Annotated in this window: 110 protein-coding genes and 1 pseudogene (2 of these 111 running past the window's edge); 63 read left to right on the top strand and 48 right to left on the bottom strand. The window is 66.8% G+C overall.

The genetic code is table 11. The features are described from left to right. The 3 genes in view from glgX to treY are tightly spaced (each overlapping or abutting the next) and all read left to right on the top strand, a layout consistent with a single transcriptional unit that may run on beyond the window. Positions 1-858 carry the final stretch of a glycogen debranching protein GlgX gene (glgX, locus tag G3545_RS28625; protein ID WP_170017674.1) on the top strand. It extends 1,206 nt beyond the left edge of the window, so only the last 858 of its 2,064 coding nucleotides appear in the window; its start codon lies beyond the left edge, outside the window; its stop codon occupies positions 856-858. Next, positions 855-2,612 (top strand): malto-oligosyltrehalose trehalohydrolase, encoded by a 1,758-nt coding sequence (gene treZ / locus G3545_RS28620; protein ID WP_170017673.1) that lies wholly within the window; start codon positions 855-857, stop codon positions 2,610-2,612. Before glgX ends, treZ begins: the two co-directional genes overlap by 4 nt. Further along, positions 2,609-5,182: a malto-oligosyltrehalose synthase gene (treY, locus tag G3545_RS28615; protein WP_170017672.1), complete on the top strand. Its 2,574-nt coding sequence runs from the start codon at positions 2,609-2,611 to the stop codon at positions 5,180-5,182. The genes treZ and treY overlap by 4 nt, the downstream gene beginning before the upstream one ends. Here treY and G3545_RS28610 read toward each other — a convergent pair. Continuing rightward, a complete protein-coding gene (locus tag G3545_RS28610; RefSeq protein WP_170017671.1) occupies positions 5,179-5,592 on the bottom strand; it encodes a hypothetical protein in 414 nt (137 codons plus the stop codon). The genes treY and G3545_RS28610 overlap by 4 nt on opposite strands. 737 nt (positions 5,593-6,329) lie before the next feature. Between G3545_RS28610 and G3545_RS28605 the strand changes: the two genes are divergently transcribed. Then, positions 6,330-6,545: a hypothetical protein gene (locus tag G3545_RS28605; protein WP_170017670.1), complete on the top strand. Its 216-nt coding sequence runs from the start codon at positions 6,330-6,332 to the stop codon at positions 6,543-6,545. Between the two features lie 12 nt (positions 6,546-6,557). On the opposite strand, the gene G3545_RS28600 is transcribed toward G3545_RS28605, so the two are convergent. The 10 genes from G3545_RS28600 to G3545_RS28555 form a co-directional block, all read right to left on the bottom strand. Beyond that, positions 6,558-7,286 (bottom strand): alpha/beta fold hydrolase, encoded by a 729-nt coding sequence (locus G3545_RS28600; protein WP_170017669.1) that lies wholly within the window; start codon positions 7,284-7,286, stop codon positions 6,558-6,560. Then, the gene (locus tag G3545_RS28595; RefSeq protein WP_170017668.1) at positions 7,276-8,421 is read right to left on the bottom strand and encodes a DUF3182 family protein; all 1,146 of its coding nucleotides are present in this window, start codon (positions 8,419-8,421) and stop codon (positions 7,276-7,278) included. The genes G3545_RS28600 and G3545_RS28595 overlap by 11 nt, the downstream gene beginning before the upstream one ends. Before the next feature lie 90 nt (positions 8,422-8,511). Beyond that, positions 8,512-9,783 (bottom strand): DUF6596 domain-containing protein, encoded by a 1,272-nt coding sequence (locus tag G3545_RS28590; RefSeq protein WP_170017667.1) that lies wholly within the window; start codon positions 9,781-9,783, stop codon positions 8,512-8,514. 1 nt (position 9,784) lies between these two features. After that, a complete protein-coding gene (locus tag G3545_RS28585) occupies positions 9,785-10,165 on the bottom strand; it encodes a YciI family protein (RefSeq protein ID WP_246702610.1) in 381 nt (126 codons plus the stop codon). 100 nt (positions 10,166-10,265) lie between these two features. Beyond that, the gene (locus G3545_RS28580; protein WP_170017666.1) at positions 10,266-11,504 is read right to left on the bottom strand and encodes a DUF763 domain-containing protein; all 1,239 of its coding nucleotides are present in this window, start codon (positions 11,502-11,504) and stop codon (positions 10,266-10,268) included. 104 nt (positions 11,505-11,608) lie between these two features. Then, positions 11,609-12,625: a proline racemase family protein gene (locus G3545_RS28575; RefSeq protein ID WP_246702609.1), complete on the bottom strand. Its 1,017-nt coding sequence runs from the start codon at positions 12,623-12,625 to the stop codon at positions 11,609-11,611. A gap of 15 nt (positions 12,626-12,640) precedes the next feature. Then, positions 12,641-13,435, bottom strand: coding sequence for an ABC transporter permease (locus tag G3545_RS28570; protein WP_170017665.1), 795 nt, complete (start codon positions 13,433-13,435; stop codon positions 12,641-12,643). Then, positions 13,432-14,268: an ABC transporter permease gene (locus tag G3545_RS28565; protein ID WP_170017664.1), complete on the bottom strand. Its 837-nt coding sequence runs from the start codon at positions 14,266-14,268 to the stop codon at positions 13,432-13,434. The genes G3545_RS28570 and G3545_RS28565 overlap by 4 nt, the downstream gene beginning before the upstream one ends. Before the next feature lie 4 nt (positions 14,269-14,272). Beyond that, the gene (locus G3545_RS28560; RefSeq protein WP_170017663.1) at positions 14,273-15,313 is read right to left on the bottom strand and encodes an ABC transporter ATP-binding protein; all 1,041 of its coding nucleotides are present in this window, start codon (positions 15,311-15,313) and stop codon (positions 14,273-14,275) included. After that, positions 15,310-16,350, bottom strand: a complete 1,041-nt coding sequence (locus tag G3545_RS28555; protein WP_170017662.1) for an ABC transporter substrate-binding protein — start codon at positions 16,348-16,350, stop codon at positions 15,310-15,312. Before G3545_RS28555 ends, G3545_RS28560 begins: the two co-directional genes overlap by 4 nt. Before the next feature lie 93 nt (positions 16,351-16,443). Here G3545_RS28555 and G3545_RS28550 point away from each other — a divergent pair, with 93 nt between their 5' ends. Beyond that, complete coding sequence (locus G3545_RS28550) at positions 16,444-17,514, top strand: GlxA family transcriptional regulator (protein WP_170017661.1); 1,071 nt, start codon at positions 16,444-16,446, stop codon at positions 17,512-17,514. Here the strand turns inward: G3545_RS28550 and G3545_RS28545 are convergent. The 8 genes from G3545_RS28545 to G3545_RS28510 form a co-directional block, all read right to left on the bottom strand. Next, positions 17,507-18,127 (bottom strand): hypothetical protein, encoded by a 621-nt coding sequence (locus G3545_RS28545; protein WP_170017660.1) that lies wholly within the window; start codon positions 18,125-18,127, stop codon positions 17,507-17,509. The two genes, G3545_RS28550 and G3545_RS28545, sit on opposite strands and share 8 nt — an antisense overlap. Continuing rightward, positions 18,127-18,945 (bottom strand): YgcG family protein, encoded by an 819-nt coding sequence (locus G3545_RS28540; RefSeq protein WP_170017659.1) that lies wholly within the window; start codon positions 18,943-18,945, stop codon positions 18,127-18,129. Before G3545_RS28540 ends, G3545_RS28545 begins: the two co-directional genes overlap by 1 nt. Before the next feature lie 13 nt (positions 18,946-18,958). Continuing rightward, entirely contained in the window at positions 18,959-19,522 is a 564-nt protein-coding gene (locus G3545_RS28535) for a LemA family protein (RefSeq protein ID WP_170018325.1), read from the bottom strand. Positions 19,523-19,675: 153 nt separating this feature from the next. Continuing rightward, positions 19,676-20,557, bottom strand: a complete 882-nt coding sequence (locus tag G3545_RS28530) for a sugar ABC transporter permease (protein WP_170017658.1) — start codon at positions 20,555-20,557, stop codon at positions 19,676-19,678. A 303-nt stretch (positions 20,558-20,860) separates the two neighbouring features. Then, complete coding sequence (locus G3545_RS28525; protein ID WP_170017657.1) at positions 20,861-22,138, bottom strand: extracellular solute-binding protein; 1,278 nt, start codon at positions 22,136-22,138, stop codon at positions 20,861-20,863. 67 nt (positions 22,139-22,205) lie between these two features. Further along, entirely contained in the window at positions 22,206-23,003 is a 798-nt protein-coding gene (locus G3545_RS28520) for a carbohydrate ABC transporter permease (protein WP_170017656.1), read from the bottom strand. Positions 23,004-23,024: 21 nt separating this feature from the next. After that, the gene (ugpC, locus tag G3545_RS28515; protein WP_170017655.1) at positions 23,025-24,152 is read right to left on the bottom strand and encodes a sn-glycerol-3-phosphate ABC transporter ATP-binding protein UgpC; all 1,128 of its coding nucleotides are present in this window, start codon (positions 24,150-24,152) and stop codon (positions 23,025-23,027) included. A 308-nt stretch (positions 24,153-24,460) separates the two neighbouring features. Then, the gene (locus G3545_RS28510) at positions 24,461-25,252 is read right to left on the bottom strand and encodes an SDR family NAD(P)-dependent oxidoreductase (RefSeq protein ID WP_170017654.1); all 792 of its coding nucleotides are present in this window, start codon (positions 25,250-25,252) and stop codon (positions 24,461-24,463) included. A gap of 158 nt (positions 25,253-25,410) precedes the next feature. Between G3545_RS28510 and G3545_RS28505 the strand changes: the two genes are divergently transcribed. Genes G3545_RS28505 through G3545_RS28490 form a run of 4 tightly spaced genes read left to right on the top strand, consistent with a single transcriptional unit; the run spans position 25,411 to position 29,271 of the window. Further along, positions 25,411-26,286, top strand: coding sequence for a DeoR/GlpR family DNA-binding transcription regulator (locus G3545_RS28505; protein ID WP_170017653.1), 876 nt, complete (start codon positions 25,411-25,413; stop codon positions 26,284-26,286). Positions 26,287-26,317: 31 nt separating this feature from the next. Next, positions 26,318-27,118, top strand: a complete 801-nt coding sequence (locus tag G3545_RS28500) for a BtpA/SgcQ family protein (RefSeq protein ID WP_170017652.1) — start codon at positions 26,318-26,320, stop codon at positions 27,116-27,118. Positions 27,119-27,133: 15 nt separating this feature from the next. After that, complete coding sequence (locus tag G3545_RS28495) at positions 27,134-28,627, top strand: FGGY-family carbohydrate kinase (protein WP_170017651.1); 1,494 nt, start codon at positions 27,134-27,136, stop codon at positions 28,625-28,627. Further along, positions 28,624-29,271: an HAD family phosphatase gene (locus tag G3545_RS28490; RefSeq protein ID WP_170017650.1), complete on the top strand. Its 648-nt coding sequence runs from the start codon at positions 28,624-28,626 to the stop codon at positions 29,269-29,271. Before G3545_RS28495 ends, G3545_RS28490 begins: the two co-directional genes overlap by 4 nt. A gap of 117 nt (positions 29,272-29,388) precedes the next feature. Here the strand turns inward: G3545_RS28490 and G3545_RS28485 are convergent, their stop codons facing one another. Beyond that, complete coding sequence (locus G3545_RS28485) at positions 29,389-30,327, bottom strand: LysR family transcriptional regulator (RefSeq protein WP_170017649.1); 939 nt, start codon at positions 30,325-30,327, stop codon at positions 29,389-29,391. Positions 30,328-30,444: 117 nt separating this feature from the next. Between G3545_RS28485 and G3545_RS28480 the strand changes: the two genes are divergently transcribed. From G3545_RS28480 to G3545_RS28430, 11 genes are all read left to right on the top strand, one after another. Beyond that, entirely contained in the window at positions 30,445-31,437 is a 993-nt protein-coding gene (locus G3545_RS28480) for an ABC transporter substrate-binding protein (RefSeq protein ID WP_170017648.1), read from the top strand. A gap of 38 nt (positions 31,438-31,475) precedes the next feature. Next, complete coding sequence (locus G3545_RS28475) at positions 31,476-32,363, top strand: ABC transporter permease (RefSeq protein WP_246702608.1); 888 nt, start codon at positions 31,476-31,478, stop codon at positions 32,361-32,363. Positions 32,364-32,374: 11 nt separating this feature from the next. Continuing rightward, on the top strand, positions 32,375-33,148 hold the full coding sequence (locus G3545_RS28470; RefSeq protein ID WP_170017647.1) for an ABC transporter ATP-binding protein: 774 nt from the start codon (positions 32,375-32,377) through the stop codon (positions 33,146-33,148). Continuing rightward, positions 33,145-33,903: an SDR family oxidoreductase gene (locus tag G3545_RS28465; RefSeq protein WP_170017646.1), complete on the top strand. Its 759-nt coding sequence runs from the start codon at positions 33,145-33,147 to the stop codon at positions 33,901-33,903. The genes G3545_RS28470 and G3545_RS28465 overlap by 4 nt, the downstream gene beginning before the upstream one ends. Further along, a complete protein-coding gene (locus G3545_RS28460; RefSeq protein WP_246702607.1) occupies positions 33,897-34,607 on the top strand; it encodes an SDR family oxidoreductase in 711 nt (236 codons plus the stop codon). The genes G3545_RS28465 and G3545_RS28460 overlap by 7 nt, the downstream gene beginning before the upstream one ends. A gap of 32 nt (positions 34,608-34,639) precedes the next feature. Next, positions 34,640-35,416, top strand: a complete 777-nt coding sequence (locus G3545_RS28455) for a creatininase (RefSeq protein WP_170017645.1) — start codon at positions 34,640-34,642, stop codon at positions 35,414-35,416. A 155-nt stretch (positions 35,417-35,571) separates the two neighbouring features. Next, positions 35,572-36,534, top strand: coding sequence for an agmatinase (speB, locus tag G3545_RS28450; RefSeq protein ID WP_170017644.1), 963 nt, complete (start codon positions 35,572-35,574; stop codon positions 36,532-36,534). Further along, on the top strand, positions 36,531-37,487 hold the full coding sequence (speB, locus tag G3545_RS28445) for an agmatinase (RefSeq protein ID WP_170017643.1): 957 nt from the start codon (positions 36,531-36,533) through the stop codon (positions 37,485-37,487). Before speB (G3545_RS28450) ends, speB (G3545_RS28445) begins: the two co-directional genes overlap by 4 nt. Positions 37,488-37,562: 75 nt before the next feature. Then, positions 37,563-39,344 (top strand): chloride channel protein, encoded by a 1,782-nt coding sequence (locus tag G3545_RS28440; RefSeq protein WP_246702606.1) that lies wholly within the window; start codon positions 37,563-37,565, stop codon positions 39,342-39,344. A gap of 149 nt (positions 39,345-39,493) precedes the next feature. Continuing rightward, entirely contained in the window at positions 39,494-41,659 is a 2,166-nt protein-coding gene (locus G3545_RS28435; RefSeq protein WP_170017642.1) for a malate synthase G, read from the top strand. A 223-nt stretch (positions 41,660-41,882) separates the two neighbouring features. After that, positions 41,883-42,113, top strand: coding sequence for a hypothetical protein (locus G3545_RS28430; RefSeq protein ID WP_170017641.1), 231 nt, complete (start codon positions 41,883-41,885; stop codon positions 42,111-42,113). 3 nt (positions 42,114-42,116) lie between these two features. Here G3545_RS28430 and G3545_RS28425 read toward each other — a convergent pair whose 3' ends face one another. Then, positions 42,117-44,510: a phosphoketolase family protein gene (locus G3545_RS28425; RefSeq protein ID WP_170017640.1), complete on the bottom strand. Its 2,394-nt coding sequence runs from the start codon at positions 44,508-44,510 to the stop codon at positions 42,117-42,119. A gap of 269 nt (positions 44,511-44,779) precedes the next feature. Here G3545_RS28425 and G3545_RS28420 point away from each other — a divergent pair, with 269 nt between their 5' ends. Continuing rightward, on the top strand, positions 44,780-46,207 hold the full coding sequence (locus G3545_RS28420; RefSeq protein ID WP_170017639.1) for an APC family permease: 1,428 nt from the start codon (positions 44,780-44,782) through the stop codon (positions 46,205-46,207). On the opposite strand, the gene G3545_RS28415 is transcribed toward G3545_RS28420, so the two are convergent. The 4 genes from G3545_RS28415 to G3545_RS28400 all read right to left on the bottom strand — a co-directional run bounded on the left by G3545_RS28415 (position 46,204) and on the right by G3545_RS28400 (position 49,803). Beyond that, complete coding sequence (locus G3545_RS28415; RefSeq protein WP_170017638.1) at positions 46,204-46,404, bottom strand: hypothetical protein; 201 nt, start codon at positions 46,402-46,404, stop codon at positions 46,204-46,206. The two genes, G3545_RS28420 and G3545_RS28415, sit on opposite strands and share 4 nt — an antisense overlap. Positions 46,405-46,547: 143 nt before the next feature. Beyond that, positions 46,548-47,783 carry an HlyD family secretion protein gene (locus G3545_RS28410; protein WP_170017637.1) on the bottom strand — a complete coding sequence of 412 codons (1,236 nt, stop codon included), beginning with the start codon at positions 47,781-47,783 and terminating at the stop codon, positions 46,548-46,550. Further along, positions 47,776-48,222 carry a hypothetical protein gene (locus tag G3545_RS28405; RefSeq protein ID WP_170017636.1) on the bottom strand — a complete coding sequence of 149 codons (447 nt, stop codon included), beginning with the start codon at positions 48,220-48,222 and terminating at the stop codon, positions 47,776-47,778. The genes G3545_RS28410 and G3545_RS28405 overlap by 8 nt, the downstream gene beginning before the upstream one ends. Positions 48,223-48,315: 93 nt before the next feature. Then, positions 48,316-49,803, bottom strand: a complete 1,488-nt coding sequence (locus G3545_RS28400; protein ID WP_170017635.1) for an FAD-dependent monooxygenase — start codon at positions 49,801-49,803, stop codon at positions 48,316-48,318. Positions 49,804-49,957: 154 nt separating this feature from the next. Between G3545_RS28400 and G3545_RS28395 the strand changes: the two genes are divergently transcribed. Next, positions 49,958-50,254 carry a hypothetical protein gene (locus tag G3545_RS28395; protein WP_170017634.1) on the top strand — a complete coding sequence of 99 codons (297 nt, stop codon included), beginning with the start codon at positions 49,958-49,960 and terminating at the stop codon, positions 50,252-50,254. A gap of 84 nt (positions 50,255-50,338) precedes the next feature. Here the strand turns inward: G3545_RS28395 and G3545_RS28390 are convergent, their stop codons facing one another. After that, positions 50,339-51,100: an SDR family NAD(P)-dependent oxidoreductase gene (locus G3545_RS28390; protein WP_170017633.1), complete on the bottom strand. Its 762-nt coding sequence runs from the start codon at positions 51,098-51,100 to the stop codon at positions 50,339-50,341. 201 nt (positions 51,101-51,301) lie between these two features. On the opposite strand from G3545_RS28390, the gene G3545_RS28385 reads away from it, so the two are divergent. Both G3545_RS28385 and G3545_RS28380 read left to right on the top strand, forming a co-directional pair. Beyond that, positions 51,302-52,144, top strand: coding sequence for a hypothetical protein (locus G3545_RS28385; protein WP_246702605.1), 843 nt, complete (start codon positions 51,302-51,304; stop codon positions 52,142-52,144). 110 nt (positions 52,145-52,254) lie between these two features. Beyond that, positions 52,255-52,401, top strand: a complete 147-nt coding sequence (locus G3545_RS28380) for a hypothetical protein (RefSeq protein ID WP_170017631.1) — start codon at positions 52,255-52,257, stop codon at positions 52,399-52,401. A gap of 158 nt (positions 52,402-52,559) precedes the next feature. Here the strand turns inward: G3545_RS28380 and ggt are convergent, their stop codons facing one another. Continuing rightward, a complete protein-coding gene (gene ggt, locus G3545_RS28375; protein WP_170017630.1) occupies positions 52,560-54,326 on the bottom strand; it encodes a gamma-glutamyltransferase in 1,767 nt (588 codons plus the stop codon). A 318-nt stretch (positions 54,327-54,644) separates the two neighbouring features. Between ggt and G3545_RS28370 the strand changes: the two genes are divergently transcribed. Beyond that, positions 54,645-55,130, top strand: a complete 486-nt coding sequence (locus tag G3545_RS28370) for a YaiI/YqxD family protein (RefSeq protein ID WP_170018321.1) — start codon at positions 54,645-54,647, stop codon at positions 55,128-55,130. A gap of 20 nt (positions 55,131-55,150) precedes the next feature. Continuing rightward, positions 55,151-55,876: a 3-keto-5-aminohexanoate cleavage protein gene (locus tag G3545_RS28365; RefSeq protein WP_246702604.1), complete on the top strand. Its 726-nt coding sequence runs from the start codon at positions 55,151-55,153 to the stop codon at positions 55,874-55,876. 121 nt (positions 55,877-55,997) lie between these two features. Here G3545_RS28365 and ppc read toward each other — a convergent pair whose 3' ends face one another. Further along, a complete protein-coding gene (gene ppc / locus G3545_RS28360; RefSeq protein ID WP_170017629.1) occupies positions 55,998-58,784 on the bottom strand; it encodes a phosphoenolpyruvate carboxylase in 2,787 nt (928 codons plus the stop codon). A gap of 293 nt (positions 58,785-59,077) precedes the next feature. Between ppc and G3545_RS28355 the strand changes: the two genes are divergently transcribed. The 3 genes from G3545_RS28355 to G3545_RS28345 all read left to right on the top strand — a co-directional run bounded on the left by G3545_RS28355 (position 59,078) and on the right by G3545_RS28345 (position 62,074). Next, positions 59,078-59,275 (top strand): hypothetical protein, encoded by a 198-nt coding sequence (locus G3545_RS28355; protein ID WP_170017628.1) that lies wholly within the window; start codon positions 59,078-59,080, stop codon positions 59,273-59,275. A gap of 507 nt (positions 59,276-59,782) precedes the next feature. Continuing rightward, the gene (locus G3545_RS28350) at positions 59,783-60,802 is read left to right on the top strand and encodes a TIM44-like domain-containing protein (protein WP_170017627.1); all 1,020 of its coding nucleotides are present in this window, start codon (positions 59,783-59,785) and stop codon (positions 60,800-60,802) included. A gap of 171 nt (positions 60,803-60,973) precedes the next feature. Beyond that, positions 60,974-62,074 carry an acyltransferase gene (locus tag G3545_RS28345; protein WP_170017626.1) on the top strand — a complete coding sequence of 367 codons (1,101 nt, stop codon included), beginning with the start codon at positions 60,974-60,976 and terminating at the stop codon, positions 62,072-62,074. Between the two features lie 17 nt (positions 62,075-62,091). On the opposite strand, the gene G3545_RS28340 is transcribed toward G3545_RS28345, so the two are convergent. Next, positions 62,092-62,472, bottom strand: a complete 381-nt coding sequence (locus G3545_RS28340) for a DUF805 domain-containing protein (RefSeq protein ID WP_170017625.1) — start codon at positions 62,470-62,472, stop codon at positions 62,092-62,094. A gap of 87 nt (positions 62,473-62,559) precedes the next feature. Beyond that, positions 62,560-65,127 (bottom strand): excinuclease ABC subunit UvrB, encoded by a 2,568-nt coding sequence (gene uvrB, locus G3545_RS28335; protein WP_170017624.1) that lies wholly within the window; start codon positions 65,125-65,127, stop codon positions 62,560-62,562. A 275-nt stretch (positions 65,128-65,402) separates the two neighbouring features. On the opposite strand from uvrB, the gene G3545_RS28330 reads away from it, so the two are divergent. The 9 genes from G3545_RS28330 to G3545_RS28290 all read left to right on the top strand — a co-directional run bounded on the left by G3545_RS28330 (position 65,403) and on the right by G3545_RS28290 (position 72,296). Further along, a complete protein-coding gene (locus G3545_RS28330) occupies positions 65,403-66,089 on the top strand; it encodes an isochorismatase family cysteine hydrolase (protein WP_170017623.1) in 687 nt (228 codons plus the stop codon). Between the two features lie 49 nt (positions 66,090-66,138). After that, positions 66,139-67,755: a regulator gene (locus G3545_RS28325; protein WP_170017622.1), complete on the top strand. Its 1,617-nt coding sequence runs from the start codon at positions 66,139-66,141 to the stop codon at positions 67,753-67,755. Between the two features lie 203 nt (positions 67,756-67,958). Further along, a complete protein-coding gene (locus G3545_RS28320) occupies positions 67,959-68,471 on the top strand; it encodes a peptidoglycan-binding protein (protein WP_170017621.1) in 513 nt (170 codons plus the stop codon). Positions 68,472-68,547: 76 nt separating this feature from the next. Then, on the top strand, positions 68,548-68,901 hold the full coding sequence (locus G3545_RS28315; protein WP_170017620.1) for a cupin domain-containing protein: 354 nt from the start codon (positions 68,548-68,550) through the stop codon (positions 68,899-68,901). 319 nt (positions 68,902-69,220) lie between these two features. Beyond that, a complete protein-coding gene (locus tag G3545_RS28310) occupies positions 69,221-69,718 on the top strand; it encodes a hypothetical protein (protein ID WP_170017619.1) in 498 nt (165 codons plus the stop codon). Then, positions 69,715-70,371 (top strand): ribonuclease T2, encoded by a 657-nt coding sequence (locus G3545_RS28305; protein WP_246702603.1) that lies wholly within the window; start codon positions 69,715-69,717, stop codon positions 70,369-70,371. Before G3545_RS28310 ends, G3545_RS28305 begins: the two co-directional genes overlap by 4 nt. A 16-nt stretch (positions 70,372-70,387) precedes the next feature. Then, positions 70,388-71,251: a 23S rRNA (adenine(2030)-N(6))-methyltransferase RlmJ gene (rlmJ, locus tag G3545_RS28300; RefSeq protein WP_170017617.1), complete on the top strand. Its 864-nt coding sequence runs from the start codon at positions 70,388-70,390 to the stop codon at positions 71,249-71,251. A 120-nt stretch (positions 71,252-71,371) separates the two neighbouring features. Then, positions 71,372-71,587, top strand: a complete 216-nt coding sequence (locus G3545_RS28295; RefSeq protein ID WP_206151476.1) for a cold-shock protein — start codon at positions 71,372-71,374, stop codon at positions 71,585-71,587. A gap of 100 nt (positions 71,588-71,687) precedes the next feature. Beyond that, a complete protein-coding gene (locus tag G3545_RS28290) occupies positions 71,688-72,296 on the top strand; it encodes a glutathione S-transferase family protein (RefSeq protein ID WP_170017616.1) in 609 nt (202 codons plus the stop codon). 150 nt (positions 72,297-72,446) lie between these two features. On the opposite strand, the gene G3545_RS28285 is transcribed toward G3545_RS28290, so the two are convergent. Both G3545_RS28285 and G3545_RS28280 read right to left on the bottom strand, forming a co-directional pair. Further along, positions 72,447-73,229 (bottom strand): outer membrane protein, encoded by a 783-nt coding sequence (locus tag G3545_RS28285; protein WP_170017615.1) that lies wholly within the window; start codon positions 73,227-73,229, stop codon positions 72,447-72,449. A 323-nt stretch (positions 73,230-73,552) separates the two neighbouring features. Continuing rightward, entirely contained in the window at positions 73,553-74,209 is a 657-nt protein-coding gene (locus tag G3545_RS28280) for an outer membrane protein (protein WP_246702602.1), read from the bottom strand. Between the two features lie 447 nt (positions 74,210-74,656). Between G3545_RS28280 and G3545_RS28275 the strand changes: the two genes are divergently transcribed. Beyond that, positions 74,657-75,415 carry an SDR family oxidoreductase gene (locus G3545_RS28275; RefSeq protein WP_246702601.1) on the top strand — a complete coding sequence of 253 codons (759 nt, stop codon included), beginning with the start codon at positions 74,657-74,659 and terminating at the stop codon, positions 75,413-75,415. Between the two features lie 20 nt (positions 75,416-75,435). On the opposite strand, the gene G3545_RS28270 is transcribed toward G3545_RS28275, so the two are convergent. Next, entirely contained in the window at positions 75,436-76,371 is a 936-nt protein-coding gene (locus G3545_RS28270) for a DMT family transporter (RefSeq protein ID WP_170017613.1), read from the bottom strand. A gap of 350 nt (positions 76,372-76,721) precedes the next feature. On the opposite strand from G3545_RS28270, the gene uvrC reads away from it, so the two are divergent. The 4 genes from uvrC to G3545_RS28250 all read left to right on the top strand — a co-directional run bounded on the left by uvrC (position 76,722) and on the right by G3545_RS28250 (position 80,524). Next, positions 76,722-78,854, top strand: coding sequence for an excinuclease ABC subunit UvrC (uvrC, locus tag G3545_RS28265; RefSeq protein ID WP_170017612.1), 2,133 nt, complete (start codon positions 76,722-76,724; stop codon positions 78,852-78,854). Positions 78,855-79,123: 269 nt separating this feature from the next. After that, positions 79,124-79,762, top strand: coding sequence for a CDP-diacylglycerol--glycerol-3-phosphate 3-phosphatidyltransferase (pgsA, locus tag G3545_RS28260; RefSeq protein WP_170017611.1), 639 nt, complete (start codon positions 79,124-79,126; stop codon positions 79,760-79,762). 1 nt (position 79,763) lies between these two features. Then, positions 79,764-80,021: a molybdopterin converting factor subunit 1 gene (moaD, locus tag G3545_RS28255; protein ID WP_170017610.1), complete on the top strand. Its 258-nt coding sequence runs from the start codon at positions 79,764-79,766 to the stop codon at positions 80,019-80,021. Between the two features lie 20 nt (positions 80,022-80,041). After that, on the top strand, positions 80,042-80,524 hold the full coding sequence (locus G3545_RS28250; protein ID WP_170017609.1) for a molybdenum cofactor biosynthesis protein MoaE: 483 nt from the start codon (positions 80,042-80,044) through the stop codon (positions 80,522-80,524). A gap of 121 nt (positions 80,525-80,645) precedes the next feature. Here the strand turns inward: G3545_RS28250 and G3545_RS28245 are convergent, their stop codons facing one another. Then, positions 80,646-81,533 carry a branched-chain amino acid aminotransferase gene (locus tag G3545_RS28245; protein ID WP_170017608.1) on the bottom strand — a complete coding sequence of 296 codons (888 nt, stop codon included), beginning with the start codon at positions 81,531-81,533 and terminating at the stop codon, positions 80,646-80,648. Between the two features lie 266 nt (positions 81,534-81,799). Here G3545_RS28245 and G3545_RS28240 point away from each other — a divergent pair, with 266 nt between their 5' ends. From G3545_RS28240 to G3545_RS28225, 4 genes are all read left to right on the top strand, one after another. Then, the gene (locus G3545_RS28240; protein WP_170017607.1) at positions 81,800-82,402 is read left to right on the top strand and encodes a MarR family transcriptional regulator; all 603 of its coding nucleotides are present in this window, start codon (positions 81,800-81,802) and stop codon (positions 82,400-82,402) included. 12 nt (positions 82,403-82,414) lie between these two features. Then, positions 82,415-83,152 (top strand): response regulator transcription factor, encoded by a 738-nt coding sequence (locus tag G3545_RS28235; RefSeq protein WP_170017606.1) that lies wholly within the window; start codon positions 82,415-82,417, stop codon positions 83,150-83,152. Between the two features lie 110 nt (positions 83,153-83,262). Then, complete coding sequence (locus tag G3545_RS28230) at positions 83,263-84,645, top strand: ATP-binding protein (RefSeq protein WP_170018317.1); 1,383 nt, start codon at positions 83,263-83,265, stop codon at positions 84,643-84,645. 439 nt (positions 84,646-85,084) lie between these two features. After that, positions 85,085-85,993, top strand: coding sequence for an outer membrane beta-barrel protein (locus tag G3545_RS28225; RefSeq protein WP_170017605.1), 909 nt, complete (start codon positions 85,085-85,087; stop codon positions 85,991-85,993). 202 nt (positions 85,994-86,195) lie between these two features. Here G3545_RS28225 and G3545_RS28220 read toward each other — a convergent pair whose 3' ends face one another. The 5 genes from G3545_RS28220 to G3545_RS28200 form a co-directional block, all read right to left on the bottom strand. After that, on the bottom strand, positions 86,196-86,549 hold the full coding sequence (locus tag G3545_RS28220; RefSeq protein WP_170017604.1) for a tRNA-binding protein: 354 nt from the start codon (positions 86,547-86,549) through the stop codon (positions 86,196-86,198). Between the two features lie 23 nt (positions 86,550-86,572). Next, positions 86,573-87,253 carry a TetR/AcrR family transcriptional regulator gene (locus tag G3545_RS28215; RefSeq protein WP_170017603.1) on the bottom strand — a complete coding sequence of 227 codons (681 nt, stop codon included), beginning with the start codon at positions 87,251-87,253 and terminating at the stop codon, positions 86,573-86,575. 211 nt (positions 87,254-87,464) lie between these two features. Beyond that, positions 87,465-88,289 (bottom strand): pyrroline-5-carboxylate reductase, encoded by an 825-nt coding sequence (gene proC / locus G3545_RS28210; RefSeq protein ID WP_170017602.1) that lies wholly within the window; start codon positions 88,287-88,289, stop codon positions 87,465-87,467. 48 nt (positions 88,290-88,337) lie between these two features. Then, positions 88,338-88,835 carry a YbjN domain-containing protein gene (locus G3545_RS28205; RefSeq protein ID WP_170017601.1) on the bottom strand — a complete coding sequence of 166 codons (498 nt, stop codon included), beginning with the start codon at positions 88,833-88,835 and terminating at the stop codon, positions 88,338-88,340. 258 nt (positions 88,836-89,093) lie between these two features. Continuing rightward, positions 89,094-89,360 (bottom strand): accessory factor UbiK family protein, encoded by a 267-nt coding sequence (locus G3545_RS28200; RefSeq protein ID WP_170017600.1) that lies wholly within the window; start codon positions 89,358-89,360, stop codon positions 89,094-89,096. Between the two features lie 288 nt (positions 89,361-89,648). Between G3545_RS28200 and lgt the strand changes: the two genes are divergently transcribed. The 12 genes from lgt to G3545_RS28140 all read left to right on the top strand — a co-directional run bounded on the left by lgt (position 89,649) and on the right by G3545_RS28140 (position 100,247). Beyond that, complete coding sequence (gene lgt / locus G3545_RS28195; RefSeq protein WP_170017599.1) at positions 89,649-90,482, top strand: prolipoprotein diacylglyceryl transferase; 834 nt, start codon at positions 89,649-89,651, stop codon at positions 90,480-90,482. Further along, a complete protein-coding gene (locus tag G3545_RS28190) occupies positions 90,482-91,591 on the top strand; it encodes an SAM-dependent methyltransferase (RefSeq protein WP_170017598.1) in 1,110 nt (369 codons plus the stop codon). The genes lgt and G3545_RS28190 overlap by 1 nt, the downstream gene beginning before the upstream one ends. Next, positions 91,588-92,349, top strand: a complete 762-nt coding sequence (pgeF, locus tag G3545_RS28185; RefSeq protein WP_170017597.1) for a peptidoglycan editing factor PgeF — start codon at positions 91,588-91,590, stop codon at positions 92,347-92,349. The genes G3545_RS28190 and pgeF overlap by 4 nt, the downstream gene beginning before the upstream one ends. Positions 92,350-92,355: 6 nt before the next feature. Beyond that, positions 92,356-93,507 carry a Xaa-Pro peptidase family protein gene (locus G3545_RS28180; RefSeq protein ID WP_170017596.1) on the top strand — a complete coding sequence of 384 codons (1,152 nt, stop codon included), beginning with the start codon at positions 92,356-92,358 and terminating at the stop codon, positions 93,505-93,507. A gap of 135 nt (positions 93,508-93,642) precedes the next feature. Beyond that, on the top strand, positions 93,643-94,242 hold the full coding sequence (locus G3545_RS28175; protein ID WP_246702600.1) for a hypothetical protein: 600 nt from the start codon (positions 93,643-93,645) through the stop codon (positions 94,240-94,242). Between the two features lie 147 nt (positions 94,243-94,389). Next, positions 94,390-95,343 carry a ribose-phosphate pyrophosphokinase gene (locus G3545_RS28170; protein ID WP_170017594.1) on the top strand — a complete coding sequence of 318 codons (954 nt, stop codon included), beginning with the start codon at positions 94,390-94,392 and terminating at the stop codon, positions 95,341-95,343. Positions 95,344-95,606: 263 nt separating this feature from the next. Beyond that, positions 95,607-96,524 carry a hypothetical protein gene (locus G3545_RS28165; protein WP_170017593.1) on the top strand — a complete coding sequence of 306 codons (918 nt, stop codon included), beginning with the start codon at positions 95,607-95,609 and terminating at the stop codon, positions 96,522-96,524. A 193-nt stretch (positions 96,525-96,717) separates the two neighbouring features. Further along, the gene (locus G3545_RS28160) at positions 96,718-97,356 is read left to right on the top strand and encodes a 50S ribosomal protein L25/general stress protein Ctc (RefSeq protein WP_170017592.1); all 639 of its coding nucleotides are present in this window, start codon (positions 96,718-96,720) and stop codon (positions 97,354-97,356) included. A gap of 30 nt (positions 97,357-97,386) precedes the next feature. Continuing rightward, the gene (gene pth, locus G3545_RS28155) at positions 97,387-97,989 is read left to right on the top strand and encodes an aminoacyl-tRNA hydrolase (RefSeq protein ID WP_170017591.1); all 603 of its coding nucleotides are present in this window, start codon (positions 97,387-97,389) and stop codon (positions 97,987-97,989) included. Positions 97,990-98,095: 106 nt separating this feature from the next. Continuing rightward, a complete protein-coding gene (gene ychF / locus G3545_RS28150) occupies positions 98,096-99,193 on the top strand; it encodes a redox-regulated ATPase YchF (RefSeq protein ID WP_170017590.1) in 1,098 nt (365 codons plus the stop codon). Between the two features lie 108 nt (positions 99,194-99,301). Continuing rightward, positions 99,302-99,760 (top strand): MaoC family dehydratase, encoded by a 459-nt coding sequence (locus tag G3545_RS28145; RefSeq protein ID WP_170017589.1) that lies wholly within the window; start codon positions 99,302-99,304, stop codon positions 99,758-99,760. 10 nt (positions 99,761-99,770) lie between these two features. Continuing rightward, positions 99,771-100,247, top strand: a complete 477-nt coding sequence (locus G3545_RS28140; RefSeq protein WP_170017588.1) for a MaoC family dehydratase — start codon at positions 99,771-99,773, stop codon at positions 100,245-100,247. On the opposite strand, the gene G3545_RS28135 is transcribed toward G3545_RS28140, so the two are convergent. From G3545_RS28135 to petA, 4 genes are all read right to left on the bottom strand, one after another. Then, positions 100,244-100,978 (bottom strand): transporter substrate-binding domain-containing protein, encoded by a 735-nt coding sequence (locus G3545_RS28135; protein WP_170017587.1) that lies wholly within the window; start codon positions 100,976-100,978, stop codon positions 100,244-100,246. The genes G3545_RS28140 and G3545_RS28135 overlap by 4 nt on opposite strands. A gap of 227 nt (positions 100,979-101,205) precedes the next feature. Beyond that, complete coding sequence (locus G3545_RS30015; RefSeq protein ID WP_170017586.1) at positions 101,206-102,063, bottom strand: cytochrome c1; 858 nt, start codon at positions 102,061-102,063, stop codon at positions 101,206-101,208. Between the two features lie 14 nt (positions 102,064-102,077). Next, the gene (locus G3545_RS30010; protein WP_170017585.1) at positions 102,078-103,352 is read right to left on the bottom strand and encodes a cytochrome b/b6; all 1,275 of its coding nucleotides are present in this window, start codon (positions 103,350-103,352) and stop codon (positions 102,078-102,080) included. A gap of 24 nt (positions 103,353-103,376) precedes the next feature. Beyond that, positions 103,377-103,937, bottom strand: coding sequence for a ubiquinol-cytochrome c reductase iron-sulfur subunit (gene petA, locus G3545_RS28120; protein WP_170017584.1), 561 nt, complete (start codon positions 103,935-103,937; stop codon positions 103,377-103,379). 230 nt (positions 103,938-104,167) lie between these two features. On the opposite strand from petA, the gene G3545_RS28115 reads away from it, so the two are divergent. Then, positions 104,168-104,644: a tRNA (cytidine(34)-2'-O)-methyltransferase gene (locus G3545_RS28115; RefSeq protein ID WP_170017583.1), complete on the top strand. Its 477-nt coding sequence runs from the start codon at positions 104,168-104,170 to the stop codon at positions 104,642-104,644. Between the two features lie 68 nt (positions 104,645-104,712). Here G3545_RS28115 and G3545_RS28110 read toward each other — a convergent pair. Together G3545_RS28110 and G3545_RS28105 are read right to left on the bottom strand one after the other, a co-directional pair. Further along, positions 104,713-104,999 (bottom strand): annotated as a pseudogene (locus G3545_RS28110) (GIY-YIG nuclease family protein). 120 nt (positions 105,000-105,119) lie between these two features. Further along, positions 105,120-106,985 (bottom strand): ABC transporter ATP-binding protein, encoded by a 1,866-nt coding sequence (locus tag G3545_RS28105; protein WP_281411695.1) that lies wholly within the window; start codon positions 106,983-106,985, stop codon positions 105,120-105,122. Between the two features lie 210 nt (positions 106,986-107,195). Between G3545_RS28105 and hemF the strand changes: the two genes are divergently transcribed. Next, entirely contained in the window at positions 107,196-108,125 is a 930-nt protein-coding gene (gene hemF / locus G3545_RS28100; RefSeq protein ID WP_206151355.1) for an oxygen-dependent coproporphyrinogen oxidase, read from the top strand. Positions 108,126-108,131: 6 nt separating this feature from the next. Here hemF and G3545_RS28095 read toward each other — a convergent pair whose 3' ends face one another. Then, entirely contained in the window at positions 108,132-108,503 is a 372-nt protein-coding gene (locus G3545_RS28095; RefSeq protein ID WP_170017581.1) for a hypothetical protein, read from the bottom strand. Between the two features lie 25 nt (positions 108,504-108,528). Then, positions 108,529-108,918 (bottom strand): VOC family protein, encoded by a 390-nt coding sequence (locus tag G3545_RS28090; RefSeq protein WP_170017580.1) that lies wholly within the window; start codon positions 108,916-108,918, stop codon positions 108,529-108,531. Positions 108,919-109,108: 190 nt separating this feature from the next. On the opposite strand from G3545_RS28090, the gene G3545_RS28085 reads away from it, so the two are divergent. Further along, positions 109,109-109,327: a DUF2158 domain-containing protein gene (locus G3545_RS28085; protein ID WP_170017579.1), complete on the top strand. Its 219-nt coding sequence runs from the start codon at positions 109,109-109,111 to the stop codon at positions 109,325-109,327. A 260-nt stretch (positions 109,328-109,587) separates the two neighbouring features. Beyond that, positions 109,588-110,769 carry a low temperature requirement protein A gene (locus tag G3545_RS28080; RefSeq protein WP_170017578.1) on the top strand — a complete coding sequence of 394 codons (1,182 nt, stop codon included), beginning with the start codon at positions 109,588-109,590 and terminating at the stop codon, positions 110,767-110,769. On the opposite strand, the gene G3545_RS28075 is transcribed toward G3545_RS28080, so the two are convergent. Beyond that, positions 110,756-111,506: the 3' portion of a CCA tRNA nucleotidyltransferase gene (locus tag G3545_RS28075; protein ID WP_170017577.1), read on the bottom strand. Its footprint extends 473 nt past the window's final position; the window shows 751 of its 1,224 coding nt (coding positions 474-1,224); its start codon lies beyond the right edge, outside the window; its stop codon occupies positions 110,756-110,758. The two genes, G3545_RS28080 and G3545_RS28075, sit on opposite strands and share 14 nt — an antisense overlap.

Here is a 111,506-nt window from a genome sequence, read left to right as displayed (position 1 = left end):
AACGGCGACTATCGCGACGTGGTGCGCGAATTCTGGTGCGGCTCGGAAGGCCTGCTGCCGGGCTTTGCCGCCCGTTTCGCCGCGTCGCAGGACATATTCGGCGAAGGCCGGCGCCGGCCATGGTCGAGCGTGAACTTCATCACCGCCCATGACGGCTTCACCCTCGACGATCTGGTCTCCTACAACGACAAGCACAATGAGGCGAACGGCGAGGATAATCGCGACGGCCACGACGACAATAAAAGCTGGAACTGCGGTACCGAGGGTCCGACGGACGACCCCGCCATCCTCGAGCTGCGCCGGCGGCAGAAGAAGAACCTGCTCGCGACGCTCTTCCTCAGCCAGGGCGTGCCGATGCTGCTCGGCGGCGACGAGCGCTCCAACTCGCAAGGCGGCAACAACAACGCCTATTGCCAGGATAACGACATCAGCTGGGTCGATTGGAGCAATAACGAGCCCGAGCTGACCGACTTCGTCGCTCGGCTCGCGGATTTGCGCCAGCGCTACAGCGCGCTGTCGCGGCCGGAATTTCTCACCGGCGCCCGAAATGAGCTCGGCCAGCCGGACGTCTCCTGGTTCTCCAATGGCGGTAAGCGCATGACCGCGGCGGACTGGGAAAATCCGCATAGCAAGTGCATCACCGTCCGCCTCGCGCCCGACACGGCGGACGAGAATTCGCTGCTGGTGATGCTGAACGCCTCCCATGTCGACGTGCCCTTCACCACACCGCCGGCACGAAGCGGCGGCTGGGAGGTGATCCTCGGCACCAGCGGCGATCTGGAGGGCAGGCGCACCCGCCCCGGCGAGAGCTTCACCATGCCGGCGCGCACGCTGGTGCTGTGGGAGTGGCGGCCGTGACTCCGCGTTTCGGCCCGCTGGTCGAGTCCGACGCCACCACCTTCCGCCTGTGGGCACCGGACGCGGGTGCAGTCGAGCTGCTGATCGAAGGCGCGCAGTCGCACCCGATGCAGGCGGGCGAGGCCGGCTGGTACACGCTGCGCGTTCCCGGCACCGGCCCCGGCACCGCCTATCGCTTTCGCGTCGCCGGCCAGGACGTGCCCGATCCGGCCTCGCGCGGGCAGAGGGATGACGCCGATGGCTGGAGCCTGATCCAGCCCGGCCTGCCGCCCCCCTCGGGTCGCCGGACGCGGCCATGGCACGAGGCGGTCATCGCGGAGATCCATGTCGGCACGGCGACGCCGGAGGGGACGTTCCGCGCCTTGACCGATCGGCTCGATCATTATGCGGGGGCCGGCTTCACCGCGATCGAGCTGATGCCGGTCGCCGATTTCCCCGGCCGCTGGAACTGGGGCTATGACGGCGTGCTGCTCTACGCCGCCGACCGCAGCTACGGCACCCGCGAGGATTTGCGTGCCCTTATCGATGCCGCCCATGCGCGCGGGATCGAAGTGCTGCTCGACGTCGTCTACAACCATTTCGGCCCGAGCGGGAACTACCTGCCGCTCTATGCAAAGTCGTTCTTCCGCGAGGACATAGCGACGCCGTGGGGCGCCGCCATCGATCTCGAAAACCCGCTGGTGCGGGCCTTCTTCATCGAGAACGCGCAATACTGGCTCGCCGCGCTCGATTTCGACGGCCTGCGCTTCGATGCCGTCCATGCGCTGGCGACCAACGGCGTCGAGACCTTCCTGCGCGAACTGGCGGCCGGCTGCCGCGCGGTGAAGCCGGACGCCTGGCTCGTGCTGGAAAACCACGACAACGCCTCCGGCTGGATGACGCGGGACGACGCGCTCTACACCGCGCAATGGAACGACGACTGGCACCATGTCTTCCACGTGCTGGCGACCGGCGAGCGCGGCGGCTATTACGCGCCCTATGCGGCCGACCCGATCGAGGGCGCTGCACGTGCCCTGAGCGAAGGCTTCGTGTTCCAGGGCGATCCTTATCCGGACGCCCGCGGCCACCCGCGCGGCGCGCCGTCCTCCGGCCTGCCGCCCGATGCGTTCGTGTCCTTCATCCAGAACCACGATCATATCGGCAACCGCCCGCTCGGCGACCGGCTCGCGGCCTCGGTGCCGCCTGAACGCCTCACGCTGCTGCGCTTCGCGCTGATGCTGTCGCCGGAGATCCCGCTATTGTTCATGGGCGAGGAGGCATTACTGGCGACGCCCTTCCCGTTCTTCTGCGACTTCGATGGTGATCTCGCGGAAGCGGTGCGCAACGGCCGGCGCAGCGAGTTTCCGGACTTCTTCCGCCAGCACGCCGATGCCGCGGCGAGCTTCCCCGACCCGCTGGATGAGGCGACGTTCCGATCCGCAAAGATCGCGTCCGCCGATTTCGCGACGACGCATGCGCAGGCGGAACTCGCGGCCTTCCGGCATCTCACGCAGGCCCGCCGCCGTCTCATCTGGCCGCTGACCGGCAGCAGCTATCTCGGCGCGGAGAGCGCGCGCGACGGCGACACCTTGCGCATCACCTGGCGCTTCGCCGCCGGTGCGCTCACCATGGCGATCAATCCGATCGGCTCGCCGGTGCTGGTCGATGCTCCGCATGAACCGCCTGCGGAATACGTCGGCGACGCCGCGGTCGACGCCAATGGACGTCTCGCGCTCGGTCCCTTTGCCGGTGCTGTCTGGGTGACGCCGCCATGAACCGCCCAAGGCTCACCGCCACCTATCGCCTGCAGTTCCACCGCGACTTCCCCTTCGCCGCGGCTGAAGCGCTGGTGCCTTATCTCGCGGAGCTCGGCATCAGCCATCTCTATGCCTCGCCGATCTTTGCGGCGGTGCCCGGCTCGCGGCACGGCTACGACGTCACCGACCCCAACCGCATCAATCCGGAGCTCGGCGGCGAGGAAGGCTTCGAGCGCCTGCATGCCGAACTGCGCCGGCGCGGGCTCGGCCTCATCCTCGACATCGTGCCGAACCACATGGCCGCCTCGCCGCACAATCCCTACTGGATGGACGTGCTGGAATTCGGCCGCGCCGCCCCCGCGGCCAAATTCTTCGACATCCAGTGGGATACCGATCGCGAGCATGGCCGGATACTGCTCCCGGTGCTCGGCGATGCCTTGCAGGCGAGCCTCGCGGCCGGCGCGATCAAGCTCGAAGCGGATTATGCGACAGGGCGGCTGCTCGCCGTCGCCTATGGCGAGAACGGCTACCCGCTCTCTGCGGCAAGCGCTGCCGCGCTGCTCGCCACAGCGGCGCGCGCGGAGCCCGCATTGGGCGATGCCGCGGCGGCCTGGGCCGGGCTTGCGGATGGCAACCTTTCCCCGTCGGGGATCGCGAAGGCGCGTGCCACGCTTGGCGTCGTGTTGCCCTTGGCCCGCGAGGCACTCGCAGCCACGCTGGACGCCGCCGACCTGCAGCCAATTCTGGACGCCCAGCACTGGCGCCTTTCCTGGTGGCGCACCGCCGCGGATGATCTCAACTATCGCCGCTTCTTCAACATCACCGACCTGATCGGGGTACAGGTCGAAGACCACGAGGTGTTCGCCGCGACCCATGCCCTCGCCCTTGAGTTGGTGCGCGCCGGCAAGGTCGACGGCCTGCGCGTCGACCACATAGACGGGCTCATGGATCCGGCGCGCTATCTGGACGACCTGCGCGCCGCCGTCGGTCCCGACGTGCCGATCCTCGTCGAGAAGATACTGGAGCGGCACGAGACGCTGCGCGACTGGCCCATTGAAGGCACCACCGGCTATGAGCGGCTCAACGACCTCAATGGCCTGTTCATCGACGAAGCGGGCTGGCGCGCCTTCGATGCGGATCTGCGCGCGCGTAACCTCATCACCGGTACGCCGGCCGAGCGCGTCGCTTCGGCCAAGCGCGACGTGCTGCAGGCAAGCCTCGCCACCGAGGTCGACGCGCTCGCCCGCCTCGCCCGTGACGGTCTCGACGAGGCCATGCGCGCGGCCGACCTCACCGAGACCGCGCTGCGCCGCGGCGTCGTGGCGCTGCTGGTGCACTGCCCGGTCTATCGCAGCTACGCCACCTTCGACCGGCACTCCGCCGAGGACGCGGCGATCTGGGATGAAATCGCGGACGCGGCGGCGCGGAGCGAAGATCCGCTCACGGCTGCCGCCGCCTCGCTCCTGCTGGAACGTCTGAAGGCGCCGCAGACCGAGAGCGACCGGCAGTTTCGCTCGCGCTTCCAGCAGCTCTCGGGCCCTGCCATGGCCAAGGGCTTCGAAGACACCGAGCTTTATCGCAATGTGACGCTGCTCTCGGCCAATGAGGTCGGCGGCAATGTCGAGGTTCCGTGGCGCGAACCGGAGGAGATGCATGCCCGCTTCGCGGCGCGGGCGGCCGCCGGCTCAAGCGACCTCATCCCGCTGGCCACGCACGATACCAAGCGCGGTCCGGAGACACGGGCACGGCTGAATGCATTGTCTTTCATCCCCGAGCGCTGGCTGGATTTCGTGGCGCGCGCGGAAACGCTCTGCGCGCCGCTGCGACAGTCCATGAATGGGCAAGCGATCCCGGACGACGTCGATTTCCGGCTGATCCAGCAGACCTTGCTCGCCGCGTGCCCGATCTCGCCGGAACGAATGGAAAGCTATCTGGTGAAGGCGCTGCGCGAGGCCAAGCGGCACTCCTCATGGGAGACGCCGGACGCCGCCTATGAAGAGGGCTGCCTGCGTTTCGCCCGGACGCTCATCGGCGCGCCGGACGCGGCCCGCTATCGCGACGAGTTCGCCAGCATGCTCGCGGAGATCGAGCGCCCTGCTCGCCTCGTCAGCCTGGCGCAGACCATCCTGCAACTCACCTTGCCGGGAACGCCGGACTTCTACCAGGGCACCGAATGCCCGGACTACTCGCTCGTCGATCCCGACAACAGGCGGCCCGTCGACTGGACCGGGCGCCAGGCGTTGCTGACGGCCGCGCCGCCCCACCACGCGGGCGAGGCGGCGAAGTTCGACCTCGTCCATCGGCTGCTGCAGGCGAGGCAGAGCGGCGACGCGCTCGTCTCCGGCGACTATGCACCGCTCGCCTTCGCACCATCGCCCTGGCGCTGGTTTGGCTTCACCCGGTCGAGCGGGCGCGAGAACATATCCGTCGCGGTGCCGACACGCATGCCCGCACAGACCACCGCCGCGTTGCATTGGCACGGCGGCGCCGGCACGGACCTGCTCTCCGGGCGTCGTGTGGAAGCCGACGATGAACTGCACCTCGCCGCCGACTGGCCGTTCCTCATTGTGGCCGGAGAAACTGCCTAGCGCATCCGCCCAGCCATGTGCGGGGTCATCATGCGCGAACCCATCATTTGCGAACCCATCATTTGCGAACCCGGCATCTGCGACGTCGTCGCCATGCGGGGCTCGGTCTCGATGAGCGGCGTCGTGCTGGTCGGCAAGCCGCACTGCAGCGTCACGCAGGTGAGCTGCGGCGTCGCCGGAACTCGCGGCACCGGTACGCCGAGGGTCGGCGTCGGCTCGAGGGATGCAGGATTGCTCAAAAGCGGATCGCCTTCCGTGGGCGCCATCAGCGCCGGAGCATTGGTCTGGAGCCCATTGCTGGTGCTGCCAAGGACACTGCCGGTGCCGCCGGCCATCTGTGCGGAAGCCGCGCCGGTGCCGGCGAGCAGCAGGCCGAGTACGAGTGTCATGCGGGGGATGGATAAGGTCATGGACTATCTCCTCTCCGTCAGGAGTGGGAATGCCCTCCGCAAACCGCAATGCCGCAGTGCGGCCCAGGTTCCGGATACAGCCGGTCCTTATGATCACACCCGCATGAGCGGCCGTTACGTCAGTAATTCCTTAGGATCCATACGCTCGCATGAAATCATACGAGCGTATAGAGCCTAACATTCCATAGTTTAGTTCATGTTCTCATCGCTTTTTCGGAACATGTGCTAGCGCGGTGGCGCGACGATGTTTGGGACACCGCAATTCTGGGTCACGCAGGTCGGCTGCGGCGTCGGTGGCACCCGTGGCGGCGGTACCACGCTGTTGGGCGACGGTGACGCCGCGGACGGATTGCGCAAGGCCGGGTTGCCACCGGTCGGAGCATTCAGAGCCGGAGCGTTGGTCTGTAGTCCGCCGGCTGTGCCTGGCGACGCAGTGCCCGGCGATGTGGCCCCGGCCGCGCCGGACGCGCCCCCCGTGCCGCTGGTTCCGCCGGTCTGCGGCCAGGCCACGCCCGACGCGCCGAGCACCAGACAAACCGCCAGCGCCATACGGGAAACGAGTAAAGCCATGACTATTCTTCCTGTTGATCGGATGGGCTGAGTTCCTGAGGGGGAATGTCTCGGCGCGCGATGCGTTCCCCTCGCGCGATCACGCCGGCATGAGCGTCAGGGAACCTCGGCCGCCTCTGGCCGTTTGACCGAATGCAGTACCACCGCTTTCCGGGGGAGGTCCGATCATGCATTCGCAACCGCAGAAACGCACGCTGGAGGGCTTCGGCGCCCAGCGTGGCGCGCACGGCTTCATCATCCACATCATCGACGACCGCGGCGAGGTGTTCGAGATCGATGTCAGTGAAGCGAACCTCACCACGATCGTCCGTGAACTGGAGGTGCTGGTCGCCGGCGACATCGACTTCGACGAGGATACGGAGCCGAGGGCGAAGGCCTCCTGACGGAGCCCGCCCTCACCGCGCGCCGAGCACCATCTCGCGGATCCAGTCGACCAGCAGGGCCGTATAGGCCTGTCGGTGGGCGACCTCTGACAGTGCGTGGTCGGCGTCGGTAATGACGCGGTAAGTCATGGACCGCGCATGGCGGAATGCGGTCATGTAGTTGGCAATGGTCGAGTGCGGCACCAGGTCGTCGTGCTCGGATTCGATCATCAGCACGTCACCCTCGAAGCGTGCGCAGGCGCGAAGCGCGCGGTTGTCCTCGGGATCGACCTTCTCATTGCGGTAATAGGTGAGGTCCAGGCGGTCGAGCCGGCCCTTGGCGAGGGTCCAATGCGCGTCGCGATAGAGCGCCGGCACCCGCAGCGACATCCAGCGCACCGGGCGGAACGTCGACAATATGGTGCCGAGATAGGCGCCATAGCTGCTGCCGACCACGGCGATGGCGGACCTGTCGACCATGGGATGGTTGACCAACGCATCATAAGCGGCGACGGCGTCGTGCAGGTTCTCGCGCGGTGTCACGTCCATGCGGATTGCCTCGGTCGCCGCATGGCCGCGCAAGTCGAAGGTGAGGCAGACGCAGCCGAGCGTCGCGATCTTGGCAGCGCGCTTCAGGTCGCCGGCCTGGCTGCCGGTCCAGCCATGCAGGAACAATATGCCCGGCACGCCGGTGCGCGGCACGGCGAAGGTGCCGTCGACATGGGTGCCGTCGACCGGAATGCAGACAGCGTCACAATGCATGATGCCGGGCCTCGATCAGCGCATATTTGGTGAGCCGGCCGACCGCGGGATCATCGCCCTGATAATAGACGACGGCGTCGTCCGGCACCTGTGCGCGATGGCCGTAGACCTCGACGCACGCCGCCTCCACCGCGACCAGCCGGGGGTCCGCCTTGAAAGCTTCGAACGCGGCGATCTCAGCGCCGCTCGCCCCGCCGAGCCGCCAGGACTGCTCCAGCACGCCGACGCGCAACATGCCCCGGCCATCCTTGCCGGCGGCGACATCGTAATTGCGGCGGGAGGCGATCAGGCCCGGCAGATGCGCGTTCGCCGCCGCGTCGTAGAGATGGGCGAGCGAGGCTGCCTGCAAGGCAAGCGGCGCCAGCCGGGCACCGGCAAGCTCGGCAAAGCCGCCGCGCACCACGAACAGGCGCGAACCGCCATAGGCGATCGAATGGTCATTGGCCAATGTGGTGCGCTGGGTGCCGCAATAGGCAATGAGCGCGTCGCCGATCCGGATCTCGCCGACGCTGAAAGTGGTGACGTCGGCCAGATCCTCCTCGATGACGAGGCCATGGACACCGAAGTCCGCCTCGTCCGTGGCGGCCAGCGCCTCGTCGAACTCCCGCTGATCGGCAACCACGCTCTGCCCGACACCGCCGTCCGCAGCTGGCGCCTTCAGCCGAACCCGGCCGCGCTCCAGCAGCAGCGCCGCGGCCGCCAGTGCGTCTGTCCGCGAGAAGGCGGTGAAGCCGAGCAGCGTCGCCTCACGTACCGCATCGGTGAAGGCCGGCTGCCACCCCTCCACCCGCGCCGCATCGGGCGAGACCAGCGCGTGCGAGATCGCCTTGGTGGCCATGAAGGGAAACCGGACCACGCCACCGAATAGGTCGCGCGGGCCGACAATGCCGAGATGTTCGGCGAGGACCGCATCGAGCGTGCTGTCCGGCACGAAATAGAGCGGGCGTCCACCGGCCATATGCTCGCTGTGGGCGCCGAGGAATTCGCTCCCGGTCAGCCGGGCGATGCGGCGCGCCAGCTCCTTCGTGGTGAGCGCCCGATGGTCGGACGAGCTTCCACCAGTCGGCAGGAAGACCACGGGCCGCGCTGTCGCGCCATCGTCGGCACGGTCCTTGGTGAGTGAAACCTGCGGCATGAAAGCCCCTCGCGCGCTGAAATCGCTACGGCAACGAGCGGCGCGAAGCAGAGTTCCGCCACAGTGTACCTTCGGTGGGCGCCTGACTCCCTATTGGGTGCGCCCCTTTGTGTCGATGGAGGTTTCCGACAGCCCGTCGAGCCGCGCGCGGAGATAGGCCCGCACGGCGGGATCGTCAGCGAGGCCGAGCGCGAGCGTCAGCGCTTCCCGCGCCTCGCTCGTCCGGCCGGCGCGGACCAGGAGAGCGCCGCGCGCCGCCCAATAGGGCTGGTAGCCGGCCAGCCGTTCGTCGGCTCCGAGTGGGTCGAGCGCGGCGAGCGCCGCGCCCGGGCCGTCGGTCTCGGCGAGAGCGACCGCGCGGTTGAGCGCGACGACCGGCGAGCCGGTCAGCGCGAGGAGGTGATCATAGAGGGCGACGATCGCCGGCCACGTCGCGGCGCCACCGAGCCGCCGCGCAACGTGGGCCGACTGGATCGCCGCCTCGATCTGATAGCGGCCGCTCGGCCCGGCGGCGCTCGCTTCGCTCAAGAGCCGTTCCGCCGTGGTGAGCGCGTCCCGGTCCCAACGGGCGACATCCTGCTCCTCCAGTGGAACGAATGCCCCGCCGTCGGTCCGCCGCGCCCGGCGTCGGGCCTCGGCATAAAACATCAACGCCAGCATTCCCTTCGCCTCAGGCTCGTCCGGGAGAAGCCCCACCACGACCTGGCCGAGCCAGATCGCCTCTTCGGCGAGCCGCGGGGCGCTGTCGTCGAGTTCGTGCCAACCCCGCGCAAAGGCGGCGTAGATCGCCTCGAGCACCGTGTCGAGCCGCTCCGGCAGTTCCTCACGGTCGGGCACGCGAAACGGGATGCCGGTGTCGCGGATGCGGTTCTTCGCCCGCACCAGCCGCTGGCCCATGGTCCTGGGCGGCACGAGGAATGCTGCCGCGATGTCCATCGCAGTGAGGCCGACAACGGCCTGGAGGATCAGCGGCGCGCGCATCCCGCGGTCGATCGCCGGATGCGCGCAGGCGAACATGAGCGCGAGGCGGCGGTCGGGAATCGCCTCGGGCGACGAAGCCACCGCCTCAAGTTCCTCCGCCATCAGCACGAGAAGGTCCGCGCCGCCGGTCTCGACCGCGCGCCGCCGCGCTGCGTCGGTGCCGCGCCGCCGCGCGACGGCCAGGAGCCACGCGGCGGGGTTGTCGGGAATGCCGCGCTCGGGCCACTGGCGAAGCGCCGCGGCAAAGGCCTCCGACAGCGCATCCTCGGCGGCGGCCACATCCCTCGGCCGCGCGGCGAGGAAGGCGACCAGCCGGCCGAAGCTTTCGCGCGCAACGCGCTCGGCCGCTCGCCCCGCCTCATTTCTCGTCTCCGCCGGCATGTCAGGCCGTATGAAGCGGGCGGATTTCGATGCTGCCATAGCGCGCGCTCGGGCACCGCGTCGCCCAGACGATCGCCTGGTCGAGGTCCGGCACATCGATCATGAAATAGCCGGCGAGCTGCTCCTTGGTATCGGCATAGGGCCCGTCGAGGACGGCGGCCTTGTCGCCGGCGACGCGCACGGTGCTCGCCGCCGAGCTCGGCTGGAGCCGGTTGCCCGGTTGGTACGAGATACCGGCCTTCGCGATCGCCTCATTGAAGGCGGCGTAGTCGCCCCAGAGCGATGGCGGCGCCTTGGCGAGCGCGGCTTCGTCGTGGTGGATCAGCATCATGTAGCGCATCGGAAACTCCGCTTCGGTGTCCGGGACATCATGTCCCGTCATGCCAATGTCGGGGAAGGACCGACGCTTTCGACAATCGGTGCAGAAGTTTTGTCCGCGGCCGGCAGGATTCGGCGGCGCATGCGCTCGAAGCGGTTGGGCCCTAGCCCGGCTCCCAGCCGAACACGCTGCGCCCGCCATAGCTCGGCGACATGCGCATCTCCTCGGCCACCACCTCGTCCCAGCTTCGCCCGCCGGCGGCGCGCTCCAGCTGGCGGGTCTGGTCGTCGAGGCGCCGGATCGCCGCCAGTTCCTCGGACTGGCCGAGCCTGGCCTTGCCGATGGCCGACTTCATCACCTCGATGGTCTGGTCATAGACCCGGATCGGCACCGGGAACGGATGCCGGTCCTTGCCGCCATGGGCAAAGGAGAAGCGCGCCGGATCGGTGAAGCGGCAGGGCGTGCCGTGAACCACCTCGGCGACCAGCGCCAGCGCCTCGACGGTGCGGGCGCCGACGCCGGGCACCAGCAGAAGGTCGGCGAAATCCTCCGGGCCGCGATCGGCGGCTGCGGCGAGCGCGGCCTGCAAGCGCGGCTGCACCACGTCCTCGGCGCGCACTTCGTGATGCGCCGGCATGATCAGATGCGGCAGCAGCATCTGCTCCGCCTCCGGAGCCGGCGCGGGCTCCGGCACTTCTATGAGCGCCGCATATTGCCGGGCGATGCCATCGGGACCGAGCGCAGCGAGCAGGTCGAGCTGGGCGTGGCGGGATTTCTCCGCGCGGCGGTCGGCAAGATTGACGATCTCGCCCTTGCCTTCCCCCTCGATCGCGGAATGCGGATCGTCGAGGAAGCTGCTCAGCCCCTCCGACAGCCAATGATAGCGCCGCGCCTGCCGGCGTTCGTCGCTCATGCCCTGCTGGACCACGACCCATTTGCCGTCATCGGCGACGATGAAGCCGTGGAGATAGAGATCAAAGCCGTCCTGCACCGCGGCGCTGTCGACCTTGGCGACGAGACGGCTGGCGGTGGCGAGCGCCGCGCCATCGAAACCGATGCGCGCGCCAATCGCCTCCAGTTCCTGCGGCGTCTTGCGCGAATGCCTGCCGCGCCCGCCGCAGACATGCAGGCCAAGCTCGCCCGACAGCGGCGCCAGCCCGCGCTTCAGCGCGCCGATGACGCTGGTGGTGATGCCGGAGGAGTGCCAGTCCATCCCCATCACCGCCCCAAAGGACTGGAACCAGAAGGGATGGGCCAGCCGGCTCAGCAATTCGTCGCGGCCATAATGCTGGACGATGGCCTCGCAGATCACCGCGCCGAGCCGCGTCATGCGCTCCGCCAGCCAGGGCGGCACACGGCCGCCATGCAGGGGCAGATCGGCGCTTCCGGATCGCTGGGGCATGGTGGGAACAAAGATAGGACGGACGACCCGCTTCGGCGAGCCGCCCACCCTATCTTTCTCGCCGCCGGCGCAACGGCACGACGCGCGGACTTCGCGGCGCCGGCTTACGCCACGAGAAACCCGGCACCCACCGGATCGTTGCGGTCGATCACCCAGCGCGCGGTGCCGAGCAGGCCAGCGGTGCCCTTCACCGTCGGGCGCACCGCACGCACGCTGTTGAGCTTCGCTTCACCGATCAGGCAGCCCTCGAAGGTGCCGGTGCCGAGCAGGCCCTCGGAGCGGATCGGCTGGTTGAGCGCGAGCTGCCCGCGCGCCTCGAACATCGCCATCATCGCACTGGTGCCGGTGCCGCCCGGCGAACGGTCGAGCTGGCCGGCGCTGAAGACATGGACGTTCTTGTAGAACGCGCCTTCGATGGTCGGCTCGTGCCAGAAGGTGACGAAGTTGAAATTGTTGATGTGGCCGGCGGTCGGGTGCTGGATGTTGACCCGCTGGCGGATCTGCTCGCGCGCCATGATGCCGTAGCGCGACAGCACCGAGCCGTTCTCCGGCGAGATGCGCAGCGAGGTGCCGCGCAGATCGATGATGCCGAAATAATTGCCGCCCCACACGATGTCGGCCTTGAGCGGACCGATGCCCGGCAGTTCGAACGGCACGTCCTGCGCCGCCACATAGGCCGGCACGTTCTCGAAGCGGGTCCACAGCACCTCGTCGCCTTCCGATCCAACCTCGGCCAGCACCAGGCCCGCCGTGGTCTCGAAGCGGATCGTGGTCACGCCATCCGGATTGCGCCGCACCATGCCGAGCGCCACCATCGCCATGGCGACCGCGATCGTGCCGTGGCCGCACATGTGGGAATATTGCGTGCCGTCGATATAGATCAGCCCGGCATCGTAGTCCGGCGAGGACGGCGGGGTGAGGAATACCCCGAACATGTCCTTGTGGCCGCGCGGCTCGCGCATCAGCGCCTGGCGCACCCAATCATAGTTCGCTTCGAGGAAAGCGCGCTTCTCCAGGATGGTGGAGCCGGCCGGATAGGGAATGCCGCTATGGATGATGCAGAGCGGCTCGCCCTCCGTATGCGTGTAGACGACGTCGAATATATCCTGCTTGCGCATCATGGAAGGCTCCATAAGTTAGGGCTGACGCGGCTCGGACAGCATGTCGAGGCCGATCAGAAGGTCGATGAGGATGATGGCGACGGCCGCGACGACGATGGTTATTGCGGACACGGCCGCGATCGTCGGGTCGATGGTGTACTGGACGTAGTTGAACATCTTCACGGGGATGGTGTTCAGCTCGGATGTCGTGTTGAAGATCGACAACTCGACATTGATCCAGGAAGAGATGAAGGCGAGCAGCCCGCCGGCGACGATGCCCGAGCGGATCTGCGGCAGCACGACGAGGAAGAAGGTGGTCACCGGCCGCGCACCGAGATCGGCGGAGGCTTCCTCCAGCGCCCGCTGCTCGGGGGTCAGCAGCGGCAGGATGGAGCGCAGCACGAAGGGCATGACGATGATGACGTGCCCGACCAGCAGCGCCGCGAAGGAGCGCACCAGCCCGATCGCCGCGCCATATTGCAGCAGCGCCGCGCCGAGCACGACATAGGGCAGCACCAGCGGCGAAAGCAGCATGGCGGATAGCGCCGCGCGGCCGGTGAAGTCGTAGCGCGCCAAGGCAAGGCTCGCCGGCACCGCAAGCACGATGCCGACCACGGTTGCCGCCAGCGCCAGCAGCGTCGAGGTGGTGAAGGCGGCGACGTAGGACGGATCGTCCAGCATCACCTTGTACCAGTGCAGCGTTAGCCCTTCCGGCGGGAAGGCGAGATAGCTGGTCGTGGTCAGCGAGGCGCCGATGATGACGATGAGCGGCAGCACCAGATAGGCGAGCGCCAGCAACGCGACGAGACGGACGATGAGACGCGCGATCATGCCCGCCTCCCCGCTTCGCCGATGCGCCCGGCCATGCCGACCAAGAGCAGCGTCAGCACCAGCAGCGTTACGCTCAGCGCGGCGCCATAGTGGAAATCGAACACCGAGCTGTATTGCTGGAAGATCAGCATGGAGAACACGGTGATCTGCCCGCCGCTCAGCAGCGCCGGCGTCACATAGGCGCTGACCGCCAGCGCGAACACCATGATGGCACCGGAGACCGCGCCCGGCAGGCAGAGCGGCAAGGTGACGAACCAGAAGGTGCGCGCCGGCCCGGCGCCGAGATCGGCCGAGGCCTGCTCGAACGCGGTGTCGATCTTCGCCAGCGCATTGCCGACCGAGAGCACCACGAAGGGCAGCAGGATATAGACGAGGCCGATCAGTATGCCGGTCTCGGTGCCGAGGAAGCGCATCGGCCGGGCCAGCAGGCCGGTCGAGACCAGCGCGTCGTTGACGAGGCCGGTGCGGCCGAGCAGCACCATCCAGCCGAACGAGCGCACGATGTTCGAGGTGAAGAGCGGGACAATGATGAGGATGACGCAGGCCCGCCGCCATGCCCGCCACTTCACGATGCGCACCAGATACCAGGCGAGCGGGAAGCCGATCAGCAGGCAGATCACGGTGGTGAGAAGCGCGATGCGGAACGTCACCCACAGCACCTCCCAATGATACTGGTCGAGCAGCACGCGGGCGTAATGCGCGAAGGTCGGGCTGCCGTCCGGCGCGGTGAAACTGGAGAACAGCACCACCGCCATCGGCGCCAGGAAGAAGGCGGCGAAGAACGCCACCGGCGCGAACAGCAGGAAGAGCAGCGTGGTGCGCGCGCCGGTCACCGCCCTACTCCGCGATCAGGTGCACGGAGGCCGGCCGGAAGCCGACCGTGACCGCCGCGCCGGGGCGCAGGGTGTCGTCCGGCAGGCCGAGGCGGGTCGCCTTCAGCGCGATGTCGCCGGCGCGCATATGCAGCGTGGTGATGCCGCCAATGGCGACGACATCCTCGATGATGGCCGGCATCGAGAGCAGGCCGTCCTGCGGCCCGTCGAGCAGCAGGACGTCCTCGGGCCGCACCATGGCAAGGGATCCGCCGGCGGGCGCGTTCAATTCGGCGCCGTTCACCGCCAGCCGCACGCGCCCGGGGGCCGCCGGTGAACAGGGGATGAGATTGGCCTCGCCGACGAATTCGGCGACGAAGCGGGTGCGCGGCGCGCGATAGATTTCGGCGGCGGTCCCGGCCTGCTCGATCTGCCCGGCATTCATGACGACGATGCGGTTCGCCATCGTCATCGCCTCCTCCTGGTCATGGGTGACGAAGATGAAGGCGATGCCGAGCTTCTCCTGTATGTGCTTCAGCTCGATCTGCATGCGCCGGCGCAGCTTGAGGTCGAGCGCGCTCAAGGGCTCGTCGAGCAGCAGCAGCTTCGGCCGGTTGACGATGGCACGGGCCAAGGCGACACGCTGCTGCTGGCCGCCGGACAGCTCGAGCGGCAGGCGGGCGCCGAGATCGGAGAGGCCGACCAGGCCGAGCGCCTCCAGCGAGCGGCGCTTGGCCTCGTCCTTCGGCACGCCCTGCCGGCGCGGCCCATAGCCGACATTCTCCAGCACGTTCATGTGCGGGAACAGCGCGTAGCTCTGGAACACCGTGTTGAGCGGGCGCCGATACGGCGGGATGCTTGTGACGTCCACGCCGTCGATCAGGATGCGGCCCTCGTCGGGGTTAAGGAAGCCGGCGATGCAGCGCAGCAGCGTGGTCTTGCCGCAGCCGCTCGGGCCCAGGAGAGCGATGAACTCCCCGGCCCCGATGTCGAGCCGCACGTCCCGCAGCGCATGATGCGCCGCGAAACGCTTGGAGACCGCATCTATGGTCAGCAGCGGGCTCACTTGCGGGCGATCTCGCGGTTCCAGGTGTCGACCAGTTCCGCGCGCTTGGCGTTGACCTGATTCCAGTCGAGCAGGAAGAGATTGGCGACCGAGCCGCTCTCGCCCCAGGGCAGCTTGCGCGCGGCTTCCGGCGAGACCGTCACGCCCTTCACCGCCGGGCCGAGATAGAGCTTCTCGGCGAGGCATTTTGAGGCGTCCGCGGTCAAGGCAGTGTCGATGAACTTCTGCGCCGAGGCCTTGCGCGGCGCGTTCTTCACCAGATGGAGGCGTGCATCGGTCGCCCACACGCCCTCCTTGGGCACGGTGAAGGCGATCGGCAGGCCCTTGGCGGCAAGATCGAAGGCGCCGACATTGAAGTGCGCGCCGATGATCGCCTCGCCGCTCTGATAGGCGTTGCTGGCGGCGCCCGAGGAATCGAAGAACAGCGCCGGCTTCAGCTGCTTGATCCTGGCGAACACCGGGGCGAAGTCGCCGGCCGGGGCGTTCCAGATCTTGGCGAGGAAGAACAGGAACGGCACGCCGGAGGAATTGGACGGCGACGGGATCGTCACCGCGTCGGCATATTCCGGCTTCCAGAGGTCGTTCCAGGAGGTCGGCGGGGTCTTCACCTCCTTCGTGTTGTAGGTGAGGCCGAGCGAGTAATAGCCTGTTCCAACAGCATAAGTTGTGCCGGCATTCTTGTAGATCGCCTCCGGCAGCGCGTCCTTGAGGTTCGGGATGCCGGCCGGGTCGAGATTTTCGACCACGCCCGCGCTGGCCGCGAGTTCGCTCACCCCGCCATCCATCCAGGCGACGTCGATGGTCGGCGCGTCCTTCTGCTGCTGCAGCTTGGAGAGCGTCACCGTCGAGGTGCCGACCTCCGGCACCACCGGCACGCCGGTCGCCTTGGTGAACGGGTCGGCGACGCACGCCTTGAAGGCGTCGCCCCAATTGCCGCCATACCAGGCGACATGGATCGCCTCCTGCGCCGAGGCGGGAGCGATGGCAGCCGCGAGCGCGACCACCGAAGCCGTAATCAGACCGTGCATGCGTGCCATGTTGTTCTCCCCTCATGTGCAGGCGCCGCGATCATGACGCTGCGTTGCCCGCCGGGCTTGCAGGAACGGGCCAGAAACTTTGATATGCGCGACATGGAACGCAACCAGCTGGAACGCAGCGACGTCGCCCTCGGGAATCGGCCGGACCCGATCTCCGCGACAATCCCGGGTCGTGCCTCGCCGCTGCGCGTCGGCTTCGTGCTGCTCGACCAGTTCACCCTTGCCGCCTTTGGCGGGCTGATCGACGCGCTGCGCCTCGCCGCCGATCATGGCGGCCGCAGCCGGCAGATCCATGCCTCATGGACGGTGATGAGCCTGGGGGGCGCCGACCGGCAGTCGAGCTGCGGGGTGATCGCGAGCGGCAACAAGCCGCTGCTGGACCCGACCAATTTCGACTACATCGCGATCTGCGGCGGCAATGACTACCTCAATGAGCGTCACCCGCCAGCGCTGCTCGATTATATGCGCCGCGCCTTCGAGCATCGGGTGCGGCTGATCGGGGTGTGTACCGGCACCTTCGCCATCGCCCAGGCCGGCCTCGTCGGCGCGCGCACCGTGTGCATCCACTGGAACGTGCTCGAGGCCTTCCAGGCCCAGTTCCCGAGCCTCACCCCGGTCACCGACAAGCTGTTCGTCGATGAGGGCGACCTCTTGTCCTGCGCCGGCTCGACCGCGGCGATCGATGTCGGCCTCTATCTCGTCACCCGCCATTGCGGGCGCGGCAAGGCCAACCAGGCGGTGCGGCACATGATGCTGCAAGGCATGCGTCCCGCCTCGCTGCCGCAGGCGCATTTCTACGCCGACCTTACCGCCATCGCCGATGCCCGGGTGCATCAGGCGGTGCATTTCATGGAGCAGCGGCTCGACGACCCGCCCTCGATCGACGCCATCGCCCGCTATGTCGGATGCAGCCCGCGGCAATTGGAACGAGCCTTCGCGGCGACGCTCTCTGCCTCGCCGGCGGCGTTCCAGCGGCGGCTGCGGCTGGATTATGCCTGCTGGCTGCTGGAGAACAGCCCGCGCAGCATCACCCAGATCGCCTTCGATTGCGGCTTCTCCGACGCCGCGCATTTCTCCCGCGAGTTCCGGCACATGTTCGATGCCTCGCCGCGCGAGTTCCGTACTGCCCGTACCGCGGCGCCGCGGCCCGAGCCGGTCAGATAACCACAACCCGATCCGGCAGCTCGTTGGTGTCGCCGGGCCTGGGCGGCACATGGGCGGCGAGAATGCGGCCGGCTTCGGCGACACCGTTGCTCAGCCCCTCGGCCAGGCGCTCCTCGCGCGCGCCGGCCAGCACCAGCGCGCACACCGTCCGCCACGCCTCATGGCCAACGCGGGAATGAATGCCCTCATCCGCCACCACTTCGACCAGCCGCTCCGGCAGCGCCACCATGATGAGGACGCCGGTGCGCTCGCGCGTCTGGTGGATGCCATGGGCAAGGAAATGGTCGATCGCCGCGCCGCGCGCCGCCGCGCGCCGTGACGAGGGCGGCACCACCAGCGGGCCGAGCGGGGAGAACAGCAATAGCGCGCCGACCAGCACGAACACGATGGCCTGGAGCGACAGCAGCATCGGCACGCTGAGCGCGGTGAACAGCGCCAGCGGCCAGGGCATCACGAGGGCAGCGAGCGCCGCCCACATCAGCGCGTAGAAGGCATGGCGCACCAGCGGCTGCGTGGTAATGACGACGCGGATCTCGCCAGCGGTCGTCGCTTCGGCGGCCCGGATGGCGGCCGCGACGGCGTGGTGCTCGCTCTCGGTCAGCACGTGGGTCATCACCAGCTCCCCGAGGCGCCGCCGCCGCCGGAGGAACCACCCCCGCCGGAGAATCCGCCGCCGCTGCCGCCCGACCAGCCGCCCCCGCCGCCGCCGCGCGGAAAGTCCCAGGTCGAGATGCCGCCGGGTATCACCACCGCGCCGCCGCGCCCGCGCCGATAGCCGGCCCCGGGCCCGCCGCCGCCCCGCGTCGAGCGATAGAAGACGTAGATCCAGAAGGCGATCATCAGCACGAAGAAGATCAGATGCAGCCAGTCGTCCGGGCTCATCGCCGGCTTCTCGGCCTGCCGGGCGCGGGCCTTGGCCTCTTCCGGATCGAGGTTCAGCACCTCGATCACCGCGTCCGCGCCCTTGGTGACGCCGCCGGCGAAATCGCCGCTACGGAAGGCGGGCAGCATGGCGGTCTGGATGATGGTGCTGGTCACCGCGTCGGTGAGTACGCCCTCCAGGCCGTAGCCGACCTCGATGCGCACCTTGCGCTCATTGGGCGCGACCAACAGCAGCGCGCCATTGTTCTTGTCGCCCTGGCCGAGCTTCCAGGCGCGGAACAAGCGGTTGGCATAGTCCTCGACCGAGGTGCCCTGCAGCGAGGGCACCGTCGCCACCACGAACTGATCGGTGGTCTTGCCTTCCTGCGCTGCCAGCTTGGCGTCGAGCGCGGCGCGGGCGGCGGGGTTGAGGATACTGGCCGCGTCCACCACCCGCCCGGTGAGCGGGGGAAAGGTCAGCTCGGCGCGCGCGGGAGCCAGCAGACACAGAAATGCGAGCCCGAAGGCGAGCGCGAGCGAAGCCAAACCTGACGCGACGCGCGACGGCATCAGCCGCCCCCGCTCAGTTGAACTTCACCTGCGGCACCTTCATCTGCTCCTCGGGGATGGTGAAGGTCTCCATCGGCTTGTTGTTGCGATAGAGCGTCATCGCCCAGAGCGCGCCGGGATAGGTGCGCAGCTCGGTATTATAGACCCGAACCGCGTCGATATAATCGCGCCGCGCCACCGCGATGCGGTTCTCGGTGCCCTCGATCTGCGACTGCAAGGCGAGGAAGTTCTGGTTCGACTTCAGGTCCGGATAGGCCTCGGACACCGCGATCAGCCGGCCCAGCGCGCCGGAGAGCTGGGCCTGCGCATCCTGGAATTTCTTGAAGGTCTCGGGATCGGTGATGGTCGAGGCGTCGACCTTGATCGAGGTGGCGTTGGCCCGCGCCTGCGTCACCTGGGTCAGCACGTCCTTTTCCTGCTGGGCATAGCCCTTCACCGTCTCGACCAGGTTCGGGATCAGGTCGGAGCGCCGCTGATACTGGTTCAGCACGTCGCTCCACGCCGCCTTGGCCTTCTCCTCATTGGTCGGGATGTTGTTGATGCCGCAGCCGGCAAGGCAGAGCGCCAGCAGCGCCATCACGATCGGCGCCCGCACGGAACGAAAGGTGCCGGCAAAAGAAATACGGTTGGACATGATAGCCCCCACTGTTCGATGACGTCCCGCCAGACGGCATCCGAGTGCTGTTATAGAGCCTGATGCGCCGTCCGGCCAACCGCGCGGGCAGCAAGGCTAGCGCCGCCGCTCCAGCGTGGCGAAGAAGGCGATGGTGAGGCCCAGCACGATCAGCAGCAGCACGAAGGCCGCGGCCGCGCCCTCATTGAGGTGCAGGCCGAGAAAGGCGCGGCGATAGGCGAAGAAGCTGAGCATCTCGGTGGAGGTGCCGGGCCCGCCCTTGGTCAGCACGTAGACGAGGTCGTAGGTGCGGAACTCGTTGATGAGCTGGATGATGACGGCGATCGCCGCCACCGGCCGCAGCATCGGCAAGGTGATGTACCAGAATTGCTGGAACTGGCTGGCGCCGTCGACCTCGGCCGCCTCGTAAGGGTCGCGCGGCAGCGCGGCGAGGCCGGCGGCGAGGATCAGCACCACGAACGAAGTCTGCTGCCAGATGTCGATGCCGGCCATGGTCCAGAGCGCGAGGTCGGCCGAGCCGAGCCAGTCGAGCCGCGGCAGGCCGAGCGCCTCCATCAGCTGGTTGGCGATGCCGAGATTGGGCTGCAGCAGCATGCGCCAGATCAAAGCGACGCTCACCGGCGACATCGCCATCGGGATGGTGAGGATGGCAAAATAGACCGGCTTCATCGTCACGGTGCGGTTCAGCATCATCGCCACCGCGAGGCCGATGACGAACTCGCCGACCACGGTGACGACGGAATATTTGATGGTGAGCCACACCGCGCCCCAGAACAGCGGGTCGGCCATCACCGTCGCGAAGTTCCTGAGCCCGACGGAGGGCTGGAGCATCGGCTTCAGCAGTGTCAGCGACGACAGCGAGATCAGCAGCGCATAGACCAGCGGAAAGCCCATCACCACGACGAGCGTGATGAGGCCCGGCAGGGCGAAGGCCCAGCCGGTGCGCCAGTCCCGATCCGCGAAGGCAAGCACGCGCATCCGATCTCTTTCTTGGTTCCTACGACGTCAACCGGAGGTGCCGCGAAGCGGCGTCGAAGGATGCCCACCCGGCCTTCTTCCCCCTCTCCCCGATGGGGAGAGGGTTGGGGTGAGGGGTCTTCTTCGCTCTGCAGCCGTGAGCCCCCTCACCGACCCGCTTCGCGGGCCACCTCTCCCCAACGGGGAGAGGGAAGAGGATGTGACGGCTCCCGAAAGAAGCGCCCGGCGCGGCGGCGGGGGGCTGGGCTGCCGCGCCGGGGCTGCGCGGGACCGCCCGAAGGCGGTCCCGGACATGCGTTCGCGTCATTTGTTGAGGAGTTGGGTCAGGCCGTCGGCGGCCGCCCTCAGCGCGTCGGCGGGCTTGGCCTGTCCGCCGGCAGCGAGGGAGAGCTGGGCGCCGAGCACGTCCTCATACTGCGCCGAATAGGCGAAGATCGGGAACGACTTGCCGGACGCCACCACGTCGAGGCCCTTGCCGTAGAACGGATACTTCTTCAGCACCGAGGCGTCCTGATAGACGTCGCTGCGCACCGGGGCGTGGCCTTCGAGGGCACGCGCCACCGAGACCTTCTGGCTCTGCACCCACTGGATGAACTTCCACGCCGCTTCCTGCGATTCCGGCGTGGTGTTCTTCGGGATGCCCCAGCCCCAGCCGCCGCTCTCGCCATGGCCGCCCGGCATCACCGAGAGCGCCACCTTGCCGGCGACCGCCGGACACTTCTCCTTGTTGTCGATCTGCGGCAGCATCCACCAATAGGTGACCATGCTGAATGCCTGGCCCGAGCACATCAGCCGCATGGTGTCGTCGAGCGTCGCCGAGAGCGCGCCCTGCTGGGCGCCGTTCTTGACGTTGTCGGCATAGAGCTCCAGCGCCTTGAGGCCGGCCGGGCTGTCGAGTGTCACCTTGCGGTCCGCGCCGAGATAGGAGCCGCCGACCGAGAACAGATAGTTGGAGAACTCCATGGCGTTGGGGTCGCCGCGCTGCGCCTGCATCGCCGCCCCGGCCACACCGGCATTCGCCTTCATGAACTTGGAAAGGCGGACATAGTCCTCGAGCGTGGTCGGCAGCGCCAGTTCCTTGCCCGTCGCGGCCTTGAAGGCGGCCTGCAGCTTGGGATCGGCCAGCAGGTCGGTGCGGTAGATCAGGCCCATCGAGTAATTGTACATCGGGATCAGCGGCAGCTGGTCCTTGGTCTGGCCGAGCAGTTCCAGCATCGAGGGGATGAAGGGCTTGAGGTCATAACCCGACTTCTCGACGAAGGGCTTGAGGTCCACCAGCCAGCCGGCGGCGGGGAATTCGCCGGCCCAGAGGAAGTCGACTTCGAGCAGATTGTAGTAGCTCTCCGGCGAGACCAGCTGGGCGACCAGCTTGTCGTGCATGTCGCCGTAGCCGATCTTCTCGAACTCGACCTTGATGCCGGTTTCCTTGGTGAACTCCGGCAGCATCGCCTCGATGATCTGCGTTTCCGGCACGTCCTCCATCAGCGCGCGGAGCGTGATCGGCTCCGCGCTCGCGGGGAGAGCGGAAGCGAGCATGCTCGCCCCGAGCAATGCCGCGAATAGGCTGCGCTTAGTTGTCATCTCGTTCTCCTGTTCTCTGGGCGGGCGTTCTGCCCGTTTGTTGGCGCATGCCCGGGGGCATGGCGGATTACTTCACACTGCCGAATGTCAGGCCCTGCACGATGAAGCGCTGGATGAAGCGCGAGGCGATCACCAGCGGTAGGACGGCGAGCACCACCCCGGCGGAGACCTTGGCGATCTGCACGCCGTTGGAGGTCTGCAGGGCGGCGAGCGCGACCGGCACGGTGGCGGTCTGTGGACCGCTCAGCACCAGCGCGAACAGGAATTCGTTCCAGGTGAGGATGAAGCCGAGCACGCCGGCGGCAGCGATGCCGGGCAGCGACACCGGCAGCACGATGCGCCAGAACGCGCCCCAGGCGGTGGCGCCGTCGGTCATCGCCGCCCATTCGAGATCGACCGGGATGCCCTCGAAGAACCCCATCAGGATCCAGATCAGGAACGGCAGGTTCAGCGCGGCATAGACGATGATCAGCCCGGTCAACGAATTGGTGAGGCCGAACATCCTGAACAGCGCGAAGGTCGGCAGCACGATGGCGACGGGGGGCAGCATCTGCGTCGCCAGCACCGCGAACCGCCCGGCCTTGCCGCTGGTCTTGAAGCGGGCAAAGGCGTAACCGGTCATCGCCGCGAACGGCAGCGCCACCACCACCGAGCCGAAAGCGACGATCAGGCTGTTGAGATAGGACTGGCCGTAGCGGGTGCTGGTGAACAGCGCGACGTAGTTGTCGAACGTCACGTCCGGCAGCAGCTCCGGCGAATAGGACAGCGGTTCGGGCAGCAGGCTGGTGCGGATCACCCACAGCAGCGGGATCAATATGACGGCGGAGACCAGAAGGAGCCCGAGATGCAGTCCGATGCGTCGCATGATGGTCTCCTCCGCTCTCGCTCAGGGCTTGAGGATGCCGAGGCTCGGCCGCGGCAGAGCCCTGGTGGTCTCGGGGTCGAAAAGATGCATCGGCCGGGCGTCGACATAGAGCGGGACCACGGCGCCAACCGGCGCAGTGAAATGGCGGCTGAGGCGCGCAGCGATCTCGACCGGGCGCTCGCGGCCGATCTGCCCGATGAGGATGTTCTCGACGCCGAGCGCTTCCATCGCCACCACGGTGACGTCGAGCTTTTGCAGGCCCGGCGCCTCGGTCTCGTGCAAATCCTCCGGGCGAATGCCGAAGATCACCTCGCGCCCGGCGGCCGGCGCATAGGCGGCGCGGTGCAGGTCCGGCACCGCCACGTTCAGTCCGTCGGCGGAAACCGTCAGCCCGTCACCCTCGCCTTGCAGGCGAGCGGGAATGAGGTTCATCGGCGGCGTGGCGAGGAAGCGGGCGACGAAGGTGTCGACCGGGTCGGCATAGACTTCCAGCGGCTTGCCGACCTGGATCATGCGGCCCTCGCGCATGATGCAGATGCGGTCGCCCATGGTCATGGCCTCGACCTGGTCGTGGGTGACGTGGACGATGGTGCGGTTGAGCCGGCGATGCAGCTTGACCAGTTCGAGCCGCATCTCGGCGCGCAGCTGCGCATCGAGGTTCGAGAGCGGCTCGTCGAGCAGGAACGCCACCGGATCGCGCACGATGGCGCGACCGAGCGCTACGCGCTGGCGCTGGCCGCCGGAGAGCGCGGCCGGCTTGCGATCGAGATAGGGGGTGAGGCCGAGGAGGTTGGCCGCCTCCTTGATCTTGTCGTCGATCACGCCGGAGGCCACGCCGCGCATCTTCAGGCCGAAGCCCATATTGTGGCGCACGCTCATATGCGGATAGAGCGCGTAGGACTGGAACACGACCGCGACGTTGCGGTCGCGCGGCGCGACATTGTTCACGCTGCGCCCGCCAATGCGCAGTTCGCCCGCACTGATGCTCTCGAGGCCCGCAATCATGCGCAGCGTGGTCGATTTCCCGCAGCCCGACGGGCCGAGGAAGATCACGAACTCGCCGTCCTCGATCTTCAGATCGACGTCGCGGACGCCATAGGCGCCGTTGGCGTAGAGCTTGGAGACATGATCGAGCTCGATCGACGACATCGGCATTCCTCTGGCCGCCCGCACTCCTCGCGGGAGCCGGCGGTCGGGCTAGGCGGGGAATAGTACGGAAACAAATCCGAACATGGCAAGCGCTAAAATGAACGCAATGTCACGTCAATGGCGGTGAATTCGAACATGAAGGTGCCGACCTCGAACCTAGCCACCTCATCCTGAGGTGCCGCCGCAGGCGGCCTCGAAGGATGCTGAAGCAGAGGAACGTCACTCGGTGGGAGCATCCTTCGAGGCTCGGGCTTCACCCGAGCACCTCAGGATGAGGTCGCATGGCCCGGAGCCTCGTCCTCGTCCCCTCACGTCATATAGACCCCGCCGGTCACATTGATCCCCTGCCCGGTCATGAAGCGCGCCTGGTCGGAGCACAGGAACACGACGACGTCGGCAACGTCCTCCGGCTGTTCGAGGCGGCCCAGCGGGGTCTGCGCGACATAATCGGCGATGACCTGTTCGGGTTCGATGCCACGCAGGCTCGCCTCCCACTGCACCTCGCGCGATTGCATGCTGGTGGCGACAAAGCCGGGGCACACCGCATTGACGCGGATGCCCTTGGCGGCGAGTTCGCGCGCCAGCGACTGGGTCCAGCCGAGCACGGCGAATTTCGAGGCGGCATAATGCGCCAGGAACGGCGCGCCGACCTTGGCGGCGAGCGAGGCGGTGTTGACGATGCAGCCTTTGCCGCTCGCCGCGAAATGCCGCGCCGCGACCTGGTTGGTGAGGAACACGCCGCGGGTATTGACCGCGAAATTGAAGTCCCATTCCTCGTCGGTCAGTTCCAGCGCCGGCGTCATGGTGGACACGCCGGCATTGGCGATCAGCAGGTCGCAATCCCCTAATCCGGCGAGCACCTGGGCGAAGGCGTTCTCCACCGATTCGCGATGGCGCACATCAACCTCAACCGCGATCGCCCCGCCGCCGAGTTCAATCGCAGTGCGGCGCGCCGCGTCGAGATTGATGTCGCCGACCGCCACTTTCACGCCTTGCCGCGCCAACGCTTCAGCAATGGCACGCCCGATGCCGGCGGCACCGCCGGTGACGAAAGCGCGTCGGCCGGCGAGTTCGGGATACATCGCGGAAGGGCTGGTCATGGGCTGGCATCCTCGTGTGAGAGGTGTACAGTATCTCAACATAAACGCACATCAAGTGAGTTCTTATGTTTGAATTTGTTTGATCTGTGCGGTAGGACTAGGGCCGCAAGGCATGGCGACGGATTCCCCTCGCCCGGCCCGATGCTTCGGATGCGACGATGGCCGACGACCTCTCATTTGAGCCTTCTGCGCCTCGGGGACCACACGGCGAGAACGCGCCGCGCGGCGAGGAGCGTCCGCGCGTGCTCTCCCAGGTGCGCCATGCCCGCATCCTCGATCAGCTGGGTGCCAGCGGCGCCGTCAGCGTCGCCACCATCGCCGCGGAGCTTGGCGTCTCCGACATGACCATCCGCCGCGACCTGCTGGAGCTGGAGCGCGACGGCCGGCTGGTACGCGTCCATGGCGGCGCGGTGGCACCCGAAGCACCCCCTGTCGCGATCATGGACAGCGACGAGCCGAGCTTCGACGCGCGCCTGCGCCGCGGGCTGGAAGCCAAGGACGCCATCGCCACGCTCGCCGCCTCGCTGGTCGCCGGCCACCGAACCGTCGCCGTCGATGTCGGCACCACCACCTATCTGATGGCGAAGCATCTGCGCGACGTCCCGCACATCAAGGTGTTCACCAACAGCCTGCGCGTCTCCGCCGCGCTCGACGGCACCGCGCCGGAGGTCTATGTCGCCGGCGGCCGGGTGCGCGCCGACGAGATGTCGGTCTGGGGTCCGACCGCCATCGCCCAGTTCGAGAAACTGTGGTTCGACGTCGCGGTGATCGGCGCCTCGGGCGTCACCGCCGACGGCTTCTTCGATTATTCCTTCGAGGATGCCGACATGAAGCGGGTCTATCTGCGCCGCGCCGGCATCCGCATTCTGCTCTGCGACGCCGCCAAGTTCCAGCGCATGTCGCTGGTGCAGGTCGGCGCGCTCACCGACATCAACATGCTCGTCACTGATGCCGAGCCACCACCGCGCATCGCCGCCGCCCTTGCCGCGGCCCGCGTCGACGTGCGCGTCGCCCCAGTGCCTGCCGGGACCTGAAGCCCCGCTTGTTTCTCAAGGAGTGTCCACGATGGTTTTCGAGTGCTTCGGCGACAAGAAGAAGGTCGTCATCGCCATGGCCCATATCGGCGCCCTGCCCGGCGCCCCGCTCTATGATGCCGATGGCGGCCTCGACAAGCTGGTCGAGGGCGTGCTGGCGGACATCGAGAAGCTCCAGGCCGGCGGCGTCGACGCCATCATGTTCGGCAACGAGAACGACCGGCCCTACGTCTTCAAGGCCGCGCCCGAGGGCGTCGCGGCGATGTCCGCGATCGTCCAGGCGGTGAAGCCCTCGCTCAAGGTGCCATTCGGCGTGAACTATCTGTGGGATCCGCAGGCCAGTGTCGCCATCGGCGCGGTGACGGGCGCCAGCTTCGTGCGCGAGATCTTCACCGGCCTGTTCGCCTCCGACATGGGCCTGTGGGAGCCGAACTGCGCCGAGGCCGCGCGGCTGCGCCACAATCTTGGCCGTGACGACATGAAGCTGTTGTTCAACATCAATGCCGAGTTCGCCCATTCGCTCGACCAGCGCCCGATCGAGCTGCGCGCCAGGAGCGCGGTGTTTTCCTCGCTCGCCGACGCCATACTGGTGTCCGGCCCGCTGACCGGCCAGCCGGCCGACCAGTCGCATCTGCGCAGCGTGGCCGAGACGGTGAAGGACGTGCCGGTGTTCGCCAATACCGGCGTGAACATCGACAATGTGCGCGACATCCTCTCGCTGGCGAGCGGCGTCGTCATCGGCACCCATTTCAAGGTCGACGGCAACACCTGGAATGCGGTCGATGCCGGCCGCGTCGCCCGCTTCATGGACGTCGTGAACAAGCTGCGCTGAACCGGCTGAACCTCCATGCCCTGCGTCCTCGGCCTCGATATCGGCACCACCTCGACCATCGGCCTCCTCGTCCGGCTCCCCGGTGAGGTGCTGGGTGTCGCGTCGCGGCCGGTGACGCTCTCCTCGCCTCATGCCGGCTGGGCCGAAGAGGATCCGGCCGAGTGGTGGGCGAACGTTCGCGCCATCACGGCTGAACTGATCGCGACGTCGGGTATCGAGCCAAGCGAGATCGCCGCCATCGGCGTCACCGGCATGCTTCCGGCCGTGGTGCTGCTGGATCAAGACGGCGCCGTGCTGCGTCCCTCCATCCAGCAGAGCGATGGGCGCTGCGGCGTCGAGGTCGGCGAACTGCGCGCCGAGAAGGACGAGGCCGAATTCATCGCCAAGGCGGGCAACGGCATTAACCAGCAACTGGTCACCGCCAAGCTGCGCTGGATCGCCCGACACGAGCCGGACGTCTTCGCCCGCATCGCCACCGTGCTCGGCTCCTATGACTATGTGAACTGGAAGCTCACCGGCGAGCGCGCGGTCGAGCAAAACTGGGCGCTGGAGGCCGGGTTCGTCGATGTCGCCCGCCACGAGATCGACGACGAACTCGTGGCCTGGGCCGGCATCCCTCGCAGTGCGGTGCCTCGCAAGGCAGCCTCGCACGAGGTGATCGGCCACGTCACACCCGAGGCCGCCGCCGCGACCGGGCTCAATGTCGGAACCCCGGTGGTTGGTGGTGCCGCCGACATGATCGCCTCGGCACTCGGTGCCGGCGTCACCAAGGCCGGCGATGTGCTGCTGAAGTTCGGCGGCGCTATCGATGTGCTCACCGCCACCGACCGGGTGCGGCCCGATCCCCGGCTCTATCTCGATTATCACCTCGTCCCTGGCCTGTTCATGCCCAATGGCTGTATGTCCACCGGCGGCTCCGGGCTGAACTGGTTCGTGCGCACCTTCGCCGGTGGCGAGGCCGCGGCTGCCGAACGCGAGTGCATCAGCATCCACCAGCATCTCGACCGTCTCGCGGCGGCGAAACCGGCGGGTGCCGATGACCTCGTCTTCCTGCCCTATCTGCTCGGCGAGAAGACGCCGATCCATGATCCGCAGGCGCGCGGCGTCATCGACGGGCTGACGCTCTCGCACGATATCGGCCATCTCTGGCGCGCGCTGCTGGAGGGCTATGCCTATGCCATCGCCCACCATATCGAGGTGCTGAACGATATGGGCCACGCCACGAACCACTTCTTCGTCTCCGATGGTGGTTCGCACAGCCGGGTATGGATGCAGATCGTCGCCGATGTGCTGCAACGCCCGGTGCAGCGGCTCAACGGCCATCCCGGCTCCTCGCTCGGCGCCGCCTGGACCGCGGCGGTCGGCGTCGGCCTCGCCGATTGGCCGGGCATTGCGCGCTTCGTCGCATATAGCGAGCAGGTGCAGCCCGATCCGCGCAACGCAGAAGTCTACGGTGCCGGCTACCGGCGCTTCCGCGAGCTCTATCGCCGGCTGAGGGATTTGCCGTGAACCTACCCCGCTTCCGCGCCGTTGCCTGGGACATTGACGGCACGCTGGTCGACAGCGAGCCGCTGCACCATGAGGCGCTGCTGGCCGCCGGCCACAATTGGGACGTCGACCTCTCCGACCTGCCGGACCAGGCGTTCCGCGGCATCCATGTCGGCGATGTGTGGAAGCTGCTCACCCCGCGCTTGCCGGCCGACATCATCGAGGCGGACTGGCACGAGGCAATCAACGATCATTATGTCGGCCACTATGAACGGCTGGTCGCCATTCCCGAGGCGGTCGCCACCATGCGCGCACTTGCCGGGCTCGGCGTCCGCCAGGTGTGCGTCTCCAATTCGGCGCGCCGCGTGGTCGACGCCAATATCAAGTCGCTCGGCATCGAGGACATCATCGAGTTCTCGCTGAGCTTCGACGATGTGACGGTCGGCAAGCCCGATCCTGAACCCTACCTCGCCGCCTGCCGGAAGCTCAGCCTCCAACCGGGCGAGGTGGTGGCGGTGGAGGACAGCCGTTCCGGGGTAACCTCCGCACGCGCCGGCGGGCTTTATGTGGTCGGATATCTCCCCTCGGGCGGCGATTTCGGCGAGGTCGATCTTGCGACGGATAGGTTGTCGTCGGTGCTGGAGCTGTTTCGGGCCGGCAATTAGCCGTCATCCCGGCCGCAGCGAAGCGAAGAGCCGGGATCGCTTCCAGATGTTTGCGCGATCCCGGATCGGCCTGACGGCCGTCCGGGATGACGTCGGTTGAAAAGGCACCAAGTCCCCTCACACCGGCGCCTGCGCCGGCAGCGGTAGCCGTGCACGTTCCGGCTGCGCCTGCACTTTCAGTTCATGGATGAACGCATCGACCAGCGGCTGTTCGCCCTTCAGCCGCCGCGTCGCGACGAAATGCGCGGATTCGAAGCCGTAGCTCTCCGGCCGCAGCACCCGCATCTGCTCCCGCCGCACCCAATCTTCGCCAATATGGCGCGGCAGATAGCCGATGAAGCGGCCGGACAGGATCATCATCACCTGCGCCTCCATGTGCACCACCGAGGCGCTGGCACGCGGATGATTGACCCGGTAGAGGTCGTCGAGGTGGCGATAGCCGCGCACCGAGAACAGCGCCTCCTCGATACGCTGATGGTTGATCTCGCGCCCCGGCAGCTCATAGAGCGGATTGCCGCGCCCGCAATAGAGCGCCTGCGGCTCGCGATAGAGCGGGATGTAGGAGATGCCCGGCACCTTCTGCGAGAACGGCCCGACCACGATATCCCGGGCGCCGTCCATCAATGAGCGTTCCAGCGCCAGCGGCGTGCCGAGCTCGAGATCGACGAACACCTCCGAGGCATAGGCGGTGTAGCGCGACAGCGCGGTCTGCAGCCCGAGCTGTGGGCTGGTGACGACGCCGTCGACAATGCCGACCCTGAGCCGCCCGACCAGCCGGCGCTGATCGCGGCCGATGCGGCCCTGGAAGGCGTCGATGTCGTCGAACAGCTGCTTGGCCGCGGCGAAGGTGGACTCGCCGAACGGCGTCAGCCGGAAGCCACCACGGCCGCGCTCGCACAGCTGGCTGCCAAGCTTTCGCTCCAGCGCCGCCAGATGGGTCGAGAGCGTCGACTGGGTGAGGTTCAGCGCGATCTGCGCATCGTGGAAGCCGCCCTCCTCCGCCAGCACGACGAAGACGCGCAGCAGCCGCAGGTCTATATTGTCGAGGCGGCGCATGGGATTGGCTCCGAAAATGCGGACATCGAAGATTACCGATGTAAGCATTCATTAAAAGCAATTTTCCTGCATGTGAAATTGCGGGAGCATGCGTCGCCTTCCAAAGGAGCGTCGCCAATGAACGCCAGAATCAATCTCTCCGCCCTCGCCGTGCTCGGCCTTCTCGCGGCCGGCCCCGCCAACGCCGCCGACACCATCCGCGTGCTGGCCCCGACCTGGCCCGGCTTCGCCCCGGTGCTGGTCGCCTCCGACCTCGGCTACTTCAAGGAGATGGGGCTCACCGTCGACATGAAGTTCGAGGACGACCGCGCCAACGTCATGGCTGCCTTCGCCCGCGGCGACATCGATGTCGACATGCGCACCGTCGGCGAGCACCAGGGTCGCCCGCGCGATGCCTCGACCCCCGGCATCATCATCGGCACCATCGACAGGTCGCTCGGCGGTGACGGCGTGATCGCCGACGGTTCGATCGCCAGCGTCGCCGACCTCAAGGGCAAGACCATTGCCGCCGAGCCCAACATCCCGGCCCGACTCTTGCTCCAGCTCGCTTTGAAGCAGAAGGGGCTGACCTTGAAGGACCTCGACATCAAGGAGATCGCCACCGCCGATACCGTGGCGGTGTTCGCGGATTCCTCGGTCGCCGCGGTGGCGAGCTACGAGCCCTTCATGTCGCAGGCGCTCACTGCGCATGCCGCGCGCAAGCCGAAGCTGCTGCTGTCCTCCAAGGACAGCGACATCATCATCGACGTCATCACCGCCCGCCAGGATGATCTCAAGGCCAATCCGAAGAAGTACCAGAACTTCCTGAAGGGCATCTACAAGGCAGTTGCCTATTACAAGAGCAACCCGGCCGACTTCATCAAGCTGGCGGCGCCGCACTACAATCTGAGCGAAGCCGAGGTGAAGGACATCCTCGACACTTCGCTGGTCTATACCAGCCTGGAGGACGCGAGCGCGCTGATCGGCACGCCCGCCAAGCCCGGCACGCTCTACGGCATCTTCGACACCGTCATGGCGCTGAACCTCGAAAACGGCGCCGCCGACAACAAGCTCGTCGCCGCCCAGCAGATCGACCCGTCGGTAATGGCGGCTGTCGCAGCCAGCAAGTGAGCGATGGCCAATTGACCGAACCCGCCCGGGAGCATCAGATGACGGAAGTCGCGGCCGGAACCGCCCCCCTCGGTCGCGATGCCTCTGCCGGCGCCGTTGGGCAAATGGCGGCGCCGGCAGATACTCACGCCACCACCAGCTTCCGGATCGGCGACCTGTTCCGGCTGCGAGCGCCGCTGCCGCCCTTCGTCAGCGGCGCCATCGCGGTTGGCGCGAGCCTGCTGCTGCTCGCGGTCTGGGAGGTCGTCGCCCGCGCCGGCCTTACCAATCCGCTGTTCTTCCCCGCACCGAGCGCCGTGCTCGACGCGATGCGGCGGATGTTCGCCGAGCAGAACCTCGCCTGGCACGCCGGCGTCTCGATCCTCCGGGTCTGGGCCGCGTTCCTGCTCGCGGCGGTGATGGCGATCCCGATCGGCATGCTGATGTCGGGCTACCGGGCGTTCGGCGCTGCCATCGAGCCGGTGATCGACTTCATCCGCTATCTCCCGGTGCCGGCCCTGGTGCCGCTGTCGATCATCTGGTTCGGCGTCGGCGAGGAGACCAAGATCTTCCTGCTCTGGCTCGGCACCTTTTTCCAGCTGGTGCTGCTGGTGGCCGACGACATGCGCCGGGTGCCGCACGAATATATCGAGATCGCCTACACCATCGGCGCCAAGCCCTGGCAGGTCCTGAAGGATGTCGCCTTCCGCGCCATGCTGCCCGGCCTCGTCGACAATCTGCGCATCACGCTGGGCTGGTGCTGGACCTATCTGATCATTGCCGAGATCGTCGCGGCGAGCTCGGGGCTCGGCTTCGTCATCTGGACCGCGCGCCGCTACATGAAGACGCCGGAAGTCATGGCCGGCGTCGTCCTCATCGGCCTGATCGGCCTTCTCACCGACCAGCTCCTGCGCCTCCTCCACCGGCGCGCCTTCCGCTATCTGTGAGGAGCGACGCCATGGCCGCCCATCTCGAATTCGTCCATGTCACCAAGCGCTTCGGCGCGGTGGAAGTGGTCGCGACGCCCTTCGATCTCGCCGTGCAGGACAAGGAGTTCGTGGTCTTCCTCGGCCCCTCCGGCTGCGGCAAGACCACGCTGATGCGCATGGTCGGCGGTCTCGACACCCCGAGCACCGGCGAGATCCGCCTGCAGGGCAAGGCTGTCGGCGGGCCGGACCGTCGCCGCGGCATGGTGTTCCAGTCCTATTCGTCCTTCCCCTGGCTGACGGTGGCCGAGAACGTCGCCTTCGGCATGCACTACCGCAAGGATCTGTCCGAGGAAGAGAAGCTCGCCCGCCGCGATCATTATCTCGATCTGGTCGGGCTTTATGAATTTTCCAACGCCTACCCGAACCAGGTCTCTGGCGGCATGCGCCAACGCATCGCCATCGCTCGCACGCTCGCCTGTGGCTCCGACGTGCTGCTGATGGACGAACCGTTCGGCGCGCTCGACGCGCTGCGACGCGAGCAATTGCAGACCGAGCTGCGCCGCATCCAGCGCCGTGACGCCAAGACCGTGGTGTTCGTCACCCACGATGTCGAGGAAGCCGTGTTCCTTGCCGACCGCGTCGTGGTGTTCTCGCCGCGCCCGGCTCGCATCATGGCCGATATCGATGTGCGCGCCCGCCTCGGCGAGGAACGCACGCTGGAGATGCGCGACGGCGCCGATTTCTTCGCCTTGCGCAACGAGGTGCTGCACCTCGTGCGCACTTATGCCGGGAGCGCAGCATGAAACTCGGTGGCCTGTCCGGACGCACCGTCCTCGTCACTGGCTCGAGCCGAGGCATCGGCCTCGGCATCGCCCGCGCCTTCGCCGCCGCGGGCGCCGACCTGCACATGCTGGCCGACAATGAGGACATCGTCGAAGTCGCCGAACGGCTCGGCGCGAAGGGCTACCAGGCCGACATAACCAAGGCCGACCAGCTCGCCGCGGTCGCGGAGGCCATCCCGCAGTTGCATGTGCTAGTTAACAATGCCGGATTGGAGCTGATAACGCCGCTCGACGACGGCGGCGCCGCCAACGAGACAACGTTCCGGCGCGTGGTCGAGATCAATGTGGTCGGCACCTTCCTCGCCACCCGCGCCATGCTGCCGCGCATCCCGCTCGGCGGGCGCATCGTCAATACCGCCTCGGTGTGGTCGCGCGGCTCGGAGGCGCTGTTCGGCGCCTATGTCGCCTCCAAGCACGCGGTCATCGGCCTCACCAAGACCTGGGCCAAGGAGCTCGGCCCGCGCGGCATCAATGTGAATGCGGTGTGCCCCGGCTGGGTGCGCACCGAGGCTTCGCTACGCTCGCTGAACGTCATGGCCGAGCGTCAGAGCGTCGAGCCGGACGCCTTGCTGGGCGACATCGTCGCCGCGCAGATCCTGCCCGGCTTCATGGATCCGGACGACGTCGCCGGCACCTATCTGTTCCTCGCCTCCGACCTGGCCAGCAACATCACCGGCCAGAGCCTCGGCGTCGATCGTGGAGAATTTCCGTGGTGAATGACCCCCACAAGGATCTGCGCATCGTGGTGACGGGCGCGGCGAGCGGCATCGGCCGCGCCTGCGCCGCGCGCCTCGCCGCCGCCGGCGCCCGCGTTGTCGGCCTCGATCTGCGCCCCGGCAATGGGGACTGGCACATGGTCGCTGCCGACCTCACGCAGGAAGCCGAGGTGGTGCGCGCCATGGAGGCCGCGTCCGCCCATCTCGGCGGGCTCGATGTCGTCGTGAATTGCGCCGGCATCGATCTCGAGAGTCCGCTCTCGTCGTTCGACCTTGATGCCTTCGACCGCATGGTCGCGGTCAATGTGCGCGGCACCATCCTCGTCGCCCGCGAGGCGTTGCGCCATTTCGGCGAGCACGGCCGCATCATCAACACCGCCTCTGAGCTGGCCTATCTCGGCCGCGCCGGCGCCTCCGGTTACTGCGCCACCAAGGGCGCCATCATCTCACTGACCCGCTCCTGGGCGCGCGAGTTGGCGCCGCGCGTGCTGGTCAATGCGGTGGCGCCGGGGCCGGTCGACACCCCGCTGCTCAACTTCGCAGCGATGAACGCGGCGCAGCAGGCGCTGGAGACCACCAACCCGCTCGGCCGCATCGGCAAGCCGGAAGAGATCGCCGAGGCGGTGCTGTTCCTGGCGAGCCGCGCGACGGGCTTCATCACCGGCCAATGCATCAGTGTCGACGGCGGCGCGGGCATGCACTGAAAAAGATGCACTGAGACAACGAGGGGCAAAACATGGTCGACAGCGTCTATCTGGCCGAACTGAGCTGGCCGCAATTCGCCGAGAAGGTCGCGAGCGGCGCGCCGGTGTTCCTGCCGCTCGGCACCACCGAGCAGCACGGCCCGCATCTGCCCTTGAACGTCGATGTCGTGTTGCCGACCGGTGTGTGCGAGCGCGTGGCGCGCGAGGTCGGCGGCCTTGTCGCTCCCACGATCCCCTATGGCTACAAGTCGATGCCGCGCTCGGGCGGCGGCGAGGCGTTCCCCGGCACGCTGAGCCTTGATGCCAACACCTTCTCGCTGGTGGTGCGCGACGTCATTCGCGGCCTCGGCCATCACGGCGTGCGCCGGCTCGTGGTGTTGAACGGCCATTTCGAGAATTCCTGGCCTTCGGTCGAAGGCCTCGATCTTGGCCTGCGCGAACTGCGCCGCGACGGCATCACCGACATGGAGGTGATGCGCCTCGAGTATTGGGACTTCGTCGAGCGCGCGACGCTCGACCGGCTGTTCCCCGACGGCTTCCCCGGCACCGAACTGGAGCACGCCAGCCTGCTCGAGACCTCGCTCATGCTGCTCTTGAAGCCCGAGCTGGTCGAGATGGACAAGGTGCCCTCCGACGGGCCGGCCAAGTTCCCGACCTATGACCGCTTCCCGGTGCCTAGGGATTACGGCCTGCCGCCCTCGGGCGTGCTCGCCGACGCTAGAGGTTCCACCGCCGAGAAGGGCGGCTGGATCATGACCGACCACGTCGCGCTGATCGCCAAGGCGGTCCGCAAGGAGTTCGGGCTTTAGCCCTCACCGACGACGTCATCCTGAGGTGCGAGCGAATAGCGAGCCTCGAAGGATGCTGAAGCAGGAGGCGGCCACAGGAGGCGAACATCCTTCGAGGCCGCTTCGCGGCACCTCAGGATGACGTGGTTCCGTAATGACAAAAGGAAAACAACAAAATGTCCACGCGTTTCGAACCCGTCGATTCCGGTAGCGTGCCGCGCTTCGCCGGCATTCCGACCTTCATGCGCCTGCCGCTGGCGACACCCGCCGAGGTCGACATCGCCATGCTCGGCGTGCCGTTCGACGGCGGTGTCACCAACCGCGCCGGCACCCGCCATGGCCCGCGCGAACTGCGCAACCAGTCGAGCCTGATGCGCCGCGTGCACCATGTCACCGGCGTTTCGCCCTATGACCGCGCCCGCGTCGCCGATTGCGGCGACGTGCCGATCGACCCGATCGACCTGATGCGCACGCTGGACCTGATCTCCGGCTACTATACGCAAGTGAAGGCGGCCGGCGCGCGCCCGCTCTCGGCTGGCGGCGACCATCTGGTCACCCTGCCGATCCTGCGCGGCCTCGCCGGCGACGGGCCGGTCGGGCTGATCCAGTTCGACGCCCATTCCGACACCTATGACAGCTTCTTCGGCCACAGCCGCTACAATCACGGCACGCCGTTCCGCCGCGCCATCGAGGAAGGGCTGATCGATCCCAGGCGCTTCGTGCAGATCGGCCTGCGCGGTGCCATCTCCGACGCCGACAATTACGACTTCGCCAAAGCCTGCGGCGTGCGGATGATCTTCATCGAGGAGTTCGTCGAGCGCGGCGTGAAGGACGTGATGGACGAAGCGCGCGCGATTGTCGGCGATCAGCCGACCTATGTCACCTTCGACATTGACGGCATCGACCCCTCGCAGGCGCCCGGCACCGGCACGCCGGAGATCGGCGGCTTCTCCACGCGCGAGGCGCAGCAGATGGTGCGCCGGCTCGACGGCCTAAACCTGATCGGCGCCGATCTCGTCGAGGTCGCCCCGCCCTTCGATCCGTCCGGCCTCACCGCGCTGACCGGCGCCACCATCATGTTCGAGCTGCTCTGCGTGCTCGCCGGCGCGGTCGAGAAGGCGAAAGGAGCCGCAGCATGAGCCATGGTTATGAGAGTGGCCGGCTGGACCTGCCCTTCGTCGGCATCTGCACCTTCGGCAAGTATCCGCTACAGCTCGACTGGGATCGCATCGAGGCCGATGTCGCCATCGTCGGCGCGCCGTTCGATCTCGGCACGCAATGGCGCTCCGGCGCGCGCTCGGGCCCGCGGGCCATCCGCGAAGCCTCGACGCTGTTCGCCTTCGGCCATGCCGGCGCCTATGACCATGAGGACGACGTCGTCTATCTGCCGGCCGACAAGACCCGCATCGTCGATATCGGCGATGCCGACATGATCCATACCGACACCGCGCGCAGCCACGACAATATCGAGTTCGCGGTGCGCAAGATCCTCAAGGCCGGCGCGCTGCCCGTGGTGCTGGGCGGCGACCATTCCATCAACATCCCCTGTGTCGCCGCCTTCTCCGAGGAGGCGCCGATCCATATCGTGCAGTTCGACGCCCATCTCGATTTCGTCGACGAGCGCCATGGCGTGCGTAACGGCCATGGCAGCCCGCTGCGCCGTGCCGCCGAGCGACCCTATGTGACGGGGCTGACCCAGCTCGGCATCCGCAACGTCTCCTCCACCGCTCGCGAGGGCTATGAGGCGGCGCGCGCCATGGGCAGCGACATCCTCAGCGTGCGCCAGATCCGCAAGCTGGGGACTGAAGCCGTGCTGAAGCGCATCCCTGCCGGCGCGCGCTATTACGTCACCATCGATATTGACGGCTTCGACCCATCGATCGCGCCGGGCACCGGCACGCCAAGCCATGGCGGCTTCGCCTATTACGAGGTGCTGGAGCTGCTGGACGGCCTCACCAGGCGCGGTACTGTCGTCGGCATCGATCTGGTCGAGGTGGCGCGCGAATACGACCCGGCCGGCGTCACCTCGATCCTCGCCGCACAGCTGCTGCTGAACCTGATCGGCCGCGTGCTGCATCATCGAAAGAGCTGACGCTTCGCAACGGCTTGCCAGCCCGCGGCGCGCGTGAGAAGTCACGCGCACCGCGACAGATCGGGCGAGCAGACCGTGGCCAGCTCCGACACTCCGGCCGGCCCGGATGCCGGCGCGCCTGAGCCGCCGCCCGACGGTGCGCATGGCTTGCGCGCGCTGGTGCGCGCAAGCGAGGTCGGCTTCGTGCTGCTGGCCTCGCTCATCGGCGTCTTCGCCGGTCTTTGCGTGCTGGCCATGGGCTGGATGACGCAGACGCTGCACGAGCTGATCTTCCGCATCCCCGCCGGCCAGCATCTCTCCGTCACCCCGGACATTGCCCCCACGCTGACACTGCTTGGCCCGATACTCGGCGGGCTGGCGTTCGGCATCGCCTCCTGGCTGATCTTCCGAAAGCGCAGCCAGCCGGTCGACCCGATCGAGGCCAATGCGCTGCATGGCGGGCGCATGTCGCTCACCGACAGCCTCATCGTCGCGGTGCAGACCGCGGTGTCGAGCGGCGTCGGCGCCTCGGTGGGGCTGGAGGCCGGCTACACCCAGGCGGCGAGCGGGTTCGCCTCGCGCATCGGCATGCTGTTCCATCTGCGCCGCGCCGACCTGCGGCTGCTGGTCGGCTGCGCTGCCGGCGGCGCTATCGGCGCGGCTTTCGACGCCCCGCTGACCGGCGCCTTCTACGCCTTCGAGCTGATCCTCGGCAGCTATTCCATTGCCGCCTTCGTGCCGGTGATGGCAGCGACCTTCACCGCGACGGTGACAAGGCGCATGCTCGACCCCTCGCTGATGGCCGCCACCCCGCCGGTGGTCGCCGGCGTCGGCGCGGCGGACCTGCCTTCGCTCATCCTCCTCGGCATATTCTGCGGCCTGGCCGGCATCGCCGTCATGCGCGGCGCCACCCTGATCGAGGCAGGATTCCGCCGCTCGGGTGTACCGGTCTTCCTGCGCCCGGCCATTGGCGGCCTGGGGGTCGGCGCGCTGGCGCTGTTCTCACCGGCGGTGTTCTCGGCCGGCCATGGTGCCGTGCATATGTATCTCGCGGTGGAGCAGAGCCTGCCGCAGATCGCCCTGCTCCTGCTCGCCAAGGCGCTCGCCTCCTCGGTCTCCATCGGCTCCGGCTTTCGCGGCGGCCTGTTCTTCGCCTCGCTGCTGCTCGGCGTACTGGCCGGGCGATTGTTCGCCTGCGGTCTTGCCTTCCTGCCGTGGGGGCACACCGCCGACCCCACGCTCTATGCGCTGGTCGGCATGAGCGCGCTCGCGGTGTCCATCGTCGGCGGCCCGATGACCATGACGCTGCTCGCGCTGGAGATGACCAGCGATCTCAAGCTGACGCTCGCGGTGCTCGGCGCGGCGGGTGCGGCGTCGCTGGTCACGCGCCGGCTGTTCGGCTTCTCCTTCGCGACCTGGCGCTTCCATCTGCGCGGCGAGAACATCCGCAGCGCGCACGACATCGGCTGGCTGCGCGAGCTTACCGTCGGCTCGCTGATGCGCCTCGAAGTGCCGCAGGTCGAAGCCGATCTCGAGGTCGCCGAGGCGCGGCGGAAATACCCGCCGGGTTCGACCAATTATCTGGTCGCGGTCGAGGCGGACGGTTCCTATGCCGGCATGGTACCGCCGGCCTTGCTCTATCAGGACGAGCCGCCGGCCACTGTGCGAGCGCTGCTGCGCGATGCCGAGCGCATGCTGCTGCCCGGCACCACCATCCGCGACGCGCTCGCTCTGTTCGACGAGGCCGAGAGCGAGACCGTCGCCGTGGTGGCCGACCGCGAGAGCCGCCGCCTCATCGGCATATTGAGCGAGGCCCACGCCATCCGGCGCTATGGCGAAGAGGTCAGCCGCCGCAATCGCGAGCTGACCGGGGAATGACCGCGGCATAGCTCTGCCATGCCCAACCCGAATGGGAGGCATGCGCAGAAAATGCATTCAGAATGCAGTTTCACTCTTGCGCCGCACCATATCTATGCTGCAAGCAGCACTTGGGCTGTTTTGTCGCGCCTTGGCGTGGGGGATATGGAATGAGCCGTGTGGATATGGCCGGTCTGAAAATCGATTCAGCGCTCCTCGACTTCGTCAATGACGAAGCGATCGTCGGCACCGGGCTTGCGCCAGCCGCTTTCTGGGCAGGCTTCGCCGCCCTGGTGGCGGACTTCGCCCCGCGCAACGCCACACTGCTGGCACGCCGCGACGAGTTGCAGGCCGCCATCGACAAGTGGCATCGCACCCAGAAGGGCAAGCCGGTCGAACCCGCCGCCTATGAGGTGTTCCTCGCCGAGATCGGCTATCTGCTCCCCGAGCCGCCGGCCTTCGAGGTGACGACCGAACAGGTCGATGACGAACTGGCGCGCATTCCAGGCCCGCAATTGGTCGTGCCGGTGACCAATGCCCGCTACGCGCTGAACGCCGCCAATGCCCGCTGGGGCAGTCTTTACGATGCGCTCTACGGCACCGATGCGCTGCCGGAGGATGGCGGCGCGGCCCGCGCCGGAGCCTTCAATCCGATCCGCGCCAACCGCGTCATCGCCCGCGCCCGTGCCTTCCTCGACGAGGCGGCGCCGCTGGCCAAGGGCTCCCACGCCGATGCCGCGGCCTATCGCGTGAAGAACAGCGCGCTGGAAATCACGCTGAAGAACGGCGCCGTCACCACGCTTGCCGATCCCACCCGCTTCGCCGGCCATCGTGGTGCGGAGCTGGCACCCTCGGCGGTGCTGCTGGTCAATCACGGCCTGCATGTCGAGATCGTCATCGATCGCAATCACCGCATCGGCGCCGATGACGCCGCCGGCATCGCCGACATCGTCGTCGAGGCTGCGGTGACCACCATCGTCGATTGCGAGGACAGCGTCGCCGCCGTCGATGCCGAGGACAAGGTCGCGGTCTATCGCAACTGGCTTGGCCTGATGAAGGGCACCCTGTCCGCGCATTTCGACAAGGGCGGCAAGAGCGTCGAGCGCCATCTGGCGGAAGACCGCGTCTACACCGCGCCGGACGGCGGTACGCTGACCTTGCACGGCCGCAGCCTGCTGCTGGTGCGCAATGTCGGCCACCACATGATGACCGACGCCGTGCTCGATGCGAATAGCCAGCCGATCCCGGAAGCCTTGCTCGATGCCGCGGTGACCTCGCTGATCGCGCTGCATGACCTGAAGGCCTCGGGTCCGATCCGCAACAGCCGCACCGGCTCGGTCTATATCGTCAAGCCGAAGATGCACGGCCCCGAGGAAGTCGCCTTCGCCGTCGAACTGTTCGCCCGCGTCGAGAGCCTGCTCGGCATGGCACCTAGCACGCTGAAGATCGGCATCATGGACGAGGAGCGCCGCACCAGCGCCAATCTCACCGCGGCGATCCATGCCGCCCGCGAGCGGGTGGTGTTCATCAATACCGGCTTCCTCGACCGCACCGGCGACGAGATCCACACCTCGATCGAGGCCGGCCCGATGGTGCGCAAGAACGAGATGCGGGCCCAAGCCTGGATCAAGGCCTATGAGGATGCCAACGTCGATGCCGGGCTGAAGACCCATCTCGACGGTCACGGCCAGATCGGCAAGGGCATGTGGGCGATGCCGGACCGCATGGCCGACATGCTGACGCAGAAGATCGCCCACCCGCTGGCCGGCGCCAACACCGCCTGGGTGCCCTCGCCCACCGCGGCGACGCTGCACGCGCTGCACTACCATGCGGTCGACGTGTTCGCCCGCCAGGCTGAACTGCGCCATCGCCAGCCGGCCTCGCGCCGCGACCTGTTGACGATTCCCGTGCTCGACCGCGGCAATTGGGAGCCGGCGGCGGTGCAGGAGGAACTCGACAACAACCTCCAGGGCATCCTCGGCTATGTGGTGCGCTGGATCGACCAGGGGGTCGGCTGTTCCAAGGTGCCGGACATCCATGATGTCGGGCTGATGGAGGATCGCGCCACGCTACGCATCTCCTCGCAGCACGTCGCCAACTGGCTGCTGCACGGCATTGTCAGCGCCGAGCAGGTCGAGGAGACGCTGCGCCGCATGGCCAGGGTGGTCGATCAGCAGAATGCCGGCGATATCGCCTACCGGCCGATGGCGCCGTCCTATGACGGCGTCGCCTTCAAGGCGGCGCGTGACCTGGTCTTCGAGGGCCGCACCCAGCCCAATGGCTACACCGAGTTCATCCTCCACGCGCGGCGGAAGGAAGCGAAGGCGGCGGCGTAAAGACTCACATCTCGTCATCCCGGACGGCCGAAGGCCGATCCGGGATCGTAGGAAGGTGTTGATCGGCAGCCTCGCGCGATCCCGGCTCTCCGGCTTCGCCTCCGGCCGGGATGACGGCTGGAGCCCGCCGCCACCGTTGCTATCCCTGCAACGGTGCTCCTCGCCCGACGAGGATATCGCAGCGCGTCATGCGTGCTATGGTCCCCGTCAACGGAGATGGCTCATGCACACGCCCGTTCGACACCCGGCCGCGACCACGCGCCGCCCGGAGGATACGGACAAGGCCGGCGATATCGACCTCGGTATCGTCTGCGTCGTCTCCAGCGTGGGCCTCTGGCTGACCTGCCTGGTGACGGTGGCGGTCAATGCGTCCGTCCTCGGCCTCATCCTCGTCCTCCTGGCCGGCGCCGGCATCGCCGGGAACGCCTGGCGGCTCGTCACCTCGAAGCGATAAGCTTCACGCCGCCGGCCACTTCCAGTCTCGCACCTCGGGCATGTCGAGGCCGTGGGCGCGGATATAGCGCTCATGGTCGATCAGCTTGTCGCGGATCGCCTGCTTGGCGTAGACCGCCGAAGCGCCGAGCGAGGGTACCCGGTCGATGACATCCGCCACCAGATGGAAGCGGTCCAGCCGGTTGCGCACCACCATGTCGAACGGCGTCGTGGTCGAGCCCTCCTCGACATAGCCGCGCACATGCATGTTGTCGTGGTTGGTGCGCCGGTAGGCCAGCCGGTGGATCAGCCACGGATAGCCGTGATAGGCGAAGATCACCGGCTTGTTGGCGGTGAACAACGCATCGAAATCGGCATCGGTCAGCCCATGCGGGTGTTCCGACTTCGGCTGCAGCGTCATCAGATCGACGACATTGACGACCCGGATCTTCAGCTCCGGAAAATAACCCCGCAGCAGGTCAACCGCGGCCAGCGTCTCCAGCGTCGGCACGTCGCCGGCGCAGGCCATGACGACATCCGGCTCGCCGCCCTTGTCGTTGCTGGCGAACTCCCAGATGCCGATGCCTTGTTCGCAATGCCGGATGGCGGCATCCATGTCGAGCCATTGCGCCTGCGGCTGCTTGCCGGCGACGATGACATTGATGCGGTCATAACTCCGGAGGCAGTGATCGGTGACATGCAGCAGCGTGTTGGCGTCCGGCGGCAGATAGACCCGCACGATGTCCGCCTTCTTGTTCACCACATGGTCGATGAAGCCGGGATCCTGATGGCTGAAGCCATTGTGGTCCTGCCGCCAGACATGGGAGGTGAGCAGATAATTCAGCGAGGCGATGGGTTGGCGCCAGGCGATATCGCGCGATGTCTTCAGCCATTTCGCATGCTGGTTGAACATCGAATCCACGATGTGGATGAACGCCTCGTAGCAGGAGAACAGGCCGTGCCGGCCGGTGAGCAGATAGCCCTCGTACCAGCCCTGGCAGGTATGCTCGGAGAGGATCTCCATCACCCGCCCGTCCGGCGCGAGATGGTCGTCCTCGGGAATGGTCGCGGCATCCCAGGCGCGATCCGTCACCTCGAACAGCGCCTGCAACCGGTTGGACGCGGTCTCGTCGGGGCCGAAGACGCGGAAGTTCCGCGTGGCGTCATTGGCCTTCATTACGTCGCGCAGGAAGGTACCCATCACATAGGTCGCCTCGCCTTCGACGCCGCCGGGATGCGGCACGTCGAGCGCGTACTGCGTGAAGTCCGGCAGCCGCAGCGGCCGGCGCAGCGCGCCGCCATTGGCGTGCGGATTGGCGCTCATGCGCCGTGCGCCTGACGGGGCGAGCGAAGCGATCTCCGGCTTGAGCCTGCCCGCCTCGTCGAACAGCTCTTCCGGCTTGTAGCTCTTCATCCACTCTTCGAGCAGCGTGACGTGCTCGGGCTTCGACATGTCGCTGAACGGCACCTGGTGCGAGCGCCAGAACCCTTCCGTCTTCTTGCCGTCGACGAATTTCGGCCCGGTCCAGCCCTTGGGGCTGCGCAGTATGATCATCGGCCAGCGCGGACGCTCCGTGGCGCCCTCCTCGCGCGCGGCATGCTGGATGTCGCGGATCAGGTCGAACGCCTCGTCCATCGCTGCGGCCATCTTCTGGTGCATGGTCTCGGGATCGTCGCCCTCGACATGGATCGGCTGGTAGCCATAGCCGCGGAACAGTGCCTCCAGCTCTTCCGGCGAGATGCGCGCCAGCACGGTCGGATTGGCGATCTTGTAGCCGTTGAGATGCAGGATCGGGAGCACCGCGCCGTCGGTCGCCGGATTCAGGAACTTGTTGGCGTGCCACGAGGTGGCAAGCGGACCGGTCTCCGCCTCGCCGTCGCCGACCACGCAGGCCGCGATCAGCTCGGGATTGTCCAGCACCGCGCCATAGGCGTGGCTCAGCGAATAGCCGAGTTCGCCGCCCTCATGGATCGAGCCCGGCGTCTCCGGCGCCGCATGGCTCGGGATGCCCCCCGGAAACGAGAATTGCCGGAACAGCCGGCAAATCCCGTCCTCGTCCTGCGAGACATCGGGATAGGTCTCGCTATAGGTGCCTTCGAGATAGGTGCTGGCGACCACGCCCGGCGCGCCATGGCCCGGCCCGGCAATGAACAGCATATCGACGTCGCGCGCCTTGATGATGCGGTTGAGGTGCACGTAAGCGAAGTTCAGCCCCGGCACCGTGCCCCAATGACCGAGTAGGCGCGGCTTGACGTGTTCGAGCGTCAAGGGCTCGCGCAGCAGCGGATTGGCCAGCAGATAGACCTGGCCGACCGAGAGGAAATTGGCCGCGCGCCACCAGGCATTCATGCGGCCCAGTTCGTCGGGGGCCAGTGGCCCGCTCGCCTGAGCCGGGGTTTGGGCGGTCGCCGCGTCCATATCGCTCTCCTCGCACCGTGGCGTCTCGTCCCGTCGACGATACGCCCGCAAAATCGTCGTTGCCGTGACACCCTGCAGATACGACACCTTCGCATAGGCGGACATGGCGCGGCATTGACCCGGGTCAAGCTCTGTAGCGACCTGGCATTGCTTGAGCACGGCTCAGGCCAACCTCAAGCCCACCTTGAGCGGAACTCACCGGGAGTAGTTGAACAATACCGCCCTTGGCGCATTAGCATTGTGTGCTTGACCCAAGGGGAGCGACGTCGATGACTGATGTCCCGATAGAACAGGGCGTAATCGCAACATTACCCACCGCCGAGCCGAGCCTGCACCGGGTCATGGGCCCGTGGCTACTGCTCCTCTTCATCGTCGGCGACATTCTCGGTACCGGCATCTATGCGCTCACCGGGCAGGTGGCGAAGCAGGTCGGCGGCGTGGTCTGGCTGCCGTTCCTCGTCGCTTTCGCCGTCGCCCTCGTCACCGCCTTCTCCTATCTGGAGCTGGTGACCAAATATCCCCGCGCCGCCGGCGCCGCGCTCTATACGCACCGCGCCTTCGGCATCCATTTCATCACCTTTCTTGTCGCCTTCGCGGTGATGTGCTCCGGCATCACCTCGGCCTCCACCGCCTCGCGCGCCTTCGCTGCCAACATGGTGGCGAGCTTCGGCCTCGGCGATCTCGGCGCGGCAGGTGTCACCGCCATCGCCCTCGGTTTCATGGCGCTGGTGGCGATCGTCAATTTCCGCGGCGTCGGCGAGAGCGTGAAGGCGAATGTGGTGCTCACCCTCGTCGAGCTCACCGGTCTCCTGATCATCATCATGATCGGGCTGTGGGCGATCGGCGTCGGGCAAGGCGACGTTTCCCGTATCACCCAGTTCCAGCCGGTGGGCGACCGCGGCGTGTTTTGGTCGGTGATCGGCGCCACCACCCTCGCCTTCTTCGCCATGGTCGGCTTCGAGGATTCGGTGAACATGGCCGAGGAGTGCAAGGACCCCTGCCGGCATTTCCCGAAGGTGCTGCTCGCCGGGCTGGTGATCACCGGCGTGATCTATGTGCTGGTCTCGATCTCGGCGGTGACGCTGGTCGCGCCCGACCAACTCGGCGAAGGCGAGACGCCGCTCCTGAAGGTGGTGCAGGCCGGCGCGCCGGGCTTCCCGCTCTGGATCTTCGGCTTCATCACCATGTTCGCGGTGGCGAACAGCGCGCTGATCAACATGCTGATGGCGAGCCGGCTGGTCTATGGCATGAGCCGCGAACGGGTGCTGCCCTCTGCACTCGGCAAGGTACATGCGACGCGCCGCTCGCCCTATATCGCGATCGGCTTCACCACGCTGCTCGCCTTCGCGCTGATCAGCTTCGTCGGCCAGGTGCCGGCGCTGGGCGGCACCACGGCGCTGCTGCTGCTCTGCGTGTTCACCGTGGTGAACGTCGCGGTGCTGGTGCTGCGGCGAGATCCGGTCGAGCACAAGCATTTCCGCACGCCGACCTTCCTGCCGGTGATCGGGGCGCTGACATGCGCCTTCCTCGCCGGGCCGTGGACCGGGCGCGATCCCGCGCAGTATCGCATCGCCGGCATCCTGATCGGCGTCGGCGTCCTGCTGTGGTTCGTCACCGTCCTCGTCAATCGCTCGGGCGCTCTGCGGCCGGAAGATCCGGCCGAGCACGCCGAGCGTCACACCGGCGGGGTGAACTAACGCCCCGCGACCTGCGTCGCCGGGGCATCGCTCGCTCCGAGCATCAGCAATCCGAGCACGTGGGGCGCCAGCGCGCTCTCCACCTGTTCAGTCAATATGCAGCGGCCCTGCGGGTCGCGACTGAAGGCGTTGGCGGCATTGACGAGGCCGAAAGCGGCGACGCTGGCGATAGCAACGATGAAGAGCATCTTGCGCATGTCGTGTTTCTTTCCTGCCTTGGAAAGGGAGCCATCCGGCCCGTTGTTGAAGGCAGGATGGCACCGACACTGTCGCAACGAAATGAGTGATATAGCGCTGACGATATTGCAAACGCGCAATATCGCCAGCGGCAGACCGAGCCTCAGTGTCCGGCGAACACGAGGGTCTGGATCGGAAGCAGCAACGCCTGCACGCGCAGCAGCGCCGCATGAACGAGGCCGACGGCATCCACCGCGTGGAGGACGAAGCCGCGCAGGGCGCCGGTGCCGGGCTTGGCGATCTCGTCATGATTGCTGCTATAGGCATTGGCGATGCAGCTGCTGCCGGGCGTCACGCCCTCGAGCCCGCCCTCGTAAAGCGGCTCGAGGAAGACCAATATGGTTCCCGGTCGTATCGCCTGGTTTGGATCGACCAATTGCTCGCCACCACGAAACTGGCCGGCGGCGATGAAATCCTGCACCGTTGTCACCACCATCGGGATGATTTCCCAAGGCTTCGACACGCACGTTGCTTCGGCGACCATGCCGACCTTCATGACCTGGGCTTCGATCTGACCGAAGCCCGCCGTTATGGCTTTCCGCCCGGCACCTTCGGGAATGAGGACACCGGCAGGACGCATGAATGGGTTGACGATGTCGCCCACCCGCAATCCGAACTGCTCCACATGCCCGCTCACGCCGGCGCGGATGACGGTCTTCGACAGGTCCACCTCGGCCTGGGCCAAGGCAGCTTGGGCGCTGGCCTTCTCGGCGGGTAGAAGTGTGGAAATACGCGCCTCGGCCGCGTCCTTTGCCGCCGTAGCGGCAGCGACGCTCCCCTTCCGGCCGTCCACGACATTCTGCAGCCGCTCGATCTCGCGGACCGTGACGGTGGCGGAGTTGCGCCGCATCAGTTCCTGCTTCATGTCCAGCTCGTCAATGGACTGCTGGTACGCGCTCGTCGCCTCCTGGATCCGGCCTTCCGCGGCCAGGAGGTCGGTCCGTGCCACCACAAGAGCCGCGTCGACCTCGGCGATCTTGCGATGCGCGGACTCCACCGCCGCCTCCTGCGCGGAGCTGTCGAGCCGGAAGATCGGTTCGCCTTGCTTGATCCTACTGCTTATGCCGCTGACATAGACCTCGGCGACACGCCCGTTGGTTTCGGAAATGATCGGAACGGTCCTGAAGTACAATATGGCATTGCTGGTCGAGGGGTGATTGTAGAAGATCACCGTGATCAGCCCGATGGTGAGCATGAGGCACATGGTGATGCCCCAGCGCAGCTCGAAGAACACGGAATAGAGCGTGATCTCCTTGCCGAGCCGCTTGCCCTGGCCGTAGCGGCGATAGAGATAGTCCGGAAAGATCGTCAGCAGCGAGCAGAGGAGGAGCTCAAGCATGGGTCAGCTCCTTCGTCTCTTCGCGCGCGTCGCCATGGTCATGCGCCAGCGGGGCGGCGGGATCGTCCGGCACTCCCTCGGCGCCACGGCCCGGCGCGAACCCGGCGAGTTTCTCGAGTGATCCTGCCATCCGGCCGAGCGGCCCACCGAAATCTGGCAAGTCGACCAAGGCCAGCACCAGGCCGGCCACCCAGAAAGCATGAATGTGCGTGAACAGGGCCAGCAGGCCCAACACAGCGACAATTTCGAACTGCAGCTTCTTGGACTTGTGGGCAATGCGCTCCGGCAGGGTGTGCAGCCGCAGGAACAGGAGGCCGACGGCCAATACGGCGACAATCAGGAAGACCGCCATCACCACCATGAGGATGTCGGTGTCGCCCGGCGCGGTAATGAATGGCGGTAAATGGTGGGGAGCAGCAGGGTGAAGCGACGCACTCATAACAGCCTCACGTCCGAGCTGATTCACACATGTCAATTAGCACAGGTTGCATGAGCGGACGAGGACATAAGAGGGATACCTCGCCCCTGCTCCTCACCATTCTACCAGTCGGCGCCCGCGGCCGACAGCCTCGAGATAATCCTGCGCGGAGGGCAGATCGCCAGGCGCCGCGACCAGCCCGACATAGCCGTCCGGCCGCACGATCCACAGCCCCTCACCCGGCGGATCGTCCCCGGTATCCGCATCGACGAGATGCGGATACTCGGCGGCGAGCGCCGCCGGCTCGCCGGCATTGCCGAGCACCGTGAACAGCGCCCGCGCGCCAAGGCCCGCCACCGGCACGGGCAGCCGTTCGCCGGCATCCGGCAGGTCGTCGGGCGGCGGCACGACGGAAACGCTCAGCGGGCTCTTGGCATAGGTGATGTCGAGTTCACCGAGCTGGCGCTCCGCCTTGCGCCGTACTTGCGACAGGCCGAGCACGAAATGCACCACGCTGTTGCGCACCGCCTGCGCCAGCGGATTGCGCAGCAGCGCCATGTCGGTGAGGCGGGTGGCATTGCTCAGCACCAGGTCGCCGACCGCGCTGCGCTCGATCGAATAGCTATCGAGCAGCTTCGGCCCGGCGCCGCCGGCGTGCACCAAAGCGAGCTTCCAGGCGAGGTTGAAGGCATCCTGCATGCCGGTGTTCATGCCCTGCCCGCCGGCGGGGCTGTGCACATGGGCGGCATCGCCGGCGAGGAAGACGCGGCCCTGCCCGTAATGCTCGACCTTGCGCTCATTGATGCGGAAGCAGGTGAGCCAGATCGGATTGCTGCCGGTGATGCCCTGCGGCCCGCGCTCAGCGACGAGCGCCACGACTTCGGCGAGCGTCGGATCGGCGCGCGGTCCCTCCTGCTGCGCCGGACCAAGATCGGCAACGATGCGGAAACGTCCCGCGCCCATCGGGAAAATGGCGAGGATGCCGTCGGCGTGCCAATAGATCAGGATGCGATCCTCGCCGATCGGCCCGGCGAGCATGAGGTCGGCCAAGAGCCAGTCGCTCATCTGCGTCGAACCCTCGAAATTGAAGCCGAGCGCATGGCGCACCGTGGAATGCGCGCCGTCGCAACCGACCAGCGACGCGGCCGCGACCTGCCGCTCGGCGCCATCGGCGGCGCGCAACGTCGCGCTCACGCCGGTGTCCGAGGTGGTGAAGGCGGTCATCTCGGTCTGCCGCTCGACGCTGACGCCGAGGGTGACGAGGTGCTCCTCCAATATCCGCTCGGTCTCGGTCTGCGGAATGACCAGCGCGAACGGATAGAGTGTCTCCAGCTCGGCAAAGTCGAGCTGCGCAATAGTCTCGGCGCCGTCGAGGATGCTGCCGTGCGGCACCTTGTTGCCGGCCGCCACGAGGCTGTCCGCCAGCCCGGCACGCGCGAACAGTTCGAGCGAGCGGCACCAGATGACCACCGCCTTGGACCTGTCGGTGCGGGCCGCGGCCTTGTCGATGATTCGCACCGGCACGCCGAAGCGCCTCAGTTCGATGGCGAGCGTGAGCCCGACCGGGCCGGCCCCGCAAATCAGGACACCATCCTCAGCCATGAGCTTTCCCCGTTCCGCACACCGCATCACCTTGCCACGCTGCCGTGCGCTTGCCCATCGCTTGCACTGGGTCACGACAATGCGTACGCCTTGTCATGAAACCGCCGTGCTCGCTGGGGCTTGTCATGGAGGATAGCTGATGGAGGACACGCTCATGTCCATGAAGACCCTGTCGCCCATCAAGACCGTCTGCGCCGCCGTGATCCTGACAGCTGTGGCGCTTGGCTTCGCCGCTCCGGCGAGCGCGCAATATAGCGGCAACTCGGTACTGCGGAATCCGGGCGCATCCACCCCTACCCCGACCATCCGCAAGGGCGGAAGCTACCAGCCGCCGCCGCCCAATCCCTATTGGCGGCCGGGCCAGTTCCGCTCCGACATGCCGGGCGCCGGCCTCAACCCAAGCGTGCGCTGCCCGCCGGGGCAGGCGAACTGCGCCCCAGTCCCGCAGTGAGTGTCTGACCACGTTCTGGAACGGCCGCGGGCCATGTCCGGGATAGTCCCTCTCGCCAGCGGGGAGAGGGAACCAAGTGCTCCCTCAGAACTGCACGCCGCGTGTCAGTGCGCCATCCACCACGAGGTTGGTGCCGGTGATGAAGCTGGCCGCAGGGCTCGCCAGGAACACCGCGGCGTTCGCCATTTCCTGCGGCGTGCCCATGCGCCCGGTCGGGTTCAGAGCCAGCGCCGTGGCATAGAGCTCCGGATTGCCGTCCTTGATCTGGTGCCACACCCCGCCCTCGAAATAGGTATTGCCCGGCGAGACGCTGTTGGCGCGGATGCCCCTGGCCGCCAGCTGGTAGGCGAGCCCCTGTGTGTAATGGATGATCGCCGCCTTGAAGGTGCCGTACGGCCCGGCGGCGAAGTCCACCTCGCGGCCGGAGACGCTGGAGATGGTGACGATGGCCGGATGCGGGCTCTTCTCCAGATAGGGCATGGCGGCATCGACCAGGCGCACCGTGCCCATCATGTCGGTGGAGAAGCCCGCCTTCCAGCTTTCCTCATCGGCGCCGATGGCGAGTGCGCTGACATTCGCCACCACGATGTCCAGCCCGCCCCACTCGGCGGCGACGTCGGCCACCCAGGTCTTCAGCGCCGGCCCGTCCGAGACATCGAGCGCGCCGCCGGTCGCCTTGACGCCCTTGCTCGCGAGCGCATTCACCGCCGCCTGCACTTCATCCGGCTTGCGGGCGCAGATGGCGATGTCAGCGCCCTCCGCGGCGAAGGTTTCCGCGATCGCCCGTCCGATGCCCTTGGTGCCGCCGGTGACGAGCGCACGCAGGCCTTTTAGTCCGAGATCCATGGTCTTGCTCCGGAGGTTGCCGCGGGTTTGCCCCGCTTGCCGTGCGGCGATGATGCGGGAGCATGCGATCTGCGGCAATGCGGCGAAGGTGAAAGCTGCCGAAGGGTCACGTGGTTGCGGGTGATTTCTGATACACGCGACGTCGTAGTTTTGAGAAGACTATCGGCTATCGTGCGGCTCCCTCCGGGAGGAAACCAAATGATGCCGCGTCCACTTCATCTGCCGAGCACTGCCGCTGCCCTCGCCTTTGCCCTGATCGGGCTGTGCATGCCCGCGAACGCCCAACCGACGCAGGCCCAGCAGAGCGCCATCCGCTCCGCCTGCCCGTCCGACTTCCGCGCCAATTGCTCGGGTGTACAGCCCGGCGGCCAGGCGGCGCTGACCTGCCTGCAGCAAAACATGGCGAAGCTCTCGCCCGCGTGCCAATCGGCAGTCGGCGCGATCGGTGGCGGCGCTACGGCGGCACCGGCCACGACGACGGCCCCCGTCACCACCACGGCTCCGGCGTCATCCCCGGATGCGGGAGCGTCGACAGCGCCCGCCACGGCTCCCGTTGCCGCCCCGACGACGACGCCAGCCAAGCCGTCGACAGCCGCCAAGCCGCCGGCAGCCGCGAAGCCGTCGCCGTCCACCAAGCCGACGCAGGCCCAGCAGAGCGCGATCCGTTCCGCCTGCCAGTCCGACTTCCGCGCCAATTGCGCCGGCGTGCAGCCCGGCGGATCCGCCGCCCTCGCCTGCCTGCAGCAGAACATGGCGGGCCTGTCTGCCTCCTGTCAGAAGGCGGTCGGCGCGGTCGGTGGCGGCGCTGCCGCGGCACCCGCCGGCACCGCGCCGCCTGCGGCCGCTCAGCCGGCGACGATGGCTCGCCCGCCGGTGGCACTGACACCGCGCCAGGAGATCATGATCGTGCGCCAGACCTGCGGCCCCGATTTCCGCCGACTGTGCAGCACCGTGCCGCTCGGCGGCGGCCGGGGCATTGCGTGCCTGCGCGCCAACGCCGCCTCGCTGTCGCCCGGCTGCCAGAGTGCGCTGATGGGGCGCTAGCCCCTGTCCCGGCCGTTCCTGCCGCGGCCGATCGGCGCGCGGCAGGAACGTAATGCCGACACGCCCGTTCTCATCCTCGCCGCCGGTGCGGCGGGGATTGGGGACAAGTGATGAATCGAAACGTGCTTTATGCGGTGATCGCGATCCTGGCTGTGGTCGCTGCGGTGCTCGCCTATCAGGCTTACGAGCGTGAGCAGCACTCGCTGCGCATCGAGGTCGGCCCCGAGGGCATCAAGGTCGACCCGCCGACCAAATGACACCGGGCAAACGGGGCAAGCCTCCAGCTTGGCGCCCACGGCGCCGACAGCCTCCGCCGTCAGGCCGATCCGGGATCGCGCAAACATCGGGAAGCGATCCCGGCTCTGTGCTGCGCTTCGGCCGTGATGACACCAGTCAGACGATGGACGCCCGGTCCCTATTCGCCGATCGCGATCCCCTCGCGCCTGGGATCCGCGGCGCCGGTCAGCTCACCCTCGCCGATGGCGATCGCCTGCACGCCGGAGGTCATCTCCGCGCTTTTCACGGGAAAGCCGAGCGCCTTCAGTCCCGGCTCCAGCGCCTCGGCGCTGGTGCCCTTCTCGATCTCCACCGCATCGAAACGCGCCAGCACGTTGGGTGCCGCCACCGCCGCCTGGATATCCATGCCCCAGTCGAGGTGAGACACCAGCGTCTTTGCCACATAGCCGATGATCTGGCTGCCGCCCGGGGAGCCGAGCGCCAGCACCGGCTTGCCGTCCTTCAGCACGATGGTCGGCGTCATGGAGGAGCGCGGACGCTTGCCGGGCTCGACCCGGTTCGCCACCGGCACGCCATTTTCCTGGCTCTTGAAGGAGAAGTCGGTCAGTTCGTTGTTGAGCAGGAAGCCGCCGACCATCAGCCGTGAGCCGAAGCCGTTCTCGATGGTCGTGGTCATGGAGAGCGCGTTGCCATCGGCATCCACGATGACGATCTGGCTGGTGGAGGGTAGCTCCAGCGCCGCGTCATCCGCGTAAGCCGGCGGGCTGAGCAACGCATGGTCCCATTTCGGCATGCCGGCAGCCACCTCCGGCAGCGCATCGTCGCCGCGCAGCAGCTCGGCGCGGGCCTTTAGATAGTCCGGCGCCAGCAGCCCCTTGGTGGGCATCGGCACGAAATCCTCGTCCGCCATGTAGCGGTTGCGGTCGGCGAAGGCGAGCCGCGAGGCATCGGCGATCAGCCGCCAGGATTCCGGCGAGGTCGGCCCCAGCGCTTTCAGATCATAGGGCTCCAGCATGCCGAGGATCTGGCCGAGCGTGAGCGCGCCCGAGCTCGGCGGTCCCATGCCGCACACCTCCAACCCGCGATACGGCCCGCAGACCGGTGAGCGCTCCTTCACCCGATAGGCGGCAAGGTCACCCTCCGCCAGCACGCCGGGATTGCCGGACGCCTCGCGCACTGTCCTGACGATCTCGGCGGCGAGCGGCCCGGAATAGAAGCTGTCCGCCCCTTCCTCCGCCAATGCGTGCAGGGTCGCGGCATAGGCCGGATTCCTCAGCACCGCGCCAGCCTTCAGGGGCGCGCCATCGGGGAAGAAATAGGCGGTGGTCGGGGCGAAGCGCTTCAGTGCGTCGCCTTCCGCAGCGACCAGCCCGGCGAGACGCGGCGAGACGTCGAAGCCCTGCTCGGCCAGCCCGATGGCCGGCTCGAACAGCCGCCCCCAGGCGAGCTTGCCATAGCGCCGGTGCACCACCTCCAGGAGGCGCGGCGTACCGGGCGTGCCGACCGAACGCCCGCCGACCACCGCCGCCATGAAGCCGAGCGGCTCGCCCTTCTCGTTCTGGAACAGCAGCGGCGTCGCCGCCATCGGCGCGGTCTCGCGGCCGTCGAAAGTGGTGAGCTTGCGCTCCGTGGCGTCCCAATAGACCAGGAACGATCCGCCGCCGAGACCCGAGGATTGCGGTTCGACCAGGCCGAGCACCAGTTGCACGGCGACCATGGCATCGATCGCGCTGCCGCCGGCGCGCAGCATCTCGGCACCGGCCTGCGCGGCCAGCGGATTTGCCGCAGCCACCATCCAGTTCTTCGCCGTCACCGCCGGCCTCGTGGCGGTGGCGCCGCCCGGCCGCTCCGGCGCCAGCGTGTCGGAGGCTTGCTGGGCAAGGGCCGGCGCGGCCAGCGAAAGACACATGGCGAGGCTCGCCAACAGGACCTTCCATCGCGTCATCCCAATCTCCCCATAGCTGCCGACATGTCACACCGTAACCGTATGTGAAGGGAGAAGTTCGTGCATGGGGTGACGAATCAGCAAATCTGGATAAACTGCTGTTGTCGTCAACAATTGAAAGGAGGTGATCCAGTGTCTGATCGTCTTGATCCGCGGTCGTCGGTATCCGTGACCTGGACACTTGCCTCTTTTGAGGTCCGTGCAGCGTAACGCGACGTTTCGCGCCACCTTCTGGGCGCTACCGGGCCGAACCGCGGCTTGACATGGGAAGGGCTGTCCGCAAGGACAGCCCTTCTTTCTTTGGTGTCACATTTCTACTTGGCGGATTATGCGCTGAAACCCGTGGTCATCTATATCGACGCCGATGCCTGCCCGGTGAAGGACGAGACCTATCGCGTCGCCGGTCGCCACGGCCTGCACGTTTTCGTGGTCGCCAACAGCTACATCAACGCGCCGCGCGAGGACTGGATCGAGCGCGTGGCGGTTGCCGCCGGGCCCGATGTCGCCGATGACTGGATCGTCGAGCGCGCCGAGCCGGGCGACATCGTCATCACCGCCGACGTACCGCTCGCCGCCCGTTGCGTCGCCAAGGGCGCCGAGGTGCTGGCGCCGACCGGCAAGGCCTTCACCCCCTCCTCCATCGGCATGCAGCTGGCGACCCGCAATCTGATGCAGGATCTGCGCGAGGCCGGTACCGTGACCAGCGGGCCGCGCCCGTTCGGCCCGCGCGACCGTTCGGAATTCCTGCAGGCGCTCGACCGCACGGTCATGCGGCTGAAGCGCGCGGGGTATAGTGCGGGGTGAGTCGTTTCGGGGGGAAGGACATGATGCTCCAGGCTTGCCTGAATGGTGGGCGCGGCAAGGATTTCCATCCGGCCATGCCCTGTAGTCCCGACGAACTTGCCGCCGACGCCAGCCGCGCCGTGGCCGCCGGGGCGGCGGAACTGCATATCCATCCGCGCGATGCCGCGGGCATCGAGACGCTGGAACCCGACCTCGTCGCCGCCGCGCTCACCGCGGTGCGGACGATGGTTCCGGGAATTCCCGTCGGCCTCTCGACCCATTGGGATATCCCGCCCGGCGGCATTGCCCGGCGCCTGCCGATCTCGCGCTGGAGGGTTCTGCCGGACTATGTCTCGATCAACCTGGTCGAGCAGGATGCGCCGCAGCTGATCGTGGAGATGCTGGGCAAGGGCGTCGGTGTCGAGGCGGGCCTCTGGTCGGCGGCGGATGCGGAGCGCTTCGCCCACCTTCCCGACGCGCGACGCTGCCTGCGCGTGCTGATCGAGATCAACGAGCAGGATGCCGTGGAAGGTCTCGCGGTCGCCGCCGGCATCCGGCAGGTGCTTGCCGACCATGGGATCGCGCTGCCACAGCTGCTGCACGGCCTCGATGCGACGGTCTGGCCGCTCCATGAGGAAGCACTGCGCCTCGGCCTCGACAGCCGCATCGGGCTGGAGGACGGACGGGACCTGCCGTCCGGCGCGATGTCGGCCGGAAATGCCGAACTGATAGCGGCAGCGGTGGCGATGAGGGCAACGTCATCCTGAGGTGCCGCGAAAGCGGCCTCGAAGGATGTTGAAGCAGCGGGCGTTCATCGGGGTGGACATCCTTCGAGGCTCGCTGCGCTCGCGCCTCAGGATGACGTGGCTCTCGATCTTTCCCCGCCCCTCACCCGCTATTGCGCAGCCCCGCCGAAATCCCGTTGATCGTCAGCTGTATCCCCTGCAGCACCCGCTCGTCGGTGTCGCTGGAACGGTACTTCCTGAGCAGCCCGACCTGCACATGGTTCAGCGGGTCGATATAGGGGAAGCGGTTGCGGATGGAGCGGTCGAGCAGCGGATTGCTGCCGAGCAGCTTGCTCTGCTCGGCGATCTTCAGCAGCGCCTCGATCGCGTCCTGATGCTCCACCCGGATGCGCCCGAAGATGCTCTCGCGCAGCGCCCGGTCCTCCACCAGCTCGGCATAGCGCGAGGCGATGGCGATGGAGCTCTTGGAGAGCACCATGTCCATGTTGGAGAGCTGAGTGCGGAAGAACGGCCACTCGCGATACATTTCCTGCAGCAACGGCAGCCCGTCCGGACGTTTCTCCAGCCATTGATTGACCGCCGAGCCGAAGCCGTACCAGCCCGGCAGCATCAGCCGGCATTGCGCCCAGGAGAACACCCAGGGAATGGCGCGCAGATCGTCGATGCGCCGCGTCTTCTTTCGTGAGGCCGGACGCGAGCCGATGTTCAGCGTCGCGATCTCGTTGATGACGGTGGATTCCCAGAAATAGTCCTCGAAGCGCGGGGTCTCGTAGACGAGGTTGCGATAGGCGGCGAAGGCGGCGTTGGAGAGATCGTCCATCACCGAGAGATATTCGTCGCGCGGCGCCTTGGCGTCGCCGGAGAGCAGCGTGGCCTCCAGCGTCGCGGCGGCGAGGATTTCGAGATTGCCGCGACCGACCGCCGGGTTGGAATATTTGGACGAGATGATCTCGCCCTGCTCGGTGATGCGCAGCTGGCCCTGCACCGCCCCGCCCGGCTGGGCGAGGATGGCGTCATAGCTCGGCCCGCCGCCGCGCCCGACCGAGCCGCCGCGGCCATGGAACAGCCGCAGCCCGACGCCGTGGCGCTTGAACACCTCGATCAGCTCGATCTCGGCCTTGTAGAGTTCCCAGCCCGAGGTGACGAAGCCGCCATCCTTGTTGCTGTCGGAATAGCCGAGCATGACTTCCTGCATGCCACCGCGGCTGTCGACCAGCTTGCGGTATTCCGGCAGGCGGAAGGTCTGCTCCATCACCTTGGCGGCATTGCGCAAATCGCCGATGGTCTCGAACAGCGGCACGATGTCGATGGCGCTGGAGCCGGCCGGGTCGACCAGGCCGACCTCCTTCAGGAGCAGCGCCACCTCCAGCATGTCGGAGACGCTCTCCGCCTTGGAGATGATGCAGGTGTGCATCGCCTGCGGGCCATAGATGCTGTGGATGCGGGCGCAGGTGCGCAGCATGTCCAGCTCGCCGACCGTCTCGGTGGAATATTTGGCGAAGGGCGAGGTCAGCGGCCGCGCCGTGGTCAGTTCGCGCAGCAGCATGGCGACCCGGGTGCCTTCCGGCAGGCCCGAATAATTGGTGCCGGGCGACGCCACCTCGAACAGCTCGGCAACGCAGCGTTCATGCACATCCGAGCTCTGGCGCGAATCGAGGATGGCGAGGTGGAAGCCGAAACAATCCAACGCCCGGCGCAGCGCGCGCAGCTTGCCGCGGGCAATGGCGCCGGACTTGTTGGCCTTCAGCGAGCGGTCGATGACGTCGAGATCGGCCTTGAACTCGGCAGCCGAAGCATAAGGCGGCGCGTTCGGCGCTTCGGTGATACCGGCGAGGTCCGCCACTTCGAGCCGGAACGCCGTCGACTTGAGCCGTGCCGCGATGGTGGTGACGGCGAGCCGATAGGGCTCGTTGCGCCGATGCGGCGAATGGTCGGGCGAGCTGTCGACCAGCGCCAGCAATTCGTCGGAAACCTTGACGCGGATGGTGCTGATGGAAAGCTCGGAACCCAGCGCCAGCAACTCGTCGAGATAGAAGCGCACCGCGATCGAGCTTTGCAGCCGCATGGTCTGCTTGGTGACATCTGAGGTGACGAACGGATTGCCGTCGCGATCGCCGCCGATCCAGCTCCCGGTGCGCACGAAGCAGCCGACCTCCGGCGCATCCTCGCGCCCCTCGATGGCGGCGAGCCGGTCCTCCAGTGCCGCATAGAGCCGCGGCAGCTCGCGCAGGAAAGTGGCGTCGTAATAGGACAGGCCGTTCGCCACCTCGTCGAGCACGGTCAGCTTGGTCTTGCGCAGCAGATTGGTCTGCCACAGCGTGAGCACCCGGCGGCGCAGTTCCTCTGAGATGGCATCGAGTTCCTCCGGCGTCGGGGCGAGCCGCGAGCGCTCGGCGAGCAGTTCGGCGATGCGTGCCTCGTGCGTCATGGTGGAGCGCCGCCGCACCTCGGTCGGATGAGCGGTCAGCACCGGGCTCGCCAAGCCCTTGGAGAAGAAGTTGCGCAATTCGGCAACGGAAATGCCCGCCGCGCGGGCATGGGTCAGCGCGTGCTCCAGAGTTCCCGGCCGCGGCCCGGCGCCGCTCGCCTTGTCGGCACGGGTGCGGCGCAGCAGATGCTGGTCTTCCGCGATGTTGGCGAGATGCGAAAAATAGCTGAAGGCACGGACCAGGGTGATGGTCTGGTCCGGGCCGAGGCCGTTGAGCATCAGCTCCAGCTCGTGCCGCGCGCCTTCATCCTCCTCGCGATGGAAGCGCGCCGAGACGCGGCGCACCTGTTCCACCAGGGAGAACATGGCCTCCCCTTCCTGGTCGCGCAGCGTGTCGCCGAGCACACGGCCCAACATGCGGATCTCGTCACGCAGCGAGAGATCGAGATCGCCTTCGGTGTCGGCATCGGCGGGCTTGGCAATGGAAAGGGCGACTGACATGGCGACACGCTCCGGCTGATGCGACGAACGTAGCAATTAACATGCCGCCGGTTGCAAGGGACGCCCCGCGAGCCGCGGCCATTTGATGCCACGACAAATCCTTGTTCCGCCCCATCCGCGCCGCGAAGCTGAACCGATCGGCGACTTATCTGAACGGGCCGCTCAGCAAGCGTTCAGTGCCGTCCCTATATAAGGGCCCTTGTTCGAGTGGCGGACACAAAGTGTGACGACGGTCACCGACGACGGAACGGACCGGCTCCACAGTGCCCGCATTGCGTTTCGAGGAGGCTGGAATGGCCAGGGCTTCGACCAGGATCGTGAACCGCGGCGAGAGTGTCGCCGCCACCGCCGAGCGCTCGCGCGCGCACTACACGGCACCAACCTTGCGCGCCGACGCTACCGACGCGCCAGAGCGTGCCGCCGTGAAGCGCCCAACCAGTTCAGCGCCCGCAGGCTCGATCGCAGCCATCGAATTCGTGCTCGGCTTCTGAGCACCGGCGCGCACCAAAGCGCCCGCTCGCCGTCCTTCCCGGACAAGCAGGTTCAAAACGAGTCCCACCCCGCCACGGTGCGCGGCGAGGTGCGATGGCTCTCTCCGGATGTGTCGGGTCGCGAAGCAGCTTCTCAGGAAATGCCGAGAAGCAGCAGGGCACCGGGCAGCAGAAGCGGCGAAAGCCCAAGCACGAGATTGATGCAGATACGGGCCATGAAGCACTACGCCCGTTTCCGGGGCGTTCCCTGTCTCGAAGACCGATGCGCCGACGCTGTCTCGCGCCTGACGTCCGCCGTTCGTGCAACCGAAGCTGTCCCCAATTAGTTTCCAGTTTATTTCCAAACCCGCTGCGAATGTAACACATTGTGAACGTGGTTACGAATTTCTTTCTTGCGTGTGGTTTCAATGATTCGTGCGCAGCAGCGCGTGACAAAACCTCTCCCACACCCCATATGAGATGACGTTGCGGCAAGTCGTATGTTGCCGCGTCATGGATATGGAACAGATGCTTCGCTCCTCGAAATCCACCGGTGTTCGTCGCACCTCGCTGCGCGTCGCGCTCGCGGCGTTGGTCCTCGCTGCCGGCACCATGGTCGCTGCCGACAATGCCGATGCCCGCGTCGGGCGCGGTGGCAGTTTCGGCAGCCGCGGCACCCGCACCTGGTCGACCCCGGCGCCGACCCCGACGGCGCCGACCGCACAGCCGATGCAGCGTTCCGCCACCCCGAACCAGCCCACACAGCCCGGCATGAACACCGCAGCGCCGCGCCAGCAGCCCGGCGGCGGCTTTTTCAACCGGCCCGGCTTCATGGGCGGGCTGATGGGCGGCCTGCTCGGCGCTGGCCTGTTCGGCCTGCTGATGGGCTCCGGCTTCTTCTCCGGCCTCGGCAGCCTGTCCGGCATTCTCGGCCTGCTGCTGCAGGTCGGGCTGATCTTCATCGTGGTGCGCCTCGTCATGGGCTGGCTGCGCTCGCGCAACCAGCCGTCCTATGCCGGCGGGCCGCGCCCCGACACGATGAACCGCGACGCCTATGAAGGCGGCGCGCCAGCTGCCGGCAGCACCGGTGCCGCCAGCGCGGCACCCGGCCGCTTCGGCTTCAATACCGGCCCGCGCGGCAAGCCGCTGAAGCTCCAGGGCAGCGACTTCGACGCCTTCGAGCACACGCTCACCGAGGTGCAGACCGCCTATGGCAAGGATGACCGCCCTGCCCTGCAGCGCCGGCTGACGCCGGAGATGTTCGGCTACATCTCGGAGGAGCTGGACGAACTTGCCCGCGACGGGCTGGTCAACCGGCTCGAGGACATCAAGCTGCTGCAGGGTGACCTATCGGAAGCCTGGAACGAGGATGGCGAGGACTACGCCACCGTCGCCATGCGCTACCAGCTGAAGGACGCCGTGGTCGACCGCGCCACCGGCCGTCTGGTGCAGGGCGATCTCGACCGGCCGACCCAGGCCGCCGAGTTCTGGACCTTCACCCGCCGCCCCGGCGGCGAGTGGGCGGTAAGCGCCATCCAGCAGACCTGATCACAAGGGGCGCGCGGTTCGCCGCGCGCCCTCTTTTATTTGACGTAACGGCACTCGATACTTCGTATAATTTGTTTCTAATTTTTAACTAACTCGCCAAGCGCGCCTTTCGTTAGCGGACGAACATCCTTACAAACCAACGGTGCAAGTCACCCTTGGCGGATGTTCGGAATGCAGGCGACCCGGCCGGCTCTTCTCCAGAACCTGCAACTACTCCGCATCCTCGTCGCGGTGCAGGTGGTCTATGGCCATGCCTTGCACGAGGCGGTCGAGTTGTTCCACATGCCGCAGCCGATGGATCCGTTCTCGCAGATGAACCGGATCGATATCTTCTTCGTCATCAGCGGCTTCGCGACCTTCTATGCCAGCCGCGGCCAGTTCGGTGGCGCCGGCGAAGGCGCCCGCTTCCTGCGCCGCCGCCTGACGCGCCTGATACCGCTCTACTGGCTGTTCACCGGCCTGATGGTGCTGGCGATGTTCCTGTTCTCCGGCGAGGTCGCGCACGCCTCCTTCAGCGTCGAGCATCTTCTCGCCTCGCTGTTCTTCGTGCCCTGGCCGAACCAGGACGGCGAGACGCTGCCCATCCTCATCCTGGGCTGGACGCTGAATTATGAGATCCTGTTCAGCGTGCTGTTCGCGATGGCGCTCACCTTGCCGCTTCGCGCCGGCATGATCCTGATTACCGGCATCATCGCCCTCGCCGCGCTGGCCTACCCGTTCGTGCCTGAGCATGTCTGGGTGCTGAAATACTGGAGCAACCCGGTGATGCTGGAGTTCGTCTTCGGCATGGGGCTGGCCGGCCTGTTCATGCGCGGAGCGCGGCTGAGCCGGAGCCAGGGCGTACTGCTCGCGCTCGGCGGCTTCGCGCTGCTGCTGGCGGTCACTGCGTGGCCCGATCGCTCCTTGCCGCTACGCTTCATCTGGGCCGGCATTCCCGCAGCGATGATCTGCGCCGGCTTCGCCTTCGCGCCGCAGCCGACCACCAGGCACTGGCTCTATGACCGCGCCGCCAAGACCGCTGCGGCAGGCTATGTGCTCTATCTGGCGCACCCGTTCGTCATCAACATCGTCGCGCTGGCGTGGCGGAAGGCAGCGCTCGGCTCGATGGCCGGCTCGATGCTGCTGTTCGTCCCCGTCACGCTGATGGCGTCGGTGGCGCTGGCCGTCGTCGCGCATCGCTGGCTGGAAAAGCCGTTGAACCGTTACCTCGACAAGCCGCGCCGGCCGCGGAGCGAACCCTCCGCATCCGGCGCCCTCGTCGCGGCGGAATAGGGCCGCCGGCGGTCGGGTCAGTGAACCACGGAGCCGAGCGGATCGGGCCCGAAGCGGTTCGAACCCGGCGTACCCCTGAAGCACCACCAGACCAGCAGCAGGATGAAGCCGATGCCGGTGAGCCCGAGCAACTGCCACCAGCCGGTGCGGTCAATGTCGTGCAAGCGCCGGGCGCCGACGGCGAGCGAGGGGATCAGCAAGGCAAGGCTCACCACGCCGCTGATCGGCGAGGCCACGGCGGCGAATTGGTAGCCGAACAGCGCCACGTCGAACACGCTGCCGACCAGACTGGCAAGCCAGGTAAACAACGCCCAGAACCAGAATTCCGAACGCGAAGCGCGCCCGGTGAAGTCGGCATACCGATTGAAGCCGGACGTGATCGCCTGCGTGAAGTTCATTTTGCCTACCCCCGGATACTCGACACCGGGAGTTGAAGCCGCACGGAATTTCTTGTCAACGTTGGGGCAATGTGCTTGCCGGCGCCGTCAGCGCCGGCTGCGCCGTCCGCCCTTCTTGTAGCCCTTGGTCATCGGGTCCGGTCGCTCCGGGCGGGTCCAGCCTTCGGGGCCAAGCGGCTCGGTGCGGTCGGTGCCGGGGCCCATATCGTCCAGCGACGGCTTGACAATGCGCGAGCCCGCCGACCGATCATTCTCACCGGGATCATAGGCGGCCTGGAGTTCCTCGGCGCGGATCGCCGCACCGGTGCGGGAGCTGCCGGATTTGCCACCCTTCCCTTTCGCCGGAAGGTTGGCGGCGCGGCCATATTTGCGCTCGCCGCGATAGCCGCCGGTGCGGTCGTCAATGGCGTCCTGCCGCGCCAGCGGATCGTCAGAGATGGCAAGCTCGGTGGCCTGCAGCCGCTTGATCTCGTCGCGCAGCCGCGCCGCCTGCTCGAAGTCGAGATCCGCCGCCGCTGCGCGCATGCGCTTCTCAAGATCCGCGATCACCGCCGCCAGATTGTGGCCATAGGCGGCGGGCGCTTCGGCCAGTCCCGAATCCACCGTGACGTGGTCGCGCTCATAGACGCTGTTGAGGATGTCGCCGATCGCCTTGCGCACGCTCTCCGGCGTGATGCCATGCTCGGTGTTCCACGCCACCTGCTTGTCGCGGCGGCGCTGCGTCTCCGCCATCGCCCGCTCCATCGAGCCGGTGACGTGGTCGGCATAGAGCACCACCCGGCCGTCGACGTTGCGCGCCGCGCGGCCGATGGTCTGCACCAGCGAGGTCTCGGAGCGCAGGAAGCCCTCCTTGTCGGCGTCGAGAATGGCGACCAGCGCGCATTCCGGGATGTCGAGACCCTCGCGCAGCAGGTTGATGCCGATCAGCGCATCGAACGCCCCGAGCCTGAGGTCGCGGATGATCTCGATGCGCTCGATGGTGTCGATGTCCGAATGCATGTAGCGCACACGGATGCCGTTCTCGTGCAGATACTCGGTCAGGTCCTCGGCCATGCGCTTGGTGAGCACCGTCACCAGCGTGCGGTAGCCTTTCGCCGCGGTCGCCCGCACCTCGCCGAGCAGGTCGTCGACCTGGGTGCGCGCCGGGCGCACTTCCACGGGCGGATCGACCAGTCCGGTCGGACGGATCACCTGCTCGACGAACACGCCGCCGGTGCGGTCCATCTCCCATGGGCCAGGCGTTGCCGAGACATGCACGGTCTGCGGCCGCATCGCCTCCCATTCCTCGAAGCGCAGCGGCCGGTTGTCCATGCAGGACGGCAGGCGGAAGCCGTATTCCGCCAGCGTCGCCTTGCGGCGGAAGTCGCCGCGATACATGGCGCCGATCTGCGGAACGGTGACGTGGCTCTCGTCGACGAAGATCAGCGCATTGTCCGGCACATATTCGAACAGCGTCGGCGGCGGCTCGCCGGGGCGGCGGCCGGTCAGCCAGCGCGAATAGTTCTCGATGCCGGCGCAGGAACCGGTGGCCTCCATCATCTCGAGATCGAAGGTGCAGCGCTGATCGAGGCGCTGCGCCTCGAGATAGCGGCCCATGGCGTTCAGTTCTTCGAGCCGATGGCGCAACTCGTTCTTGATGCCGGTAATGGCCTGGATCAGCGTCGGGCGCGGCGTCACATAATGCGAGTTGGCATAGACCTTCACGAATTTCAGGTCTTGCGACTTCTGCCCGGTGAGCGGATCGAACTCCTGGATACTCTCCACTTCGTCGCCGAACAGCGAGACCCGCCAGGCCCGGTCCTCATAGTGCGCCGGGAAGATCTCGATGACGTCGCCGCGAACCCGGAAGGTGCCGCGGCCGAAATCGCCCTGGATGCGCTTGTATTGCAGGGCGACGAGGTCGGCCAATATGCCCCGTTGGTCGATGCGGTCGCCGACCGCGATCTTGAAGGTCATCGAGGCATAGGTCTCGACCGAACCGATACCATAGATGCAGGACACCGAGGCAACGATGATGACGTCGTCGCGCTCCAGCAGCGAGCGCGTCGCCGAGTGGCGCATGCGATCGATCTGCTCGTTGATCGACGATTCCTTCTCGATGAAGGTGTCGGTGCGCGGGACGTAGGCTTCCGGCTGGTAGTAGTCATAGTACGAGACGAAATACTCGACCGCATTGTCCGGGAAGAAGCTCTTGAACTCGCCATAGAGCTGCGCCGCCAGCGTCTTGTTCGGCGCCAGCACCAGGGCCGGGCGCTGCACCCGTTCGATGACATTGGCCATGGTGAAGGTCTTGCCGGAGCCGGTGACGCCGAGCAGCACCTGGTCGCGCTCGCCCTGGTTCGCCGCGACCACCAGTTCGTCGATCGCGTGCGGCTGGTCGCCGTTCGGCGTGTAGTCCGACTTGATGACGAAAGGCACGCCGCCTTCGGACTTCTCCGGGCGCGAGGGGCGGTGCGGCATCCACACCTGACCGTCGACCTCGGGGCGACCGGTCTCGATCAGCGCCGAGAGCGCGGCGACGGTGGCGGAGGCGCCGGAGGTCGGGGCCACGCCGAGCTTCTCGGCGAGCTTCGGGTCCAGCGTGGCGGCGTGCGCGGGTTCGAAGGCGCGCTGCGAGCGCTCTCCGAATCCGCCGGGTCTGGCGGCTTTGGGCATGGCGGGAATATGGGACGCCTTCTTCAATGGGAAAAGGGGGCACCTGTGCGCCCAGATGTGCGCGAGGCGCGCCGTCTCTCTAGGCAAACTCGTCACAGTTTCTAGGCAGGTACGATTGGACGCGGACCTCATCCCTCAAATCGATCGCACATTTTCAATGCCTTAGACAGATGTGGGCAAATAATCGGCAATGGCACACCTCATGCATACGACATTGTATGCATGGCGGCGCCATCGGCTGCCGCCTCCGGACATCCAGCCAAGCGGAGCCGCCCATGACACTGCTCAGCCTTGCCGCCGAACCCGCGCCGCTCGCCTTCGATCCGGCACGCACCGCGCTGGTCATCATCGACATGCAGCGCGACTTCCTGGAGCCCGGCGGCTTCGGCGAGACGCTGGGCAATGACGTGTCGCTGCTGCAGGCTGCGGTCGGGCCCTGCAAGCGGGCGCTGGGCGTGGCGCGCGCCAATGGCATGCTGGTCATCCACACCCGCGAAGGCCACCGCCCGGACATGGCCGACGCGCCGCCGGCCAAGGTCGAGCGCGGCGCGCCGACCGCGCGCATCGGCTGCGCCGGCCCGATGGGCCGCATCCTGATCCGCGGCGAGGACGGCCACGACATCATCCCGGAGCTTTATCCGCTTCCCGGCGAGCCGGTGCTCGACAAGCCCGGCAAGGGCGCCTTTTACCAGACCGACCTCGAACTGATGCTGAAGAACCGCGGCATCGACACGCTGCTGGTGTGCGGCGTCACCACCGAGGTCTGTGTCCACACCACCATCCGCGAGGGCAATGACCGCGGCTATCGCTGCGTGGCGATGGCCGATTGTTGCGCCTCCTATTTCCCGGAGTTCCACCGCGTCGGCCTCGAGATGATCAAGGCCCAGGGCGGCATCTTCGGCTGGGTCTCGAATTCCGTCGCCTTCGCGAGCGCGCTCGGCGCGGAAGCGAAAGCAGCGTGACGACGACGCGTGCGCATCGAGTGACAGCAACACACGGGGGACAATGGCGATGAGCGCGAGCGAGATGACACCGATTTCACCGGCCCGCATGGGGATGCGGCCGATGATCTGGACCAAGGGCGACTGGAACGCCCTGTTCGGCTTCGGCACCAACATCCTGGTCAACATGCTGGTGCTGACCGGCCTGCTGCAGTTCGTGCTGAAGATGCCGCCGGAGATCGTGTTCGGCCGCATCCTGCCGGCGGTCGGGCTGATGATGTTCCTGTCCACCGCCTATTACGCCTTCCTCGCCTGGCAGTTGGCGAAGAAGACCGGCCGCGAAGATGTCTGCGCGCTGCCCTCCGGCATTTCCGTGCCGCACATGTTCGTCGTCACCTTCGTCATCATGCTGCCCATCGGCGCCTCCACCGGCGATCCGGTCCAGGGCTGGGAAGCCGGCCTGGTCTGGGTGTTCTTCCAGAGCTTCATCCTGATGATCGGAGGCTTCGTTGCCCCCTACATCCGCCGCATCACGCCCCGCGCCGCGCTGCTCGGCACGCTGGCCGGCGTGTCCGTCGCCTTCATCTCGATGCGCCCGGCCTTCGAGATCTTCACCACGCCGGTGATCGGCCTCACCTGCCTCGCCATCATATTGGCGAGTTGGTTCGGCGGCGTGCGCTATCCAAAGGGCATCCCGGCCGGCCTCATCGCCATTGCGGTCGGCATGATCATCGCCTGGGGCTCGAACCTCTTCGGGCTCGGCTATGGCGGCATGAGTCTGGAAAAGCTCGGCGCCTCGGTGGCGAATTTCGGCTTCGAGATCCCGATGCCGGCCATCGACCACGTGTTCCACGGCTTCAAATATCTCGGCGTGATCCTCGTCACCGCCATTCCGTTCGGCATCTATGACCTCGTCGAGGCCATGGACAATGTCGAGAGCGCGGAAGCCGCCGGCGACCACTATCCGACGACGCGGGTGCTCACCGCCGACGGCGTGGTCAGCCTGATCGGCTGTCTGATGGGCAACCCCTTCATCAACGCCGTGTACATCGGCCATCCCGGCTGGAAGTCGATGGGCGGGCGCATCGGTTATTCGCTGGCGACCGGCGTCGCGGTGATCCTGCTGGCCTGGTGCGGCATCATCGCCGTGCTGCTGGCGCTGATCCCGGTCGTCGCGATCTCGCCGATCCTGCTCTATATCGGCATGCTGATCGGCGCGCAGGCGTTCCAGACCACGCCGATCAAGCACGCCCCCGCCATCGTGCTGGCGCTCACACCGCATCTCGCCGCCTGGGCCAAGCTGCTGATCGACAATTCCCTCGCCGTCGCCGGCACCTCGGCGCACGCGCTCGGCATGGAGAAGCTTGGCGCCGTCGGCGTGCTCTATCACGGGCTGGAGATCATGGGCGGCGGCGCCATTCTGGTCGGGCTGGTGCTCGGCGCCATCGGCGTCTTCGTCATCGAGCGGAAATTCACCCACGCCGCGGCCTTCGCGCTGGCCGGGGCGGTGCTCACCTTCTTCGGCTTCATGCATGGCGAGATGGTGGGCATCGCGGTGACGCCCGGCGTATCGCTCGCCTATCTCGTGGTCGCCGGCTTCCTGTTCGGCTGCGCCAAATATGCCGCCGTCGACACGGTGGATGAAGCACCGATGATGGAGGGCGCCCACCCAGCTCCCGCCGAATAGGCGCGGTTCGCAGCCGCGAAGATCTCCTGCGCGTGCGTACTTGTGAGCGTATCTGGGGGTGCCGGAAGGCACCCCTCCCTTTTCATGAAATACACCTTGAAACCACGGCGTTCCGGCTACCCCGTTCCTCCTGTCGCAAAGCTGTGCTCTCATCCAGCCCTCGCGACGGCCGTGGGCCGTCATCAGTGTGGAGGGGCGACCCGATGTCGATACTCAAGAAAGGGCTCTCTGGCGAGCCGGTGAAGGTGCTCCAGGAGAAGCTCGGCGTTCCCGCGGACGGCGAGTTCGGTCCCAAGACAGAGGAGGCGTTGAAGGCGTACCAGAAGGATCACGGCCTCGCGGTGGACGGCATTGCCGGCCCCGACACCTTCACCGCCATGGGCCTCTATGAGCTGGTCCTGCTCGGCGTCGGCTCTTCGGGCGACGCGGTGAAGAAGCTGCAGGCGGCGATCGGCGTCACCGCCGACGGCAAGTTCGGCCCCGGCACGCAGAAGGCGGTTAAGGAATACCAGTCCAAGAATGGCCTGGATGTCGACGGCTTCGCCGGCCCGGCAACGCTGGCCAAGCTCGCCATCTTCAAGGAGATCACGCCGGCGACGGTGTCGAAGTCGCAGATCACGCCCGGCGCCGCGCCGGCGACAGCTTCCGCCACCGGCTCCGAGGAAGCGGCTCCGGCGAAGAGCATCTGGTCGACCATCAAGGGCTTCTTCAGCTGATCGGCTGACGCGCCCGCCGCTATACCGTACGGCGAGGGCCTGGATGGCTCTCGCCGTACCTTTTTCGGAGATCCTTATGTCCTTCCTGCTGCGCTTCGACCCGGATCGTCTCGGCCCACCGGAAGAGACTGCGCCATTGCCCGAGCGCATCGTCTCCGGCGATCCCCGCCATCTGACCTGGAATTTCGAGACCCTTCCCGACGGCGCCCTGTTCGCCGGCATCTGGGAATCGAGTCCCGGCGCCTGGCGAGTCGATTATGAGGAGTGGGAGTTCTGTTCGCTGCTCTCGGGCGTCTCCATCCTGCACGAGGACGGCGAACCGCCGGTGCGCCTCGAAGCCGGCGACAGCTTCGTGCTGCGTCCCGGCTTCAAGGGCGTCTGGGAAGTCGTCGAGACCACGCGCAAGCTCTACGTGATCCGGCTGATTTGAATCGGAATATGAAGTCGGCAACGGAATCAGTTTGTCAGGAGGCCGGCTTTCTCCAGCGATTTCAGCACTCTGCCAGCAAATTCGGAATCACTTTTTCAGCACAGCTCTGCTTGAGCATCCTTCGAGGCCCGGCTCCGCCGGGCACCTCAGGATGACGTTCATCCGAGCCACGTCATCCTGAGGTGCGAACGCAGTGAGCCTCGAAGGATGCTCAAGCCGATCAGCACGCAACATTTTCCCGTACAGTGTTGCCGTGCCGTTATTGACCGCGCCGCAAGGGCGAAGCATCGTCCGCACAGGGGCTCGGAGAGTTACAGACATGCGCGCACGACTGACGGCACATCGCAGCACGCTGGCAAGGCGCAGCCTGGCCGCGCTCACCGGGGCCGCCTTGTTCCTCGCTTCCGCGGCCTCGGGCCAGGCGGCGAGTTTCCTCGAGAAGAATTTCTGGCTCTCCGGCCCGAACTTCGATGGCGACGTTCCCGCCTGCGACACGCCGGCAGCGCTGTCGCGCATCCAGGATCGCTTTTCCACCACCGAGGGCCGCTTCTGGAATTCGGCGCTCAAGATCGAATCCTTCGACAAGGTCCGCCAGGTCGCCTTCCGCCCCTGGGGCGAGGAGTATCAGCCGCGCCGCTACTGCGCCGCCCGCGCCTTCGTTTCCGACGGCACCCGCCCGCCGGTGAAGCACACCGTCTATTATTCCATCATCGAGGATGGCGGCTTCATCGGCTTCTCCTGGGGCGTGGAATGGTGCGTCGTCGGGCTCGACCGCGGCTGGGGCTATGCGCCGAACTGCAAGATGGCGCTGCCGTGAGACTGGTACTTCGGGCGCTCGCGCTGCTCGGACTGCTCGCATTCGCCGGTCCGGCATCGGCGCAGCAGAACGGCCAGCCGGGACGCTTCGACTATTACGTGCTCTCGCTGTCCTGGTCGCCGAGCTATTGCGCGAATGCCGGCGATCGGGCCGATCCCTCGCAGTGCCGGCGCGGCAAGCCGTTCGCCTTCGTGGTCCATGGCCTCTGGCCGCAATATGACCAGGGCTGGCCGCAGGACTGCCAGTACCCTGCCCCGCGCGTGCCGGAGGCGACGCTCCGGAGCATGCTCGACGTGATGCCGGGCCGCGGCCTCGTGCTGCACGAATGGCGCAAGCACGGCACCTGCTCCGGGCTCGATCCCGACGCCTATTTCGACGCGGTCCGCAACGCCCTCGGCAAGGTCACGATCCCCGGCCAGTTCCGCAATGTCACGCGGCCGATCACGACCTCGGCGCCGGAGGTGGAGAACGCCTTCCGCGTCGCCAATCCCGGGCTCGCCGCCGACATGATCGCGGTCAATTGCGAGGACGGCAGGGTCAGCGAGGTGCGGATCTGCATGGATCGCTCGCTCGGCTTCACCTCCTGCCCGGCCGTGGACCGCCGCGCCTGCCGCGCCGGCAAGATCACCATGCCGCCGATGCGGGGCGGCTGAGCGGACCCGGCTTTCGATGAACTACCGCCACGCCTTTCATGCCGGCAATTTCGCCGATGTGCTGAAGCACGTCGTACTTGCCCGCATTCTCACCTATCTCGCCAGGAAGGACGGCGCCTATCGCGTCATCGACACCCATGCCGGCGCCGGCCTCTATGACCTCTGGTCCGACGAGGCGCAGCGCACCGGCGAGTGGGAAGCCGGCGTCGGCGCCGTGCTGCGGGCCGCCCTGCCGCCCGAGGCCGAGGCGCTGCTGGCGCCGTGGCGCGCTGCGCTCGACGCTGCCAATCCGCAGGGCATCACCGACGGCCTGCCACGGCATTATCCGGGTTCGCCCTTGGTTGCGAAGGTGCTGTCCCGCCCGCAGGATCGGCTGGTCTGCTGCGAGACCGAGCCCGGCGTGCGCTCCGCGCTGGTCGAGGTGATGAAGGGCGACGCCCGCGCCAAGGTGCTGCCGGTGGATGGCTGGCAGGCGCTCGCCGCCTATGTGCCGCCCAAGGAGCGGCGTGGCGTCGTGCTGGTCGATCCGCCCTTTGAACAGGCCGGCGAGTTCCACCGCCTCGCCGAGGGCCTCAAGACCGCGCATGGCCGCTGGCCGGGCGGCGTGTTCGCGCTGTGGTATCCGATCAAGGACATACGCGCGGTCGATGCGTTTCGCCGTGAGATCGCCCACGCCCAGATCCCGAAGACGCTGCGCATCGAGCTCGACATCTATGCGACACGACAGGCCGACAGGCTCTCCGGCTGCGGCATGATCGTGGTCAATCCGCCCTTCACGCTGGCGGATGAGCTGCGGGTGATCCTGAACGCCCTTGCCCCGGTGCTCGCCGCGGACGGCAAGGGGCGGGTGCGGGTCGGCTGGCTGATGCCGGAGCATTGAGCGCGGCGACGCGTCGAGCGCAAGGAAGCAACGCGGCGCGGCACCGGTTTTGCTTATCCGACCCTGCGGATGTTCGGCCCGGCGGGCGAGCACCCGAACGTGGGTGAGGAGCAGGGCACGATGGCGATGCAGGGGACCGTCAAATTCTTCAACACTGAAAAGGGGTACGGCTTCATCCGCCCGGACGACGGCGGTCGGGATGTCTTCGTGCATGTCTCGGCGGTCACGCGTTCCGGGCTCGGCAGCCTCAATGAGGGGCAGCGTGTGAGCTTCGAGATCGAACCCGACAAGCGCGGCAAGGGCCCCAAGGCCGTCGATATTCAACCCGCCGACTGAACGCCCGCTGAGCCTGGATAGAAAACCGTCGCGCACGGCACTCGCGCGGCGTATGAGGCGTGCGCTCCTTTTCCCGGCCGCTTCATCGAGGTTCCGCGCCATGCAGCTTCGCTCTTCCCCGCCCTCCCCGTTCGGCCGCAAGGTCAAGATCGGCGCCGTCCTGTGCGGCGTGCACCTCGATATCGTCCCGGCCGATACCAATAATCCGGACGACAGCCTGCGCGGGCAGAACCCGCTCGGCAAGATCCCGGTGCTGCTGCGCGAAGGCGCGGTGCCGCTCTATGATTCGCGCGTGATCCTGGAATTCCTCGACGCCGAGGCCGGCGGCGGGCGCATCCTGCCGACCGCCGGCGAGCCGCGCTTTATTGTGCTCGGGACCCAGGCGCTCGCCGACGGCATCATGGATGCGGCGCTGCTGCAGATTTATGAGGCGCGCTACCGGCCCGAGGAGATCCGCAGCGAGAAGTGGCTCGACATGCAGGCCGGCAAGGTCGCCCGCGGGCTGAAGGCGTTCGAGGCCGCGCCTCCGGCAACCGCCGGTGTGTCCGCGGTAGCGGATACCGGCGAGATCGCTCTGGCCTGCGCGCTCGGCTATCTCGACCTGCGTTTTGCCGGCGTCTGGCGCGAGGACCATCCGGCACTGGTCGAGTGGCTCGACGGCTTCGCCGCGCGGGTGCCGGCCTATGAGGCGACGCGCGTTCCGGGGTGACGGACTGCCTCTACTTCCCTCTCCCCTCGAGGAGAGGGAAAACATCGCCGTCACGGCATGCAATTGCCGGTCAGCCTTTGTGGCAGACAAAAGAAAGAGGCCGGGGCGGACCAGCCCCGGCCTCGACAACCTCCCCCCGAGGCCCCACGCTCAGAACTTGTAGTTCACGCCCACTTTCAGGGTCTGCATGCTGAAGTCGAGATCATGCTCGTTGAACAGCCCGTCGAAGCTGGTCGAGCCGAGATCGGCATAGATGTATTCCGCCTTCATCGTCCAGTTGTCGGTGAAGGCATATTCGACGCCGCCGCCGAGCGCCCAGCCCCAATAGGTGTCGCTGTGCGACCCGGACCAGCCGGACAGGTTGTCGCCGTCGATGAAAGTGTTGCCCGAAACCTTCACGTTCGCCCAGGCGAGACCACCGGTGACGTAGGGCAGGAAGCGATCCATCGCATAGCCTAGGCGGGCGCGGATGGTGCCGAAAGTGTCGATCTTGGTGGTGTACTTGCCATAGACGCCGAAGTCGGCGTCATTGGCCGGCGTCGAGCCGAGATCGGTGACCGTGTAGCCGAAATTGTAGGTGCTCTTCATGTCGGCGAACTGGACGTCCGCCTCGAGGCCCAGCACGACATTGTTGTAGAACTGGTAATTGTAGCCGGCCTGGAGGCCGCCGAACCAGCCGTCCGGATCGCCGCTTCCCGAGGTGACCAAGCCGGTAATGATCGCGTAATCGCTGTTGTCATACGGCGAATAGCCGTTGGCGTCGCCCCAGCCATAGCCGACATTGGCGCCGATATAAAAGCCGGTCCAGGTGAACACCGGCACGACAGCCATCATCGGCGGGGCCTTGACCGGATAGCCCATGTCGGCGGCGAGCGCCGGCGAGGCCGCCAGGGCAAGAGCAATCGCGGTGCCGCCAAGAAGCTTGCGATACATGACTTACGTACTCCGTGTTTCGTTGCGAAGTACATAGGCCTTTGCCACAGCATTATCTATTGTAAAAAAGCAACACGCCAGGCACGTCGCCCCACACTAATGTAATGACAAAGTATATCATGCTTAATAACATCATAATCAATTATATAAATATTTAATAGATCGACTTTGACAGACGAGCAGAGCGCTAGGTTGGTTAATATCGCGCTAATATAATAGTCGAGCGAAGCAAAGAAACGAAAAGGCCCCGGGCCTTGCAGCCCGGGGCCTTGGATCATTCCCGCCGTGCGCCGACCCGACAGGGCCGACGGCGAGGAGCAGGATCAGAACTTGTAGTTGACGCCGATCCGCGCCGTGCTGGCCTTCAGCCCTGCGTCGTCGCCGATGCTGTCATAGAATTCGTCGCCGAGATCCATGTAGAGGTACTCGGCCTTCACCGTCCAGTTGTTGCTGAGCGCGTATTCGAGGCCACCGCCCACCGTCCAGCCGACATGGGTGTTGTCGGAGGTGATGCCGAGGTCGAGATTCTCGATCTCGTTGTGGCCCCAGGCGAGACCGCCGGTCAGATACGGCAGCACATTGTCGAACGCGTAGCCGATGCGGCCGCGGACGGTGCCGAAATAATCCATCTTGGAGCGGGTATCGAAGACGCCGTTATAGCCGGAGTCCTTGAGGTTCGAACCCTGGAAGTCGGCTTCGGCACCGAGCACGACATTATTGCCGAACTGATAGTTGAAGCCGACCTGACCACCGCCCAGGAAACCATCCGGGCTGAGATTGTCGATGCCTTCCTTGCCCGAACCCCAGCCATAGCCGGCATTGCCGCCGAGATAGAAGCCGGTCCAGCTGAAGGGCGGCGCGACCGCGACCAGCGGCGGGGCCTTCGTCGGATAGGGCTGCTGCATATCCGCGGCGAATGCCGGTGCTGCGCCAAGTAGCGAGGCTACGGCAACAGCCGCGGCGAGGGTCGTCTTCATCATGCTTACTCTCCGACCGTGATGGGCGAACTAACGCGAACAGACATTGGCCAACTGTGGGCAATGCGTCGGTGGTGGAGATAGAGGCGCAGCTTGGCATGTCGAGGGCTGGAATGCGGCAGAATAGGAAATGTGATCGTGGCGGCCCCGCCTCACGCAGCCGTGATGTCATGCTGCGCCGCCGCGTATACGCTGCATCTGCGTAGGTAATTACGGCCAGAAAAGCTCCCAATACGTCGCAACATTTCCGCCACGATCAACCGACGGCAAGCGGATGACTGTGGCATGGATGTTACAGAATGCCCCAATACCTGACGCAGCGTGGCCACTGCAACTTGTCCAGGTAGCACGCATTCGCCCTCGCAATAGCCGCGACCGGCGCCGGCAATGGACGCCGCTCGCAAACATGCGCAAGAAAGAACAGGGCGGACGAGCTACGGAGGGAACGGCGTGCCGGAGATTCGAAAGGTGGCGCTGGTCACGGGCGGGGCGGTGCGTATTGGCCGTGCGGTAACGCGCGCTCTGGCCGCCGCCGGCTATGATGTCGCCATCCATATGCGCTCGGAGCGCACGGAATGCCTGGACGCGCGCAGCGAGGTCGAGGCGGCCGGCCAGCGCGCCGCCCTCATCTATGGCGAGCTCTCGGATCCGGCCGATGTCACCCGCCTGGTGCCGGAGGCCATCGCCGCGCTGGGGCCGATCCGGCTGCTGGTGAACAACGCCTCGGAGTTCCATCCGGACGCGGTCGGCAATCTCGACGTGGCGCGGTGGGATCGTCATCTCGCGGTGAATCTGCGCGCTCCGGTGTTCCTCACCGAAGCGCTGGCGAAGGCGATGCCCGCCGGCATGAGCGGCGCCGTGGTCAACATCATCGACCAGCGCGTGCTGAAGCCGACGCCGAACTATCTGTCCTACGCGGTCGCCAAGTCCGCCCTATGGTCGGCCACCCGCATGCTGGCGCAGGGGCTGGCTCCGCGCGTGCGGGTGAATGCCGTGGCGCCGGGGCCGACGCTGCGCAGCATCAATCAGAGCCTGGACGACTTCGCCCGCCAGCATGCCGCTGTCGCGCTCGGCCGCGGCCCGAGCCCCGAGGAGATCGCCAGTGCCGTGATCTTCCTCAGTGAGGCGTCCAGCGTCACCGGCCAGATGCTCGCCGTCGATGGCGGCCAGCATCTCGCCTGGGAGACCGAGGATACCCAAGTCGATTGAGGTTTAGCGCCGATTGAGGCTCAGCGCCGGCTGTCGGCAAGCGTGAACCAGCTGACGCTGACCATGACCAGGATGGCGCCGCCAAGTTCGAGCGGCGTCACCGTCTCGCCCAGTATCAAGACGGCGAGGATCATGGTGGCGACCGGGCTCACCGTGCTGATGGTCGAGTTCGCCTGTGCCGAGATGCGCTGCAGCGCCGCGTTCATCAGGAAGCTCGGCAACACCGTGGCGCCGATGGCGATTGCCACCGACAGCGCGAACAGATGCGGCGATACCGCCAGCGCCGAGATCGGCCGCAGGATGGCAAACTGGGTCAGCGTCGCCGCCGAAGCCGCGCCCATGGCGATGCAGGTGAACAGCTTTGAACCCATCTGCCCGATCACCTTGCGCGCGGTGAGCTGGTACAGGGCGAAGCTCATCGCCGCCACCAGCACCAAAGCGGTGCCGCGCGTCGCGTTCTGCCCGATCGCCGAGAAGTTCTGCATGAAGATCAAAGCGAGGCCAGCATAGCTGAGGCCGAAGGCCAGCAATGCCCGCCGCTTGATCGGCTGGCGGAAGAACATCGCGCCGAACAGCACCACGAACAGCGGATAGGTGAACAGGATCAGCCGCTCGAACGAGGCGGAGATATAGATCAGCCCGAGGAAATCGACATAGCTGGAGAACCAGTAGCCGAGCGCGCCGATGCCGGCAGCCTGCAGCACCAAAGTGCGCGAGGGCAGCTCCTCGCCGCGCTCGCGCATGGCGCGGATCGCGAAGATGCCAATGCCGACATAGAAAGGCAGCGACAGCAGCATGCGCAAGGCGAGCAGCGTCTCGGCATCGATGCCCTCGGCATAGGCAAGCTTGATGATGATGCCCTTGGCGGAGAACAGGATAGCGCCCGCCGCACCGAGCATATAGCCGGTCAATGGCAGGGCATCGGCCGCGCGCTGTTGCTGGGGTATCGTCGTCATGCCGTTCACCTCGGGCGGGGAGGCAGGCGAAGGTTCGCTGGCGGGGGATCCGGCATCGCGACCTTCGCGTGCCGGGGGAGAAATGATCGATCGCGCGATCAGCCGCCCGCCCGGACGCACAAGGCGCCGGTAAGGAGGTTAAGCAGGCCATGGGTGGCCGTATGGCGGGTCGCTATGATCATGAGGCCGTTTAGCATGTGCTAATCGCCAGCCACAATCCGCTCCCCAACGTCAGCTGCGCTGCGTTTTGTGCATGGATGGTGCGTGCGTAGTGGGCAACACCGTGTGTTGGGGACCGGCACCGCATGCCCCCTGTTCCCGGAGCAGGCGAATCCATATTTTAGCGGCGCATGACATCCCGCCCGAACATTCCCGAGCCCGACCTCGAGACCGATGACGACATCGTCGAACTCGAAGAGGAGGCGCTGCCGCTCATCGATGAGGCTGACGAGGCCCCCCCGCCGCCCGGTTCGCTCGCCACCGGCCGCGCCGCGATCCTGCGCGCCGTGAAGCACGCGCCGAACGGCGCCGGCGTCTACCGCATGCTGGGGGCGGACGGCGCGGTGCTCTATGTCGGCAAGGCCAAGAGCATCAAGAAGCGGATCATCGCCTATACCCGTCCTACCGGGCTCACCTCGCGCATCATGCGCATGGTGGCGGCGACCTGCGAGATGGAATTCGTCTCCACCGGCACCGAAACCGAGGCGCTGCTGCTGGAGGCCAACCTCATCAAGCAGCTGAAGCCGCGCTTCAACGTGCTGCTGCGTGATGACAAGTCCTTCCCCTATATCCTCATCACCCGCGACCATGTCTCGCCGCAGATCACCAAGCATCGCGGCGCGCGCAATCGGAAGGGAGACTATTACGGCCCCTTCGCCTCGGTCTGGGCGGTGAACCGCACCATCAATGCGCTGCAGAAGGCGTTCCTGGTGCGCTCCTGCACCGACTCCTTCTATGAGGCACGCACCCGGCCATGCCTGCTGTTCCAGATCAAGCGCTGCTCCGGGCCCTGCACCGGCGAGCTCTCGCATACCGATTACGGCGAGCTGGTGCGCGAGGCGCGCGATTTCCTCTCCGGCAAGAGCCGGGCGGTGAAGGAGCAGCTCGCGCACGAGATGGAAGCGGCGGCCGAGGACCTCGAATTCGAGCGCGCGGCGGCACTGCGCGACCGTCTCGCCGCGCTCTCTGCGGTGCAGGGCTCGCAGGGCATCAATCCGCGCTCGGTGGAAGAGGCCGACGTCTTCGCCATCCACCAGGAAGGAGGGGCGACCTGCGTGCAGGTGTTCTTCTTCCGCACCGGGCAGAATTGGGGCAACCACGCCTTCTATCCGCGCGCTGACCGCTCGCTGGAGCCGGGAGAGGTGCTGGAATCCTTCCTCGCGCAATTCTACGAGGACAAGCCCTGCCCCCGCCTCGTGCTGCTCAGCCACGACGTGCCGGAGGCCGAACTGCTGACTGAGGCGCTGTCCACCCATGCCGGCCATCGCGTCGAATTGTCGGTGCCGCGCCGCGGCGAGAAGCGCGAATTGGTCGAGCACGCCATGCAGAATGCCCGCGAGGCGCTGGGCCGCAAGCTGGCGGAAAGCGCCAGCCAGGCACGCTTGCTGGACGAGTTGCGCCTCAGCTTCGACCTGCCGACCACCCCGCGCCGCATCGAGGTCTATGACAACAGCCACATCATGGGCACCAATGCGGTCGGCGGCATGATCGTCGCCGGGCCGGAAGGCTTCGCCAAGAGCCAGTACCGCAAGTTCAACATCAAGTCGGACGACCTCACCCCCGGCGACGATTACGGCATGATGCGCGAGGTGCTGAAGCGCCGCTTCTCCCGTCTGCTGCGTGAGGAGCCGCGGGAAGAGGTAGCCCCCTCTCCCCCACGGGGAGAGGGTTGGGGTGAGGGGGAGAGCGCGGACGACACGTTTGGGCACGCCCCCCTCACCGACCCGCTTCGCGGGCCACCTCTCCCCGCTGGGGAGACGGAACAAACCCTCGCGCCACCCCCTGCCCGTCCCGACGATGAAAACTCCTCCTGGCCGGACCTCGTGCTGATCGATGGCGGCCTCGGCCAGCTCAAGGCCGCATCCGACGTCCTCGCCGAGCTCGGTATCACCGGCGTACCGCTGGTCGGCGTCGCCAAGGGGCCGGACCGCGATGCCGGCCGCGAGAACTTCTTCATTCCCGGCCGCGCTCCGTTCCGGCTGGAACCCCGCGATCCGGTGCTCTATTTCGTGCAGCGCCTGCGCGACGAGGCCCACCGCTTCGCCATCGGCTCGCACCGCGCCCGGCGCAAGAAGGACATCACGCAATCAGGCCTGCAGGAGATCCCCGGCGTCGGCCCAACCCGCAAGCGCGCGCTGCTGCGCCATTTCGGTACGCTCAAGGCGATCGAACGGGCGTCGCTCTCGGATCTCGGCGCCGTACCCGGCATCAATGAGGGCACCGCGAAGGCGGTCTATGATTTCTTCCACGCCAAGCCGGCGTGAGTCGCTCCGCTTCAACATCGTTCGAGGCTCGCGGAGCCTGTCCTCGGGCTTGCCAAAGGCAAGACCCGTGGGCGCTCGCAGGGATGACGTCGCTTTTATAGAGCCACGTCATCCTGAGGTGCCGCCGCAGGCGGCCTCGAAGGATGCTCAAGCCGAAGACCTCCCTCCAGCACCATCAAACCGAACACCTTTGCGGGACATGACGCCGCACGGATTGACGCGGGCCGCTTCGGTGTCTACCTCCCTTTGATCCGGAACCGGACGATCCCATGGTCGATGTCACCTCGAGCCGCACTGCTGCCGTCGAGTCATCGCCGGTAAAGCGGGGCCACGCCTTTGCTTTGCCGAACCTGCTCACCTATGGGCGGTGCGCGGCGGTGCCGCTTCTCGCCGCCTGTCTGTTCTGGGCGGACATCCTCGCTGGCGGCATCTGGCTGCGCTGGATTGCGCTCGGCCTTTATCTCGCGGCGGCCATCACCGATTTCTTCGACGGCTATCTCGCCCGCGCGTGGTCGCAGCAATCCGCCATCGGCCGCATGCTGGACCCGATCGCCGACAAGCTGCTGGTCTCGACCTCGCTGCTGATGCTGGCCTCCGACGGCACCATTCGCGGCTGGTCGCTCTGGGCCGGCATCGTCATCCTCTGCCGCGAGATACTGGTCTCGGGGCTGCGTGAGTTCCTCGCCGAGGTGCGCGTCAGCGTGCCCGTCACCCAGCTCGCCAAATGGAAGACAGCGACCCAGCTCGTCGCGGTCGGCGTGCTGCTCGCCGGCCCCGCCGCCGACCTGATCCTGCCCGGCACCACGCTGGTCGGTATCGTGCTGCTCTGGATTGCAGCCCTGCTGACGCTGTATACCGGTTGGGATTATTTCCGCGCCGGCGCCCGGCACCTGATCGAGGAAGGCTAGCTTGCACCTCACCGTCCGCTATTTCGCCTGGGTGCGTGAGCGCATTGGCCGCGAGGCGGAGGAAGTCCATCCGCCGGCCGACGTGCACACCGTCGGCGATCTCGCGGCATGGCTCGCGGGACGGGACGAGCGCTACGCCTATGCCTTCGAGAATCCCAAGGTGGTGCGCGCCGCCATCGACCGCGTGCACGCCAAGCCGGATACCCCGCTCGCCGGCGCGCACGAGGTTGCGTTCTTCCCGCCGATGACCGGCGGCTGAGGTCGCGCTAACATAGCCACATGTTCACGGTCAGTATCCAGCACGAGGACTTCGACGCCGCCGACGAAGCGGCGGCGCTGACCCATGGGCGCGACGATGTCGGCGCCGTCGTCACTTTTGTCGGCCTGTGCCGCGCCGACGCCGGCGATGGTGGCCCGCCGATCCGTGCGCTCACGCTGGAGCATTATCCCGGCATGGCCGAGGAAGAGATCGAGCGGCTGGTCGAGGAGGCCCGCGCCCGCTGGCCGCTCACCGGCGCCACTGTGATCCACCGCTATGGTCGGCTGGTGCCGGGCAACAATATCGTCCTCGTGGTCACCGCCTCCACCCACCGCGGCCCCGCCTTTGCCGCCGCTGAGTTCCTGATGGACTGGCTGAAGACCAAGGCGCCGTTCTGGAAGCTGGAGGAACGTGTCGGTGGTTCCTCCTGGGTCGCGGCGAAGCACGACGACGACGAGGCCGCCGGACGCTGGGTGCCGGCGCACCGCGACGCGGCGCAGTAGCGTCGCTCGGCTTCAGCCTCCTTCGAGGCTCGCTGCGCTCGCACCTCAGGATGACGTGGTGCTTTTAAACGAAAAGGGCCGCCCGAAGGCGGCCCCTTGAACTCACGGGAAGCGGCGCGACTTACGCCGCCTGCTTCTTCGGCTGCACCTCGGCCATATAGTCTTCCATCAGCGTGCGCGTGACGGGACCCGGCTGATAGTGGCGGCCGGCGATCTCCGACACCGGCGTCACCTCGGCGGCGGTGCCGGTGATGAAGCACTCGTCGAAGCTTTCCAGCTCCTCCGGCATGATGGCGCGCTCGATCACCTGATAGCCGCGGCGCTTGGCGAGCTCGATCACCGTCTGACGGGTGATGCCGTTCAGGAATGCATCGGCGTCCGGCGTGTGGATCACGCCGTCCTTCACGAAGAAGACGTTGGCCCCGGTGCATTCCGCCACTCGGCCGCGCCAGTCGAGCATCAAAGCGTCGGCGAAGCCGGCGCGCTCGGCGGCGTGCTTGGAGATGGTGCAGATCATGTAGAGGCCGGCCGCCTTCGAGGTCGAGGGCGCGGTCATCGGATCGGGACGGCGATACTTCGCCATGTCGATGCGGATGCCCTTCAGCCGCTGCGCCGGGTCGAAATAGCTCGGCCATTCCCACGCCGCGATGGCGAGATGGATGGTGTTGGCCTGCGCCGACACGCCCATCATCTCCGAGCCGCGCCACGCGACCGGGCGGAGATAGGCGTCGGTGAGCTTCTGCACCTTCAGGATCTCGCGGCAGGCCGCATTGATCTCGGCCTCGCTGAACGGAATCTCGAATTCCAGCAGCCGGGCGCTCTCTTTCAACCGGGCGGTGTGCTGCTCCAGCTTGAAAATCTCGCCGCCATAGGCGCGCTCGCCCTCGAATACGCAGCTGCCATAGTGCAGGCCGTGCGTCAGCACATGCACCTTGGCATCGGACCACGGCACCATCGCGCCGTCATACCAGATGAAACCGCTGCGTTTGTCGAAAGGCTCGCCTGCCATCGTCGTATCTCCGATGCACGTCCGGGCGTCCTTGGCGCGCTGCCCGGCACATTCTGGTTTAAGCGTTTCGGGCCGCCCACGCCACACCGGGAGATTTTGCCTCCCGGCTCAAATCTTTGCCTCGCGGCGCAACTCCCGTTATCGTTCGCCGGCCCCGAGAGGGGCATTATGGCGACCTCGCTTTTTAAAAGGGTTGGACGGCGCTGCCGAACGATCCTTTCGTTGAGCGGGGCTTCTGGGTAACGATCATAACGAAAAAAGTCAACATGGCTGACATAAATGTCCCGTCCCCATTCCGCCCTCACGAGGCGGACGTCCCGCTGGCCCAACGCCAGGGCGGTGCGGTTAACGCAACGGCGCCCGGTGCTGGAGCCGGTGCCGAGCCCATGATCGACCTGATCGAGCTATTGTTCTTCGCCTATCGCAATTTCGTGAGCGACCCCGACGACATCCTGCAGCGCTTCGGCTTCGGCCGGGCCCATCATCGCGTGCTGCACTTCGTCAACCGCCACCCCGGCATGCGGGTGACCGACCTGCTCGACATATTGCGCATAACCAAGCAGAGCCTCGGGCGCGTGCTGCGCGAACTGGTGGACCAGGGCTTCATCGACAGCCGCGCCGGCTCGTCCGACCGCCGCCAGCGCCTGCTCTACCTCACCCCGAAAGGCGAAGCGCTGGCGCGCGACTTCGTCAACTTGCAGACCCGCCGCATCGAGCGTGCGCTCGCCGAGTGCGGGCCCAATGCCCGCGAGAATGCCCGCCGCTTCCTCGTTTCGATGATCGACCCCGAGGATCGCGGCCCCATAGAGAAGCTCATCGCCCGGGCCGATCGCGCCGCCGAAGATGCGACGCGCGGCCGTGGCGGCTAACCGGAGCCCACCATGCTGAACCACACCGAGGCCGCTCCCGCCAGCGTGCGGCGCGGAACGAAACCGGCGGACGACGCGCCGCATCTGCTGGTGGTCGATGACGACCGCCGCATTCGCGACCTGCTCTCGCGCTTCCTCACCGAGCACGGCTACCGCGTCACCACCGCCGCCTCGGCGATGGACGCCCGCGGCCGGCTCGGTGGCCTCAGCTTCGATCTCTTGATCCTCGACGTCATGATGCCGGGCGAATCGGGGCTCGAGCTTGCGAAATCGGTGCGTAACGGCTCGGCCGTGCCGATCCTGATGCTCACCGCCCGCGCCGAGGCCGAAGACCGCATCAAGGGCCTGGAGATCGGCGCCGACGATTATCTGCCGAAGCCGTTCGAGCCGCGTGAATTGCTGCTGCGCATCGGCAATATCCTCAAGCGCTCCGCGATCCCGGCCAAGCAGGCGATCGAGAGCGTGCGCTTCGGCAGCTTCGTCTTCCATCTGGAGCGCGGCGAGCTCTCCCGCGATGGCGAGGCCGTGCGCCTCACCGACCGCGAACGCGAAATGCTGCGCGTGCTGGCCGAGCGTCCGGGCGAGACGGTGCCGCGCCAGGCGCTGGTCGCTCCCGGCGCCAATGCCGGCGACCGCGCCGTCGACGTTCAGGTCAACCGGCTGCGCCGCAAGGTCGAGCGCGATCCCGCCAATCCGGTCTATGTGCAGACCGTGCGCGGCATCGGCTACCGCCTGGTTGTCGCCACTTGAGCTTGCCCGAAACCCATCCGCTCCTCGGCGCAGCCCGCTCGCGGCTGCGCGAAGTGGTGGTCCGTGCCCGCCGCAACAATGAGCGCCTCGGGGCGTGGTTCAACCGCGTCATGCCGAAGAGCCGCTATGAAGCGCGGCTGCGCAAGGTGTTGGCCCGTGCCCGCCGCAACAATGAGCGCTTCGGCGCGTGGTTCAACCGCGTCATGCCGAAGGGGCTCTATGCCCGTTCGCTCATCATCATCGTCACCCCGATGGTGGTGCTGCAATCGGTGCTGGCCTTCGTCTTCATGGAGCGGCACTACAACACCGTCACCCGCCGCCTGTCCGCCGCGGTCTCGCAGGACATCACGGCACTGGTCGACCTCTCCCTCGCCTTCCCGAACGCCGCGGACCTGGAGCGGATCAAGGACATCGCCCAGGACCGTATGAACATGAATCTCGACTTCCTGCCCGGCCAGCATCTGCCGCCGCCGGGACCGAAGCCGTTCTTCTCCATCCTCGATTCCAATTTCACCAGCGAGCTCGGCAAGCGGCTGCGCAAGCCGTTCTGGACCGACACGGTCGGCAATTCGAACCTCATCGAGGTGCGGGTCCAACTCGATGGCCAAGTGCTGCGGGTCTTCGCCAAGCGCAGCCAGGCCTATCTGTCCAACTCCCACATCTTCCTGATCTGGATGGTGGGCACCTCGCTGGTGCTGCTCGCCGTCGCCATCCTGTTCCTGCGCAACCAGATCAAGCCGATCGAGGCGCTGGCCGATGCCGCGGAGGCGTTCGGCAAGGGCCGCGAGGTGGTGGACTTCCACCCGCGCGGCGCCCGCGAGGTGCGTGGCGCCGCGCGCGCCTTCATCGAGATGAAGCGTCGCATCGAGCGCCAGATCGAACAGCGCACAACCATGCTCGCCGGCGTCAGCCACGACATGCGCACCATCCTCACCCGCTTCAAGCTGGAACTCGCTTTCCTCGAAGATCGCGAGACCGACGCGCTGCGCAAGGATGTCGACGAACTGCAAAGCATGCTGGAGGCCTATCTCGCCTTCACCCGCGACGATGCCGGCGAGCCGCCGGTGCAGGTCGACGTCGCCGCCTTGCTCGACGACATGCGGGTGAACGCCGAGCGCCATGGCGCCCGGGCCAGCGCCAGCTTCCGCGGCGCCCCGCAGGTGACGGTGCGCGCCGACGCCTTCCGCCGTTGCATCGGCAACCTCGTCGCCAATGGCTGGCGCTATGCCAGGCGGATCGAGATCAATGGCGCGCGCGACGCCCGCTGGCTGGTGGTGACGGTCGACGATGACGGCCCGGGCATCCCGACCGACCGCCGCGAGGACGTGTTCCGTCCCTTCCTGCGGCTCGACGACGCCCGCAACCAGGATGCCGGCGGCTCCGGCCTCGGCCTCACCATCGCCCGCGACGCCGCTCGCGCCCATGGCGGCGACATCGTGCTCGGGGATAGCCCGCTCGGCGGATTGCGGGCCACCGTGCGAATTCCGGTCTAGCCAGGCACGCTATGGCGCCGTCGCCGGTGCGCTTCAGCTCTCCTTGAGACTCGCAGTACCCGCGCCTCCGCAGGACGCCATTCTCATAAACGGGGTCGTTTGAGGTGTCGGCTAAGGATCGACCTTTAAGAATGGTCACCGGAACCGTGCCCCTACGGAATAATGAAGTCAGGTTCGAGAGCTAGTCTCGACACGGACTCGCTGAACCGGGTGTCGGGACTGTGGCGGCGACGCATCACCTGCAAAACCGATTCTATTTATTTCTATTTCCCGAACTAGACGCCTTGCCGATACAATCAGAACGAGCCTAGAGTTGTAGTGCACTTTATAAACAACGATCTTGAGGCTGGTTCGCACATTTCGCGGATCGTTCCGTGGGCAGTTCACTGCTTCACGGGGGCGTGGGTTATTCGCCCATCGATTGGGGATCCTGGGGATTATGAAAAGGCTCGTCCTGATATTGCTGGCGACCGTGGTGTCCGCGCCGGCGGCATACGCCGCCGACCTTTCCGCGGCTTATCCCGTGAAGGCCGCGCCGGTGGTCCCGGTCGGGCCCAATTGGGCTGGCTTCTATGGCGGCCTCAACATCGGCTATGGCTTCAATGCGGGTGGTCACAGCACCGGTGGCCAGACCTATTACGAGAACACCACCCACGATAGTTTCGACACCGAGTGGTACACCAACGAGGGACCGTCCTGGAGAACCTCGGCGAACCTAGACGGCGTGATTGGCGGCGGGCAGATCGGCTATAATTTCGTCTTCCAGCCTTCCGTGCTGTTCGGCGTGGAAACCGACTTCCAATGGAGCGGGCTCAAAGGCGACGCATCCGCCTCCGACACGACATCCATTCAGCTCTTCCCGGCATTCGATCCGAACGACCCCAATTATTGGGCGGTCGAGGGAAACTCCAAGGTAACCCAGGAGGTCGAGTGGTTCGGCACCGTTCGCGCCCGTCTTGGCGTGACGACGTTCAATGACTCGCTGCTCATCTACGGTACCGGCGGTCTCGCTTATGGCAGCGTCCGGCAGAAGCTCAATTACACTGGCGGGTTTCTGCCCGACGCACAATTGGGGTTTGCCGGATCGCATTGGTCGGGTGAGGCTTCCTCCAGCGAGACGAAAGTCGGCTGGACGCTTGGTGGTGGCGTGGAATGGTTTCCGGCAGCGGCCAGCAATTGGTCGATCAAGGCCGAATATCTCTACACCGATCTCGGATCGACCAAGGTCGACCTTTCCACTCCTGCCTATAGGAACGACACCAACGCCGGCGGCCGCGTGGTCAACGCGTCCAACACCGCCGACGCGCAATGGCAGACCGTGCGGGTCGGCATCAACTACCACTTCTGAGAAGACGACCCATAATTGCGAAATCGACCGTCATCCCCGGCCAAAGGGGACCTATGGTCACCGTCTCTCGGGAGACGCCGAGGCAACAGCCTCGGCTTTCGCCGGGGATCTCGATACCTGACTGCGCCTTCAGAGGCCGAGATGGCCGGGACAAGCCCGGCCACGACAAGAAAAGGCGCGGCCATCCTCAAGGGAAGATGGTTCAGAACAGTCGCGCCCCGTTCGGCACCTCGCGGTCGGGCGCAAACAGCACCACTTCGCCCTCCATGTCCGGGAAGCCGAGGGTGAGCACTTCCGACATGATCGGCCCGATCTGGCGTGGCGGAAAATTCACCACCGCCGCGACCTGGCGGCCGATCAGGTCCTCCGGCGCATAGTGCACGGTGATCTGCGCCGAGGACTTCTTCACCCCGACATGCGGGCCGAAATCGATCATCAGCTTGATCGCCGGCTTGCGCGCCTCGGGGAACGGCTCGGCCTGGATGATGGTGCCGACCCGGATGTCGACTTTGAGGAAGTCGCCGAAGGCGATGGACTCAATGGGTGCCAGGCTCAAAGCGTCCTCCAATGCAGATTGCGTCACGCCGCCAGCGGCGCATCGGGTTCCGGCTCAGTGCGTGAACGGCGTCGCCGGCCGCCGCAGGTGGCGATCCGGCAGACATTGTGCATCAGGCCGAGCGCCCGCTCACCCTTGTCGAGCTCACGGTCGAGCGTCGCCATGGTGCGGGCAAGGCCGGGATCCTCGTCGCGCAGCCACACCGTCAGCACGCGGGCGAACAGCACGGCAAGCCCTTGCGCCCGCACCGCGCCGCGCAGGCCGGCAACGTCGATCTTCGCCGCCGCCAGCATCCATTGCTGCGAGCGCACGGTGAGCTTGTTGAGGCCGAGCGCGAACATCGGGTGGCGCCGCGCGCTCTCACCCAGCGAGCGCACCGCCGCCTTGTGCGGCGCCAGCGCATCGAGCCGGCGCATCAGCACGTCGAACAGCCGGTCGCGCGGCGACTGGTCATCCATGTCGTTGCCCTGGCTCGCCAGCACCTTGCGGTCGGTGTCGCGGATGAAGGCGGAGACCATGTCGAAGGTCGAGCCGAACGAGGCCCGCAGATCGGCGAGGCTCACCTCCGCCTTGTTGGCGACCTCGAGCAGGCTGATGGAATCGAAGGACTTCTCGCCGAGCAAGGCGAGGAAGGCTTCGAGGATTGCGTCGCGGCCGGCGGGTGCCGCCGCCGCGCCTTTGGAACCGCCGGGAGAACGTGCCATGGGAGCCTCCTCGCTTTTGCGTCGCCTCACCTGAAGCTATGCCCGCAATCGCCTCAGGAGAAGGGGCGAGAGCCCTATCCGCCGGATGGAATAATCCGAGCGATAAGATAGTGCTCTAGATGCAGTACGGTGGAGCATGTTCTCGTCGCAAAAGTCTCCCAACTTTTGCGGAACATGCTCTACATCATGACACGCGTGTCCAGGCCTCCATTCAACTCGCGAGTTCGCGCGAGCGCCGCGCCGCCGCCGCCACTGCTTCGGTGAGCAACGGGGTAAAGCCGGCCTTCTCGTCCATCAGGATCGCCAGCGCGGCGGCAGTCGTGCCGTTCGGCGAGGTGACGTTCTTGCGCAGCGTCGCCGGATCGATGCCGGTGCGGGCGATGAGTTCCCCTGCCCCGGAGACCGTCGCCCGCGCCAGCCGATCGGCCATGTCGGGCGCCAGGCCCGCGGCCACGCCGGCTTGCGCCAGCGCCTCGGCAAGCAGGAACACATAGGCCGGCCCGGAACCGGAGACCGCGGTGGCGACGTCGATCAGCGCCTCGTCCTCGACCCATTCCACCCCGCCAGTGGCCCGCAGCAGCGCGTCGGCAATGCTCATCTGGTCGGCGGTGACAGCACCGTTCGGCACCGCCACGGTGATGCCGCGCCCGATCGCCGCGGGCGTGTTGGGGATGGAGCGCACCACCGCCATGCCCGGCGCAAAGGCGGCTTCGAGAAAGTCCAGCGTGCGCCCGGCCATCACCGAGACGACGAGCGTATGGGCATCGGCGAGCGGCGCCACCTTTTGCAGAACGCCGGGTGCGACCTGCGGCTTCACCGCCAGCAACAGCACAGTGGGCGGGCCGCCATTCAGCGGATTGAGCGGAATGGAATGGTGCGCCAGCAGCGCCGCGATCTCCGGCGGCGGGCCGGGATCGATCACCGCGATGCGCGAGGGATCGAGCCCGAGCGAGAGCCAGCCTTCCAGCATGGCGCCGCCCATCTTGCCGGCGCCGACCAGTATGACGCGACCGGGAATATCGGAAAGGCTTGGCATGGCGGCACCCGCACGGCAGCTCCTTCGCTGGCCGGCGCGCGCCTGCCTTTACGCTTCGCCGACCGTCTCGAACAGCGTGGCGTCCATCGCCTCGCGCGCCGATTTGCCTGCCCATACGACGAATTGGAACGCCGGGAAATAGCGCTCCACCGCCTCAACGGCGCATTCCATCAGCACTTCCACCTGCCGGTCGGTCGCCTCCGCACCCGCCAGCAACAAGGCGTGGCGGAACATGATGACGCCTTCCTTGGACCACAGGTCGAAATGCCCGACCCACATCTGCTCATTGATGAGCGAGAGCAGGCGCAGCACTTCGGTCTTGCGCTTCTCCGGCACCTTGAGGTCGAAGGCACAGGCGACGTGCAGCGATTCCACCTCGTCCATCCATTGGAAGGAGACGTGGCAGTCGGTCCAGCGGCCTTCGAGTGAGATGGTGATCTCGTCCTCGGCGGAGCGCTCGAACGACCATTCGTTCAACGCCGCCATGCGCTCGACCTGATCGAGCGGATTGGCACGGGTCTCGGCTTCGAAATCGGTATAGGTCATGCTCGACCTCGCGAGGATGGACGCGGGGAGGGTCGAACGCACGCAACGCGAATACAGAGCCGGCGAACCACTTGAGATATCAAACGAATCGCCACATCACCCACTATATCGCGCTGAATGCGTACCTCGCTACGACCGTCTGGCCGCGATCGCCAGGGTGCGACCGCGTGTCTGGTGTCCGGGATTCGCCTGAATGCGGCAAGCCTCGAGAGGCCACGTCCACAGCCCAGGCAAAGCGACAGGCATTGCGTGCCCCGTTCAGTGTCCCGCCTCGAGTTTGGCGAGCCGCGTCTCGAGCTCGGCAATGCGAGCGGCGAGCCGCTCATTCTCCTCGCGCGCCGCACTGGCGAGATCCCGCACCGTGTCGAGTTCATCGCGGGTGACCACGTCGAGCTCGCGCAGGACGCGCTCCGCCTGCGAGCGCATCACGGTCTCGGCCTCGCGGCGCACGCCGGTCGCGACGCCGGCGGCGTCGTTCATCAGCCGTGCGAACTCGTCGAAGATGCGGCCGGTGGTCTGGGTCATGTCCTTCGTCTCCGGGCGTGTCGCCTTGCCAAGGGACAATGGTGCGCCGCGCCGCCCGCTGCAAGGGCATGGCGGCGTTTTCACGGGTTTTGGTTGAGGATGGACACCAACTTGTCGTCATCCCGGACGGCTGCAAGGCCGATCCAGGATCGCCCAAACATCGGAGAGCGATCCCGGCTCTCCGCTGCGCTGCGGCCGGGATGACGACGAGCGAATGGAGCCCCCCGTCTTGATCCAGCCACGCGACGCGGGCAAGACGGCGCGACGCAGGCTTCCGGAATCGCGCCGATGCTCTTTGCCCTCCCCTTCCCCCATATCGACCCGGTGCTGATCGAGCTCGGCCCCTTCGCCATACGCTGGTACGCGCTCGCCTACATTGGCGGCCTGCTGCTCGGCTGGTGGCTGTCGAAGCGGCTGTGCGCCAATGATGCGCTGTGGGGCGGCAAGTCGCGCATCCCGCCGCAGGATTTCGACGACGCCGTGGTGTGGATCGCCTTCGGCGTCATCCTCGGTGGGCGCATCGGCTATGTGCTGTTCTATAATTCTTCCTACTATCTCGAGCACCCGCTGGAGGCGCTCACCCTCTGGCATGGCGGCATGGCCTTCCATGGCGGCTTCCTCGGCTCCATTCTCGCCATGTGGCTGTTCTGCCGTAGCCGCCGCCTGCCGCTGATCTCCATGCTCGACATCGCCGCCGCGGTGGTGCCGATCGGACTTTTCCTCGGCCGCCTCGCCAATTTCATCAATGGCGAGTTGTGGGGCCGGGTGAGCGACGTGCCCTGGGCCATGGTATTCCCCAATGCTGGCGAGCTGCCACGCCACCCGAGCCAGCTTTATGAGGCCGGCCTCGAAGGGCTGTTGATGTTCGCCATCCTGATGCTCGCGGTGCGCCGCGGCGCGCTGGCCCGGCCGGGCCTCATCGCCGGCCTGTTCGTCTTCCTCTATGGCTGCGCCCGCATAGCCATCGAATTCGTGCGCGAGCCCGACGTCCAGCTCGGCTATCTCTATGGCGGCTGGCTGACCATGGGCATGATCCTGTCGCTGCCGATGCTGCTGGTCGGCGGCACCCTCATTGCCCGCGCCATGCGCCGCCCGGCGCTGCAAGCCGCGCCGCAGAGCTGATGGGCGCGGGCGGCACCGAACTGGGCCGGCGGCTGGCGCGCGATATCGCCGCCACCGGACCGATGACGGCGGCCGACTATATGGAGCGCTGCCTGTTCGATCCGGCGAGCGGCTACTACACCACGGCCGAGGTGTTCGGGGCGAAGGGCGATTTCATCACCGCCCCCGAGATCAGCCAGGTGTTTGGCGAATTGCTCGGGCTGTGGGCCGCGGACAGTTGGCTGCGCATTGGTAGCCCCTCGCCCTTTGTGCTCGCGGAGCTCGGCCCCGGCCGTGGCACCATGATGGCGGACATGCTGCGCGCGACGCGGATCGTGCCCGGCTTCCACGACGCCATGCGGGTGGTGCTGGTGGAGGCCTCGAAGCGCCTGCGCGCCAGGCAGGAGGAGACATTGGCCGCCTACACCGTCGAATGGTGCGCGCGCGTGGCCGAGTTGCCGCCCGGCCCGCTGATAGCGCTCGCCAATGAGTTCTTCGACGCGCTGCCGATCCGCCAGTTCATCCGCACGCCGGAAGGCCTTGCCGAGCGCATGGTCGGCATCGCCGACGACGGGGCGCTCAGCTGGGGCCTGCGTCCCGGGGCCCGGCTCGACGCGGAGGCGGAAGCCCGTCTCGTCCGCCAGCCGCCGGGCAGCATCTTCGAAATCTGTCCCGCCGGCTTCGGTATCGCCCGCACGCTCGCTGAACGCGTGACAATGCAGGGCGGCGCCGTGCTCGCCATTGATTATGGCCATGCCGGCGGCTTCGGCGACACGTTGCAGGCACTGCGCGATCACGCCTTCGATGACCCGTTGGCGCACCCGGGCGAAGCAGACCTGACCGCACATGTCGATTTCGGCGCTCTTGCTCGTGCGGCGAAGGCCGCCGGTGCGCGCGCCTTCGGTCCGGTCACGCAAGCTACGCTGCTCGAGCGCCTCGGCCTCACGCAGCGCGCCGAGCGGCTGAAGCGCGACGCCGCGCCAGAAGCCCGCACTGCCGTCGACGCCGCAGCGGCGCGCTTGACGGGACGCGGCGCCCGCGACATGGGGGAACTCTTCAAGGCGCTCGCCATCGTGCATCCTGATATGCATGAGGTGGCTGGATTCGCCCCGGACGAGGAAGCCGCATGAAGATTCTGTCGCCAGCCCTGAGCGCCCTGCCCGGCATCCACCACGCCTTCTTCACCCGGCAGGGGGGTGTGTCCGAAGGCATCTATGCCTCGCTGAACGGCGGCACCGGTTCGCGCGACGAGCCCGAGCGCGTCGCCGAGAACCGCGCCCGCATGGCAGCCGCGCTTGGCGTTACCCCCGAGCGCTTCCTCACCGCCTATCAGGTTCACTCGGCTGATTGCGTCATCGTCGACGGCCCCTGGGCCGAGCGCCCGGAAGCCGACGCGGTAGCGACCGCGACGCCGGGGATCGCCGCCGGCGTCTCGATCGCCGATTGCGGGCCGATCCTGTTCGCGGATGCGCAGGCCCGGGTCGTTGCCGCCGCCCATGCGGGATGGAAGGGCGCGGTCGGCGGGATACTGGATTCGACGGTGGCGCGGATGGCGGAGCTTGGCGCCAGGCCGGAGCGCATCGTCGCCGCGATCGGCCCGCTGATCCGCCAGCAGAGCTATGAGGTCGGCCCGGAATTCGTCCACAATGTCACGGCGCTCGACCACGCCAATATCCGCTTCTTCGCACCATCGGATCGCGAGCATCATTCGATGTTCGACCTGCCGGGCTATATCGCCGCGCGCCTGCACCGCCTCGGCGTCGGCCAGGTCGAGGATCTGTGCCTCGACACCTATTCCGATGCCGAGCGCTTCTACAGCTATCGGCGTACCACCCATCGCGGCGAGCCGGACTATGGCCGGCTGATCGCCGCCATAACCCTGGTCTGACGCGCCATGGCCCTGCATTTCACCCCGGCCGAGTTCGAGCGCCGCAAGCAGCGGCTGCTGACGGAGCTTGCCGCACGCAAGCTCGACGGCCTGCTGATGTTCCAGCAGGAGTCGATGTACTGGCTGACCGGCTACGACACGTTCGGCTTCTGCTTCTTCCAGGCGCTGTGGCTTGGTGCCGATGGTCGGCTCGCTCTGCTCACCCGCTCGGCGGACCTGCGGCAGGCCCAGCACACCTCGATCGTCGCCGATATCCGACTTTGGGAAGACCGCAAGGATTCCACCCCCCAAGAGCAGCTTCGCCAGATGGTGGAAGAACTTGGCGGCAAGAGTTCACGGATCGCCGTGGAGTATGACAGCTACGGACTTACCGCCGCGAACGGGCGCAAGCTCGACGCTGCCTTCGACGGCTTCGCGACGCTGGAGGACGCCTCCGGCCTCGTCGACCGGCTGCGCGCAGTGAAGTCGGCGGCCGAAATCATCTATGTGAAGCAGGCCGCCAAGCTCGCCCTGGCCGCCCGGCAGGCGGCGGTGGAGCTGATCGCCCCCGGTATCGACGAGGGGGACATCCTCGCCGCCATGCAGGGCGCCGTCTTCAAGGGCGGTGGCGACTATCCGGCCAATGAGTTCATCATCGGCTCCGAGCGCGACGCCCTGCTCTGCCGCTACAAGTCCGGCCGCCGCCAACTCGGCAGCGAGGACCAGATCACCCTCGAATGGGCCGGCGCCTATCGCCGCTACCATGCGGCGATGATGGAGACGGTGGTCGTCGGCCCGCCGCGCGACCGGCATCTGGAACTGTTCGCCGCCGCCCGGCAGGCAATGGAGGCCTGCGGCCATACCATCGTGCCCGGCAGGACCGCCGGCGAGGTGTTCGCCGCCCACGCCCATGTCATGGACGGCCACGGCCTGGCGAAGCATCGGCTCGCCGCCTGCGGCTATTCGCTCGGCGCCAAGTTCACCCCATCCTGGATGGATCCGCCGATGTTCTATGCCGACAATGACTGGATGCTGGAGCCCGGCATGGTCATGTTCGCGCACATGATCCTGATGGACAGCGAGACCGGGACCGCCATGTGCCTTGGCCGGACATTTCTCGTCACGGTGGATGGCAATGAATGCCTCACCCAGGCGCCGCTGGACCTAATCGTAAACTGATATTAACACTTCCTGGTAGCTGGCGACGGCGCGGCGTTCCCTGGCGGGACGACACGCGGCGCGACCGGCGGACAGGGATTGGCGCTTATGATCGACCCCCGGAGCCGTCGGCTGATGCCGGCAGCGGCGGCCGTCTTGGCCGCGCTTCTGCTCGCCGCCTGCCAGACGGGCAGCGGCAACAGCCCGACCGCACGAGCCTCGGTCGGCGCCTCGGGGCCTTCGCGCGCCATCGCCTTCGAATCCATCGACGGCCCGCCGCAACCGGTGTTCAACAAGCTGGTCGCCAGCCTCACCAATGAGGCGGACGCCCGCAACGTGCGCGTGGTCTCGCGCGAGGCTGATGCCGGTTATCGCGTGCGCGGCTATCTCGCCGCCAGCGTCGAGGACAATAAGGGCACAGTCGACTGGGCCTGGGACGTGTTCGACAAGGACCGCGTGCGCGTGCTGCGCGTGGCGGGCAGCGAACAGGTCGGCAGTGGCGCCGACGTCTGGGCGCGCTGCAATGATGACGTGGTCAACCGGATCGCCGCGCAGAGCCTGACCGAGATCGCCTCCCGGCTCGACGGCGCGCCGGCGACGGCCCGCCCGGCGGCTGCCCCGCAGCCGGCTCCCGCGACCGCACCGCCTGCCGTGCGGCCGGATGACGGCCCGCCGGTCGCCAGCGCGGAACCGGTTGGCGCGCCGGCCGATGCAGCCCCGTCCACCGGTGCGCTGGCGCTCGCGCCCGAGCACTGATTACGGCACTGCGGCAACACGGCGGTTACCACCCCGCAAGCGACGTTGCGTCACCCGCTTTACAGCGCGGGCGCGGCCGCCTATCAGGGCTTCGCGACGGCCGTGCGACGGCCCGAGCGCCGAAAGGACGGCTGGGAGCGCGCCGGAATGTCCACCAATAACGGGTCGATCAAGCTGGTCGCTGGCAATGCCAACCGGCCGCTGTCGGAGGCCATTGGCGCCTATCTGGCGACCCCGCTGACACGTGCCGTGGTCCGGCGCTTCGCCGACATGGAGATCTTCGTCGAGATCCAGGAGAATGTCCGCGGCAAGGACGTGTTCGTCCTGCAGTCGACCTCCTTCCCGACCAATGACCATCTGATGGAGCTGCTCATCATCACCGATGCGCTGCGCCGCTCCTCGGCCCGCCGCGTCACCGCGGTGATTCCCTATTTCGGCTATGCGCGGCAGGATCGCCGCTCCTCCGGCCGCACCCCGATCTCGGCCAAGCTGGTCGCCAACCTCATCACCCATGCCGGCGCCGACCGTGTGCTGACCGTCGACCTGCATGCCGGGCAGATTCAGGGCTTCTTCGATATCCCGACCGACAATCTGTTTGCCGCGCCGGTGATGGTGCAGGACATCAAGAACCGCTTCGATCTCGGCAACATCACCGTGGTCTCGCCCGATGTCGGCGGCGTGGTGCGTGCCCGCGCGCTGGCCAAGCGCATCGACGCCCAGCTCGCCATCGTCGACAAGCGCCGCGAGCGCCCGGGCGAGAGCGAGGTGATGAACGTCATCGGCGATGTGGACGGCAAGCGCTGCATCCTGGTCGACGACATCATCGATTCCGGCGGCACGCTGGTGAACGCCGCCGATGCCCTGCTGGAGCGCGGCGCGACGGAAGTGCACGCCTATATCACCCATGGCGTGCTCTCCGGCGGAGCGGTGGCGCGCGTCACCGCCTCGAACCTGAAAGAACTGGTGATCACCGACACCATCCAGCCGACCGAGGCGGTGCGGGTCGCCCGCAATATCCGGGTGGTCTCGGTGTCCACCTTGATCGGCGAGGCCATCGGGCGCACCGCGCACGAGGAAAGCGTCTCCAGCCTGTTCGATTGAGTAGCCTCCCCGCCAAGATTTCGCCATTCGGTTCTGCCGCAGCGGTCAAGCTGGGACTCGTATTGCGCGAACCGGCGTATTTCCGGCCGCGTCGCCCTGAAGCCGACGGCATCAAAATCAGCCGCTTACGGGGATGCCTCCGATTTCCACCTGCGTCCAACGGTTGAAATCCACCGAATCGGCCGTTTTGTGCGGTGCGCCATGCTGGCTCCACGATTGACCCGCATGTTTCCGGCTCATTGAATCAAACGGAAGCGCCAGCCATGAAGCGCGCCTTTTTCGCCGCCGCATTGCTGCCCCTGCTCGCTGCGCCCTGCCTCGCCCAGGAGGCGACCAGCGAGGATGTCAACGGCACCTCGAACGCATCAGGTGCGCCAGCCGAACCGGCCCCGGTCGTCACCGGCACGATTCCCGGTCGCGGCGGCGCCGATCCATGGTCCGGCATCGTCATCGTCGTGACCCCGCCGCCAGCCGAGGACGCTGCCCCCGACGAGTCGGGCCAGGCCCTTGGCCTCGCCGACCAGCTGAACGCCACCCCTCCGACTGACGCCGACGGGCCGCAGTCCATCGCCCTGCTGCCGGGCGACGAGACCACGGACGAGGCGACCGACGAGATGCCCTCGCTCTGGACCTCGCTCGATCTCGGCATCGGCGATGGCGTCGAGATGCCGCCGCCGCGCAAGGTGGCGACGGTTCCGACGCAACCTGTGAAGGCGGCTCCAGCCCAGCCGCTGCCAACCAGCTTCGACCTGCGCCAAGGCCCGGCGCAGGTCGCAATCATCACCAGCGTCTCCACCACCCCGCCAATCTCCGACCCGATGGACGGCAATGCCGGCGGCGGATCGGGCGAGGTGAAGGGCCGTCTCGGCTATGTGCTCGACAATTGGAGCGTCTATGGCGTCGGCGGCTTCGGCGCGGCCGAAAGCACCGGCACGCTCTCGGTCTATGACAGCCTCATGCTCGGCGGCACCTACACCATACCGCTGGCGCCGTACGGCCTCGGCGCCAATGACAGCATCGGGGCCAAGCTCGAGGTGGGCGACACCCAGGCGACGACGACCTCGGTGGAGATGCGCAGCGGCCAGGGCAACTACCAGCGCTTCATCTCGGTAGAGCGCTCCACCGCGCCGACGGCAGCTCCGAGCGACACGGTGCGCGCTGGCGTGGTCGGAAAGTTCTGACGTTCGCCTGCGTCGTAAACCGCGCGCATCATTGCCCTGTAACGGCTTTGCTGCTATGAGCGCGCCCGTCGCCCGGCCTATCCGCACCCCTGGAGGCGCGCCGGAGCGGCATCAACACGAACCATCCCGACGGGACGGCCGCCTGCGCGGTCCAAATCCGCGTTGGGGATTTGAACGAAGGACTTTGAAAGCCATGACCGCCATCAAGGAACTGAAGGCGACGGCGCGCGCGAAGGTCGGCAAGGGGGCCGCTCGTGCAGAACGCCGCGCCGGACGCGTGCCCGCCGTGATCTACGGCGACGGCAAGGCCCCGCTGGGCATCTCGCTGGACTATACCGAGATCACCCGCACCATCTATGCGGGCCATTTCCTCTCCACGCTTTTCAATGTCGATGTCGACGGCGAGAAGCACCGCGTGATCCCGCGCGACTACCAGCTCGATCCGATCAAGGACCTGCCGCAGCACGTCGACTTCCTGCGGGTCGCGGTCGGCGCCACGCTCGTGGTCGATATCCCGGTGCACTTCGTGAACGCCGAGACCTCCCCGGGCATCAAGCGCGGCGCCACGCTGAACATCGTCAGCCACTCGGTGTCGCTGAACGTGCCGGCCGACAATATCCCCGACGCCATCAATGTCGATCTCGGCAATGCCCAGATCGGCGACTCGGTGCATCTCTCCTCGATCGCCCTGCCGGTCGGCGTGACCTGGGCCGGCCATGGCGACGACACGCTCGTCACCATCAGCGCGCCGTCGGGCCTGAAGGAAGCTGATGCCGACGACGCTGCCGCCGCTGCGGCTGCGGCTGCTGCTCCGGCTACCAAGAAGAGCTGAACCTGAATTTCCGGCCGGGAGGACGCCCCCGTGTTCCTGTTCGCGGGGCTCGGCAATCCCGGCCCGAAATATGCCGGCAACCGGCACAATATCGGCTTCATGGCGGTGGACGCGATCGTCCGCCGCCATCGCTTCTCGCCGTGGCGCCGGCGCTTCCAGGGCGCGGCGTGCGAAGGCGAGATCGCCGGCGAAAAGGTTCTGGCGCTGCTCCCCGAGACCTTCATGAACGACAGCGGGCGCGCCGTCGCGGAAGCGCAGCGCTTCTACAAGATCGTGCTCAAGGACATCTACGTCTTCCATGACGAGCTCGACCTGCCGCCCGCCAAGGTGCGGGTGAAGCATGGCGGCGGCAATGCCGGCCACAACGGCCTGCGCTCCGTCACCGCCCATTGCGGCAACGATTACGGACGCGTGCGGCTCGGCATCGGCCATCCCGGCGACAAGGCGCTGGTGATGCCCTATGTGCTGAACGACTTCGCCAAGGCCGAGCGCCCCTGGCTCGAGGCCGTCTGCGACGGCTGCGCCGAGCTGGCCGAACTGCTGGTGAAGGGCAAGCCCGACGAGTTCCAGAGCCGCATGCACCTGCTGCTGGAAGCCCGCGGCATCGGCGCCAACGGCAAGCCGGCCGGATAGGTCGTGCCGGCGCCATGATACGGAAAGCCGCCATCGGACTTGCGCACCGCGCCCGGCTTGCCTAACCACAGCAGCAACATCCCGATCACGACGAGCAGCGACCCCCATGGGCTTCAAATGCGGCATCGTCGGCCTGCCGAACGTCGGCAAGTCGACCCTCTTCAATGCGCTGACGCAGACCGCGGCGGCGCAGGCGGCGAATTATCCGTTCTGCACCATCGAGCCGAATGTCGGCGAGGTGGCGGTGCCGGATCCGCGCCTCGACACGCTGGCCGAGATCGCCAGTTCCGCGCAGATCGTTCCGACCCGCCTCACCTTCGTGGACATCGCCGGCCTGGTGCGCGGCGCCTCGCAGGGCGAAGGCCTCGGCAACCAGTTCCTCGCCAATATCCGCGAATGCGACGCCATCGCCCATGTGGTGCGCTGCTTCGAGGATGGCGACATCACCCATGTCGACGGCAAGATCGCCCCGCTCGCCGATATCGAGACCATCGAGACCGAGTTGATGCTGGCCGACCTCGACAGCCTCGAGAAGCGCATCGTCGCCATCGAGAAGAAGGCCAAGGGCGGCGACAAGGAGGCCAAGGAGATCCTTGACCTCATGAACCGCGCTCTGGTGCTGCTGCGCGAAGGCCAGCCGGCGCGGCTGGTCGACGTGAAGCCGGAGGAGGAGCGCGCCTTCCGCATGCTCGGCCTGCTGTCCTCCAAGCCCGTGCTGTATGTCTGCAACGTCGAGGAAGCCTCGGCGAAGCACGGCAATGCGCTGTCCGCCCAGGTGTTCGAGCAGGCGGCCAAGGAAGGCGCCAAGGCCGTCGTCGTCTCCGCCAAGATCGAGAGCGAGATCGCGGTGCTGCCGCCCGACGAGCAGAAGGAATATCTGGAGGCGATCGATCTGGACGAGCCGGGCCTCAACCGCGTCATCCGCGCCGGCTATGACCTGCTCAAGCTCGTCACCTATTTCACCGTCGGCCCCAAGGAAGCGCGGGCCTGGACCATCACCGCAGGCACCAAGGCGCCGGCGGCGGCTGGTGTCATCCACAGTGATTTCGAGAAGGGCTTCATCCGCTCCGAGACCATCGCCTATGACGATTATGTGCGCGGCAAGGGCGAGGCCGGCGCGCGCGAGGCCGGCAAGCTGCGCCTCGAAGGCAAGGAATATGTCGTTGCCGACGGCGACGTGCTGCACTTCCGCTTCAACACCTGAGCGCGTTTTAACCCACGCGCATCTCCTATGCCCTTGACGCACGGAACGTCGTCGCCTGTCATCTCATTGTCAGGGCTGTGACGGCGGGGCGGGGAGGCCGGGACGGCGATGCTTTTCTGGGAAGACTTCCACGAGGGTCAAGTCGCGACCGGCGGACGCTATGTCGTCGGCCGCGAGGACATCATGGCGTTCGCCCGGCAATATGACCCGGATCCGCTGCATCTCGACGATGCCGCAGCCGAGGCGACACGGCTCGGCGGCATCGCCGCGTCCGGCTGGCATGTCTGCTGCATCTTCATGCGGCTGCTCGCCGACGGGCTGTTGCTGAAAACCGATTCGATGGGCTCGCCGGGCGTCGACGAGGCGCGATTCCTGCGGCCGGTCTATCCGGGTGCGGTGCTCACGCTGCGCCGCGCCGTACTGGAAACCCGTGCCTCGAAGAGCCGGCCGGAAATGGGGCTGGTGAAGTTCCGCTTCGAATTGCTCGACGCCACCGGCACGGTGGTGTTCGACAATGTGTGTTCCATCATGTTCGGCCGGCGCAATCCCGGCGCCCGGCTGGCGTGAGGGGCGGCAGATGAACTTCTTCGAAGACGTCGACATCGGCGACAAGACGGCGCTCGGCTCGCACACCTTCCTGGCGGAAGAGATCATCGCGTTTGCCCGCACCTGGGATCCGCAGCCCTTCCATGTCGATCCGGTAGCGGCAGCGCGCAGCCAGTTCGGTGGGCTCGCCGCCTCGGGCTGGCACACCGCGGCGATCTGGGCACGGCTCAGGGCACAGGCGATAGGGCGCACCCACGAGACGCTGCGTGCCCGTGGCGAGCGCGTCCCGCGCGTCGGCCCCTCCCCCGGCTTCAAGGACATGAAATGGCTGAAGCCGGTGTATGCCGGCGACACCCTGACCTATGAGAGCGAGATCGCCGCCAAGAAGCCGAGCGCCAGCCGGCCGGAATGGGGCCTCGTCTTCACCCATGAGCGCGGCTCGAACCAGTATGGCCGGCTGGTCTTCGAGTTCACCAATTGCGTCTTCGTGGAACGGCTGGAGGCTTAGGCTATTCGATCGACCTCCGCGTCGGTGAAGCCGAATCGGGCCATCAGCGCGCGATGCTCGGGCGAGCCGAGGAAATCGGCGAGCACCGTGTCGATCGCGTCGCGAAAGCCGGTCTCCGACTTCTCCACCGCGAACGCGCCGGGAGCCGCAGCCTTTTCGCCGGCCGGGACCTCCACAACTGCGAGCGCCAGCGCCGGATGCTCCGCCAGATAACCGGCATGGGCCATCGCCACGCTGGCATAGGCATCGACCGCGCCGGTCGTGACCGCGGCAGCCGCCTCGGGATAGTTCGCGAAGATGCGTATGCGCGCCTCCGGCAACCCGAGATCCAGCGCCGTGCGATGCTGCATCTGGTCCTGCACCACGCCGAGCCGCAAACCGGCATCGCGGGCGAGCGAGTTGTAGCCCGCAATACCCCGCGGATTGCCGCCCGCCACCAGTAGGCCGTCCGGCAGCGCCCACACCGGCCGGCAGAAGGCCACGCGGCGGGCGCGCTCCGGGGTGACGAACATGCCGGTCGTCATATGCCAGCTTCCGCCCTGTAGCCCGGGCAGCAATTCGGCGAACTCGGTCTCAACCGGGACGAAGGAAGCGTAGCCGAGTGCACCCGCGACATGGCGCGCGACCTCGACGTCGCAGCCGGTGACGGTTCCGTCGGCCGCGCGATAGCAGAAGGGCGGCTCGATAAGGAATGCGAAGCGGAACTCGCCGCCGGGCGCGGGCCTGCTCATGTGCGCTCCTCAGCGTGCATGCATCGCGGACGGGTGTCGCTCTGCTTCAGCATCCTTCGAGGCTCGCTGCGCGAGCACCTCAGAATGACGTGGCTCTTTTAAACACGACGTCATCCTGAGGTGCCCGGCAACGCCGGGCCTCGAAGGATGCTCAGCAAAGCGGCCCCATCGCACCAAATGCAAAGGGCCCCTATCGGGGCCCTTTCAATCCGTACCGAGCGTCGCGCTCAGGCGTGGTCGTGCACGCTCTTCCACACCTTCTTCTTGGTGAAGTAGAGCAGCCCGGCGAAGAGGATCAGGAACAGCATCACCTGGAAGCCGATGCGCTTGCGCGCCTCGAGGTGCGGCTCGGCGAGCCACATCATGAAGGCGACGACGTCGCGGGAATACTGGTCGACCGTCTGCGGGGTGCCGTCGCTATAGGTGACCTGGTCGTCCGACAGCGGCTTCGGCATCTTGATGGCGTGGCCGGGGAAGTACTCGTTGTAGTGCGCGCCTTCCGGCAGATTGAAGCCTTCCGGCGGGGTGTCCTTGTAGCCGTTCAGCAGCGCGTGGATATAGTCCGGACCCTGCTCCTGATACTGCTTCAGCACGTCGATCAGGAAGCCCGGAAAGCCCACCTCATAGGTCCGCGCCTTGGCCAGCACCGAGAAATCCGGCGGGAACGCGCCGCCGTTCGAGGCACGCGCCGCCTGCTCGTTCGGGAAGGGCGAAGGCCAACGGTCGGAAAGCCGCGCCGGACGCTCGAACATGTCGCCGGAATCATTCGGCCCGTCCTGCACCTTGTATTCTTCGGCGACCGTCTTGGCCTGGTCCTCGGAATAGCCCGGCCCGCCCTCCTGCGCGAGGTTGCGGAAGGCGAACAGGTGAGCGGAGTGGCAGGAGGAGCAGACCTCCTTGAACACCTGGAAGCCGCGCTGCAGCTGCGCCTGGTCGTATTTGCCGAACGGGCCGGCGAAGGACCAGCTTTCGCGGTGCGGCTGCGGCGCGCCGTGCTCTTGCGCGAAGGCGGCGGGGGCACCCGCCAGCAGCAGGGCCGCGGCGGCACCGAGGGTGAGCGAGCGGAGAGACATGAGTTTGTTCATCGTATCCGTTCCGCTCAACCCTTGACGTCGGGCGCCGAGACGCCGGCGGCGACGGGCGCACCGCCCCTGGACTTGCCCAGCACCGCCTCGGTGATCGAGGCCGGCACTGCCTTCGGCTTCTCGAACAGGCCGAGCAGCGGCAGGATGATGAGGAAGTGCGCGAAGTACCAGACGGTGAGGATGCGGCCGGCGATCACGTAGCCACCCTCGGCCGGCTTCGAGCCGAGCCAGCCGAGCCCGATGCACACCGCGATCCAGATCCAGAAGAACTGCTTGAACAGCGGGCGGTAGCTGCCCGATCGCACCTTCGAGGTATCGAGCCATGGCACGAAGAACAGCACCAGGATGGCACCGAACATGGTCAGCACGCCGCCGAGCTTGTCCGGCACCGAGCGCAGCATGGCGTAGAACGGCAGGTAGTACCATTCGGGCACGATGTGCGCCGGCGTCACCAGCGGATTGGCCGGGATGTAGTTGTCGGCGTGGCCGAGATAGTTCGGGATGTAGAAGATGAACCAGGAGAAGAAGATCAGGAAGCACACCATCGCGAAACCATCCTTGATGGTCGCGTAGGGCGTGAATGCCACGGTGTCCTTCTCCGACTTCGGCTCGACGCCGGTCGGGTTGTTCTGGCCGACCACGTGCAGCGCCCAGATGTGCAGCACGACGACGCCGGCGATCATGAAGGGCAGCAGATAATGCAGCGAGAAGAAGCGGTTCAGCGTCGGATTGTCGACCGCGAAGCCGCCCCATAGCCACTCGACGATGGTCGGGCCGACCACCGGGATGGCCGAGAACAGGTTGGTGATGACGGTGGCGCCCCAGAAGCTCATCTGGCCCCAAGGCAGCACATAGCCCATGAAGCCGGTCGCCATCATGAGCAGATAGATGATCACGCCGAGGATCCACAGCACCTCGCGGGGGGCCTTGTAGGACCCGTAATAGAGGCCGCGGAACATGTGAATGTACACCGCGATGAAGAACATCGAGGCGCCGTTGGCATGGATGTAGCGGAGCAGCCAGCCATAGCTGACGTCGCGCATGATGTGCTCGACCGAGTCGAAGGCGAGCGTCGCGTGCGGGGTGTAGTGCATCACCAGCACGACGCCGGAGATGATCTGCACGCCGAGCATCAGCGAGAGGATGCCGCCGAAGGTCCACCAGTAGTTCAGGTTGCGCGGCGTCGGATAGGCCACGAACGAGGAATGGACCAGCCCCACCAGAGGCAGCCGGCTCTCGAACCACTTCAGCGCCGGGTTCTTCGGCTCGAATGTCGCGTGTCCGCTCATTGATGCAAGGTCCCTGACGCCGGCTCAGCCGATGGAGATCTTCGTGTCGGACACGAATTGATAGGGCGGAATGGCAAGGTTCTCGGGAGCCGGACCGCGGCGCACGCGTCCGGCACCGTCATATTCCGAGCCGTGGCACGGGCAGAACCAGCCATCATACTCGCCTGCGTGGCCGATGGGTACGCAGCCGAGATGGGTGCAGATGCCGATGACGACGAGCCACCGCTCCTTGTCGCGGGCGGCCCGGTTCTCGTCGGTGGCGGGAGCATCGGCCGGCAGGTTGGCATTGCGGGCGATGGGATCGAGCAGCGCGGAGACCGCGACCCCCTTCGCCTCGGCAATGTCCTTCGCGGTGCGGTTCCATACGAAGACCGGCTTGCCGCGCCACTTCACCGTGACGATCTGGCCTTCCTGGATCGGGGCGAGATCGACCTCCGTCGAGGAGAGCGCCAGCACGGAAGCATCCGGCTGAAGCTGGGAAATGAAGGGCCAGACCGCCGCTGCCGCTCCCACCGCTCCGACAGCGCCGGTTGCGATGTAGAGGAAGTCGCGGCGAGTGGGTTCCGCCGTTCCAGTTACTGCCACGTTCGGTTCCCTTTCCCTCGACCCTGCCTTTCGCGCGGTGCCCTCCCCCATGCGGGAGCCCCCGGGCCAGGCGCGACGCGGTGCGCGCCCCGAAAATGGGGGCGGGTACCTTCGAGAGCCTCTAATTGCATCGTCATCGCCCCTTGTCCAGATGAGCGCAGTGCGGCAGTCCGTCCTGCCCCGTCGCAGCCTTTGAGCGCGCACGGCAACCCGTTGCCGGAGAAAATGGAATGAGCCTCGTCCTAGCGCTCTATGAGCCGGATATCGCGCAGAATGCCGGCACATTGGCGCGACTCTGCGCCTGCCTTGACCTGGCGCTACACATCATTGAACCGGCAGGCTTTCCCGTCGGCGATGCCGGCTTCCGCCGCGCCGGCATGGACTATCTCGACCGTGCGGCGATCCACCGCCACTCATCGTTCGCGGCGTTCGAGGAATGGCGGGCCAGCGAGCGCCGCCGCCTGGTGCTGGCGACCACGAAAGGTGCGATTCCCTATGCGGACTTCGCCTTCCTCGCCGACGACGTGCTCCTCCTCGGCCGCGAGAGCGCCGGCGTGCCGGACGCGGTCCATGCGCGGGCGAACGCGCGGGTGATCATCCCAATGGTAGCGGGAGCCCGCTCGCTGAACGTGGCGGTGGCGGGCGCGATGATCGCGGGGGAAGCGCTGCGGCAGGTCGGAGGGTTTGCTCCTGCCACCTACCGCTAGCCTCAAAGAACGCGTCCACTAGCCCCAAGAGCACCCTCATCCCCGGGCTTGACCCGGGGATCCAGACTTCAGACGAGATCGTCATAAAGATCGCGCCAGTTGGGATTGTCGCGCTCGACAAGCGCGAGTTTCCACTTGCGGGACCAATGCTTGATATTCTTCTCCCGCTGGATTGCAGCCAAGGCGGTATCGTGCGGCTCTGCATAAACCAACAGCTTCACCTCGTACTTCTCAGTGAAGCCCGGCATGAGTTCCGTACGGTGCTCGTGGATGCGACGCGCAAGATCCGCGTCACGCCCACGTAGAGCGTGCCGTTTCTGCGGCTGGCCAAGATGTACACCCAATGTTTGTCCACCGGCGAGATGTCGAGGTCTCTGGATGCCCGGGTCAAGCCCGGGCATGAGGGTGGATAGGTGGTTTTGCAACTTCCCTCATCCGCGGGCGTAACCCGCGAATCCAGACCTCGGGGACCGCGTCACTCCGCCGCCTGCCCCACCTGCTCATCCGCGTCGATGAAGCCGCCGGACTGGCGGCGCCACAGCCGTGCATAGAGACCGTCGCGCGCCACCAACTCGGCGTGGGTGCCGGTCTCGACCACGCGGCCATGATCCATCACCACCAGCCGGTCCATACGGGCGATGGTCGAGAGGCGGTGCGCGATGGCGATCACCGTCTTGCCGGCCATCAGCTCGTCGAGATTCGACTGGATCGCCGCCTCCACCTCCGAATCGAGCGCCGAGGTTGCCTCGTCGAGCACGAGGATCGGCGCGTCCTTCAGGAGCACGCGGGCGATGGCGATGCGCTGGCGCTGGCCGCCGGAGAGCTTCACCCCGCGCTCCCCGACATGGGCCTCCAGCCCGCTCCGGCCGTGCGGATCGACCAGCGTCTCGATGAAGGCGTCGGCATGGGCGCGGCGGGCCGCGGCCGCGATCTGCTCGTCCGAGGCTTCCGGCCGGCCATAGCGGATATTGTCGCGCACCGAGCGGTGCAGCAGCGAGGTATCTTGCGTAACCACGCCGATCTGGGCGCGCAGGCTCTCCTGCGCCACCGCGCCGATATCCTGCCCGTCGATCAGGATGCGCCCGCCCTCGGCGTCGTAGAAGCGCAGCAGCAGGCTCACCAGCGTCGACTTGCCGGCGCCGGACGGGCCGACCAGCCCTACCCGCTCGCCGGGCCTCAAGGTGAGATCGAGATTCTCGATCACGCCGGAGCCGCGCCCGTAATGGAAGCGCAGATTCTCGAAGCGGATCTCGCCCCTGGTCACCTTGAGCGCCGGCGCGCCGTCGCGGTCGAGCACGGTGTGCGGCCGGGCGATGGTCAGGATCGCCTCCTGCACCGTGCCGACATTCTCGAACACGCCGGTCACCACCCACATGATCCAGCCGGACATGTTGGTGATGCGGATGGCGAGGCCGGTGGAGAGCGCGATGGCGCCGAGATTGATCGCCCCGATCGACCACAGCCAGACGCCGAGCCCGCCGACGCCGCCCAGCATCAAGCTGTTGAGGAAGCTGACCGACAACGACATCCGCGTGATCTGCCGCTGCTGGCGGCGGAACGCCTCGTTGTGCGCGGTCACCGCGTCGCGCACATAGCCGTCCTCGCGGTCGCCATGGGCGAAAAGCTTCACCGTCATCACATTGGTGTAGCTGTCGACGATGCGCCCGGAGAGCAGCGAATTGGCTTCCGAGGTCGATTTGGAGAGGTTGCGGATGCGCGGCACGAACAGGGTCAGGGCCACGATATAGAGCGTGATCCACAGGACGATCGGCACCGCGAGGCGCCAGTCGGCCTCGGCAAAGAGCACCACCGCGCTCACCGCATAGACGGTGACGTACCACAGCGCATCGATCACCTCGACCACCGAGCCGCGTATCGCCGGGCCGGCCTGCATCACCCGGTTGGCGACGCGGCCGGCGAAATCGCCCTGGAAATAGGCGAGGCTCTGCCGCACCACCCAGCGATAGGATTGCCAGCGGATCAGGCTGGCGACATTGGCATTGATGCTCTGGCGGATCAGCAGATCGTGCAGCGCATTGGCGAGCGGGCGCGCGATCACCACGACGAACGCCATCCAGGCGAGGAGCCTGCCGTGTTCGGTAAAGATCGTCGCCGGCGAGGAGGATTGCAGCAGGTCCACCACTTGCCCGACATAGCGGAACAGCGCGACCTCGATGATGGCGACGAGGAAGGCGGCCGCCAGCGCCGCCACGAACAGCCAGCCGCTCTGCCGAACGAAGTGCCAATAGAATGCGGTGAGTCGCTCCGGCGGACGCACGATCGGCGCCGGCCGGAACGGATCGACCAGATTCTCGAACCAGGCGAACAGGCGGGTCAGCATGTCGCGCTTATGGTGGCCGGTTGCGGCACCAGTATGTCGGTCGGCGGAAAGGTGACGACGGAGAGCTTTCGTGCGAAGCGACGTTCCCGCAAAATCCACCCGCCGAAATTCACCGGCTAAGATTCACGTGCCTTGCGGCGGATCAAACCCGCCGCGCCCGGATCGCTTCAGAACAAATGTCACTGTAGCGCTCCGATGAGGGAGGCCCCGATGCCCGAAGCTACCGCCAAGACCAGCACCGATCGGCTGGATCATCGCAAAACCGGCACGCTCGATGTGCGCAAGGCTGCTGCCCGCGCCTGGTTCGAGCAATTGCGCGACCGCATCTGCGCAGCCTTCGAGACGTTGGAGGACGAGGCACCGGCGACGCTCTATGAGGGCGCCCCCGGCCGCTTCGTCCGCACCCCCTGGCAGCGCACCGACCATTCCGGCGCTGCGGGCGGCGGCGGCGTGATGTCGATGATGCGCGGGCGCTTGTTCGAGAAGGTCGGCGTGCACTGTTCGACGGTGCACGGCACGTTCGCGCCGGAGTTCCGCAAGCAGATCCCCGGCGCCGAGGAAGATCCGCACTTCCACGCCACCGGCATCTCGCTGATCGCCCATCTGGCCAATCCGCATGTGCCGGCGGTGCACATGAACACGCGCTTCGTCGTCACCTCAAAGGCGTGGTTCGGCGGCGGCGCCGATCTCACCCCGCTGCTCGAGCGCCGCCGCACCCAGGACGATGTCGACGCGGCGGCCTTCCACGCCGCCATGCGCGGTGCCTGTGCGCCGCACGCGGTGGCGGACTATGAGCGGCTGAAGACGTGGTGCGACGAGTATTTCTGGCTGCCGCATCGCAAGGAGCCGCGCGGCATCGGCGGCATCTTCTATGACTGGCTGGACAGTGGCGACTGGGACGCCGACTTCGCCTTCACCCGCGATGTCGGCCTCGCCTTCCTCGACATCTATCCGCGCCTGGTCCGCGCCAATTTCGCAACGCCGTGGACCGCCAGGGACCGCGAGGAGCAGCTGGTGCGCCGCGGTCGCTATGTCGAATTCAACCTGCTGCACGATCGCGGCACGGTGTTCGGGCTGAAGACCGGCGGCAATGTCGATTCGATCCTCTCCTCGATGCCGCCGGTGGTGAAGTGGCCGTGAATCCGTTCAGCCCTGACGCCGCATGCGCAGCGCCAGCTTGAGCACGCCCGGCACCAGGAACACCAGGGCAAAGGCGTACAGCGCAGGCGACAGACCCGGCCCGAGCCCAAGGCACAGCGAGCCGGAACCATCAGGGACGCAGGCGCGCTGCGCGAAGCCCGAGGCGGCGAACAGCGCGCCGATCCCGAGCAGCGCGACGCCATGCGCCTTGAGCAGCACCATGCCGATGACGATCATCAGCAGCGAGGAAGCGAGGATGACGAGGGTCATCATGAAGGCGGGAGCAGCCGAGACCAGAGGGGAGACGAAGTTACCCTGACAAGCCGGCGAGCCCGCCGCAACCCTCATTCGCGGCGGCACCGCCTGCGCACCGCGCATGGCACGCTATCTCGAGGCATCCCGATCAGGACGCCATGGCGATGATTTCCCAGACATGGCCGTCGAGATCCTGGAAGCCGTGGCCGTACATGAAGCCATGGTCCTGCGGCTCCCGCGGCACCTTGCCGCCGGCCGCCTTGGCCTTGGCCACCATATCGTCGACGCCGGCGCGATCCTCGACCGAGATGCACACCAGCACTTCGACCTGGCTGTGGGAATCGATCACCGTCTTGTCGGTGAAGGTCCGGAAGAACGGCTCGGTCAGCAGCATGGCGTAGATATTGGGGCCGACCACCATGCAGGCGCCCTGCTCATTGGTGAAATCCATGTTGAAATCGAACCCGAGCGCACGGAAGAACGCCATTGAACGCGGCAGATCCTTCACCGGCAGGTTGACGAACATCTCCTTTGCCATTGGCAATTCCCTTTCCCGTTTTCGATACGCCGTTCTTTCCGGCCTTCCACAGGACGAACCGGCCGCCTGCGTCCCGACATGTCGCTTTCAGCTTTTTCGTTGAGTGTCCTTTTTCATTGACTGTCCGTCCGTGATCGCATCGTCATGCGCGCTCGCTAGACAGGCGAAATCTCGAACACGGAGCTACCCCATGGAATTCGCACCCGGCGATGTCGTCGAACTCAAGTCCGGCGGCCCGCTTCTCACCGTCGTCACGGCGACCGCGGAAAAGGTGAGCTGCATCTGGTTCGAGGAAACGGTGGGCGAATTCCGCACCCACGAATTCGCTCCTGTCCTGCTCTCCAAGGCCGAGCTCGAAGGCGAGGAAGAGGACGAAGACGAGGAAGACGAGGACGAAGACGAGCGCTGAGCGACCTCAGAGCCTCACCCAAAGTTCGCCCCTTCCGCTGAGAGAGCCCGCTCTCCGCCCTCATCCCCGGGCTTGACCCGGGGATCCAGACTTCGACCGGGTGCATGCGGATGGGCTGGATCCCCGGGTCAAGCCCGGGGACGAGGGTCTGTTGGTATTTTCCATCAGATCCTCAGGGTGAGGTAGCACGCCTCACGTGACGGCATGGTGCCGGCCACGGCCCCGCTTAAGATGGGCGAATCGGTAATCGGGGCTCACCAATGTCGCCGCGCAATCTGCTTCGCTCGCGCCACGAGGGCGGGCACGCCCGCGTCACCTATGTCGAACTGTTCTTCGACCTGGTCTTCGTCTTCGCCATCACCCAGCTCTCGCACACGCTGCTGGCGCATCTCGACCTCGCCGGCGCGCTGCACACGCTGCTGCTGTTCCTCGCGGTGTGGTGGGTGTGGATCTTCACCTCCTGGGTGACCAACTGGCTTGATCCCGACCGTACCCCGGTGCGGCTTGCGCTGCTCGTGCTGATGCTGCTCGGCCTCCTGCTCTCGACCTCGATCCCCGAGGCGTTCGGCGAGAAGGGGCTGCTGTTCGCGATTGCCTATGTGTCGATGCAGGTCGGGCGCTCGCTGTTCGTGCTGTGGGCGCTGGGCGATTCGAGCCCCGGCAACACCCGCAACTTCCAGCGCATCACCATCTGGCTCGGCTTCTCCGCCATCTTCTGGATCGCCGGCGGGCTGATGGATGGCGAGGCGCGGCTGATGGTCTGGATCATGGCGCTCGGCCTCGAATATGTCGCGCCCTCGCTCGGCTTCCGCGTGCCCAATCTCGGCCGTTCGAAGACCGGGGACTGGGATGTCGAGGGCGCCCATCTTGCCGAACGCTGCTGCCTGTTCGTCATTATCGCGCTTGGCGAATCCATCCTCGTCACCGGCGCCACCTTTGCCGAGGCGCAGATCAACCTGCTCTCCGTCAGCGCCTTCCTCACCGCCTTTGTCGGCACCATCGCCATGTGGTGGATCTATTTCGACGTCGGCGCCGAACGCAGCGCCGAGCACATCGCGAAATCAAACGATCCGGGAAAGCTGGCGCGACAGGCCTACACCTATACGCACCTGCTGGTGGTCGCCGGCATCGTGGTGTGCGCGGTGGCTGACGAACTGGTGCTCGCCCATCCGATCGGCCATCTGGAGCGGCCGGCCATCGCCGCGATGATCGGGGGGCCCGCGCTCTATCTCGCCGGTGTCGGGCTGTTCAAATGGCCGGTGGCGGGAAACTTCCCGCTGTCGCACATCATCGGCCTTGTGCTGCTGGCGCTGCTCGTGCCGGTTGCCTCGCATCTGGAGCCCATCGTGCTGGCGGGGCTCACCAGCGCGGTTCTGGTGATCGTCGCGGCATGGGAGACCTGGTCGCTGCGCCACACTCGAGCAGAGCTCAGGAAGCACTGAGGCCCATCGCGTCACGCACGATCTCGACGAGAGCCAGCGGCTCGTTGGGGAAGCCACGCTCGATCCAAAGCTCCTCGGCCCGCTTCAGGGCGGCGCCAAGCGCCGGCCCCGGCGGCAGGCCGCGCGCAAAGAAGGCGCCGGCATTGAGCGGGAAGACCGGCGGGGTCCAGCGGTTCGGCTGGTCGAGAAGCGCGCGCCAGCCATCGTCGTCGAGCGGCGCGCCAGCACGGGCAAAGGCGATCAGGGCGCGGTCGTCGTACTTGATGCGCCCGAAACGGTAGAGCGCCGCGCGCTGCCCCTTCTCGCACATCCCCGGCGTTGCGGCGGGACCTACGAGGTCTTCGAGCCGCTGCGCCTCGGCATTGGAGAGCCTGAGATCCACCTTCAATCGCGCGGCATCCTCCAGGGTGCGCACGGCCAGCGCGCCGAGCCGGCGCACGGCGTCCGGCTTGAGGCCCAGCGTCGCCTCGATCACGGCCAACCGGCCGAAAACCTCGACGTCCCCTGCCCCGCCGAGCACTGGCTGCAGCAGCCCGGCAGATTCCATTTCGCGCAGCGTCTCGGCGGCGCGCGGCGCGACCAGCAACTTCATCAGTTCGGCCCGCACCCGCTCGCGCGACAGGTTCGCCAGGCCATCCCTGTTGCGTACGGCGGCCGCCAGCGCCGCCTGGTCCAGCGGGCTGCGGCCATAGGCGGCGTGGAAGCGGAACAGCCGGAGGATGCGCAGATAATCCTCG

It is taken from the genome of Starkeya sp. ORNL1 (assembly GCF_012971745.1).
In the GTDB taxonomy this organism is placed as follows: domain Bacteria; phylum Pseudomonadota; class Alphaproteobacteria; order Rhizobiales; family Xanthobacteraceae; genus Ancylobacter.
This window is presented reverse-complemented; position numbering and strand designations above follow the sequence as displayed.

Excerpts from the sequence above, each read along its gene's own strand:
- treY (WP_170017672.1), top strand. The coding sequence starts at position 2,609 with ATGAACCGCCCAAGGCTCACCGCCACCTATCGCCTGCAGTTCCACCGC.
- G3545_RS28610 (WP_170017671.1), bottom strand. The coding sequence starts at position 5,592 with ATGACCTTATCCATCCCCCGCATGACACTCGTACTCGGCCTGCTGCTC.
- G3545_RS28605 (WP_170017670.1), top strand. The coding sequence starts at position 6,330 with ATGCATTCGCAACCGCAGAAACGCACGCTGGAGGGCTTCGGCGCCCAG.
- G3545_RS28600 (WP_170017669.1), bottom strand. The coding sequence starts at position 7,286 with ATGCATTGTGACGCTGTCTGCATTCCGGTCGACGGCACCCATGTCGAC.
- G3545_RS28595 (WP_170017668.1), bottom strand. The coding sequence starts at position 8,421 with ATGCCGCAGGTTTCACTCACCAAGGACCGTGCCGACGATGGCGCGACA.
- G3545_RS28590 (WP_170017667.1), bottom strand. The coding sequence starts at position 9,783 with ATGCCGGCGGAGACGAGAAATGAGGCGGGGCGAGCGGCCGAGCGCGTT.
- G3545_RS28585 (WP_246702610.1), bottom strand. The coding sequence starts at position 10,165 with ATGACGGGACATGATGTCCCGGACACCGAAGCGGAGTTTCCGATGCGC.
- G3545_RS28580 (WP_170017666.1), bottom strand. The coding sequence starts at position 11,504 with ATGCCCCAGCGATCCGGAAGCGCCGATCTGCCCCTGCATGGCGGCCGT.
- G3545_RS28575 (WP_246702609.1), bottom strand. The coding sequence starts at position 12,625 with ATGATGCGCAAGCAGGATATATTCGACGTCGTCTACACGCATACGGAG.
- G3545_RS28570 (WP_170017665.1), bottom strand. The coding sequence starts at position 13,435 with ATGATCGCGCGTCTCATCGTCCGTCTCGTCGCGTTGCTGGCGCTCGCC.
- G3545_RS28555 (WP_170017662.1), bottom strand. The coding sequence starts at position 16,350 with ATGGCACGCATGCACGGTCTGATTACGGCTTCGGTGGTCGCGCTCGCG.
- G3545_RS28550 (WP_170017661.1), top strand. The coding sequence starts at position 16,444 with ATGGAACGCAACCAGCTGGAACGCAGCGACGTCGCCCTCGGGAATCGG.
- G3545_RS28545 (WP_170017660.1), bottom strand. The coding sequence starts at position 18,127 with ATGACCCACGTGCTGACCGAGAGCGAGCACCACGCCGTCGCGGCCGCC.
- G3545_RS28540 (WP_170017659.1), bottom strand. The coding sequence starts at position 18,945 with ATGCCGTCGCGCGTCGCGTCAGGTTTGGCTTCGCTCGCGCTCGCCTTC.
- G3545_RS28535 (WP_170018325.1), bottom strand. The coding sequence starts at position 19,522 with ATGGCGCTGCTGGCGCTCTGCCTTGCCGGCTGCGGCATCAACAACATC.
- G3545_RS28530 (WP_170017658.1), bottom strand. The coding sequence starts at position 20,557 with ATGCGCGTGCTTGCCTTCGCGGATCGGGACTGGCGCACCGGCTGGGCC.
- G3545_RS28525 (WP_170017657.1), bottom strand. The coding sequence starts at position 22,138 with ATGACAACTAAGCGCAGCCTATTCGCGGCATTGCTCGGGGCGAGCATG.
- G3545_RS28520 (WP_170017656.1), bottom strand. The coding sequence starts at position 23,003 with ATGCGACGCATCGGACTGCATCTCGGGCTCCTTCTGGTCTCCGCCGTC.
- ugpC (WP_170017655.1), bottom strand. The coding sequence starts at position 24,152 with ATGTCGTCGATCGAGCTCGATCATGTCTCCAAGCTCTACGCCAACGGC.
- G3545_RS28510 (WP_170017654.1), bottom strand. The coding sequence starts at position 25,252 with ATGACCAGCCCTTCCGCGATGTATCCCGAACTCGCCGGCCGACGCGCT.
- G3545_RS28505 (WP_170017653.1), top strand. The coding sequence starts at position 25,411 with ATGGCCGACGACCTCTCATTTGAGCCTTCTGCGCCTCGGGGACCACAC.
- G3545_RS28500 (WP_170017652.1), top strand. The coding sequence starts at position 26,318 with ATGGTTTTCGAGTGCTTCGGCGACAAGAAGAAGGTCGTCATCGCCATG.
- G3545_RS28495 (WP_170017651.1), top strand. The coding sequence starts at position 27,134 with ATGCCCTGCGTCCTCGGCCTCGATATCGGCACCACCTCGACCATCGGC.
- G3545_RS28485 (WP_170017649.1), bottom strand. The coding sequence starts at position 30,327 with ATGCGCCGCCTCGACAATATAGACCTGCGGCTGCTGCGCGTCTTCGTC.
- G3545_RS28480 (WP_170017648.1), top strand. The coding sequence starts at position 30,445 with ATGAACGCCAGAATCAATCTCTCCGCCCTCGCCGTGCTCGGCCTTCTC.
- G3545_RS28475 (WP_246702608.1), top strand. The coding sequence starts at position 31,476 with ATGACGGAAGTCGCGGCCGGAACCGCCCCCCTCGGTCGCGATGCCTCT.
- G3545_RS28470 (WP_170017647.1), top strand. The coding sequence starts at position 32,375 with ATGGCCGCCCATCTCGAATTCGTCCATGTCACCAAGCGCTTCGGCGCG.
- G3545_RS28465 (WP_170017646.1), top strand. The coding sequence starts at position 33,145 with ATGAAACTCGGTGGCCTGTCCGGACGCACCGTCCTCGTCACTGGCTCG.
- G3545_RS28455 (WP_170017645.1), top strand. The coding sequence starts at position 34,640 with ATGGTCGACAGCGTCTATCTGGCCGAACTGAGCTGGCCGCAATTCGCC.
- speB (WP_170017644.1), top strand. The coding sequence starts at position 35,572 with ATGTCCACGCGTTTCGAACCCGTCGATTCCGGTAGCGTGCCGCGCTTC.
- speB (WP_170017643.1), top strand. The coding sequence starts at position 36,531 with ATGAGCCATGGTTATGAGAGTGGCCGGCTGGACCTGCCCTTCGTCGGC.
- G3545_RS28435 (WP_170017642.1), top strand. The coding sequence starts at position 39,494 with ATGAGCCGTGTGGATATGGCCGGTCTGAAAATCGATTCAGCGCTCCTC.
- G3545_RS28430 (WP_170017641.1), top strand. The coding sequence starts at position 41,883 with ATGCACACGCCCGTTCGACACCCGGCCGCGACCACGCGCCGCCCGGAG.
- G3545_RS28425 (WP_170017640.1), bottom strand. The coding sequence starts at position 44,510 with ATGGACGCGGCGACCGCCCAAACCCCGGCTCAGGCGAGCGGGCCACTG.
- G3545_RS28420 (WP_170017639.1), top strand. The coding sequence starts at position 44,780 with ATGACTGATGTCCCGATAGAACAGGGCGTAATCGCAACATTACCCACC.
- G3545_RS28415 (WP_170017638.1), bottom strand. The coding sequence starts at position 46,404 with ATGCGCAAGATGCTCTTCATCGTTGCTATCGCCAGCGTCGCCGCTTTC.
- G3545_RS28410 (WP_170017637.1), bottom strand. The coding sequence starts at position 47,783 with ATGCTTGAGCTCCTCCTCTGCTCGCTGCTGACGATCTTTCCGGACTAT.
- G3545_RS28405 (WP_170017636.1), bottom strand. The coding sequence starts at position 48,222 with ATGAGTGCGTCGCTTCACCCTGCTGCTCCCCACCATTTACCGCCATTC.
- G3545_RS28400 (WP_170017635.1), bottom strand. The coding sequence starts at position 49,803 with ATGGCTGAGGATGGTGTCCTGATTTGCGGGGCCGGCCCGGTCGGGCTC.
- G3545_RS28395 (WP_170017634.1), top strand. The coding sequence starts at position 49,958 with ATGTCCATGAAGACCCTGTCGCCCATCAAGACCGTCTGCGCCGCCGTG.
- G3545_RS28390 (WP_170017633.1), bottom strand. The coding sequence starts at position 51,100 with ATGGATCTCGGACTAAAAGGCCTGCGTGCGCTCGTCACCGGCGGCACC.
- G3545_RS28385 (WP_246702605.1), top strand. The coding sequence starts at position 51,302 with ATGCCGCGTCCACTTCATCTGCCGAGCACTGCCGCTGCCCTCGCCTTT.
- G3545_RS28380 (WP_170017631.1), top strand. The coding sequence starts at position 52,255 with ATGAATCGAAACGTGCTTTATGCGGTGATCGCGATCCTGGCTGTGGTC.
- ggt (WP_170017630.1), bottom strand. The coding sequence starts at position 54,326 with ATGACGCGATGGAAGGTCCTGTTGGCGAGCCTCGCCATGTGTCTTTCG.
- G3545_RS28365 (WP_246702604.1), top strand. The coding sequence starts at position 55,151 with ATGATGCTCCAGGCTTGCCTGAATGGTGGGCGCGGCAAGGATTTCCAT.
- ppc (WP_170017629.1), bottom strand. The coding sequence starts at position 58,784 with ATGTCAGTCGCCCTTTCCATTGCCAAGCCCGCCGATGCCGACACCGAA.
- G3545_RS28355 (WP_170017628.1), top strand. The coding sequence starts at position 59,078 with ATGGCCAGGGCTTCGACCAGGATCGTGAACCGCGGCGAGAGTGTCGCC.
- G3545_RS28350 (WP_170017627.1), top strand. The coding sequence starts at position 59,783 with ATGCTTCGCTCCTCGAAATCCACCGGTGTTCGTCGCACCTCGCTGCGC.
- G3545_RS28345 (WP_170017626.1), top strand. The coding sequence starts at position 60,974 with ATGCAGGCGACCCGGCCGGCTCTTCTCCAGAACCTGCAACTACTCCGC.
- G3545_RS28340 (WP_170017625.1), bottom strand. The coding sequence starts at position 62,472 with ATGAACTTCACGCAGGCGATCACGTCCGGCTTCAATCGGTATGCCGAC.
- uvrB (WP_170017624.1), bottom strand. The coding sequence starts at position 65,127 with ATGCCCAAAGCCGCCAGACCCGGCGGATTCGGAGAGCGCTCGCAGCGC.
- G3545_RS28330 (WP_170017623.1), top strand. The coding sequence starts at position 65,403 with ATGACACTGCTCAGCCTTGCCGCCGAACCCGCGCCGCTCGCCTTCGAT.
- G3545_RS28325 (WP_170017622.1), top strand. The coding sequence starts at position 66,139 with ATGAGCGCGAGCGAGATGACACCGATTTCACCGGCCCGCATGGGGATG.
- G3545_RS28320 (WP_170017621.1), top strand. The coding sequence starts at position 67,959 with ATGTCGATACTCAAGAAAGGGCTCTCTGGCGAGCCGGTGAAGGTGCTC.
- G3545_RS28315 (WP_170017620.1), top strand. The coding sequence starts at position 68,548 with ATGTCCTTCCTGCTGCGCTTCGACCCGGATCGTCTCGGCCCACCGGAA.
- G3545_RS28310 (WP_170017619.1), top strand. The coding sequence starts at position 69,221 with ATGCGCGCACGACTGACGGCACATCGCAGCACGCTGGCAAGGCGCAGC.
- rlmJ (WP_170017617.1), top strand. The coding sequence starts at position 70,388 with ATGAACTACCGCCACGCCTTTCATGCCGGCAATTTCGCCGATGTGCTG.
- G3545_RS28295 (WP_206151476.1), top strand. The coding sequence starts at position 71,372 with ATGGCGATGCAGGGGACCGTCAAATTCTTCAACACTGAAAAGGGGTAC.
- G3545_RS28290 (WP_170017616.1), top strand. The coding sequence starts at position 71,688 with ATGCAGCTTCGCTCTTCCCCGCCCTCCCCGTTCGGCCGCAAGGTCAAG.
- G3545_RS28285 (WP_170017615.1), bottom strand. The coding sequence starts at position 73,229 with ATGTATCGCAAGCTTCTTGGCGGCACCGCGATTGCTCTTGCCCTGGCG.
- G3545_RS28280 (WP_246702602.1), bottom strand. The coding sequence starts at position 74,209 with ATGATGAAGACGACCCTCGCCGCGGCTGTTGCCGTAGCCTCGCTACTT.
- G3545_RS28270 (WP_170017613.1), bottom strand. The coding sequence starts at position 76,371 with ATGACGACGATACCCCAGCAACAGCGCGCGGCCGATGCCCTGCCATTG.
- uvrC (WP_170017612.1), top strand. The coding sequence starts at position 76,722 with ATGACATCCCGCCCGAACATTCCCGAGCCCGACCTCGAGACCGATGAC.
- pgsA (WP_170017611.1), top strand. The coding sequence starts at position 79,124 with ATGGTCGATGTCACCTCGAGCCGCACTGCTGCCGTCGAGTCATCGCCG.
- G3545_RS28250 (WP_170017609.1), top strand. The coding sequence starts at position 80,042 with ATGTTCACGGTCAGTATCCAGCACGAGGACTTCGACGCCGCCGACGAA.
- G3545_RS28245 (WP_170017608.1), bottom strand. The coding sequence starts at position 81,533 with ATGGCAGGCGAGCCTTTCGACAAACGCAGCGGTTTCATCTGGTATGAC.
- G3545_RS28240 (WP_170017607.1), top strand. The coding sequence starts at position 81,800 with ATGGCTGACATAAATGTCCCGTCCCCATTCCGCCCTCACGAGGCGGAC.
- G3545_RS28235 (WP_170017606.1), top strand. The coding sequence starts at position 82,415 with ATGCTGAACCACACCGAGGCCGCTCCCGCCAGCGTGCGGCGCGGAACG.
- G3545_RS28230 (WP_170018317.1), top strand. The coding sequence starts at position 83,263 with ATGCCGAAGAGCCGCTATGAAGCGCGGCTGCGCAAGGTGTTGGCCCGT.
- G3545_RS28225 (WP_170017605.1), top strand. The coding sequence starts at position 85,085 with ATGAAAAGGCTCGTCCTGATATTGCTGGCGACCGTGGTGTCCGCGCCG.
- G3545_RS28215 (WP_170017603.1), bottom strand. The coding sequence starts at position 87,253 with ATGGCACGTTCTCCCGGCGGTTCCAAAGGCGCGGCGGCGGCACCCGCC.
- proC (WP_170017602.1), bottom strand. The coding sequence starts at position 88,289 with ATGCCAAGCCTTTCCGATATTCCCGGTCGCGTCATACTGGTCGGCGCC.
- G3545_RS28205 (WP_170017601.1), bottom strand. The coding sequence starts at position 88,835 with ATGACCTATACCGATTTCGAAGCCGAGACCCGTGCCAATCCGCTCGAT.
- G3545_RS28200 (WP_170017600.1), bottom strand. The coding sequence starts at position 89,360 with ATGACCCAGACCACCGGCCGCATCTTCGACGAGTTCGCACGGCTGATG.
- lgt (WP_170017599.1), top strand. The coding sequence starts at position 89,649 with ATGCTCTTTGCCCTCCCCTTCCCCCATATCGACCCGGTGCTGATCGAG.
- G3545_RS28190 (WP_170017598.1), top strand. The coding sequence starts at position 90,482 with ATGGGCGCGGGCGGCACCGAACTGGGCCGGCGGCTGGCGCGCGATATC.
- pgeF (WP_170017597.1), top strand. The coding sequence starts at position 91,588 with ATGAAGATTCTGTCGCCAGCCCTGAGCGCCCTGCCCGGCATCCACCAC.
- G3545_RS28180 (WP_170017596.1), top strand. The coding sequence starts at position 92,356 with ATGGCCCTGCATTTCACCCCGGCCGAGTTCGAGCGCCGCAAGCAGCGG.
- G3545_RS28170 (WP_170017594.1), top strand. The coding sequence starts at position 94,390 with ATGTCCACCAATAACGGGTCGATCAAGCTGGTCGCTGGCAATGCCAAC.
- G3545_RS28165 (WP_170017593.1), top strand. The coding sequence starts at position 95,607 with ATGAAGCGCGCCTTTTTCGCCGCCGCATTGCTGCCCCTGCTCGCTGCG.
- G3545_RS28160 (WP_170017592.1), top strand. The coding sequence starts at position 96,718 with ATGACCGCCATCAAGGAACTGAAGGCGACGGCGCGCGCGAAGGTCGGC.
- ychF (WP_170017590.1), top strand. The coding sequence starts at position 98,096 with ATGGGCTTCAAATGCGGCATCGTCGGCCTGCCGAACGTCGGCAAGTCG.
- G3545_RS28145 (WP_170017589.1), top strand. The coding sequence starts at position 99,302 with ATGCTTTTCTGGGAAGACTTCCACGAGGGTCAAGTCGCGACCGGCGGA.
- G3545_RS28140 (WP_170017588.1), top strand. The coding sequence starts at position 99,771 with ATGAACTTCTTCGAAGACGTCGACATCGGCGACAAGACGGCGCTCGGC.
- G3545_RS28135 (WP_170017587.1), bottom strand. The coding sequence starts at position 100,978 with ATGAGCAGGCCCGCGCCCGGCGGCGAGTTCCGCTTCGCATTCCTTATC.
- G3545_RS30015 (WP_170017586.1), bottom strand. The coding sequence starts at position 102,063 with ATGAACAAACTCATGTCTCTCCGCTCGCTCACCCTCGGTGCCGCCGCG.
- G3545_RS30010 (WP_170017585.1), bottom strand. The coding sequence starts at position 103,352 with ATGAGCGGACACGCGACATTCGAGCCGAAGAACCCGGCGCTGAAGTGG.
- G3545_RS28115 (WP_170017583.1), top strand. The coding sequence starts at position 104,168 with ATGAGCCTCGTCCTAGCGCTCTATGAGCCGGATATCGCGCAGAATGCC.
- G3545_RS28105 (WP_281411695.1), bottom strand. The coding sequence starts at position 106,985 with ATGCTGACCCGCCTGTTCGCCTGGTTCGAGAATCTGGTCGATCCGTTC.
- hemF (WP_206151355.1), top strand. The coding sequence starts at position 107,196 with ATGCCCGAAGCTACCGCCAAGACCAGCACCGATCGGCTGGATCATCGC.
- G3545_RS28095 (WP_170017581.1), bottom strand. The coding sequence starts at position 108,503 with ATGCGCGGTGCGCAGGCGGTGCCGCCGCGAATGAGGGTTGCGGCGGGC.
- G3545_RS28090 (WP_170017580.1), bottom strand. The coding sequence starts at position 108,918 with ATGGCAAAGGAGATGTTCGTCAACCTGCCGGTGAAGGATCTGCCGCGT.
- G3545_RS28085 (WP_170017579.1), top strand. The coding sequence starts at position 109,109 with ATGGAATTCGCACCCGGCGATGTCGTCGAACTCAAGTCCGGCGGCCCG.
- G3545_RS28080 (WP_170017578.1), top strand. The coding sequence starts at position 109,588 with ATGTCGCCGCGCAATCTGCTTCGCTCGCGCCACGAGGGCGGGCACGCC.